Here is an 82,048-nt window from a genome sequence, read left to right as displayed (position 1 = left end):
CGCTCTAACGAGCACCCCCTCTCTATTTCATAGAGAGGGGGGAAGGGGGGTGAGTCATCAACTATAGAGAGGGGGCTGGGGGTGAGTAAATTGATTTTATCCGCAACTTTGAATATATTTTAACTTGCATTCAAAAATTAAACAGAATTTTTTGATGAACAGAGATGAACTGATCAAACTTGCAAATGAAGCAAAGAAATTTGCCCACGCTCCATATTCAAAGTTCAAAGTTGGTGCTGCAATTCTCACAGAAGATGGGGATGTCTTCACAGGTTGCAACATTGAAAATAGTTCTTACTCATTGACAATATGTGCTGAAAGAGTTGCAATTTTCAAAGCAATTTCATCTGGAAAGAAAAAATTTAAATCAATTGCGATCGTTTCCGACTCAAAAAATTATATTTCACCTTGTGGCGCCTGCAGGCAGGTTCTTATGGATCTTGCTGGTGGGGAACTTGAAGTTATCTTAACGAATTCATCGGGTAAGAAAAAAGTTGTAAAACTTTCACAACTTCTTCCATTTCCATTTACTTCAACCGATCTTAAAAAGAAAAAGGAGAAATGAAAATGGACATAACAGAGTTTGAAAAAATTCCACAGGGAACACGGGGAACCGGCTGGATTGAAGTAATCGCGGGAAGTATGTTTAGCGGAAAAACTGAGGAATTGATAAGAAGAATAAGAAGGGCTCAAATTGCAAAGTTAAAAGTTGCTGTTTTCAAACCGAGGATTGACACTCGTTATAGCGTTGATCGTATAGTTTCGCACAGCGATATTTCAATTCCATCAATAGTCGTTGATAATGCAAAGCAAATTCTTGAACTTGCCAAAGATGCGCAAGTTGTCGGTATTGATGAAGCGCAGTTTTTTGATATGGACCTTGTTGATGTGTGCGAGCAACTTGCAAATGAGGGAAAAAGAGTCATAGTTGCTGGGCTTGATCAAGATTATAGAGGTAAACCATTTGAACCTATGCCACAACTTCTTGCAATTGCGGAATATATAACTAAAACTCACGCAATATGCGTTGTCTGCGGTAACCCGGCAAGCAAAACACAAAGAAAAATAAAAACAGGTGAAAGAATCGTCGTCGGTGCATCCGACATCTACGAAGCAAGATGCAGAAGATGTTTTGAACCACCTGAAGAATAAAAACCAAAAACGGAGCTATTGATGAAATTACTCTCCCTTCTCAATGGTCTTTTGGGGATGGCGGTAATAGTTGGAATTGCATTTTTAATCTCAAACAACAAAAGAAAAGTTAACTGGCGACTTGTTATATCCGGACTTTTAATTCAAATTGTTTTCGCAGTTTTCATTTTAAAAGGAAGAGAACTTGCAAATCTTTGGTCGCCACTTGGATGGCCAAAAATTTTGTTTGAATGGATAAGCAAAGCGTTCGTTGTAATCCTTGGCTTTACAATTGAAGGGGCAAAATTCGTTTTCGGCGATTTAGCAATTAGCCCAGGGCAAAATAATTCGCTTGGATTTTTCTTCGCTTTCCAGGTTTTGCCAACCATTATTTTCTTTTCGTCTCTTATGTCGGTTTTATATTTTCTTGGAATTATGCAAAGGGTTGTTCAAGCTATGGCTTGGGTTATGCTTCGCCTTATGGGAACAAGTGGAGCTGAGAGTTTATCCTGCACTGCAAATATATTCGTCGGTCAAACGGAAGCGCCGCTTATGGTGAGACCATTTATCGCAATGATGACGATGTCTGAACTTCTTGCTGTAATGGTCGGAGGTATGGCAACAATTGCTGGTGGTGTTATGGCTGCTTATGTCCAGATGCTTGGTTATTCATTTGCACAGGCACATAATCTTGATATAATGACTGCACAGGTTAAATTTGCAGAACAACTTCTAGGTGCAAGCGTAATGGCTGCACCTGCTGCACTTGTTATGGCAAAAATTATGTGGCCTGAAACAGAAGAACCTGTTACAAAGGGAACTGTGAAAGTAAAAATTGAAAAAACAGCACAAAATGTAATTGAAGCTGCTGCCGAAGGTGCTTCAAATGGACTTCATCTTGCTTTAAATGTTGGTGCGATGTTAATTGCTTTCATCGCTTTAATTGCAATGACAAATTGGGGACTTGAAAAAATTGGAACTATAGGCGGACTTAATGATTTTCTCATCAAAAAATTTGGAATGCCCCTTAAACTTGAACTAATTTTCGGGCTTGTGCTTCAATATATCGGTATTGCAATCGGAATCCCGTGGAGCGACGCTTTAAATTTTGGAAGTTTGCTCGGGACAAAAATTGTCCTAAACGAATTTGTCGCTTATTTAAAATTTTCAGAATTAATCGCACAAAATAAAATTGTCCTTGAAAAAACGATCACGATGACTACATTTGCACTTTGCGGATTTGCTAACTTTTCATCAATTGCAATTCAAATTGGTGGAATAAGCCCGATGGCTCCAAATAGGAGAGCAGACCTTGCTCGCCTTGGTTTAAGAGCAGTCGCAGGTGGAACACTTGCAAATCTTATGACTGCAACAATAGCAGGTGTTCTCGTAGGTTAAGCGAAAACATTTATTAAAAATTCTATCGGCGTCGCTATTGCTCTGACTATTGAAAAGAAAAGATGTGAAAAAGCAGGAACACGCATTAAAAATATCACGATGAAAATTCCAAAAAATCCAATTTGCCTGTAACTTTCACTTAATCTATCTGGCAAAATTGAACTGAGAATGTGTGAACCATCAAGCGGTGGGATTGGAATTAGATTAAAAACGCCAAGGACAATGTTAAGATAAATTCCGCTATAAAACATTTTAACAAGAAACTCATAAGCAAATCTCACAAAATCTGAATTGAACGAATTAAAAAATCCTTCAAGATTCAAAAGCACAATCACTGCAAAAGCACAGCAAAGAGCAAGAAATAAATTTGAAACAGGACCGACTGCGGAAACCAGAATTGAATCTCTTTTATAGTTTTTGAAGTTGAGTGGATTTATTGGAACGGGTTTTGCCCACGCTATGAAGACACGACCTGCAACAAGAAGTGAAAACAGCGGAACAAGAATTGAACCAAATAAATCTATGTGTGGAACTGGATTAAGTGTTAACCTTCCCATATACTTTGCTGTTGGATCACCGCATTTTAAAGCAATATAACCGTGCATTACTTCGTGAACCACGACGCTAAAGAGTAAAATCGGAATTATGTAAAGCGTTTCCATAACAAAAACGAATTTTTGTTTTTTAAATTCTCATCTTGACTCGTCTCTAAGATACTTTTCTGCAATCTCAATCATTTTCTCAACTTTTTCAAAACCGCTATCTATCGCTTTTTTATCCCTGAGCTCGCGGTAATATCCAGAGACATGCAAAATTATATACGCATTGTCAAGCAAATTCAACAGCACATCTTGGTCTTTTCCGATGTTAAGTTTTTTCAGAAGTTCAGTGTAAGCATTTACATTTTTAAGTTTTTGAATTGCGCTTTTTTCATCAACAAGTTTAAACTTCATAAAAATTGCTTTCAACGCTTCAAGTCCAGCAAGATAAGCAGTTCCACTTGCAATTGAGACATGTTTTAAATCTTTATAAATTCCTGATTTTGTATCAATTCCTGCCTTTTTAAGCTCCTCTTTTGCATTCCTCAAAAGTCGTTTTGCATACGAAATTTTTTCCTTAGCGAGATTTTGCATAAGCGGTTTAGAAAAAATTTTAAAAAAGAGGGAGTGCCGAAGGTGGGAGTCGAACCCACACGGGGTTTTGAGCCCCACGGGATTTTGAGTCCCGCGCGTCTTCCAGTTCCGCCACTTCGGCATTTGCAGTTTAAATATAAAAATTGCAGAGGATTTTTGCAAGTTTTAAATCTATCCACATTAGTTGTAAAAAAGTTGCGTTTATAAGTTTTGTTTTAATAAATTCACTTTGATTTAAACTTAACGAGCAAATTTAAAAACAAAAAAGCAAAAAAATGCCAAAAATAACAATTGCACATAGCCCGGACTCAGACGACGCTTTTATGTTCTACGCACTTGTAAACAATAAAATTAACACCGGTGATATTGAATTCTTAAATGTTTTGAGCGATATTGAAACATTGAATCGCAAAGCATTTGAATCCGTCTATGATGTCACCGCAATTTCTTTCCACGCTTATGCTTATATCTCGGACAGATACATTCTTCTTCCGTGTGGCGCAAGCATGGGCATCGGTTATGGTCCAATAGTTGTTGCAAAGAGAGAAATTCCTCCATCGGAGTTAAAGAACTTAACAATCGGCGTTCCGGGGACATTGACGAGCGCTTTTTTGATTCTAAAAATTTTTGAGCCGAATGTAAATTATAAAGTTATTCAATTTGACAAAATAATTGATTCGGTTTTAAACGGAGAAGTTGACGCTGGGCTTTTGATACACGAAGGACAATTGACTTATTCAAATTCTGGGCTTGTTAAAATAATTGACCTCGGTAAATGGTGGTTTGAACAAACAGGTTTACCTCTGCCACTTGGCGGAAATGCGATAAAAAGAGAACTTGGGGATAAATTGATAAAACAAGTTGCTAAATATCTTTATGAGAGCATAAAATATGCGCTCCAAAACAGAAATGAAGCGCTTGGATACGCACTTAAATTTGCTCGTGATATGGATGATAAACTTGCTGATAAATTTGTCGGTATGTATGTTAATGAACTTACACTTGATTATGGCGAGGAAGGAAGAAAAGCAGTGCAATTGTTTCTTGATATGGGATATGAGCGTGGTTTGATACCGCACAAAGTTAAAGTTGAATTCGCAGAATATTGATTTTTTAAACAAAATCAATTTTCATATGATTGAAAAACTTCTCAAATTGAAAGAAAAAAATCCGAAAATAATCGTCGGTCTAATGTCGGGGACATCGGCGGATGGAATTGATGTTGCTGTTGTGAAAGTTTATAACAGCGGAACCAAGACAAAAGTTGAGACGCTCGGATGGAAAACATTTGCGTTTGATGAAGGGTTAAAGAAAATGATTTTAAGAAATTCACAACCTGAAACGAGTAAAGTTGATGAAATTTGCAGATTAAATTTTCTGCTTGCTCAAATTTATGTTGATTCAATTTTTAAAACACTTGATGAACTTGGGATTAAACCGTCGGAAGTTGATTTAATCGGCTCACACGGTCAAACGATTCAACATCTTCCAAACGAAGTTGAAATTTTTGGCTACAAAGTCAAAGCGACGCTTCAAATAGGTGATCCCGGAGTGATAGCAAAACTTTCGGGGATTCCGACGGTTGGAAATTTTAGAGTCGGAGATGTCGCTCTTGGTGGTGAAGGGGCTCCGCTTGTCCCATATTTTGATTATCTTGTTTTCAGATCAAACAAGTTAAACAGATTAGTTCTTAACATAGGCGGAATTGCTAATTTCACGATCTTGAAGAAAAATTGCGATGTTGAAGATGTTTTTGCATTTGACACCGGACCCGGAAATATGGTTGTTGATTCACTTATGAAATTGTTCTTTGATAGAGAATTTGATGAAAACGGAGAAATAGCCCAGAAGGGAAAAGTTTCAGATGACCTGCTTCAAAAAATGGCACAACATCCTTTTATAAATAAAAAGCCACCAAAATCAACGGGAAGAGAAGAATTTGGCTCTAACTTTGTCAATCAAATTTTGAAATGGTCTGAAGAACTTTCTCTATCCCCCGAAGATATAATTGCAACCGCAACCGAATTCACAGTTTACGCAATTTATAAAAACTATGAAAATTTTGTCAAACCAAATGTTGAAGTTGATGAGATAATCGTAAGTGGTGGGGGAGCGAGAAATAAATTTATGATGTGGGCGCTTGAAAGGTATTTCAATGTTCCCGTTAAATTTACCGATGAATTTGGAATTTCATCCGATGCAAAAGAAGCAATTTGTTTTGCTGTTTTAGCAAATGAAACCATTTCGGGAAATCCATCAAATATAAAATCTGTCACGGGCGCACGAGAAAGAACCGTTCTCGGCGGAATTTACTTCTAAAAGTTTAACTCTGAAAATTTGTTTTTCCCCTTGATGAAATGCTCAATTACGATGCTCTTTTTAAAAATTAATTTACTGTTAACTTTTTTCCGCTTTATCTTTTTTCTGGTTTCAATTCTTTTGCGAATCCACTTTGGCTGACCTAAAATGAAAACGATGTGTGCTTTTATCACCGCTAAAAAATCTCCAAATTTGCCTTTAAAAAGAAATAATATCGCAGAAATTAAGTCAAACAGCATGCGAATCGGAATTATAACCAGTGCATTTAAGGTGTCAAGATTTTTTTCAAGCATAATTAAACTATTCCTGTAATTTAGAAAAGTTTTCCATGGGTTTGTTTTCGGTAGAGTTCCGCCACCGACATGATAGACGACACTTTGCGGAATGCAAAAAATTTTGTAGCCATTTAAATTTGCCCTCCAACACCAGTCAATTTCTTCCATATGTGCAAAGAAGTCCTCGTCAAGCAGACCAATTTCATCAAAAAATTTTCTCCTTACAACCATACAGGCGCCTGTTGCCCAGAAAACTTGTTTTATATCATCATATTGACCGTAATCTTCTTCACAGTGTGAAAAAATTCTGCCACGACAGAAAGGATAGCCCAAAATGTCAATGAATCCACCGCAGGCACCAGCGTATTCAAACTTGTTTCTTTCAAAAAAAGATAAAATTTTTGGCTGACACGCAAAAACATCCTGATTCTCTTCCATAAAATTTATGATCGGGGTGAGCCAGTTTGAGGGAACTTCTATGTCAGAGTTTAGAAGAATTATATAATCACCATCTGCAAATTGAAACGAGCGATTATATCCACCGCAAAAACCATAATTTTTATCAAATTGAACGATTTTGACACCTTGAAAATTATTTCTCACAAATTCAACGCTTCCATCTTTTGAGCCGTTGTCTGCGACGATAACTTCAAAATTCGGATAATTTGTGCTAATTACAGACGGAAGAAATTTTTCAAGAAAATTTTTCGTGTTCCAGTTCAGGATGATAATGCTAACTCTGGGATAACTCATCAAGTGAAGTTTTTAATAAAATTTAAGTTGAACGGGGTGTAAAATCAAAAATTGAAATTTCAACTTGAACTGCATCCGCAAAAACTTGATTTTTTCCGAAAAGATTTTATATTTATTTACAAAAGAAATCGCACGAAGCCATGACCGAAACAAAGAGAAACATATTTGAACTTGTCAGAAGCAATATAATAAATCCACTAAAATTGGAGGGAACTTAGTAGAGATGGAGAAAGTGGCTTCATCTATTGAACAAGCCCTGATTGAAATTCAGGGCGTAAGCAAATCCTTCGGCAATGTTAAAGTTCTTAACAATATCTCTCTTTCCATAAATAAAGGGGAATTTTTCTCGCTCCTTGGTCCAAGCGGTTGCGGTAAGACAACGCTTTTGAGAATTATAGCTGGCTTTGAAAAACCAGATTCAGGCAGAATCATAATTGACGGGGTGGATTATACCGATGCCCCGCCTTATAGAAGACCGGTGAATATGGTTTTCCAGAATTATGCTCTCTTCCCGCACTTGAATGTTTTTGAAAATGTTGCATTCGGATTAAAATATCAAAATTTGAGCAAGTTTGAGATAAAGAAAAAAGTTTTAGAGGCGCTTGAGCTCGTGCAATTGTCGGGATTTGAAAATAGAAAACCATCTGAATTAAGCGGTGGGCAAAAACAAAGAGTTGCACTCGCAAGAGCTCTCGTCCTGAAACCTAAAGTTTTGCTCCTTGATGAACCGCTCAATGCACTTGATCCGAAACTTAGAAAAGAGATGCAAATTGAGCTTAAAAAATTACAGCATAACATTGGGATAACTTTCATATTTGTCACGCACGATCAGGAAGAAGCACTTTCAATTTCGGATAGAATTGCGGTCATAAACAATGGACAGATTGAACAGGTGGGCACTGGATATGAGATATTTGAAAGACCGAGAACGGAATTTGTTGCTAATTTTATGGGAGCAAGAAATTTATTCAATGCAATTTTGCATCGCCTGGGCAAACATATTTTTGAAGTTGAACTTCCAAATCTTGTCAAGTTCAGAATTTCAATGAATGATGAAAAGATAAAACCAATTCCGGACGAATTTAAATTTGTCGTAAGACCTGAAAAAATTTTTATAAGAAAAACTCCTTTGAAAAATTCATCCTTTGTTTCAGTTCCAGCAACCGTTGAATCAAAACTTTACTATGGCGCATCAACGAGTTGGATTTTGAGGGCAAATGGATTTTTGATCTTTGTTGAAGAGCAAAATAGAGATGTTAAGTTCAGGCAGGATTTTTATCCGGGTGAAAAAGTTTACGCTGTCTGGGAGAAAAGAAACATAGTTTTTCTTGAAACAAGGTGAAGGGGAAAATCTACTGGTTGTTTCTCGTTCCGTCCGCTTTCATTCTAATTGTGTTCTTTCTTTTTCCGCTTTTGATAATGTTTTATTATAGTTTTCTTCAACGGGGAGTTTATGGCGGATTTGAACCGATTGAAAATGTTAAAGAGTATATTTTTAATTTTATCTGGCTGAAAAATTACATTCGTGTTTTTGATCCGCTTTACATTCCGATTTACATCCGCTCGCTTTACATTGCTTTTTTGACAACTTTAATTTGTCTTTTGCTCGGTTATCCCGTCGCATATTATATCGCTTTCAAAGTCAAACCAGAGCGAAAAATTTTGTATCTGTTTTTTATCATCGTTCCTTTGTGGACAAGTTTTTTGATAAGAACATATGCGTGGATTTTAATTTTGAGAGATGAAGGTTTGATAAATTTGCTTTTGATGAAAATTGGTGTGATAGATAAACCTTTGCCTTTGCTTTATAATGAGTTTTCAGTTTTGCTCGGTCTTGTATATGGTGAATTGCCTTTTATGATTTTGCCAATTTATGCATCGCTTGAAAGAATTGATATAAGTTTAATTGAAGCATCAAAAGATCTTGGTGCAAATGAATTTGCAACTTTAAAGCGTGTGATTTTGCCATTGACATTTCCGGGTATAATTGTTGGGGTTGTGATAGTTTTTATCCCGACGCTTGGATCGTTTATCGTGTCTGACTTGCTCGGTGGTGCGAAAAGTATGCTTATTGGAAATTTGATACAGAATCAATTTATGATCGCACGTGATAAACCATTTGGCTCTGCGATTGCTTTTGTGTTAAGTGCTTTCGTCCTTTTGTTGCTTTACATATACAGAAAATTTTTGGGCGGGAAATTTGAAGTTTTGTGAATTATTCAATCGTAAAATAGTATTCCTCGGTTACAGGGTTGGTGAGTATCTTTTTACAAATTTCGTCAACAAGTTCTTTTGCCTTTTCTTTATCGTCAGTGTTTAAATAGATTTCAAAAAACTTTCCCGACCTTAATTTTTCAATTCCTTTGTAACCGAGCGTTTCAAGCGCGTGATGAATTGTTTTACCTTGCGGGTCAAGGATTGTATCCTTCAACTTTACAATTACTTTCGCTTTGAGCATTTTCAAAAATTTTTAAATATCAAAATTGAAAATCATCAGGAAGCGGGTTGTTTTCGTCTTCATCTTGATAATTTGTTGTTCCAGCAAGACCGAGTGCTGGCTTAAATGTGTTAATAAGTGATCTTATCGCTCCGAACAGGATGAAGATGACAAACCACGGGAAAATTATTTTCCCTTTTGTTATGATTGCAAGGATAAGACCAAGATAAAAGTAGAGAAATTTTATTGGTGATTGTTTTATTGATTTTAAAGAAAGTTTCGGAATCGTGTCGTATTTAATTGAACTCACCATAAGTAATGAAAGTGCGATGACCATCGGGATCAGGGCATATTTTTCAAGATTTGTCATTCCGCTTTCGCTGTTGTAAAACAAAATTATGTAAGACGCAACGGTTGAAGCGGAAGATGGGATAGGCAAACCTTTGAAAAATTCTTTATCAAATCCAACAAGTTCAACATTAAATCTTGCAAGACGCATCGCTCCAAAGATCATAAGAAGTGAACTCAAGAAAATTCCAATTTCTCCAAATTCGTGAAAATAAAATTTATAAACGAGAATTGAAGGTGCAACTCCAAACGAAATCACATCCGCAAGTGAATCAAGCTCAACTCCAAATTCACTTGCTGATTTTGTCAATCTTGCCATCGCTCCATCAAGTGAGTCAAATATAGCAGCTAAAATTATAAACCAAGCAGATTGAATATATGCTTCGTTCATTGCGTTTAAAATTGCAAGAAATCCAGAAATCATGTTTAAAACTGTAAACAAACTCGGGACAAATATAAACTTATTTCTTTTCATCTAACCTCACCTCTTGATTTTTGCAATTATTGTTTCTCCTGCTTTTACTTTTTGACCTTCCGAGACGAGAAGATCAACTTTATCTTTTGGCATTATCACATCAACCCTTGAACCAAACTTTATCATTCCATATCTTTGTCCGGTTTTCACTTTATCACCTTTTTCAACATCACAGACGATTCTCCTTGCTATAAAGCCAGCAATTTGTTTAACCATAATTTTTAGTCCGTCCTTCGTCTCTATTCCGATTATCTTTCTTTCGTTATTTTCGGAAGATTTTTCGTCAAAAGCAACAATATATTTGCCCGGGACATATTTTAAAAATTTTACTTCTCCGCCTATCGGAATTCTATTTACATGGACATTTAACGGCGACATAAAGATGCTAACTTGAACTGCATTGTCAAAGATAAATTCGTTTTCAAAAAATTCACGAATTAAGAAAACTTTTCCATCAGCTGGCGAAATTATCAAGTCATCTCCTTCCGGTGTTATTCGTTCAGGATCTCTAAAGAAAAAAAGTGTAAAGGCGATTAAAAGCACTAAAAGAAAAACGATCGGAGCTTTTATAAAAACAGGTTTGATAAAAAACGATAAAATTATCAAAACCAAAGAAACCCCAGTGATCCAGATTACAGTTGAAACTCCATACTTTGCTATCAATCTCACATTCCCCATTATGTTGAGATACGCCTTAAAATTTCCGAATAACTTTCACGTATATTTCCAAGATTCAATCGTACTCTTTCAAAGTCAAGCGGTTCATCTGTGTCCATGTCCCATATTCTGCAGGTTCGTGGAGATATTTCATCTCCAAGGACGATATCATCGCCGAGAACTCCGAATTCAAATCTCGCATCAACGAATTTCAAATTTCTTCTCTCAAAGAAAGAACGCAAGATGGCATTAATTTTTGATGCAGTTCTTGTCATCACTGCAATTTCCTCGGGCGTTGATATGTGAAGCGCATAAATATGATATTCATTCACGAATGGATATTGCGATGTGTTGTTTTTATAGTAAAGCTCAATTACCGGTTGATCAAGAACAGTTCCTTTCGGTATCCCGAACCTGTCGCAAAAGTTTCCAGCTGCTATGTTTCGCACAACAACTTTTATTGGGATCATATTAAGCTTTCTCACGAGCATTGAACTTTCATCAACTGGCTTGATATAATGTGTCAGGATGTTGAAATCGCGAAGAAACTCAAATAAAATTGTTGATATTTTATTTCTCAATTCACCGTGTCCTTTCATTTTAAACACAGTTCCGTTTCTCAAAGTTATTGTATCCTTGAATTTCATTATCAAGCAGTTTTCCTCTTCCGATGTGTAAAATTTTTTGTTGTTTCCTTCAAAAACCAGTTCAGGTGTAAATACCTGAATCTTGTTTCTTTTGAGCATAATTGCTTTTGGCGTTAAAGTTTTATCAAAATAATGATAAAAAAAACGCTGTTAAAAAACAAATTTGCAGAGGTTGTTTCTTTCGCTGTGTTTTTTTAAATTTAAATGCAATTTGGGAGGGGTGCCGGAGTGGATGATCGGGGCGGTCTCGAAAACCGCTATCCCGCTAAAAGCGGGATCGTGGGTTCGAATCCCACCCCCTCCGCACTATAAATGTTCGCTTATATCTCCAAAAACAGGATTTACAAGCCGAATGTAATCTTCCATTTTCATCTTAACAACATCGTTATGTGTCCCTCCATTGAAACTTATCTCGTCAATGGATTTGAATTTTTCGTCCATATAAACTGGCACATTATACAAATTCCCGAATGGTGGCATCGCTCCGGTTTCGCAATCGGGGAATAAACTTCTGAATTCGTCTTCAGTTGCAAGCTTCAAATCTCCAACATTTAAAACTTTCTTCGCTTTCTCAAAATTAATTTTGTGATCAGAAGGTATTACAAGCATAAAAAAATTTCCATCGGATTTAACAATCACACATTTTGCAAATTCTTTGCCTTTGATGTGAACGCTTGCAGCAATTTCTTGTGATGTGAAAGCAGTTGAATGAACTATCGTAATATACTTTACCCCGTTTGAGTCAAGATAATTTTTTAATCTTTCACATATCGGCATGGTTTAACCTCCTTAAATTATTTTTTGCTTTTCAGGAGGTCAGGGTTTAGCATGAGTTCAACTCATTTTAAAAATACTTTGAATTATTCAAAAAATCAATCGCTTCCCCCGACGCTTGACGAATTCGTGTAAATGATAATTTTTTGCCCTTCCCTTATCAAGCTACCCCGAATTCCGTTCCATCTTTTCAAGTCAGCGATCTTGACATTGTATCTTTCTGCGATTACGCTCAAAGTGTCACCTTTCTTAACACGATAAATTATTTTGTTCCCATTTAATTCGCTCGTATTTTTCACAGCATATTTTTTGCTTCTTGATGTTGGTTTTTCGTATGAGGAATAATATCGTGTGCCGGAAATATCCGGTATCAAAATCACCTGTCCAACTCGTAAAGATCTTGGATTTACTTTCGGATTAAAACTGTAAAGAATATCAAGTGGGACTCCGTATTTCCTTGCGATTTTATTTAATGTTTCTCCTCTTTTAACTGTGTGAATTATGAAATTTTTCTTTTCATCTTCTGGCAGAGATTGATAATTGGCGATGAAAATTTCTTTTTTGCCTTTTGGAATTCTCAAAGTGTATTTATGCGGTGGCGTATATCCGCGAATTAACTCTGGATTTAATTCAAGGATTGTCTCAATATCTGTTTCGGCGCATTCGGCAATTTTTTTAAGATTTACGCTTGCATCAACTATGACTTCGTCAAATTCAACAGGATTGTCAATTATCTCGGGTGGTTTAAATCCATATTTTTCTGGTTCAAGTGCAATTAATGTCGCTGCTATATACTGCGGGACATAGTTTCTTGTTTCGCGTGGCAAATATCTTCTTATTTTCCAAAAATCAGTTTCACCAGATTTTCTTATCGCTCTTTGGACTTTACCTGCTCCAGAATTATACGCAGCTATTGCAAGATACCAATCTCCAAACAACTCGTAAAGGTCTTTGAGATGTTGAGCAGCTGCACGTGTTGATTTTTCGGGGTTTCTTCTTTCGTCATACCACCAATTTGCTTCAAGACCGTATAATTTCCCTGTCCCTTTGATAAATTGCCAAATTCCAACTGCCCTCGCTCTTGAAATTGCAAATGGACTTACACCGCTTTCAATCATGCAAAGATAAATTAATTCTTCTGGAAGGTTATATTCTGAAAAGATTCGCTTAAACATCGGCATATACTTTCCAATTCTGCTAAGCCACAACTCCATAAAATATCTTCCATCATTCTGGAAATAATCAAGGTAAATTTGAACATAGTCATTTATTACAAGTGGGATTGTCGTTTTAAGTTTTGGGATTTGCTCAATTTCAATTTTCTGACTTGTTGTGTCAACTAATTCTGCAACTTGATTGAGTTTATCCTGAATGTTTGAGATGTATTCTTGTAAAGGTAATCCATGAAACAGGGAATCAAATTTTGCGATGTAATTTTGGTAGAAGGATAAAATTTTAGCGCTTAAAATTTCAAAATCTTTACTCAATTCAACTTCGCTTGTTCTTGAAACTTCGTCAAGTTTTTCCATCGCAGAGTGTATAACTTCAACTGCGGATATTGTATCGCCCTGTTTTATGTATGATAAAGCAAGTTCGTAATCTTTTTTCACTTCATTTAAAATTTTTGATGTTGTGAGAGAGTCATAAATCAATATGTCATTTTTGAGTGCATCTTTGCGTGGGGTTTGTTCTATCTTTGAAGTGTCAGCGTTGTTTGATGTAGTTGAATCGGGTATAGCGCAGATTGTGCTGTCTTGAATAACAAGGTTTTCTTTTATTGCGGAATTTTTAACACTGCAACCGATGGCAAATAAAAAAAGAAGTAGAAAGAACTTTTTATGCATCTCACCTCCGTGAATTTTTGAGTGTCTAATCGTTAAGATATTAATTTGAACTGACAAAATCAAGGTTTTGGGGGAAATTTTGATTTTTAAAGTCCCTCGTGTTATTTTTGAACTTGAAGATTGATTGAGATGCAAAACAAATATAAGTTCTGTGGAATTGAAAAACGATTTGTTTTTGAGAGCGTGCAGGCGTGAGAAGACCGAAAGAACCCCAATATGGATAATGCGACAGGCGGGAAGATACCTTCCCGAATATAGAAAAATTCGCCAGCGTTATGATTTTCTCACGATGATAAAAACACCTGAAATAGCTTCTGAGGTAACGATTCAACCGATTGAGATAATTGGAGTTGATGCGGGTATAATTTTCTCTGATATTCTTGTTTTGCCAGAAGCGATGGGTTTAAAACTTTACATTGATGAGGGCAAAGGACCAAGATTTGAAAAGCATATACAGAGTGAAGCTGAAATTGACAAACTTTTCATTCCTGACCCAACCGATAAACTTAAGTATGTTCTTGACGCAATAAAACTTACAAAGCGAAATATAGATGTTCCTTTAATCGGTTTTTCTGGTTCTCCGTGGACCTTGTTTGCTTATATGGTTGAATCCGAAAGTTTGAAAGATTTTAAGAATGCAAAAATTTTCATTTATTCAAAACCTGAACTTGCACATAAGCTTCTTGAAAAAATTTCAATTGCGGTCGCCGATTTTCTAATAGCGCAAATTGAATATGGAGCAGACGCAGTTCAGATATTTGACACTTGGGGCGGAATCCTTGGCTATGATGAGTTTAAAGAGTTTTCGTTGAAATATATTCGCATCGTGGTTGAAAAGGTCAAGGCAAGGTTTAACGGCAAAGTTCCAATTATTTTGTTTTCAAAAGGAACATGGCAATGGATTGATGAAATTATTAACACAGGTTGCGATGTCATAAGCATTGATTGGACATTTGACATATCGGAAGCGAGAAAAAGAAGTTTAGATTCTGTTTCTATTCAAGGGAATCTTGATCCTGTTGTTTTGCTTTCGGAGCCTGATGTTGTTGTTCGTGAGGCAGTGAAGATACTTGAAAGATACGGTGAAGGCGATGGGCATATTTTTAATCTCGGACACGGAATTTTGCCAGAAACGCCTGTTGAAAATGTGAAAATTCTCGTTCAAACTGTAAAAAGTGAAAGTCAGAAATATCACAAACAAAATTTTTAAAATTGTCATGAAGTTTGAAAATGTTGACATAGAACTTTTGAAGAAATATGATCGCCCTGGACCAAGATACACAAGTTATCCTCCTGCTCCAGCTTTTTCAAAAGATTTCGGTCCAGAAGATTATAAAAATGCGATAATTGAAAACAATCTTGCTAATTCAACTGCTGATCTTTCACTTTATTTCCACATTCCATTCTGCGATACATTATGTTATTTCTGCGGTTGCAATATGCTTGTGACACATAGAAGAGAAACGATAAGAAAATATCTTGACTATCTTGAACGTGAAATTGACATGGTTTGGAGGATGATTTCCCCGGGCAGAAAAGTGACGCAATTGCATTGGGGTGGAGGAACACCATCATATTTAAATCCAGATGAAATAAGAGAGCTTGGAAATTTCATAAATGAGAGATTTGAATATGTTGAAGATCCCGAAGTTGGAGTTGAAATTGATCCGCGTGGTTTAACATATGAGCATATGAAAGCGTTTCGCGAGGTTGGGTTTAACAGAATAAGTATGGGGGTTCAAGATTTTGATCCAAGAGTTCAAAAAGCAGTTAACAGAATTCAACCCGAAGAGATAACGAGGCAAGCGATTGATTGGTCTCGTGAGCTTGGATTTAAGAGCATAAATCTTGATCTAATTTATGGTTTGCCTTTTCAAACGCTTGATTCATTTGAGAAAACGATTGATAAAGTTATTGAGCTTTCGCCCGAGCGAATCGCAGTTTTTAACTTCGCTTATGTCCCATGGCTTAAACCTCATCAAAGAGTTATAAGAAAGGAAGATTTGCCATCTCCGGAAGTTAAGTTGAAAATTTTGAAAATGACTATAGAAAAACTCACCGATGCAGGTTATGTTTACATTGGTATGGATCACTTCGCAAAGCCGGATGATGAGCTTGCAATTGCTCAAAAAGAGAAAACGCTTTATAGGAACTTTCAAGGTTATTCAACACGAGCGGGTGCTGATCTTTATGCGTTTGGAATGTCAGCAATAAGTCAATTTCAAAACATTTACGCACAAAATTATAAAGAGTTGAAAGAATACTACGCAAGAATTGACGAAGGCAAATTCCCAACCGCAATAGGATATAAAATGACACAGGATGATGTGATACGAAAGCATGTGATAATGCGTTTGATGTGTGATATGGAATTAACAAAGAGTGAGGTTGAAGAAAAGTTTAACATAAAATTTGATGAGTATTTTGCAGATTCAATTCCGAAACTTCAAGAGTTTATTGATGATGGTCTTGTTGAGATGACTGGGGATAAAATAATTGTTACATTGATGGGGCGACTTGTTATAAGAAACATCGCAATGTGTTTTGATGCATACATTGATAAAATGATGAAGGAGAAGCCGATATTTTCAAGGACTGTGTAAATTTTAGTTCGCAAGTGGCTTGGGGCTCAAAACTATTGACTTTTAACAAAAAAAATCTTATAATTGCAAAAAGAAGAAATGAAAATTAAGGAGGTTGATCTTATGAAGAGAATTCTTTCGTTAGCAATCGTTTTAATTTCGGCTTTTTCTTTCGTTCTTGCACAGGGTGGAGATTCAATGAAGCCGGAGGTTGAAGCAGCAAAACTTTTCAACGAAGGAAATGCGCTTTTGAGGAGTGGGAATTACAAAGCTGCTATTGAGAAGTATGATCAGGCGTTGAAATTTCAGCAAGATCCAAAGTTTTATTACAACAAGGGTCTTGCTCACAAAGCTTTAAGGCAGAATGAGGAAGCAATCAATGCTTTTAAACAGGCAATAAATCTTAAACAGGATTTCGCCCCGGCTTATAATGCGATCGCTGGAATTTATCTTGTGCAGGGTGATTACGACAATGCAATTGAGAATTACAAAAAAGCGCTTGAATATGATAAAAAGCTTGACGCTGCTGTAAAGGGAATAGTTGAAGCTTTGATTGGGAAATCAAATTCTTTAATTCAGGCGGGGAAATTCCAAGAGGCGCTTGATTTACTTGTTCAAGCAACATCTTACAGACAGGATTATCCTAAAGTTTATGTGATGCTTGCGATCGTGTATAATAAACTTTCACAGCACGACAAGGCGGTTGAGTCGGCAAAGAAAGCGATTGAGTTAAATCCGAAGAGCGCTGATGCGTATTTTGAGCTTGGTATTGCCTACAAAAAACTTGGTCAGGTAGAGGAAGCGAAGAAGGCATTTCTTGAAGCCAAAAAAGACCCACGCCTTGCGAGAAATGCACAGTATGAACTTGATCTTTTGAAAGAACAATAAAACTGTGGATAATTTTGGAGTTAAGCCCGACCTTTACTTGGTCGGGTTTTTTTGTTTTTAAATTTTGGGGTGAATTATGAGTGATGATTTAAAATTTCTCGCAAGAATAGTTTCCGCTGTCTCGCTCGGGAAAGCGAGAAAGCTCAAAGATGAAATTTCAAAAGCTCTATCATCAGGTGTTGACCCTCAAAAAATTGAAGAAGCAATTTTGCAGTGTTATCTTTTTGCTGGTTTTCCAGCAGTGATAGAGGGTTTCACAGTGTTAAGAAAATTTACAAATGGAAATTCTGTTGCTTCTGAATATGATGTGGAAAAATTTTATTCAAATGGGATTGAAACATGCAAGAAAGTTTATGGGAAAAATTTTGAAAAACTCGTTCAAAATATGAAGTCGCTTCATCCGGAACTTTTTGAATGGATGATCATTGAAGGTTATGGCAAGGTTTTGAGCAGAGATATTTTAAGTTTAAAAGAGCGAGAACTTTTGAATGTTGCAATTTTAACATCGCTTGGCTGGAAAAGGCAACTCCTTTCGCATTTAAAAGGTGCTTTAAACACGGGGGCTGAATTCAAAGAGTTATCCAAGTTAATAGAAACAATCTCCGACATCTGCGGGAAAACAAAGATAAACAAAGCCAGAAAAATTATAAAGTTAATCTGAAAATCAAAAGTAAATTATCACTTCATTTGTATCGCTTTTATATTCCGTTCGGAAAGTAGTTAAGTTTTGTGTTGCTGGACCTTGAATAACTTTTCCATCTTTATCAAATTTTGAACCATGGCAAGGGCATTGAAATTGTTGTGATGAATTGATCCAATTCGTTGTGCAACCTTGATGTGTGCAAACCATTGACAGCGCTTTAAAGGTTGTTTGACCTGTGCGAAAAACAATTATCGGTGTTGAATTAACATTAAATGTTTTAAATCCACCAATTTGTGAAAGTTCTGGATTTTCGCTCAATTTTATCGTGAAAGTTGTCCCCTGAGGTGGTCTTACAGGGTTTGAATCTTCTTTTTGACAACCCTCAAATAATGTCAAAAAAGTTGAAGCGCTCATTGAGGCAATTAAAAATGAACCCGTAAGTTGAACAAATTGACGCCTTGATAATTTATCTTGCTTCATTTCTTTGCTCTCCTTTTTTTGTAATTTTTAACATCATTATGGTGAAAGCAATTCCAAGAAAAATTCCGAAAATCATCATTTGATGCCGTTGCAAATCAATAAAGTTTGAAACGACATTACCAGATATAACTCCAAGCGATGTAAAAGTTATAGCCCAGATTAAAGCACCTGCAAAGTTTAAAATTGAAAATTCAAAATGCGTTATATTTGACAGCCCAAATGCAACGGGTATTAAATTTCTTAATCCATAGACAAATCTTGAAAAAAGCAAGAGAAAGGTTTTGTATCTATTCATCAAGTTCGTTGCTTTTGCGAGTTTTTCTTTTAGATTTTGGGGGTCGGATAGAATAAATTTTGAGCCAAATTTTGAAAGTGTAAAGAAAATTTCTCCATTTATTGTTGAAAGAAATGTTGCAATTAAAGCGACATTCCAAAATTTGACCGCTCCTGTGTAAATCAAATGACCAGCTCCAAGCAATGCAACCTCACCTTGAAATATAATTCCAAGCGCAATGCCAATGTAAATTGTTAAGTTTGAGATCATAATCCTAATTTATCTGCGATTGATTTCATTGCGTCAATTACGAATTGAATATGTTCATCAAGCGGTATTCCAAGTTCTTCTGCGCCTTTGTAAATGTCGTTTCTATTTACAGACCTTGCGAATGCTTTATCTTTAAGTTTCTTTTTCACAGATTCAACCGTCACTTCTTCAAGTTTTTTATTTGGTCTTACGAGCGCAACGGCAGTTATAAAACCGCATAATTCATCGCAAGCGTATAAAACCTTCGCCATCAGAGTATCTCTTGGAACTCCTGTATAATCGGCGTGTCCGAGGATTGCTTTGCGTATATCTTCGGGATAACCTCTTTCTTCAAGGATTTTTGAGCCAACCCATGGATGTTGATCTGGGGTTGGGAACTTTTCATAATCAAAATCGTGAAGCAATCCGACGATCGCCCATTTTTCTTCATCTTCTCCAAATTTTCTCGCATAAGCTCTCATTGCTGCTTCAACAGCGAATGCATGTTTTCTTAGATTTTCGCTCTCGGTATATTCAAAAAGAAGTTTTAGAGCATCTTCATATGAAGGCATTTTTCACTCCTTGTTTTTTGTTTTTTCAATTCTTAAATCCATACCCCACATCAATTTTGAACGCAGAACATCAAAGTATGTCACTTCAAGACGTTTTACAAGTTTAATTTTATAATTTGCTTTTTTGACAATTATCTCAACCGGCGGTTTAAGTTTATGTTCAATTTGTCCATCTGCTGTGAGAAGAATTTCTCTGTCGTAAAATTCAATTTTAATTTTGATTATGCTATCATCTGGAATAACCACGGGTCTTGCTGTTAAGGTGTGTGGGCATATCGGGGTTAATGTTATAACATTGCTTGATGGTGTGACTATTGGACCACCAGCAGCAAGTGAATATGCTGTTGAGCCAGTTGGGGTTGATATTATCAATCCATCTGCCGTGTAAGTTATTAGATATTCGTCGTTTATGAATGTTTCAATATCAACTACACGAGTTGAGCCCGCTTTATCAATCACGATGTCATTTAATCCGAAATATGTTTCACTTTCACCTTTGACATTTGCTTCAAGAACCATTCTCTCTTCAATTCTGTATTTTCCTTCGCAAATTTTTTTGATGAAGTCAAAAACATCTTCGGGTGCAACCTCAGCAAGAAATCCGAGTTTTCCGAGGTTTACACCAAGTATTGGAATTTGAAGAGAGCCAACGAGCCGTGCTGTTGCAAGAATTGTTCCATCTCCACCGAAGGAGATTATCATATCCGAGTTTTTTAGGAGTTCATCTGTTGTGAGGACTTTTTCAATTTTGTGTGAAAATCTTTTTTCAATTCCATCTGCTATTTCTTTCTGTATGTAGAATTCTATTTTTTCTTTTTCAAGATTTTTTGATAGGTCAAGGACAGCCCCGTAAAGTGCTTCTTTTGCAAGGTTGCCTATTATTCCAAATTTCATCAGAAATGATTTGTTTATTTATGATTGGTTTTGTGGCGTTGGTTCGCTTCTTTGCTTTTTCTCGTTTTCAATCTCAAAGAAATAATTTATCTTCAATTGTGAGATTGAGTATTCAAGGAATCGTGATTCATCTTCCGTCAGGTTGCCTTTCGTTTTTTCTTTTAGCATATCAAGAAGTTCAATCGTTAATTTTGCTTCGTCAAGTTTCTTTTCAATTTTTCCAGTTATCGGATTTGGAATTTTTCCAAGTTGTTCCCATCCTTGCGTGTAAAGGATAAAGACAAGTTGTTCAAACAAAGTCATATCTTTCATAGTCGTTTTTCAACTTAATTTGCGACTTTATTTTTGATAATTTTAGCAAAATGAAAAGATAAAATCAAACATAATCACGAGAACTCACCCCCTAACCCCCTCTTTATTTGATTAGAATAACTCACCCCCTAACCCCCTCTCTATGTGATAGAGAGGGGGAATTAAAGGGGGTGAGTAAAAAAACTCACCCCCGTCCTTACGGACATCCCATCTCTATTTGATTAGAATAACTCACCCCCGCTCTAACGAGCACCCCCTCTCTATTTCATAGAGAGGGGGGAGGGGGTGAGTAAAAAAATTAACTTACCAACTTTCTATTCCGTAGAGAGGGGAAAGGGGGTGAGTAAGAGTGAGTTAAAAATTTTTTCTCCATTCAACTTTTTCAATATTTTTCGCATTTGATCTGAAAACACCTGCTCCTTCTTCGTCGGTTCTGTGAATTTTTGCTCCAACAAGTGCGTATCTTCGTAAAACAATGTCAGATGGATGATTGTATTTGTTATATTTCCCAACGGATATAACAGCCCATTGAGGTTTGACTTTTAAAACAAACGCTGGCGAACTGCTTGTCTCACTTCCGTGATGTCCAACTTTAATCCAATCGCTTTTCAAAAATGTATCATAAACTTTCAACATCGCTTCTTCTGCTTCTTTTTCAGCATCACCTGTTAAAAGAAACGATGTTTCGCCATATTGAATTTTTATCACCACTGATGAATTGTTTACACTGTGTCCAAGCCCGTATCTGTCTTCATTATCTTCGCTTTTAATAAAATTCGGTGTCGGATGTAAAACATAAATTCTTGCCACATCTGAAATTTCAATTTTATTCCCGGCTCGTGCGGTTATATGTCTTATTCCTTTTGACTGAATTAAATCAAGATATTTCCTGTAAATTGCAGAGTTATATTTCAAGCCATTGTCAATAACCATTCCGACATCAAATTTTTCAAGTATGTAGGGAATTCCGCCGATGTGGTCATTGTGTGGATGTGTTACGAGAATCGCATCAAGTTTTTTAATGCCTTTTTTCTTTAAAAATGGCTCAATTATTCTTTCGCCCGGGTCAAAGTTGAAAGTTTTATTTCCTCCGTCTATCAAAAGAGTTTTTCCATCTGGAAATTTAGCAAAAATCGCATCGCCCTGACCGACATCAAGAACCGTTATCTCAAAGTCCGAACTTTGCGATGAAAATTTAGCCGATGTTAATTCAGAGATTACACCATTTGGAGCAAAGTAAATGTAAAGATTTGCCAAAATTAACAATGCGAAAATTATTCTCTTCATCGTGTTTTGAAATTTTATTTTTGAAAACGCAAGAAAGAAGATTAAAGCAACCACAATGTAAATAGCAACCTCTTTCCCAACATCAATGTAAGCAAACGGAATTTGTGCAAAAAATTTAGAAAAAGAAATTGTTAATTTTAAAATGAACCAAAGAGAATTCGCAAATGTTTGAGCGATAAAATTTGAAATCGGGTAAAACAAGAACATAGCAAAACCAAGTGGAACTGCCATTCCGACGAGAGGAACTATGAAAACATTTGCGATGATTGAGATAAATGAAATTTTGTTGAAATATGTGATTGTAAATGGAAGCGTGAGAATTTGTGCACTCAATGAAACAATCGCAAGAGATAAAATTTTTGAGAAATGCCCACGATTTAAAAATGTTAAGTTCTTTGAAAAAAATTTAAAAATGCGTGGGTAAAAATAGACGATGGAGGCAACGGCAGAAAACGAAAGTTGAAATCCAGGATGAAAAATTTGTTTTGAATCAAAGAATAAAATTATAATTGCAGAGACGCCAAGCATGTTAAAAACATCAACTCTTCTTTCAATCGCCATTCCTGTTAAAATTATTGATGCCATAATAACTGCTCTCACAACCGAAGGAGGCAAACCAACAACAAAAGCATAGACAAACAAGGCAATTATCGTCAGGATAACTCTCAAGGATAGTCCAACTCTTAAAAAACTCGTCAAAGCGAAAAACATCGTCGTTATTATCCCAACATGAAGCCCCGAGACAGCGAGAATGTGATAAGTTCCTGTGTTAATGAAGTATTGTCTTATATCTTTTGATATTTCACCACGATAACCAAGCGTTAAACCTTTGATGAAAGATGCTTCCTGCTCGGGTAAAAGTTCATCTGCGATTTTTAATCCGACTTTTCGGATTTTAAACGCAAAACTTTTTAATGTTTCAATTGGCTCTGAAATTCTTGGTTTGAATTTTTCAACTATCTTGATATGGCTCAATGTGTAAGATAGGAAAACTGCGTCAATGTCGTTGATTTTAAGGTATCTTGCGAAGTCAAATTCTTCTGGATTTCTTGATTTTATCGGCTCTTTTAAAATCCCAATTAGTTGAATTTTATCTCCATAGTTTAAATCTTGAAGTGTGTCAAGCGGTGATTTTCCTCTTCGGATTGACACGAAAACATCGCCAAAAACATTTGCACTGTAATTTTCGGAGAAAATTTTTTGAGCGGAGATTACAAAATTTGTTCTGTCTTTTTTTACTTCAAGAGGTGAGATGATCTTGCCTTGAATTTTTACAATTGCGGTATCGTTGGCGAAATTAACGATTGAATTTTGAAGTTGAAATTTTGAGTCGGAAAGATACTTTAACGCACCAACGATGAGAACAAGAAGATAAAACGATAGAAATTTTGGAGTGTTAAGTTTAAAAATCAAAAATCCAAAATAAAGCGCAGTCAAAAGCGAAAACAAAAAAATCAAAATTTCAAATTTTAAATCAAAGAAGTATTGGATTAGAATTCCCGATGCAAGAGCAAGCGAAAATTTTAAAGCAGGTCTTCTTCTCACACAGAAATTGAAATTCCTATGTTAAAAATTTTATCAGCTGGTTTTGCAAGTATCAATTTACCTGTCGGTTTTCCTGTTTCTCCTATCTCTGGGATCATCCTCGGTTTGTTGTCGTAATTTAGTGTAAAGTTAAAGCTCACAGCGAGGCGATTTGTGATTTTAAAATTTAGATAAGTTTGCGAGTTTATCCTGTAATTTTCAAACTGTTGAAAATCAACGAAGCAATTTGCATTGTTCCCAAATTTTATGTTTTTGTTGAAGATTATCTCAAATTCAGGTTTTAGAAGTGCAAAGAAAATTTCATCATCGGAGCTTCCAGAGACGACGAGATTATCTTTTGAGTAATCAACGCCAAGTCCAATTTTAAGTTTTAGGGTATCAACATTGTAAAAGAAATTATACCCAGCTCCTAATTGAACATTTCTCCTTGACCAGTAGCCACGAAATTTATTCCCGGATAATCCAGTTGAGATGAAAAGATAACTTTTTCTTTTGTCCGTCGTGAACCAGTCAATTCTTGTTGAAATAGTCCAATTATTTGTCGTCTCAATCCTTGGACCATTTCCGTATTTTGATGTCCCGTATGCGAGATTAAATTTTGTGTAGTAGATAAATCTCTCAAAAGGCTTTTTTATGTCTGAGTCAATTGTCAAGATTCTCGTGTCTGAGTTTCCCGCTGTGAGCGTAAATCCGAGAGTTGTTTGTAGTTGAAGCGGTTGTGATTTTGGTTTTTGAATTTGATCAGGTTCGTCCATTGAAAAAAGCAATGTCGTTGTAATTAAAACGATAACGAAAAATTTTTTATGCATTTTGAAATTTTAATTTTGGTTTAAAATTTCTTCAAGTTCTTTTTTGTCAATCACTTCTTTTTCAAGCAGACGATTTGCAAGTTTGTCAAGTTTTTCTCTATGCGTCTTTAAAATTTCAAGTGCTTTTTGATAACTTTCATCAATTATCCTTTTGACTTCTTCATCAATGAGTTTTGCTGTTTCTTCGCTGTATGGTTTTGAGAAAGGACCACGGTTGAGAAAGTCGGTTTCTTCAATTTCGGCAAGAGAAATGTGTCCAAGTTTTTCGCTCATTCCATAGGTTGTCACCATAAGTCGTGCAAGTTCAGTTGCTTTTTTAAGGTCATCGTGCGCACCAGTTGAAATTTGCCCAAAGACGATTTCTTCAGCTGCTCTTCCACCGAGAATGCCAGCAATTTTACCAAGCAATTCTTCTTTCGTCAAAAGATATCTTTCTTCCGTTGGAGTTCTTAATGTATAGCCCAAAGCGCCGATGCTTCTTGGAACTATTGAAACTTTTTGCACAACATCAGCTCCGGGAAGATAATAACCAACGATTGCGTGTCCGGATTCGTGATATGCGACGATCTTTTTCTCTTTCTCGCTTATAACTTTACTTCTTTTTTCAAGTCCTGCGATAACTCTTTCAATTGCTTCCTGAAAATCGGACATTTCAACTTTATCCTTTCCTTTTCTCGCTGCAAGAAGAGCAGCTTCATTACATACATTTGCTATTTCAGCCCCAGCAAATCCCGGCGTTTGTGCAGCAAGCGATTCAAAATCAACATCATCTGCTAATTTCAAATTTCTTGTGTGAACTTTGAAAATTTCAATTCTTCCTTTCAATCGGGTCTGTTCAAGACAATTTGCCTGTCAAATCTTCCGGGTCTCAAAAGAGCTGGGTCAAGGACATCAGGTCTATTTGTCGCAGCCATTATGATTACACCAATGCTTGAATCAAATCCATCCATTTCAACAAGGAGTTGATTAAGCGTATTTTCTCTTTCATCAACACCGCCGTAGACAACTCCTCTTGCTCTTGCTTTTCCAATTGCGTCAATTTCATCAATGAAGATTATGCACGGTGCTTTTTCTTTTGCTTGTGCAAAAAGATCGCGAACTCTTGCTGCGCCGACGCCAACAAACATTTCAACGAAATCAGACCCACTAAGATAAAAGAAAGGAACTCCGGCTTCACCTGCAATTGCTCTTGCAAGAAGTGTCTTCCCAGTTCCGGGTGGACCGACTAAAAGGACGCCCTTTGGGATTTTCGCGCCAAGTCGTTGATATTTTTTTGGATTTTTGAGAAAGTCAACTATCTCTTTGACTTCTTCAATCACTTCGTCAAGCCCTGCGACATCGTTGAAAGTGACTTTGTTTTTTTCATCAGCTGCGTAAATTTTCGCCTTGCTTTTTCCAAATGTCATTACATTTTGAGTTGGTGAAAATCTTCTTATCAGCAAAGCCCAGAGAAAAACAAAGAATGCAATCGGCAAAATCCAGTTTAAAAACAAATCCCTTCCCCAGTTGCTCTCAATTACACCACGATAATCAATCCCGCGTTCTTGAAGTTCTTTTATCAAATTTTCGTCAGGCAATTTTACAACTTCAACCGTCCTTGGGATTTTCTCACGCTCCGAGACATCTTTTTTAAAGGTCACGATTAATTTTTCGTTCCCGATCTGGACGGATTCAATCTCATCTTTTTGTATCCGGTCTTTGAATTCTTTGTATGAAATTTCTTTCATCGGTGGATGAAGCACGAGATATTGAAGCAGGATGAGAATTATTATAGCAATGATGTAATATGCAATTGAAAATTGTGTTTGCTTCTTCATTTTTCTTCACCTGTTAATTTCTTTAGTTGGTAAATTCTTACCCGACTGATTATGTATAAAACCAGAATCACAATTGCAATAAGGACCCAGCCATAGAGTTGAACCCGTTGGATATCTCCGATAAATTTTTCAGCAGCGTGTCCAAAGTAAAAGCCAGCATAACCAAAGCTCACAGCCCAAACAAAAGCAGCAATTACATTCAAAATTGTGAACTTAACAAAATTCATTTTACCAAGCCCGACAAACATCACAAGCGGAGTTCTTATGCCGTAAAGATACCTTGCCATGAGAACAACAGCGGAGCCATATTTTTCAACATAATGTTTTGCTATCGTGTGATATTTGTTAAATTTTTTTGATTTTTTCAAGAGAAAATCACCATTTTTTCGCATCAAATGAAAGATGATCTGATCCGCAAGCGTTGAACCAATAAACGCAGATAAAATTGAAAGGTGAAGGTCAAGCAAACCTTGATAAGCCATAAATCCAGCTATCAAAAGAATTGTCTCACCCTCAAAAAGCGTTATCAAAAAAATTATTATGTATCCGTATTTCTGTAAAAGTTCCTCCATTTTATTCTCCCAGCGCCTTTCTTACTTCTTCCTCGCTCATTCCAAGATAATGACCAATTTCGTGTAAGACAACTTCTCTTATTTTAGTTTTCAATTCTTTCTCGTTTCTGCAAATTCTTTCAATGTTTGCTTTGAAGATAAAAATTCTATCTGGCGTTGCTGGATACATTCCGTAGCTTGTGCCTCTTTTTGAAAGTGGTATCCCTGTGTAAAGTCCAAGCAAATTGTATTTGCTTGCTTTTGTCTTTTTTAGTTCGTCTGAATCAGGATAATCCTGAACAATGAAAACGACATTATCAAGTTTTTGCTTTATCTCTTCGGGCAAACTTTCTATTGTTTCTTCAACTATTTTTTCAAATTCTTCACGTTTCATAGTTTAAAGTTCCTTCGCAGATAATTTTTACGCTTCCTTCAAGAGAGACAAATTCAGGTTGAGATTTATTCCTGTCGTAAAAAATCGTTAAAATTTCACCGCTTGATGTTTTAACTTTTAATGGGAGATTGAGATTTTTTATTTCAACCGAAGCTATTGCGCTTGCAACCGAGCCAGTTCCACAAGCAAGCGTCTCACCTTCAACACCACGCTCGTAAGTTCGCATTCTTATTGTCTCGTTATCTATAACTGCAACGAAATTAACATTTGTTCCATTTTCAAATTTTGGATGATAACGAAGTTTTCTGCCGAGCTGATTCACATTGATCTTTTCAATGTTCTTTATGCTGTTTTCATCTGTAAAGACGACAAGATGAGGTGCGCCAGTGTCAATAAAGTGCGCTTTGAAAAACTTTTTGCCGAGTTTAAGTTTTAAATTTAATTTCTTTGTTTGTGGAAACGGCAAAAATAATTTGACTTTTTGCTCGTCAATTATTTCTGCGTGGTAGAGTTTTCCATTCGCTTCAAAGGTTGTTTTTCCCTTTGAAATTCCAAGGATAAACGCAAGTTTTGCTACGCATCTTCCACCATTTCCGCACATTCCACCGAAACTTCCATCTGAATTAAAATAAACCATTTTAAAGTCGGCAATTTCGCTTTTTTCAATCAAAATTATCCCATCGGCTCCGACGCCAAAGTGTCTATCGCAGACCCATTTTGCGAGTTCAACGGGATTTTTAATCTTGCCATTGCGATTATCAAACATAATGAAATCATTTCCAGCGCCTGTCATTTTGAAAAAGTTGAGTTTCATTTGCCAAATGATTTAATTTTTGAGCCACACAGGTTGAATTTAAGAATAATTGCTAAATTTTTGCAATTTTGAACTTTATTTGAAAAAGCGTTATATTTTTTAAGTGAAATTCAGGTGTTCTTTTTGGGCACGTGGCGGAATCTGGTAGACGCGCTGGACTTAGGATCCAGTGGGTAAAACCCGTGGGGGTTCAAATCCCCCCGTGCCCACGAAAAAATTAAAAAACAAAATTTGTGGAGGACATAGCTGGTGGAGTTAAATGTCAACAGATTAAGTCAAACTGAAGAAGAAGCGGAAATTAAGCTTAGTTGGGAAGAACTTAAACCTTATTTTGAAGAGGCATACAAAAAATTTCAAGCGGAAGCCGAGATCAAGGGCTTTAGAAAAGGGAAAGCCCCAATTGAATTGATAAAAAGACAATTCGGAGAACAAATTGAATATGACGCACTTGATGACATTGTGAATGATGTTTATCAAAATCTTGTCAGCGATAAAAAAATTGAACCAGTTGGGACACCAGAATTGCTTGATGTTGATTATAAGCGTGGTGATTCGCTCGTCTTTAAAATAAAATACGAAGTTCTCCCAGATATTCAGATTTCAAATTATAAAGATTTGAAAGTTGAGAAAATTGTCCATGTCGTTGATGAAGGTGAAGTTGAAAATGAGATAAAGAAACTTCTTATTGCGAATGCGTCTTACGAGGAAACAGATGAAGTTAAAGGCGAACTTTATAGAGTGACAGTTGATCTACAGGGTGTTGATCAGAATAATCTTCCCGTGCTTGGAAGAAGAAGTGAAAATGTTGTCATTGATCTTGATGATGAATCAATTGTTCCGGTTTTGAGGGAACGACTTTTGAGGGCGAAAAAAGATGATGAATTTATAGTTGAGCTTACGGTTGATAACAAACCTGAGAAAGTAAGGGTCACGGTTAAAAAGATAGAGAGAAAAATTTTGCCTGAGTTAAACGATGAATTTGCATCAAAGGTGACGAATGGAAAAGTTAACACTGTTGATGAATTAAGGGCATATATAAAAGATGAGCTCGTGAAGTGGTGGAATGAGTATAGCGAATTAAGATTTTATGATAATATAATTTCCGAGCTTGTGAGGACAAATGATTTTGTCGTTCCGGAGAGTTTAGTTGAGGATTTTTTGAGGAGCATGCTTGATGAGGAGAAGAGTAAGTATCCGGGTGAGAAATTGCCACCGGATTTTGACGAGCAATTTTTCAGGCAAAAAAATAAAGCTGATGCGGTTTTTAGCGCTAAATGGTATGTGATAAAGAATAAAATTGCGCAGATGGAAGGAATTGAGCTGACAGATGAGGACTTTGAAAAATTAGCTGAAGAGGATTCGGCAGAGGTTGGAATTGAAAAAGAAAAATTGATTCCTTTTTACAAGAGGTCTGAGCACATAAGAGAAAAACTTTTAAATCGCAAGGTTCTTGAATTTTTGAAGGATAAGGTTACGGTCGTTGAGAGAGTTGTTTAAAATTTAAGTGAAAAAATTCTTATGGAAATTTTCGGTATTGCGCTTACAGTAATATCGCTAATCCTTGCTTATCAGGCGTGGCAGAATGGTAAATGGATGAAGCAAGCACATCGCGAAACTATGGCTATGGTTCAAAGCATAAAGGAAATGACCCAACAGATAAGAGAGGATGGGCAACGTTCAAGTCAAGAGACGAAAGCATTGTTAGAAAGAATGGAGCAACACGCATTACAATCAAGTCAAGAGACAAAAGCGTTGTTAGAGAGGATGGAGCAACACGCATTACAATCAAGCCAAGAGACAAAAGCGTTGTTAGAGAGGATGGAGCAACACGCATTACAATCAAGTCCAAGAGACAAAAGCGTTGTTAGAGAGGATGGAGCAACACGCATTACAATCAAGTCAAGAGACGAAGGCGTTGTTGGAGAGGATAGAGCAACACGCATTACAATCAAGTCAAGAGACGAAGGCGTTGTTGGAGAGGATAGAGCAACACGCATTACAATCAAGTCAAGAGACGAAGGCGTTGTTGGAGAGGATAGAGCAACACGCATTACAATCAAGTCAAGAGACGAAGGCGTTGTTGGAGAGGATAGAGCAACACGCATTACAATCAAGTCAAGAGACGAAGGCGTTGTTAGAGAGGATGGAGCAACACGCATTACAATCAAGTCAAGAGACGAAGGCGTTGTTAGATAGAATAGAGCAAAGTATGGTGCGTTCAAGTCAAGAGACGAAGGAAATTTTGTCCAAGATAAGTGAATATTTGGTTAAGATTGATGAAAGGATTGGTCAATCAGAGCGAGAGTTTAGAACTTTGCTTGAACAAATTCACAAAGGTCAGGAAGAAGCGAGGAGAGAGTTTGCAAACGCAATGAAATACATTTCAGATTTAATCGTTGCAGATGGAGAAAAGACGAGACAACTTTTGAAAACCAGAACCTGAAAAAAATCAAAAACAAAATTTAACTTTGTAAAGCTATGGGCGTGAAAATTTATGACCAGTTGGTTCCAATTGTGGTTGAGCAGACAAGTCGTGGTGAAAGAGCTTATGATATTTTCTCACGACTTTTGAAAGAAAGAATTGTTTTTATCGGAACACCCATTGATGATGCTGTTGCGAGCTTAGTCATCGCACAACTTCTTTTTCTTGAATCTGAAGACCCGGATAAAGATATATACCTTTACATAAACAGCCCTGGTGGTGTAATTTCAGCAGGTCTTGCAATTTATGACACAATGCAATACATAAAGCCAGATGTTGCAACGATTTGCATTGGAATGGCTGCAAGCATGGCTGCAGTCATACTTGCTGGTGGCGCTAAAGGGAAAAGAACTGCTTTGCCGAATTCAAGAATCATGATTCATCAACCCTGGGGTGGTGTTCAAGGAACGGCTGCGGATATAAGAATTCAGGCTGAGGAAATTTTGAGAATGAAGAGAAAGATAAATGAAATACTTGCGAAACACACCGGAAAACCAATTGAACAAATTGAAAAAGACACAGACCGAGATTACTACATGTCGGCTGAGGAAGCAAAGGAATACGGAATAATTGACCAGATACTTGTCAGAAGAGAAGTTCCTTCAACAAAGAAAAGGTAAAAAGAATGTCAGAAAGACCTGATTTTAAATCAAAGCCAGTATGTTCATTTTGCGGGAGAAGCGTTGATGAAGTTGGAAATATGATAGCTGGACCTGATGTTTACATCTGCGATATTTGTGTGAGTGAGTCGGTTGACATTTTGAGAAATAATATGGCTGCGTATTCTTCAAGTAAAAGATTCGGGAAAATTCCGCTAACCCCGATGGCGATAAAGAAAGCACTTGATGAATATGTCATAGGTCAAGAGAGAGCGAAGAAAATTTTATCTGTTGCGGTTTATAATCATTATAAGAGAATTGAGAACAATCTTGAACAGAACAATCATGTTAAGAATTTGTCTGATAATGTTGAGATAGAGAAAAGCAACATTTTGCTAATTGGTCCTACTGGCACTGGTAAGACATTGCTTGCTCAAACACTTGCGAAAATTCTTGATGTTCCATTTGCAATTGCAGATGCGACGACTTTGACGGAAGCTGGCTATGTTGGGGATGATGTTGAAACGATACTTCTTTATCTTCTTCAAAATGCGGATTACGATGTTGCACGCGCTGAGCGTGGAATAGTTTATATTGACGAGATAGATAAAATTGCTCGCAAAACCGCAAGCCCATCAATTACGCGTGATGTTTCGGGCGAAGGTGTTCAACAGGCACTTTTGAAAATTCTTGAAGGAACAATCGCTGGTGTTCCACCAAAAGGAGGAAGAAAGCATCCAGAACAAAGTTTAATTTACATCAACACAAAGAATATACTCTTTATCTGTGGCGGGGCTTTTGAAGGGCTTGAAAAAATTATTGCAAGCAGAATCAATAAAAATTCAATCGGATTCACAGCGGAAATTCGCGGGAATAAGGATGAAATGATTGATGAACTTTTACCATTGGTTGAACCAGAAGATCTGTTAAAATTTGGTTTTATCCCTGAGTTTATCGGACGACTCCCAGTGATTGCGACGCTTCATTCTCTTTCAAAAGATGCTTTGATAAGAATTTTAACTGAGCCGAAGAATGCGATCATAAGGCAGTATAAAAAGTTGTTTGAATTTGATGGAGTTGAACTTGAATTTGAGCCAGATGCCCTTGAAGCGGTTGCAGAGCTTGCGTTAAAGCGTGGAACAGGAGCACGAGGTTTGAGAGCAATAATTGAAGAAATTATGCTTGATATAATGTTTGAATTGCCAACGCGTTTAAAAGAGCAACCGATTTCAAAGTGCATAATTACAAAGGAGACAATTTATGAGAGAGCCGAACCCATATTTATCTATCGTGAAGAACGTCTTTCAGCATAAACTATCAAAAAGCACATCAAAGGAGTTTAAAAACACAAGTTTTTGAATGGTCCCGACCAAAAGTCGGGATTTTTTATTTAAAAATAAAAATCCGGTGAAGAAATGATACCAAATTCAATCGCAGTAGAAGAAAAAGTCAAACCATTGCACATCAAGCACATAATGGAGCAAATTGGTTTAACTGATGAAGATTTTGAGTATTATGGCAAATTTACTGGCAAAATACGACTTGAAGTGATGGAGAAATTTAAGGACAGACCTGATGGTAAATTGATAATTGTAACCGCAATTACGCCGACGCCATCGGGTGAAGGAAAAACTTTGACATCAATCGGATTAAGCCAAGCACTTAACAGAATAGGCAAAAAAGCAATTGTCACTTTAAGAGAGCCGTCGCTTGGACCTGTTTTTGGAATTAAGGGTGGTGCAACCGGCGGTGGGAAATCGCAGGTTATTCCATCTGAACTTATCAATCTTCACTTCAATGGCGACATTCACGCTGTTGCCTCAGCTCATAACTTGCTTGCTGCTTTGATTGACGCTCACATACATCACGGAAATGAGTTGCGAATTGATGTTAATAACATCACATGGGAAAGAACCATTGATATGAACGATAGGGCATTGCGTCATATTGTCATCGGGCTTGGTGGCAAAGTTAATGGAGTTCCAAGAGAATCTGGGTTTGTGATAACAGCTGCTTCTGAAACAATGGCTATACTCTGTATGGCAAGTTCAAGAACTGATTTAAAAAGAAGGTTATGCGACATTGTCATTGGATACGATCTTGATGGTAAACCTGTGAAGGCGAAGGATTTGAAAGCTTGTGGTGCTATGATGGTTTTGCTAAATGAAGCAATTATGCCAAACCTTGTTCAAACAACTGAACATACACCAGCAATTATACACGGTGGTCCATTTGCAAACATCGCTCACGGAACAAATAGTGTCATCGCTGATAAAATTGCCCTCAAACTTGCTGATTATGTTGTTGTTGAGACGGGATTTGGCTCTGATCTTGGGGCGGAGAAATTTTTTGACATTGTTGCTCAAATTCATCGTCTCAAACCATCAGCTGCTGTCATCGTCGTTTCTGCAAAAGCAATAAGATATCACGGCGGAATAAAATCACAGGATGATTTCACAATTGAAAAATTTAAGAAAGGACTTGAAAATCTTGAGTTCCATGTTAAGAACATAAGAAAATTCGGTGTTCCAGCGATCGTCTCAATAAATAAATTCGCCACAGATACTGAAATTGAAATCAATTTAATTCAGGAAAAATGCGCTGAACTTGGGGTTGAATGTGCGGTGACCGAATTTTTCACAAAAGGTGGTGAAGGAGGAATTGAGCTTGCTGAAAAAGTTGTGAAGATAACAGAAACAATTCCATCTGATTTTAAGCCACTTTACAGATTATCGCTTCCATTAATTGAAAAAATTAAACTTATTGCAACAGAGGTTTATGGAGCTGATGATGTTTACATTGAACGAAAGGCGATGAAAAAACTTGAGAAATATATTGAACACGGTTATGATCATTTGCCAGTTTGCATTGCAAAGACACCAAATTCAATAAGTGATAACCCCAAACTAATCGGAGTTCCAAAGGGCTGGACTTTGACCGTTACAGATGCTCGTTTGTTTGCAGGAGCTGGTTTCGTCGTTGCTATATGTGGTGATATAATGCTTATGCCGGGGCTCTCAAAGAATCCAGCTGCATTTAATATGGATGTTGATGAACACGGAAACATAATTGGTTTGTTTTAAACTTAACAACAATAAATTCAAATTTGAAAATGCAAAAATACATTGACCTTAGAAGCGACACCGTCACAAAGCCATCACCTGAGATGAGAAAATTTATGATGGAAGCCGAAGTTGGAGATGATGTATTTGGTGAAGATCCAACGGTTAACAAACTTCAAGAAATGGTTGCTGAAATCCTTGGGAAAGAAGCAGCTATTTTCGTCCCGAGCGGAACGATGGGAAATCAAGTATCAATAAAAGCCCACACTGAACCAGGAGATGAAGTCATAGTTGAAGCGGAATCACACATAATGAATTATGAAACAGCAGCTCCATCAATGTTATCCGGTGTTCAGCTCTTTCCAATTCAGGGGAAGCATGGCGTCATAACTGTTGAACAGATTAAAAAAGCTGTAAGACCAAAAGCATATTATATGCCGAGAACTCGTTTAATTTGTCTTGAAAATACACATAATCGCGCCGGCGGGACAATTTATCCAATTGATGAAATAAAAAGAATTCGTGAATTTGCGCTTGAAAATGGTATAAAGATGCATCTTGATGGTGCTCGTCTTTGGAACGCCTGCGTTGAAACTGGAATAACTCCGAAAGAATACGCTCAGTATTTTGATTCTGTCTCTGTTTGCCTTTCAAAAGGACTTGGTGCACCAGTTGGCTCTGTCGTTGCAGGTGATAAAGAATTTATTGAGCGTGTGAGAAAATATAGAAAAATTTTCGGCGGTGGAATGAGGCAGGTTGGAATTTTAGCAGCTGCTGGAATATGGGCAATTCAACATAACATTGATAGATTGAAAGAAGATCACGAAAAGGCAAGATTTTTCGCAGAAGAAATAGCAAAGTTGAAAGTTTTTGACATTGATCTTGAAACTGTGCAAACAAACATTGTAATAATTGGAGTTGAAAAAACTGGAAAGACGCCTGATGAAATTTTGAAAATGCTCAAAGACAACGGAGTGCTTCTAAGTTCTGGAAGCTATATGAAAATTCGTGCTGTAACACATCTTGATGTCTCAATGGATGAGGTTAAACAAGCGGTTGAGGTTTTTTATAAATTGTTTGGTTGAAATTTACTTTATCAAGGCAATTTTTTTGATCAAAGTTTGAGATTTTAAATTTTCCTTCGGGGTTATCCTGACGCGCAGAATGTAAATGCCGGAGGCAAGCGCCTCCGGCGCAAATAAAAATCTATTCTCACCAGCTTTGTAATTTCCCGATGTCAAGTTTTTTACCAACTGCCCAAGCGTATTGTAAATGTCAATTTTTAAAAATGAATCAACAGGTAGAAAAACATTTATCGTTGTAGATGAGTTGAACGGGTTCGGGAAAATTGTGATTTCAAAATTTTGAGGTAAAATTTCACTTCTTCCATCTTTAATTGATGATGTAATCGGAGTTAGACGGCGGTTTAGAATTAACATAACTGCATCGGCTGTCATAAAGCCGGGCGTTTTGAATTTCTCATTCGTTATCTTTAAAATTTTTTGCTTACCGCTTTTGAAATAAAAGTCCCCAAGTTTATACCATCCGTTGTAAATTGTCGGATTTGTTTGATTAACTGTAAACTTTTTCTCATTCCCAAAGGAATCATAAACATAATAAACCGCACTGTCAGATGTTGACCTTACAACTAAAGCATAAACTTCATAATATCCATCTTGCGGTATCTGAGCATAATACTCAACCCATTGCGGGGATGTTGATTGTGTCAGAAGATATTTCTCGCCCCAGTGTAAGTAACTTGACGCTGTGTTCCAGCCGTTTGAGTAAGAGACATTAATTGAATCGGAATCATCAATTATAATCGCTGGCATTCGCCAATTTTGTGGTCTATCTGGCACAAGCGCTTTTTGATTTAAAAGGGTTCTCAACGAATCAAAATCATCTGAAAGAGAGCCATAATACCAAACAACGAAGCCCTTTAAATTTTGCTGTCTTACATACTGAATCATTTTTAAAAATTCAGATGTCGTCGGATTTTGACTGTCAATCCCAAACAAAATTTTATTCTTATCATTCACTCGTCCAAAGATGTTAACACATTCATTGATGAATTCATTTGCGGTTCTTCTGTAATTCATCGGTTCAATATAATCAAGCCAGCCATTGTTTATCCATGTCACCCAATCTTGCAATTTTTCGTTTTTCGCCCAATCAGGTCCAACTCCAACTGCGTTTGTCAAGCGCATATCTTTTCTGTAAAACTTAACAGAATCATAAACCGTTTTTGCAAATTGATTTAACTTCTGAATTCGCCAGTTTTTCCATTCGGGATCATTATAATTTAATGGTGGTGGCGTTCCATTGTGTTCCTGCTTGTAAAGTTCAACTGTGACACTGTCATAACCACAGTTTGGATCTGGATATCGTATTCTGTCAAGTTCAAATCCGTCAATATCGTAGTTTTTTACCATTTCAAGTATAAGCTGGATCAAAAAGTTTTGGACTTCGGGATTTGCGTGTGCCATCCAGTAAAAGTTATAATTGACTTGATCTTCCGACGAACCTGTATCAGAGCCGTCGCTTCTTTTTGCAAGCCATTCAGGGTGAGTGTCAAAAATTTTACCTTTTCCACTTGTTCCCGGTAAATATCCGCCCCATCCACCGATAAATCCGTATTCAAACCATGCATAAACTTCAAGCCCAGCTCTGTGTGCTTCTGCTATCATCTCTTGAAGCAGATCTCTATCACCAAGTTGCGGATCTGTGTAAAGTCCCGTATCTTTGTAGAACACCTCACTTCTAAAAAGTGGATAACCCCTTGCCCAGACAAGAACATAAACCGCATTGAAATTATTTCTTGCTATTATGTCCATATCTGAGGCGATTTCAGATTTTGTCTTGTAAGCGTTCCCATTTCTTGGCACATACCAGACACCGCGATGCTCGTAAATTTGTGAAAAAAGATTTAAGCTTGAAAGAAGCAAGATGAACAGAATTTTACGCATATCCCTATCCCAATCTTATTTTAAAAGTTTGTAAAGATTTTGACCAAAAATTTTTTGAATTGATTTCACATCCCATTTGAGATCGTTAAGATGTGCGATTAAAGTTTTCGCATTTTCGGGGTCAAGCATCAGAAAAATTTGCTCCGGCTTGAGAAAATTTGCCTTTGATAAAAATTTCTCCACATCTGTAAAAGCAAAAAGAGATTGAGAATTCAAATCAACCGAATCCGGATTGAACACGATGTATTGCTTTTTTATCTTGAATTTATCTGGCAATATGTCTTTAAAAATCGGGTTCAAATCATTATAAAAATCATTGACGAAATCCACAACAGATTGATCTTCGCTTGTGGATTTATCAAAAACTATAAACTTTAACCCAACCTTTGATAGAACTGGCATTGATTGAGGCAGGTTTTTGAACAAGTTTGCATTTGCAGAAAATAAAACATTTAAAACATCAGGAGATGTGTTAAAATCTGATCTATCTGAGACAATGTTGAAGTTTTTATAATCTCGCGTTGCGACTGAATCAACGAAATAAATCGCTTTAAAAAGTTCATCTTTTGAATCTGTCTGAACTTCAAAGATGACTGCTTCAACATCGTAATTTTTAAGCTTTGCTCTAAAATTATAAAGCCAATCTTTGCTCAATGAGTCAGGATAAAGTTTTGCGTAAAGCGCCGTTCTTGAATTTGCATAAAGATAAGTTTCGTATCTTTTCTCTCTTTTCAAACTCTCGGGATAATTTGCAAGCCCAAGAATTACATCGTAAGCGGTGTTTCCAACTTCGCCAAGGACGAATGGCTGAATTTTATCGCTTGTGTCATCTGTTCTGTGATATTCTGGATGTTGTCCAGCGGAGATGAAAAAAAATGCAGGTATGCCAAGTTCTTGAAATGGATAATGATCTGAATTTGCACCAGCGCGAAATTTCCCGAGGTTTTTTAATTTTTCAGATGGGAAAAATTCTTTTACTATGTTCCACATTTCTGGGAAATTTTCTGTCCCAGCGATGTTTATATTTCCGTTGCCACGACCAACCATATCAAAGTTAAACATAGCGACAATGTTTTCTTTCGGCACAGGAAGATGCGAAGCAAAGTATTTTGAACCCAGAAGTCCTTGTTCTTCACCTGCAAACAAAACGAAAATTATTGATCTTTTCGGCTTAACATCATTTGCCATCATACTTCTTGCAAGTTCCATAACAAGACATGTCCCCGAGCCGTTGTCATCAGCTCCGGGATAGATAAATCCCTCTGCATCAACTCCATTATGATCCATATGAGCGCCAACTATTATGTATTCATTTTTTAAATTTTCATCAATTCCCGGAATTAATCCGACGACATTTTTGGTCCATCCATCAAGTTGCTCAACTTTCGTTTCAACTTCAAAAATTTTGTCAATTTCAAACGAACGAGGTTTAAAATTTATTTCACTTCTTAACGCATCAAAACTTATCCCAGTGTTATAAAAAATATCGTCAATGATCTTTCTCCCGATCCAGATTGCTGGCATTTGCGGAGTGTAATATTCTTCGGTTATCGCTCCACCTCTTACAGGTCTATCCCCTTGAAAATAGAAAACAGCAGATGCACCCTTCTCAAATGCTTTTTTTATCTTGTATCCCCTTGAACCTTCTTCAACAAATTTTCCTTCTTCATCAGGTGGAGTTCCAGCAACGACGATGACAATTTTTCCCTTCACATCAACATTGGCATAGTCATCCCTTCCCTTTTCTGGTGCGGAAATCCCATATCCAACAAAGACAACCTTTGATTTAACCTTACCGCTTCCGCTGTTTGTTAAAATCGTGAAATCGTCTCCAAGTGAGTATTTCGTTTTTCCTTTTCTTCCATTTATAAGTGTTAATTTTGAAACTTTATCCTGTGTTGCGAGGATTTTGAAGTTTTGAAAATATGTTCCATTATCTCCAAATGGTTTTAACCCAAATTCTTTAAATTTTTCTGCAATCCATTCGCTTGCTTTTTCACCTGCGGGAGTTCCTGATTTGCGACCTTGAAATTTTTCAGAAGTTAAAACTTTGTTAAAGTTCCACGCAGAAATTGAATCAAACTTGACTTGTGAAAGTCCAAGTTCAAAGATGCAAATTAAAATCAAGAACCTGAATTTTTTCAGCATTGCTTTTTAAGGTTTTGTTTTTGTTAAAAGATAGCAAAAAATTTTTTTCGGTCAAGCCAATTTCTCGGGAAAAATTATTGCTTGTGGAAATAGACAGAGTTTTGCTTTTGGAATTGCGTTTCTTTTTTCGTATCTTTGTATCCCAAAGAGAAAAAACAAAATTTGCATCGGGAAAAATGTTTGAGAACTTCAAATCAAAACTTGATGAAATTTCAGAAAGGTTTGAAACTTTAAGGAGGTTTCTTTGACATAGAAGGAAAGCGAAAACAACTTGCCGAACTTGAAGAGAAAACCGCAAGTTCTGATTTCTGGAACGACCCCTCAAATGCACAAAAGGTTATGCAGGAGATAAGCAGGATAAAGGAGTGGCTAAATGATTGGGAAAACGCTCAAAGAATGCTTGAGGATGCAAAAGTGTTGGTTGAACTTGCGGAGGAATCACAGGATATTTCTTTTACAGGTGAGTTGCAAAAAGAGATAAGGAAACTTGAAAAGAAGATAGATGAACTTGAACTTAAAAATCTTTTGAACGGTGAAGATGATCCAAAGAGTGCAATTTTGACGATTCATTCAGGTGCAGGTGGAACGGAGGCACAGGATTGGGCTGAAATGCTTTTGAGGATGTATTTGAGATGGGCTGAAAGAAATGGATACAATGCGACGGTGGTTGATATCCTTGAAGGCGATGGCGCAGGAATAAAAAGCGCAGTGGTTGAAATTGAAGGTCCTTATGCTTACGGCTATCTTAAATCCGAAAGCGGGGTTCATCGTCTTGTGCGAATTTCACCCTTTGATGCAAATAAGAGAAGACATACATCGTTTGCTTCTGTGTTTGTTTATCCAGAGCTTGGAGATGAAGATGTAAAAATTGAGATAAATCCAGACGATTTGAAAATTGAAACATTTAGAGCTGGTGGACACGGTGGTCAAAATGTTAACAAAGTTGAAACTGCGGTCAGAATCACGCACATACCTACGGGAATAGTTGTCCAGTGTCAAAGCGAGCGTTCGCAATATCAAAACAAAATGAGAGCAATGCGTCTTCTTCAATCAAGATTATATCAACTCCAAAAGGAAAAAGAGAGAGAAAAACTTGACGAATTTGAAAAGCAAAAGAAAAAAATTGAGTGGGGAAATCAAATCCGCTCGTATATATTTCACCCGTATAATCTTGTAAAAGACCACAGAACAGGTTATGAAACATCAAATGTTCAAGCAGTGATGGACGGTGAGATTGACGAATTTATAAAAGCTTATCTTCTTAACTCCGTCAAGGCGAACTCCAATTAACTTTTCACATTGCTCAATGATCTCAAGTATGACTGGCTTTGGAAAATATGAGATTAAAAAGGATGGTATTTCTGTTTCAGTTGAAATTAAAAGTGTTAACTCGCGATTTCTTGAAATAAATTTGAAACTCCCGAAAATACTCCAATCAAGGGAATTTGAGATAAGAGAGATAATTCGCCAGAAAATATCGCGCGGAAAAGTTTTTGCAATTATTGATTATGAAATTGATCCATCAATTCAACCACCACTGAAAATTAATTTTGATGTTGCAAATTATCTTGTGAAGTCCCTAAAAGAGCTGAAGCGTAAAACGAAGATCAGGGGAGAAATAAAGCTGGAACATTTGCTTGAGTTTTCTCAAATTTTTGAAATTGAACTTGAAAAAGATATTTCTGAAGACGAATGGGAAATTGTGAGAACAGCTGTTGAAAATGCAGTTGATAAATTGATTGAAGCAAGAAATAAAGAGGGCTTTGAACTTGCAAAAGATATTGAAAACAGAATCAATGCGATTTCAAAAGATGTGGATAAAATCCTTGCTCTTTCAAATGAAAAATTGAAAGAAAGACAGGAAAAGTTAAAAGCAAGGATTGAAGAAATTTTCAAAGATGTTGAATTTGACCGAAATCGGCTTGAAGCAGAACTCGTTTTACTTGCGAATAAGCTTGACATCACGGAAGAATGCGTTAGACTGAAAAGTCATACAAAATTTTTTCTCGACACATTGAAAAGTTCTGAAAATGCCGTTGGAAGAAGATTAAATTTTTTGCTTCAAGAGATGTTGCGCGAGGCGACAACCATAAATGCGAAATCTGAGGACACGGAGATCATTTATCTTGTCGTTGGAATTAAAGAGGAAATTGAGAAGATCAGAGAACAATTACAAAATGTTGAATAAAAAACTTAACATTAAAGATGCCAAGAGGTAGATTAATTGTTGTATCAGCCCCGAGTGGTTCTGGTAAAACCACAATAGCGAAAAAGATACTTGAGAAATTTCCATTTATAAAATTTTCTGTTTCCGCAACCACAAGACCGAAGAGAAATGGTGAAGTTGATGGAAAAGATTATTTTTTTCTCACGCGTGAGGAATTTGAGAAAAAAATTCAAAATGGCGAACTTCTTGAATGGGAAGAAATTTATGGGAATTATTACGGGACTTTGAAAAGCGTCGTTGAAACAGCTCTTAAAAATGGCGATGTTTTACTTTTTGATGTTGATGTAAATGGTGCAATTTCAATTAAGAGAAAATTTCCAGATGATGCAGTTTTAATTTTCATAAAGCCACCAAATATGGAAGTTTTAAAAGAGAGATTGAAAAGGCGTGGAACGGAAAACGAGGAGCAACTTAAAAAGCGAATTGAGCGCGTTCCGATGGAACTTGAAAAATCAAGTTATTTTGATTATATTTTTGTCAATGATAAGCTGGAAGATACGGTGAAAGCGGTTTTAAGAGCTGTTTTCAACGAGATTGAAAAATGGAAGGCGATTCAAAAACACGAGTATTAAAAACAAAATTTGAACTCTTCAAAAATGGGAATCAAGCCACTTGATTTGAAAAAGATTCAGGAAATAGCTGGAAACACTTATGAGGCGATCGTCATAATGGCGAAAAGAGCAAGGCAAATTAACGATGAGAGAAAAGTAAATTTCAATAAACGCCTTGAAGAATTGAGAGCGTTGAAAGCGCAACAGCAGCAAGCGACGCAGGAAGAAACCCCGAAACATTATGATGAAGAACAGACACCGAAAGCACCAATTGAGCAACTTCAAATAGCAGAAGAATTTGATCAACTTCCGAAGCCAACCGACGCTGCAATTCAGGAATACCTTGAAGGAAAACTTGAATGGAATTACGAGAAAAGGCGTTTTGGATGAGATGAAAAATGTTCAAAATTGAAAGGTTAAATTCGGGAAAACCAATTCTTGAAAAAGAAAGCAATAACCTCTGGGAAAACAAAGTTGTCTTTAATCCTGCGTGCGTTCTCGTTGATGATAAAGAAGAACTTGGACAGATAATTGAATCAATAAAGCCAGACAAAGAAACACTCCAACGAATTCAATCTCATCGTGCTATTTGTTTCCTCATCTACCGAGCCCAAGGGAAAGAAACAAAAAATTTTGATTACAGACGCTCATCCCTTGGGCTTGCTATTTTCACTCCCGACTTAAAACTTATCAAAAGATTTTCTGAACCAATCTTAAAACCAGAAGAAAAATTTGAAAACCTTGGCGTTGAAGACCCGAGAATTACAAAGATCGGCGATAAATACTTTATGTTTTACACTGGATACGAAAGTGGAAAAGAGAAAAATAAAATAAACATATGCATTGCTGAAACAAAAGATTTTTTGCACTGGGAAAAGCACGGGACTTTGAAAGGCAAACTTAACGATGTTGATAATAAAAATGCTGTTTTATTCCCCGAAAAAATTTACGATAAATTCGTCCTTCTTCACCGACCTATGGAAGGGGAAAACCCAATGAAAATTCATTTTGCAACGGCGGATGATATACTTGGAGAATGGAAAGACGAGGGAGTTTTGATAGATGTTGAAGTAAATCCAGAATTTTCAAAATCGTGGAATGGTGCTGGCGCTCCACCTTTGAAAATATCCGATAATAAATTTTTTATGCTCTATCATATTGGAAATTTCAAAAAGGACGGGACAAGGGAATACGATCTTGGAATTGCGGTAGTTGAAAAAAATGAAAAAAGTTATCTTAAACTTGTTAAGAAGTTTGAACCTTTTATGAGACCTGAAACAGAGTTTGAAACGATCGGAGATGCTGAACTTGGCGTTAATAATGTCCTTTTCGTTTGCGGTTCTTATTTTTACGATGGATATCTTTACTTCCCTTATGCAGGCGCTGATAGTGTAATACTTGGCGGGAGAGTTCCAAAAGATGAAATTTTAACATGGGCACTATCTTAAATTCTTTCCTTAATGGGATAAATTCTGTATATTTAAAATCAAGAAGTCAAACAAAAACAAAATTGCACCTAAAATGATAGGATTAACTTTGCTTGAAAATATCAAAGAAAAAGCGAAACAACTCAAAAAGCACATCGTTTTGCCAGATGCACTTGATGAGCGAACTCTTAAAGCAGGAAGAAAAATAGTTGATGAAAAAATTGCTGAAATAACTTTGATCGGAGATGAAGAAAAAATTTATTCGCTTGCTGAAAAAATTGGAGTCAATCTTTCGGGAATTCGGATTGTAAATCCTTTGAAGTCAGAAAAGTTAAGTGATTTTGCGCATATTTTTTACAATTTAAGAAAACACAAAGGGATAAGTTTTGAAGAAGCGAAGGAGACGATGAAGAATCCGCTTTTCTTTGGGGCAATGATGGTAAGAGAAGGAATGGCTGATGGGAGCGTCGCAGGTTCAATTTCAACAACCGCAGATGTGTTAAGAGCAGGGATTCAAGTTGTTGGCTTGATGGATGGAATCTCTATCGTTTCAAGTTTCTTTTTGATCGTTTTTCCAAACAAAGTTTATTCATTTGCCGATTGCGCTGTTGTTCCAAATCCAACCGCAGAACAACTTGCCGACATCGCAATTTCAACCGCAATTAATCATAAAAAACTTGTCGGTGAAGAACCAATCGTTGCAATGCTTTCATTCTCAACCAAGGGGAGCGCTCAACACGAAATGGTTGATAAAGTTATAGAGGCAACCAAAATAGCAAAGCAAAAAAGACCAGACCTTATAATTGACGGAGAACTTCAACTTGACGCAGCAATTGTTCCAGAAGTTGCCAAAAGAAAAGCGCCCGATAGTCCAGTTGCTGGGAATGCCAATGTGTTAATTTTTCCAAATCTTGACGCTGGAAACATTGGCTATAAAATGGCTCAAAGAATGGCTGGTGCGGAAGCACTCGGTCCAATAGTCCAAGGTTTGAAGAAACCTTGCTTTGATCTTTCAAGAGGTTGTAGCGTTGAAGATATCGTAAATGTCGTCGCAATAAATTGCGTGATGGGTCAAACATGAATGAAAATGAATTTGAAAGAGAAAAATTTAGGTTTAAGGTTCAAGTTCAAGTCCGAACATTTGATCTTGATTCATACGGGATTGTGCATAACTCTGTTTATTTAAAGTATTTTGAAATAGCGCGAACGGAATACATACGGCAGGCGCTTGGGATTGAACCAGGGCGCTTTTTTACTGATTTTTATTTTGTAATTGCAAAAAATGTCTGCAATTACATCACACCAGCAAAATTTGACGAAATACTTGATGTCTATGCCCGCGTTTCAAAAATTGGAAATTCAAGCTTTGAAATGGAATATCTAATTGAAGAAAATAAAACCAGAAGAAAAGTCGCAACTGGGGAAACCGTAATAGTTCTTTTGAACAGAGAGACATTTAAGCCAGAACCAATCCCGCAAAATGTTCGCGAGTTGATTTTAAAATTTGAAAATTATGATGTCCTCATAAAAGAAAATAAGAGTTAAGATGTTCACGCAGTATGACATATTTAAATCTTTTGCTGACAAAGGCAATGTTATCCCAGTTTATGAGTCGCTCCTTGCAGATACCGAAACGCCCGTCTCTGTATATATGAAGGTGAGAGATAAAAGTCCGTATTCTTTTCTTTTTGAAAGTGTTGAAGGCGGTGAAAAAATTGCGAGATATTCATTTATCGGCTTCAAACCGTTTATGATTTTTGAGGCAAGAGGTTTTAATTTCAAAGTCAAAATCATTGATGAAAATTTTTCTTTCGTTGAAGATGAAATTAAGAATTTAACAAACCCAATTGATGCCTTAAATAAAATCATTTCACTTTTTAAATCGGTTCACATTGACGAGCTTCCGCGCTTTACTTGTGGTGCTGTTGGATATTTCGGGTATGAGAGCATTTCATTGGTTGAAAAAGTTCCACAAGCGAAAATAGACGATCTCAATGCCCCGGATATATTTCTTATGTTTTTTGACTCGCTCCTTGTTTTTGATAATTTGAAGCGGAAAATTTTTATCATCTCAAATGTTTATAAAAATGACCGTATGAGTGAAAGCGAATTAAAAAATGAGTATTACAAATCGCTCGGGAAAATTGCAGAGGTGAAATCGTTCTTGAAGCGTAGAATTAGCTCAGAAATTTCACGAGTTGAACTTGATGAAGAATTCAAATTCAATATGACAAAAGATGAATTCGTTGAGAAAGTAAATCGCATAAAAGAGTATATCATAAATGGAGACATATTTCAGGCGGTTTTATCGCAAAGGTTTGAGAGAAAAATTGAAGGTGACCCTTTTGACATTTACCGTATGCTTAGAGTTGTAAATCCATCGCCATATATGTATTTTTTAAGTGTGGATGATCTCAAAATAATTGGCTCGTCTCCGGAGCTTCTCGTCAGAGTTGAAGATGGAATTGTTGAAACAAGACCGATAGCCGGAACGAGAAGAAGAGGAAAGACGCCGGAAGAAGATAAGCAACTTGAGATTGAACTTTTAAACGATGAAAAAGAAAAAGCAGAACATTTAATGCTTGTTGATCTCGGAAGGAATGACATCGGAAGGATAAGTTATTTTGGAACTGTGAAAGTTGATCAGTTTATGGTGATAGAAAGATATTCACATGTTATGCACATTGTGAGCAATGTAAGTGGGAAGTTAAGAGAAGATGTAAGTCCGGTTGATGCTCTTTATTCGTGTTTTCCTGCTGGAACCGTCACAGGTGCACCAAAGATAAGAGCAATGGAGATAATAGCTGAGCTTGAACCGACAAAACGTGGCATTTACGGTGGAGCAGTTGGTTATATTGATTTCTCCGGAAACATTGACTTTTGTATAGCCATAAGAACAATCGTGATGAAGGGAAATAAAGCTTATTTTCAAGCAGGCGCTGGAATTGTCCACGATTCAAACCCTGAGCGAGAATATCAGGAAACGCTTGATAAACTTGAAGCGACATTCAAAGCAGTTGAATTGCTTTGTGAAAATTAAAAAAATTTTTAGCGATGATTCTGGTAATTGACAATTATGATTCATTCACATACAATCTTGTTCAATATCTTGGTGAGTTTGGGGTTGAAATGGAAATTGCACGCAACGATAAAATTACAATTGACGAGATTAAAGAGATTAAACCCGATGCAATTGTGATCTCCCCTGGACCCTGCACGCCGTATGAAGCTGGAGTTTCAATTGATGTTATTAAGCATTTTTACAGATCAATTCCAATTCTTGGAGTTTGTCTTGGTCATCAAGCGATAGGAGTTGCATTTGGTGGTAAAGTTCTTAAAGCACCCGTTGTTATGCACGGCAAAATTTCCGAAATATATCACAATGGTCGGGCAATTTTTTCTGGGCTTCCAAATCCATTCAAAGCAACAAGGTATCATTCTTTGATAATTGAGCGCGAATCTTTGCCTGATTCACTTGAAATAACAGCGTGGACGAAAGAAGGTTTAATTATGGGAATAAGACACAAAGAATTTCCTGTATTCGGTGTTCAGTTTCATCCGGAATCAATTATGACAGAGTTTGGGAAGGAAATTTTAAAAAACTTCATTTATAGAAAATTTGAATGAAACAAAATTTTAAAGTTTGAGATGACGAACAAAATTTTAAGAGATGAACAGGTTTGGCTTGAAAGCAGACAAAAAGACATTTGGAGAATTTTTAGAATTATGGCTGAATTTGTTGAAGGATTTGATCAGATGACAAAACTTGGTCCTTGTGTTTCAATTTTTGGTTCAGCAAGGACAAAACCAGGGCATAGATATTATGAGATGGCTCGCGAAGTGGCAAGAGAACTTGTCAAATCAGGATTTGGAATCATAACAGGTGGAGGTCCCGGAATAATGGAAGCAGCAAATCTCGGCGCAAAAGAAGCAGGGGGATTATCCGTTGGAATCAACATTGAACTTCCACTTGAGCAAAAATTTAATCCTTATGTTGATGTTGGAATTGAATTCAGACATTTCTTTGTGAGAAAAGTCATGTTTGTTAAGTATGCTCAGGGTTTCGTTGTTTTACCGGGTGGATTTGGAACGCTTGATGAATTTTTTGAAGCGGTGACCTTGATTCAAACTGGCAAAACAACTCGCTTTCCTGTCGTTTTGATGGGAAGCGAATACTGGCAAGGATTAATTGACTGGTTGCGTGACAAAGTTTTAGCCGAGGGAAATATATCGCCCGAAGATATGAACATTTTTGAACTTACCGATGACCCGAAGGAAGCCGCGAGGATAATAACAGAATTTTATCAAGAGAATGTAGTTTCTCCTAATTTTTAAAAATTTTATCTGTTAAGTTATGCTTCAACTTAAGAACTTAACAAAAAAATTTGGCGATTTCGTTGCTGTTGATGATCTGAGCCTTGAAGTTAAGTCAGGTGAATTTTTCGGTTTCCTTGGTCCAAATGGAGCTGGCAAAACGACGACAATAAAGATGATAGCGGGTTTAATTAAACCAACGAGCGGAAAAATTTTTATTTGTGGAATAGATGCTCTTGCTGAACCTGAAAAAGCGAAAAGTTTTCTCGCTTATGTCCCAGATCAACCGTTTATTTATGATAAACTCACAGGGCGTGAATTTTTATATTTCATCGGCGGTCTTTTTAAAATGAAAAAAGAAAAGATAAGAGAAAAAGTTGATTTTCTCGTTGACCATTTTGAAATCGGAAGATGGATTGATAAGAGAGTTGAAGAATACTCACAGGGGATGAAACAGCGAGTTATAATTGCATCTGCGCTTCTTCACGATCCAAAGGTTATAGTAATTGATGAACCGATGGTTGGGCTTGACCCGAGAAGTGCCAGAATCGTTAAAGATACCTTGAAGCAAAAATCAAAAGAAGGCGTAACCATCTTTATGTCAACTCATTCACTTGATGTCGCGGAAGAACTTTGCGATACAATAGGGATAATAAAAGACGGTAAATTGATTGCACAGTTTAACGCAAGCGAAATTGAAGAGTTTAAGCAAAGTCGTGATGGGAAACTTGAATCGCTTTTCATTGAATTGACAAAGTAAATTCTTCTCAAAATGTCGGAAGTAGTTTTAATTTTAAAATACAAGTTGATTTCCATTTTCAAGTCGGCGCTTGATTCAAAGTGGGGAAGTGTTTTAAAGGAGCTTGCTTCAATTTTTGTGTTCACCGGATTTGCGCTTTCAACTTTTATATCTTCAAATTATGCAACTGCTTATTTGCTTTCCGAAGCTAAAATTGGACTTTTTCTCTTCCATCGTGTCTTGTCAATGCTTCTTTTTGTGCTTTTCGTCCTTGTTAGTTTGGGCAATATCATAGTTGCTTTTTCAACACTTTACAAAAGTAAAGATATAGAATTTTTTCTGACAACGCCAATTAAACCAATTAAAATTTATGTTATTAAATTTCTTGACAATTTCTTTTACAGCTCTTCAACGATGTTTATTTTTATCTTTGCAATTCTACTTGGATACGGAAGTTACTTTATGAAACCGCCTGAATTTTATATTTTCTCATTTGCTGGTGTTATAGTTCCGTTTATGCTTATGTCTGCGTCTTTGAGCATAATAATTTTGATGTTAATTTTAAAACTTTCACAAAGATTTGACATAAGGAAAATTGCTGTCTTTGCGGGTTTAATTTATGCTCTCGCTGTTTATTTTTATTTCAAAAGCACAAACCCAATGAAATTATTTACAGAAGTTATGAGATATTATCCGTATGTTGATCAGTATTTCGCACAGCTTGATCCATCAATTGCGGTATATCTACCTAATCACTGGGTTGCGGAAATTTTTTATTTCAGCGCAAGGGGAAATTCTGAAATGGTTATGAGATATTTTTTGATCTTGCTCTCTGCGACGGTTGGAGTTCTTCTTGTTAATTTTGGCGTTGCCAGAAAACTTTACTTTGATACACTTTTCATTGCATTTGATTTGAAAAATCGGATAAAGAAAAGATTTGAGATTGAAATTTTGAGCTTTTATAAAAAATCAATTTTTCACCCCCAACTTGAAGTTTTCATAAAGCGTGATCTTAAAACATTTTTAAGAGAGCCGAGCCAGTGGGTTCATCTTTTGATAATGCTTGTTCTCGTTTTGATATTCATAGCAAGTTTGGTGAAAATGCGTCTGTATAGGGTTGAACCACAGATTTTATCCATTGCTTTTGTTTCAATCTTCTCCTTCAATGTTTTTCTCATCGCATCAATTGTGATCCGATTTGTTTATCCATTGATCTCGCTTGAAGGGATGAGTTATTGGTCTGTGAGATCATCGCCTGTTAAGTTAACACTTCTTTACTTGCATAAATTTGTGATTTCATTTTTACCGGTTCTGTTAATTTCTGAAGCAATCGCTTATGCTTCTGTTTTCCCATTTGGGAAGGACCCGAACATTGGTATTTTGATAACCTCTGTGAGTTTTTTTGTTGCTTTGACTTATGTCTCGCTTGGTTTGGGAATGGGGGGATATTTCGCTAATTACTCAGAAAAAAGCCCAGTTAGAATTGCATCTTCAAGAGGTGCAACAATAACTTTTCTGCTTGGGCTTGTATTGATTTCAATTTTCACAGGGATCACATTTTTCCCGATAACATTTTATTTCCAATCTTTTAAATTTAATGTTGAATTTTTTAAATCAGCAATTTTTGTAAGTGCGTTAGTATCCGTTACGCTTTCAATTTTTTTCAACTGTCTTGGTTTAAGAAGTATGACCAAGGATTTTTGATCTTTTTAATTTTCCTTCCGTTAAACTTAATCTCAATCCCCGTGATTCTGCAGATTTCAAGAAGAATTTTAGTGGATGGGAAAATTTTATCATTTTCAATTTTACAGTAGTATTCGGTTGAAATTTTGAGCAAAAAAGCCATTTGTTTTTGAGACATATCGTTTTTGATTCTAAATTGTCTCAAAGCTTCCCCGAGCGTCATTTTTAAGACCTGTTTTGTTTTTGGCGGAATATAAAAAAAAAGCGAAAAAGTCAAGTAAAATTGTGTGTTAAGAAATTGAACTATATGTTCAAAAAGAAGTCCTTGACAAGAATTTTTTGAATTTTTAAATTTTGGGTGAGAGAAAAAATTTAGATTTGATTTATGAGTTTTAATTTAGTTTCAACATTGAGAATTTTTCTTGGTTTAGTTTTCGTTTTTTCAGGGATAGCGAAGGGGATTGATTTTGAATGGTTTACGGGAGTAGTCCGTGGTTTTGGGATTTACAGTTTTTTTGTTTTTTGCGAGGATAAGTGGATATGCAGGTGGATGTGGATGTTTTGGTAGATTGATTGAGAGGGAAGTGGATTTGTTAAGTTTGTTTGAGAATTTGGTTTTAGTTTCTGGTTTAATTTTTGTTAATTTAAAAACAAAAAGGAGGGAGAAGAAATGAGAAGGAAAAAGCTAGTATTTATTCATAACGTTCAAATCATCTATTTTTGCGCAACGAAGTTATTGCTGGGATGCTTATGAACGTTGCTTCTCTTAATGTGCAACTTGGCCAAGTGCATTTACCTTAATTTTTGCCCCTCTTAATAAGTTTATCCCATGGGTTAATGGGTGGTTGGTTTACTGGATGTGTTGCTGGCTGTACAATAGGTTACTTGAATTGCCTTGATTAGAAAAAATTTTAAAATAACATGATCAAAGTAACTCATTTAACGAAGGTTTACAAAATAAATAGGTTTCTTAAAAGGGATAAGATCATTGCACTGGATAATGTGTCGTTTGAAATTAATAATGGTGGTATATATGGAATTGTTGGACCAAATGGCTCAGGTAAAACAACGCTTTTTAAGATATTGATGGGTTTAGTGATTCCAACATTTGGTGAGGTGAAGATATTTAATTTATCTCCCTCTGATCCAAAATGTAGGGAAATTATAGGATATTTGCCCGAAAATGTGATTTTCCCGAAGTATTTAACCCCTGACAAAATTTTAAAGTTAACAGGTAGATTGTTTTCAATTGAAGAGGAGAAGCTGAACTCAAAGATAGATGATTTGCTTTCTTTTGTTGAGCTTGAAAGATGGAGGAATGTTGAAGTTAGAAAATTTTCAAAGGGTATGGTTAAAGCACTGGGTTTAATTAGATCTCTAATAAATGAGCCGAAAATTTTACTGCTTGATGAACCTTTTGAGGGGCTTGATCCAGAAAAAAGATTTTTATTTAAGGAATTTTTGAAAAATTTTATTGAAACTGACAGAGACAGAATAGTATTAATTAACACTCACTTATTATCTGATGTTGAGAAAATTTGCGATCAGGTTTTATTTTTATATAAGGGAAAACTTATTGATAAAGTGAAAGTATCAAAACTACTGGACAAATATATTATTTATCTACCTTTTGATAAGATGAATTTTGATAAGTTTGCTTCAATTGGAGGTTTGTTTTATAATAAAGGGAAAGCAGGGCTATTGATTGAGGGCGATAAGTTAAATGAAGTGTTATTTTATCTGGAAAGTAACGGAATTAAGCGGGATTTGATTGAATTAAAAAAAGCTGATGTTGAGGAAATTTATACTTATTTAATATCAAAAGCCAGAGATTGTTATGGTTAATCGCATTATTTTTAAAGAAGTATTTAAATATGGTGTTTTTAATCCAGTAGGTATTGTGTTTTTTATTTTATTTTTGGGCTACGCTTCATATGTTTTATTTTTTATTAATAAACCGCTTTACAGTGAGGAATTTATTTTAGCTGGTATATCTTTGGTTTCGTTTTCATTACTTGCTTTATCTATTATATTTATTGAGATAAAATTTGAATTGCTCAACGATGATTATTTGTTTTTGTTTCTTTCAACACCAGTTGATAGAAAAATATGTTTTTTATCAATTTTTTCTGGTGTAAGTTTGTCTTTCATAACTGATTTCGTTGTTCTTATTATTATTCAATTGATCCCTCTTTTATTTAAGATGCATCTTTCGGTGAAAATTTTCTTACCAATTTCCATTTTATTTATGCTCTTTGCTATTTTTTTATTATCTATAGGTGGTTTAATAATTTTGATCTTTAGAAATCGTTATGTAGTGTCGGGGTTTACGTTCTTAATCTGGATTATAGGTGCAAATTTGATCCTTCTGATGTTAAGGGCAGGACCTCTTGGATTTGATGATTTTACCTACTGGTTGCTTGTGCTTTTGATGATATTATTGATATTACTTTCTGTTAGTGTTTCAGTTGAAATTTTTAAAAGAAAGGATTTTTAAAAAATGGTTTTTTCTTATCTAGTTTTAATCATCTTTAATCTTATCTTTGCGGAGGTTTTGAAAATTGAAAAAGTGTTTGACATTTCAATAGGTAAGTATGTATTTGAAATTGGTGGATTTTGTGTTGATGATAATGGAAACATATTTGTTTCTGATAAAGCAGATTGCTCTATAAAAAAGTTTGACAAAAGCGGTAATTTCATCAATAAAGTTGGTAAAAAGGGCGGAGGTCCAGGTGAATTTAGGGGGACACCTGGAAAAATTATTTTTATCAAGGATTTAATTGCAGTAATTGATGTAGGCACACCCTTTATTTACTTGTTTAGCGCTGACTTAAAATATCTTAAAACTTTAGCTGCTCCTGCTCCGATTTTTGACATAGGAACGGATGGTATTGGTAAACTTTACGCTGTATATGTCAATTATAAGAATTTTTCGTTAGTAACAGAGATAGCAGTTTATAACAAGATAGGCGAACTTTTAAAAACGTTTCAAGTTAAGCAAGAATATGAAAATCCATTTTTGGGTTTTGCTTATATCCAGTATTTTGACCAAGGATTAGTTTTGTGTTATCCAATTATAAACAAAATATTAATTCTTGATTTAAATGGGGTTCTTGTTAAGGAAATTAGCATTAAAGAGTTGCCCGTTGGAGTTGAAATGAGACCGCTTAGAAAAATCCCGATTGAAATACCTGAACATAAGATGTTTTTGGACATAGATTTTCTTATGGGTCACATATTGGTTTTAGGCGGAAAATATTCAAAAAATCCATGGAAAGATATTTACATTATTGACAGTAGTGGGAATTTGATTCAAGTTTTAACATTACCTGAGCAAGCGCATTTTATTGAAAGTAGCAATGGTTATTTATATACTGCGGAGAGGTATAGTCTTTATATCAGAAAGTATAGGGTGGAATTACAACATAAAAGTAAAAAGCGAAGGTAACTTTTGAAATTCAGGAATGGATACTGGCAAGCTTCAAATTATCTCAATTAAATGTGAAATGAGTCAAACTTGACTTGACAAAAAATTTTTTGTATATTTGTATAGACATTTGTCTATATATCTATTTTCTAAAAAGAACATAAATGCCTATGCCGAAATTGAAGGTTTCAAAAGTCGCAAAAGCACTTTCAGATGAGACGAGGTGTAAAATTTTTGAGTTGATAGCAAGGTCAAAAGAAATAAGTTGTAAAGAGATAACTGAAAAAATTGGTTTGAGGCAACCGACGATTTCGCATCATTTGAAAACACTTCAGGAAAGTGGACTTGTAAATGTCAGAAAAGAAGGACAGTTTCATTATTTCAGTGTGAATAAGGAGGTTGTAGAAAATTTTGCAAACTATCTTTTAAAATTTACCAATTGAAAATTATGCTTGTGAAAAGTGTTAAGTATCGCAGAGTGCATAGAGTTTTTCCTGCTATGGAAGTGATTGATGGTGCTGGTGTAAAATTAAAACGATATATTGGTTCGCTTTATTTGAATTATCTTGATCCGTTTCTCTTGCTTGATGAATTTAAAAGCGATGATCCGAACGATTACATTGCTGGTTTTCCACCACATCCGCACAGGGGATTTCAAACTTTAACTTATATGATAAGTGGTGATTTTGAGCATAGAGATAGCACTGGAAGCAGTGGGATTTTAAGTTCAGGTGGTTTGCAATGGATGAACGCAGGAAGCGGGGTTATACACAGTGAAATGCCAATCATGAAAGAAGGATTTCTTTGGGGATATCAGCTATGGTTGAATTTGCCATCAAGTGAAAAAATGAGCGATCCATTTTATCATAATTTTAAAGCGATTGAAATAAGCAAAGGTGAGGTTAGAGTTAATCTTCTCTCTGGAGGTTTTGATAATGTGGAGCAAAAAAGTTGGGCTTATTATCCGGTAGTTTATCTTGATGTTAGAGTGCCGAAGGGAAATGAATTTGTATATGAGATTGATGAGAAGATGAACGTATTTTGTGTTGTTTCCGAGGGAGAGATTAAATTTGATGATGGGACAAAAGTTAAGGGTGGAAAGCTTGCGGTTTTGATTGATGGAAATTTTGTAAAGTTTTATGCACTTGAAAATTCAGTTGTTCTTGTTGGATGTGGTAAACCACTTAATGAGCCGGTTGCGAGGTGGGGTCCTTTTGTGATGAACACGATGGAAGAAATTTACCAAGCAATTGAGGATTATAAAGCGGGTCGTCTTGTTAAGAAAAAAGCAGTTGACATTTAAAAACTAAAAAAGGAGGCATTATGTTGACAAAACTTTCAAATAAAATTGTTACAGATATAGTTTTGTTGATCGTCAGAGTTATTCTCGGGGTTATCTTTATAGCGCACGGATATCCGAAGTTATTTGTTGTTGGAATTCCTGGGTTTGCGCAGTTTTTATCCCAGCTTGGTGTTCCGTTGCCTGGATTTTTCGCTGTTGTTGTGTCTTTGGTTGAATTTGTTGGTGGAATTGTTTTGATACTTGGAATTTTTTCAAGGTGGGCTGGACTTTTATTGGCTATTAATATGATTGTTGCTACGCTACTTGTCAAAGTTAAAGTTGGACTTGTCGTTCCACCAAATCAAGCCGGGACAGGAGCGGAACTTGATCTTGCTCTTCTTGCGTGTGCGTTAACTGTTCTTGTCTTCGGTCCGGGTTCAATTTCTGTTGAACTTGGGTTGTTCAAAAAAGAAATTTCTTAAAAACAAAATTTCAAGGGTTAAAAAATGGAAGCTATATGGGTGATAGGTCGGATTTTATTTTCGGTTCTTTTTATTATGTCGGGTTTTGGGCATTTTAGAAATTATAAGGATATGGTTCAGTATGCTCAAATGATGAAAGCGCCAGCTCCAAATGTTACAGTTTTGCTTACGGGAGTGATGATAATTCTTGGTGGTTTAAGCGTTCTTTTCAATTTTTATACAACGATTGGAGCAGTTTTACTTTTTCTATTTCTTGTTCCAACTGCCTTCATAATGCACAAATTCTGGGGGGTTCAAGACCCCGGACTTGCAGCTAATCAGATGGCACATTTTATGAAAAATCTTTCGCTTGCTGGTGCATCTTTGATTATCATTTATCTTGATTATGTGTTAAAGGTTTCACATTAAAATAAAAAAGCCCCGACATTGATGTCGGGGCTTTAATTTTATAAAAGTTCAAAAATTCCTGCAGCTCCCATTCCACCACCTATGCACATCGTGACCATTCCATATTTTACATTTCGTCTTTTCATCTCATTTAAAATTGTAACTGTTAATTTTGCTCCAGTGCAACCGAGTGGATGTCCGAGGGCAATTGCACCACCGTTGACATTTATTATTTCCTCATTTAATCCCGCAAGTTTTATCACCGCAAGCGATTGTGCAGCGAATGCTTCGTTTAGTTCAATAAGACCAATGTCTTCAAGTTTAAGCCCCGCAAGTTTCAATGCTTTTGGGATTGCTTCAACAGGACCTATACCCATTATTTCTGGTGGGACACCAGCGACGGCGTATGAGACAAAGCGAGCCATTGGTTTGAGTCCAAGTTCAAGTGCTTTCTTTTCAGACATTAGCACGACAGCAGCAGCTCCATCGCTCATCTGTGAAGAATTTCCAGCTGTAACGGTTCCACCTTCTTTAAACGCTGGCTTCAACTGTGCTAATTTTTCAAGCGATGTATCTGGGCGTGGTCCCTCGTCCGTATCAAAAATTTTTTCTTCAACAACTTTTTCACCTTTGCCGTTTATGTATTTATTCACGACTTTCAACGGGACAATTTCATCTTTAAATTTTCCATCTTGAATTGCTTTCAATGCTTTTTGATGACTTTTCAAGGCAAATTCGTCTTGCATCTGTCTTGTGATTTGATATTTTTCTGCGACTCTTTCAGCTGTTAATCCCATACTTATATAGACTTCGGGATAATTTTCTGCAAGATATGGATTTGCGGAAAATTTATTTCCCGTCATTGGAACCATGCTCATTGATTCAACTCCGCCGGCGATTATAACATCTGCGTAGCCAAGTTTAATTCTTTCTGCTGCAAATGCGATTGATTGAAGACCGGATGAGCAGAATCTGTTTATAGTAATTGCTGGAACACTTACAGGAAGACCTGCTCTTATGCTTGCAATTCTTGCGATATTTAAACCTTGTTCTCCTTCGGGAAATGCACAACCTATTATTACATCATCAATCTCTTCTGGTTTCAGATTTGGTGTTCTTTTCACGGCTTCTGATATAACGGTTGCAAGCATTTCATCTGGGCGAAAATCTTTTAATGTGCCTTTTTTTGCTCTTCCAACTGCTGTTCTTACTGCTGTTACTATTACCGCGTCCTGCATTTTTGTTCTCCTTTTTATTTTTAAACTTTTAATTTCTTAACGGTTTGCCGTATTTCAATATGTATTGCATTCTCTCTTGAGTTTTTCTTTCACCACATAAGCTTAAAAACGCCTCGCGTTCAAGGTCAAGGATGTGCTGTTCGCTTACAATTTGTGGAGATGTGAAGTCACCGCCAGACATTATGTAAGCAAGTTTCTTTCCGATGTGAGCTTCGTAATCTGTTATGTAATTTGCTTCCTTCATAAGGTAAATTCCAACTAAAAAGTTTGCGTATAATTGTTTGCCTAAAGCGATAATTTCAGCAGGGAGAGGTGGTTTATAACCTTCTTCAACCATTGCGAGGGCGATTTTCTTTGCATCATTTATCAAATAATCTTTGTTCATTGAGATTGTGTCGGAATCGCGCAGATAGCCAAGTTTTTTTGCTTCAAGTGCACTTGTAGAAACCTTTGCAAAGGCGATTGTTTCAAAAGCTTCTCGTATAAATGGTGTTAAGTCAATGTTTTCTTGTTTTGGGGCTTTTTGTATTGCTCTTAAAAGCATCTCTTTTGTTCCGCCACCAGCTGGTATGACGCCTGCGCCAATTTCAACGAGTCCAATATAACTTTCTGCATAAGCCCGAACTTTTGGAGCGTGTAAAACAATTTCGCATCCACCACCAAGGGTCATTCCATGTGGAGCAACGACGACAGGTTTGGGTGAGTATTTAATTCGCATATTCATTCTTTGAAACATTCGCACTGCTCTGTCAATTTCATCCCATTCCCCTTCTTGCGCAAGCATTAAAATCATCATAAGATTTGCGCCTGCGGAGAAATGTTGTCCCTGATTTCCTATAACGAGCGCCTCGTAATTTTTTTCAAGTTCATTTAAAGCATAATCAGCCATTACAAGTATGTCCTCTCCAATTGCGTTCATTTTTGTGTGAAACTCAAGACATATAACGCCATCCCCAAGGTCAATCAAGCTTGCCCCTGCGTTTTGCTTGATTATTTTTGTTTTATCTTCTTTGACAAGTTCAAGATTTATCATCTCAGGCTTCGTTTTCATTTCAACATAATCTTTCGCACGGACGACATCGTAGAAGTAAATTTTTCCGTCTCTTCTTTCGTAAAATTTTTTCTTTCCAGAGCTGATCATTTCCTTTACCCAATCTGCAACTTTGAAACCTTCTTTTTCAATTCTTTCAATTGAATTTTCAACACCGATCAAATCCCACATTTCAAATGGACCAAGTTCCCAATTAAAGCCCCATTTCATTGCGTTGTCAATATCAACAATTGTATCGCTTATTTCGGGGATTCGGTTTGATGCATAAGCAAGGACTGCGCCTGTCGTTTTCCAGAAAAATTCTCCGGCTCTATCTTTTGCATTCATAAGAATTTGAAGTTTGTCTTTCAATCCTTCGGTTGCTTTTGCCATTTCAAGTGAGCCAAATTTAACTTTTTGTCTTTCTCTATAATCCATCGTTGAAAAATCAAGCACAAGAATTTCGCTTTCGCCATTTTTCTTAACTCTCTTGTAAAATCCTTGTCCGGTTTTTTCACCTAACCATTTGTTTTGAAGCATTTTCTGGACGACATCAGGAACTTTGAAGTATTCTCTCATTTCATCATCTGGAACAGCGTTGTAAAGATTATTTGCGACATGAACGAGCGTATCAAGTCCGACGATGTCAAGTGTTCTAAATGTTGCGCTTTTTGGTTTCCCTGTCACAGGTCCTGTTAACTCATCAACTTCTTCAATTGTGAAACCATTTTGGAGCATATAATGCAAAACATACATAACTGCGAAGACACCAATTCTATTTGCAATGAAGTTTGGCGTATCCTTACAATAAACAATCCCTTTGCCGAGGACTCTTTCTCCGAACTCTGAAATTGTCTCAATTACTTCCTGTGATGTGTCGGATGTCGGGATTATTTCAAGAAGTTTCATATATCTTGGTGGATTAAAAAAGTGTGTTCCAAGAAAATGTTTTCGGAAGTCATCGCTGAAACCTTCGGCAATTTCACTTATGCGAATTCCGGAAGTATTTGTGCTGACGATAGTTCCAGGCTTTCTAACGGATTCAACTTTTTTGAATAATTCTCTCTTGATGTCAAGTCGTTCAACGACAGCTTCAATTATCCAGTCAACTTCAGAGAGCCAGTTCAAGTTATCTTCAAAGTTTCCAATTGTTATGAGTTTTTCAAGTTCAGGGACGAAAAATGCGTTTGGTTTTAATTTTTTCGCTCTTTCAAGACCTTCACGAGCGATTCTGTTTCTGACCTCAGGGCTTTGAAGCGTTAGACCTTTTGATTTTTCTTCTTCTGTTAATTCTTTTGGGACGATGTCAAGAAGATATGAAGGTATTCCTGCATTTGCGAGATGGGCGGATATTTGCGCACCCATCACACCTGCTCCAAGGACTGCAACTTTTTTGATAGGTCTCATTTTTGTTCCCTTTTTATTTTGTGATGTTTTCGCATTTATTCTTTGTAAAATGAATCAATTAAATCACGATATCGTGCTTCAACATTTCTTCTTTTGACTTTAAGCGTTGGTGTTAAATAATCTTCATCAATTGTTAAAACACCATCAATCACAGCAAATTTTTTGATTGTTTCCCAGTGCGCAAGTTTGGAGTTTATTTCATCAACAATTTTTTGGTAGAGTTCTTGAACTTTTGGATGATTCAACAATTCAGAATTATTTGAATAAGTTATGTTATTTTCCTGTGCAAATTGTTTTAAAGCTTCAAAGTTTGGGAAGATAAGCGCTGATGCAAATTTTCTTCCCTCACCTATCACAACCGCTTTATCAACATAAACACTTGATGAGAGCAAATTTTCAATCAATTGTGGAGCTATAAATTTGCCACCGCTTGTCTTTATAAGGTCTTTCTTTCTGTCGGTTATAAAGAGAAATCCATCTTTGTCAATGTAGCCAATGTCACCGGTTTTAAACCATGTGCAATAAAATGCTCTTTGAGTTGCTTCTTCGTTTTTGTAATAACCTTTCATCACATTTGGACCGTCAACCCAAATTTCCCCATCCTCTGCGATTTTGACTGCAACGCCAGGGATAACAGGACCAACTGAGCCAATTCTGTTTCTTTCAAGGCGATTGACAGAGATAACTGGTGATGTTTCTGTTAAACCATAACCTTGAAGCACAGGGATTCCAGCAGCTGTGAAGATTCTTGCGAGGTCAGGTCTCAAAGCAGCTCCACCTGAAACTATGAATCTAAATCTGCCACCGAAACGCTCACGAAGTTTTTTATAAACGAGTATGTCCGCAATTTTATGCTTGATTCTGTATGATAGGGGGAATTTCTTTTCAGGGTCAAATTGTCTTGCTATATCCATCGCCCAGTTGAAAAGTTTACGCTTAAGTGACGACATTTTTTGGACCTGAGCAAGCATTCTTTCTTCCGCTTTTTCAAGAAATCTCGGGACAGTTGTCATCACAGTTGGTTTGACTTCAATTAGATTGTCCGCAAGCTTATCTATTGATTCAGCATACCAGATTTGAATTCCAATGTAGAGATAAAGGTAAATTATCATTCGTTCAAAGATGTGCGATAGCGGAAGATATGTTAGAGCAACTTCTTTATCGGCATTCCAGCTAAAGAGCGAAGCGCAGGTTGTTGCGTTTGAAATTAGGTTTGAATGTGTAAGCATCACGCCTTTTGGCTCTCCTGTTGTCCCAGATGTGTAGATTATCGTTGCAAGGTCATCTGGTTTAACTTTTGATTTGAGCTCGTCATAGAGCGATGGATTTTCATTGTTAAGTTTTTCGCCAATTGATTCAAGCTGTTCAAGCGTCATAACACCTGGCGCAGGTGGTTCTTTTTCAAACGTGATGACTTTGTCTGTAAATCCAAGTTTCTCAAGCACAGGTAAAATTCTTTCGTAGAGCTGTTTTGTTGAGATGAAAATTAATTTTGATTCAGAATTTGTGATTATAAATTCAACTTGTGGAAGTGATTGGGTTGTGTAAATTGGCACATCAATTGCGCCGAGAGATAGTATCCCGAGGTCGGTCATCGTCCATTCTGGACGACTTTCGGAAAGAAGCGCAACTTTGTCCCCGAATCTAATGCCAAGTGAGTAAAGCCCAAGTGCAATGTTTTTAACACGCCTTGCAACTTCATCTGCTGATAAAGATTTCCACACCCCTTCGGCTGATTTGTAATTTAGGAGTTTTGGATTTCGGTAGGTTTTTACCCCGAATTCAAAGAGCTCAACGAGATTTTGAAATTGCGTCATAGCAATCATCCCCGTTGAATTTTTATTTCAAGAACAAATTCAAAGGAAGTTTAAAAATTTTCTGCGAAAAAGTCAAATTTGAATTTTACTGTCTGGATGGGGTTAATTGCAAGGGTTTGAAATTTTGTGGGCGCTGCAGGATTCGAACCTGCGACCTCTACCGTGTGAAGGTAGCGCTCTGGACCAACTGAGCTAAGCGCCCTTGCGATATAAATTTAATAAATACGCTCGGAAAAACGCAAGTTTAGTTTTTGAGCCAGTGTCCTTGCTTTTGTTTTTATCGCTTCATCATTTGGATTATGATTTAGTAAAATTTCGTAGCATTTCAATGCTTCTTCAAAATTTCCGCACCCAATATGTGCCAGAGCAAGAACTTTAATTGAAGCATCAAAAAAATTTTGAATTTTCACGAACTTTAAAATCACTTAACACACGAATCGCCTCATCAAATCTTCTCAATCCAACAAGACACATTCCAAGATTGTATCTTATCTCATCATCATCATCTTTAAAGTTAAGAGCGATTTCCAAATTTTTAACAGCATCCTCAAGTTCGCCGTTAATTTGATATATTCCCGACAAAATTTTGAAAATTTCAAAAGATGGTTTGATTGTTGAGATTTCTTTCAAAACATTGATGGCATTTCCAACTCCAAGTTTATATTCTTCAACAAGAAAATCAATCGTTGCTTTGTAAAGAATTTCATCGTGTATGACTTTTAAAAGATGTTCTTTCATCCTTTGATAATTGCCAAGTTTGAAATAGCAAATCATCAATTTGAAATGTATTTCGTTTTCTTCAACCATGTTTTCAAGCGAAACATCAAGAGATTTACCATTTGAGATTGCTTTGAGATTTTTAAGGGCTATCTCAAAGAAATTTTTAGCGATGTGGAAATTTGAAAGTTTAGCGTGGGCAATTCCACTTAAATAATATGAGGTCAATTGTGTTGGAGCAAGTTTTGAAGATTTCACAAAATAATCAATTGCTTCTTGATATCTTTCGTTTTGAAGTTCGTATTTTCCAATGATGTTATAAATTGATGCAAGGAGCGAATCCCCAAGGTTTGATTTTTCTTTTTGGATTGAAATTGCTTTTTTCAGCCATTCAATTCCATTTTCTTTTTCACCTGTTAAGATCTTAATTATGCCGATGTGGTAATATGCATATGCGTTGTCTGGATTTTCTTTTATTTCTTCAAGTAGGAGATTTAAATTTCTTTCGTATTTTTTGCTCATAATTTCATCGCTTTGTGCGTAGCCAAGATGTGTGATTGTTATATCTGTCTTTGCGATTTTTCCGCAGTTTCTTAAAATTGAAGGTGTGATTTGCTCGTGAATCCTTCCTTCAAATTTTATCCAATCCTTTTTTCTAAATAATCTTGGATATTCATTTATCACATCTGGTTTTCCATCTTTGCCGAGGTTTATGACTTTAACATAAAGTGCATCAAAGTTTGAGTTGAGATATTTTTTAAGTTTTGTCTCTTGATTTGGGTTTAATCTTTCATCGGCGTCAAGAACCAGAATCCATTCACCAGTTGAGTGTTTTATTGATTCATTTCTTGCAATGGAGAAATCATTTTTCCAGTCAAGATGGAAAATTTTTGCGTTGTAGCGACGGGCGATTTCAATTGTTTTATCTGTTGAGCCAGTATCAACGATTATTATCTCGTCAGCGATATTTTTCACGCTTTCAAGACACCCTGGGAGAAATTTTTCTTCGTTTTTAACTATCATGCAGAGTGAAAGTTTGGGCTTGTTCATTTTGAACCTCGTTTTTTTCTTTTATCGGTATAAAGATTTCGTTGTTATTTACTTTTTTGTTATTCATGAAAATTTCAACTGGATCTGCTCCCCACTTCTCAATAAAAATCTTTTTGTTTCTTTCAAGTAACGCTAAAAACTTTTTAATCCCATTTGATTTAAAACTTTTTGAACCAAAATGATGTATGAATACATCTTTTGCAACAGCAATTTTAAAACCGGCTAAAACCGCTCTTAGGCAATAGTCGTCATCTTCAAAATTTCCTGGCGTAAATCTTTCATCAAAAGCGCCAATTTTTTCAATCACCTCTCTCTTTATCACCATGCATAACCCCGCTATTCTCGGGAATATAATTTTTTCACCTTTATTTTTTGCGTAAATATCCTCTGCGAATTTTTGAAGTTTGACTTCATTTACTTTTCCATCTTCAAGATAAAATTTATCTGCTTCTTTTAAAATCTGGATTCCATTGACATAATTACTCATTGGACCAACTATGCCAATAGAATTATCTTTTTTCAAGTGTTCAATCAATCGCTCAAGCCATTTGTCTGTAACAATTACATCATTATTTAAAATGACTATGTAATCACCTTCAGCGTGTGCAATCCCTTGATTTACTGCTTTGGGAAATCCGTAATTTTCTGGATTTCGGATTAGTTTTGCATCTTGAAGAGTGGACAGGTATTGATATGTTCCATCTGTTGAGGCGTTGTCAACAACAATGAGTTCATATGGTATGTATGTGTATTTCCTTATACTTTCAATGGCAAGTTTTGTATATTCAAGTTGATTGAACACAGGGATAATTATTGAAGCGATTGGTTTATTTTTAATTTTCGCCTTTACAATTTCATTGTTTGGGTCTATTTCAAGAATTTTTGAGTAGAAAAATCTTGCATCATTCACAGCACCAATTTCATCGCAAATCTCAGCAAGAGTTACAAGTGTTTCTACATCATTCGGATTGATGTTTAAAATTTCCTTATAGAGTAGCATTGCATTTTCAACATTTCCTTCCTGAAGCAAAAAGTCAGCGTAATTTTTCCTGGCTGTTATGTTGTTTTGATCATATGAGATTGCTAATTGTATGTAAAATTTGAAAGCGGTTTTGTCATTCTCATTGTATTTCATTATGGCTATATCATTGCAAGTTTGACTTGCAAGCAATTTAAAAACTTTTAATTCTCTAATCGCATTTTCAGATTCATCAATTCTGTTTAAAAACTTTGAAGCTTTGTATTTGTGGTAGGAGTTGGCAATTCCTTTTACAGTGTATCTTAGGGATAAAGTGAAATACTTATCGGCGAGAACGGAGTTATTTTCTGAATAAAGTTTCCTCGCAAATTGTAATAAATCTTCAACTTTAAATTCTCCATCAATAGTAAATAAGCTTTTGCCCTTGCTTCTTCCATTTGGATCCTTAATCCCATAAACCGCTCTTTTCACAGCATTGAGATAACCATGAGAGAATTTTAAATCAGGTTCAAGATAGTTTCCTTCAGCCCATTCATTCCAGGCGTTGATGAAAACAATTCTATATTCAGGTTTTCTATTTTGAAGTCTTTCAATTTCAAGATTTAACCATTTTTCAAATGTTTCAGGAGAGGAGTTTGTTAAGATAAATGGTTTTAAATTCTTTCTTCTTGCGGTGTTATCCCACATTGGAGTAACACAGGCGAAGGATGTTTCACCTTGTTTTATTATTTCCTCATTTAAATCTGACATAAGATTTGCTACTTCATCATAATCAAATATAAAGCTCATCTGATTTAGAGTTATGCCTTTGTTAATTTGATACCAATTTGTAATTGCTGAGAAAAGAGGTTGAAAGATAACCTCTCCATCAAAACCGATTTTTTTCCAGCTTTGAACGCTATCTGCGGAAGCTCTTATTGCGATTAAAAATAGATCAACGAGCCCTTCTTTTTTTGCAAGTCGCCTCCATAGTTCTATCATTTCTTTCAAATCAGGAATCTGAGCTGGGCGATAAATTAAGAAAACAGGTTTATTGTCAATTTTAAAATATCTTTGATCTTTAAAAAACCTGAGAAGCCAGTTAAAATGTTTTATGTGATCTTGAATTCCAGCGTATGTTTGCTCTTGCAGGATTTCATTATTTAAACCATCCCAGCGCCTTGTCCAATTTTCATTAGCCCATGCAAGACAGAATTGAAAATCGGGTTTTCCAGATTCAAGAATTTCAAGTATAGGTCTTTCAAGTAATAATTTACCATTAAACCAATAATGCCAGAAGCAAAAAGCATCTACACCGTAGTTCCTGGCAAGTTCAGCTTGCATTTCTCTAACCTCGGGTAATCTTAAATCGTAAAATCCTAAATCTGCTGGAATTCTTGGTTGATAATGCCCAGGGAATAATGGCTTTGCAGTAACAACATTTCTCCATTCTGTAAAACCTTTGCCCCACCATTTATCATTTTCTTGAATTGGGTGGAATTGTGGAAGGAAAAACGCAATTATTTTTGCTCTTTTTTCGTGTTTAGTTTCCTGCGGATTGAGATTTGTTGATTTTTGTTTTAACCTTTCGTTAAAAACTTTATCAACCGCTTCAATTACTCTTTCAAAGGGAATTTCTTTTGCTGGTCCAAGGTCGTTGTAAATTAATTCCGCATTTGTTCCATCTGCGTATCCACCTGTAAAGGGATTATATCTCTGAAAGTTTCTATAATGACCAAGCAAAACAATTCCAAATGTTTCAACCGCATTTGCTATATGAGCTGGACCACTATCCACACCGATGAAAAGTAAAGCGCGTTTGATGACCTCTGCTGTTTCAAGAATTGATGTTTTACCGCATAAATTTATGAAATTTATGTCGCTTTTTTCAAGGATGCTTTCCGTTCCAACTTCAACTACTTGAACTTTATAATTTTTAACTATATGTTTTGCAAGTTTGATCCAGTTTTCCTGTTTCCAATCTTTTATCTTTTCATTTGAATTACAGTGAAAAACAACATAGTTTGGCGGTAATTTTAAAGTGTTAATTTTTTCGCGAACTGATTCTGGTATATAAACATTAGGTTTTCCGTCAATTACAGGTAAACCAGCCGAACGGGAAAACGCTGATAGTAGCGAGCCAAATTTAAAATAATTCTCCCCGGTGATCGGAATTTTTCCATTTATATTTTTCAGTTGAACATTGCACACGGGACATATTCTATTGTGAATATGCAGATCAACAACTTGATCAAAAAGTCCATTTTCTTTTAAATAAATCCATTCAGTTAAACAATCAACGACCAGAGTTTCGTCTATATATGGATTTGAGTCAATGAGTTCTTTATATTCTTCTCTAACACACCAGACGATGTGTGCATCTGGATATTTTGATCTCAAATACCTTGACACGGGTTCACATGCAATAATATCACCCATATGTTCAATTAGACCGATGCCAATTTTTAAGGGCTTTATTGTGTTTTTTAGGTTTTGTGAAATTTCAATTTGAACTTTATCAACCGAGATTTTTGGTCTTGCGATCACAAACATGTCTTCTTTTAAAATTCCGGGTAAAATTTCAAAAACATCAAGTCCTGCTTTGTCAAAAAGCAAGTAGATATTTTGTTCACTGAATAAAAATAAGTGTTCATCTGGTTTAAAATGAATCCATTTTTTGTCTTCACCTTTGTATTGTGGCGTTTGGAAAATGCATACACCATTATCTTTTAAAATTTCTGCAACTTTCTTTAGCGCTCTAACTGGGTCAGTGAAATGTTCAAGCACATCAAAACCAGCGACGACATCAAATTTTTCAATCGGCAGTGGAATATCAGGGAATAAACCAGGTATAATGTGTTCAAGATTAAATTTACTTCTTGCAAATTCACATGTCTTAGGGTCAACCTCAACTCCAACAACATTTTTTATTCCATTGTATTTGCAAAAATATAGAAACCCTCCGTGCGCGCAACCTATTTCAAGTACTGATTCTGCGTCGGGTTTAAATTTTTTAAGGATTGAAAACCATATTGGGATTCTATCTTTGAAATCTAAGTTAGATCTTTCCTCAATTGATGGATAGCCTAAGTCGTTTACAACATAATCATGCCAATAGCCGTCAAATGTGTAAAGTTGTTTTAATTTATCAGCCGATGGCTGGTTTTTAGAGACGAGTGTTCCGCAGTTTTGACATTGAAAATATTCATTGTGTATGGAATCTTTCAAAATTCCCCCACACCAGCATTTTTTATAGTTGTTCATTTTTACAGTGCGTTTTTTGTTTTTTTATATTTATCGGCATAAAATCTCAAAACTTTAGTTGATAAGGAATTAAAGTAATTCCCGACAGATTCCGATAAATAGAAGTGAAAAACGCCGGGGCAAGGAAGCCCCGGTAAAATGTCAAACAAAAAACAAGGAGGTTAACAGCCATGGCATTCTCACAGGGAACACGCATCAACACCAACATCGCAGCGATGAACGCCTACAATGCCCTCAATGACATCAATCGTGAACTCGGCGTTCATCAACTCCGTCTTGCAACGGGTAAGAAAATCAATTCCGTCGCCGATGACCCATCCGGGTATACCATAGCCAAGAAATTGCAGGCAAGATCTCGTGGGCTTGCACAAGCGATTAACAATGTCGGCGACGCGAAAAATGTTCTTTCAATTGCAGAGGGTGGTTTGCAGAAGATTAATGACTTGCTTGTTTCAATCAAAGAGCAAGTCACAAGAGCCGTCAACGGTGGTTTGAGCGATGATGAATTGCAGGCGATTGCAACACAAGTCAATGATTATTTGGCTGAAATTGATGAAATCGTAAAGCAGACGAAATTTAACGGTATGCAGTTACTCAGAGGAGCAGGCGGTGGCGATTGGGTAAGCGGTAAAGATTTCCAAGTCGGAAGTGATACCGGTGATACGCTCACTGTTAAATTTGATATCACGGTTGATAGCTCGCTTGTCAGCTCAAGCGCTGTTGCAACAAGTGATTTGACAACTGGATTCATCACAACAGTTGACACTGCGATTAAGACGGTGACACAACAATTGCAGTATGTCGGTTCATTGATCAATCGTCTTGATGTGAAAGAGGCGAACTTGATTGTGTCAATGACGAACACAGATGCAGCAGCAAGCAGAATCTTTGATGCTGATATAGCAAAGGAGCAGGTTGAAGTTGCCAAGCTTATGATACTGCAACAAACTGCGACGGCACAACTTGCCCAAGCAAACGCTGCACCGCAAGGAGTGCTTGCGTTGTTCAGATAATATGGTGACGCCGAGAGCAATAGATAGCTGAAACCGCTGTGGGGGTTGTCAATCAAGGCAACCCCCATCTTGTTTTAAAAATTTAAACCAGTGAAGAAATGCCAGAAAAAAACAATTACATAGAAAGCGAAATCCTAAATCTCTCACCCGTTGAATTAATACTTAAAATTTACGACATCGCTATCGTAAGTTGTAAAAGAAAAGATGCGGAAAAAGCAAACAGAGCTATAACGGAATTGATCTCATCTCTTAACTTTGATTACAAAGAAATCTCTCTGAATTTGTTCAAACTTTACCATTATTGTCAGTATGAAATAAGGCGCGGGAATTTTGACAATGCGGTTGAGATACTCAAAGAACTTCGCGATGCGTGGGCAAAAGCGTTCAATTTAAAGTAAAGGAGGTTTTTATGTCTTTTTATTTCAACACAAATAATAGCATAAATCCGATTGATACGCTTGTCCAAATGTTTAAGCAATCCGAGAGCAGTAAACTTGTCAAGCCGGTTGAGATGCAAAAAAATTTGATTCAGACGAAAAATGCAACGCTTTCGGATTTAAAAACGAAATTAAACTCGCTTTTTTCAATTGTTAAGGATTTATCTTTGACGGGGGTAAAATCAAATTTTCAAATTAAAACCGCTGAAATTTCAAACCCAGAAATCTTTTCAGCAGTTGCTGAATCATACGCAACTCCAGCAAACCATATAATTTTTGTCCAGCAACTTGCAAAGGAAGATACTGTCATATCCTCAAAATTTTCAAAGGATGGAAATGAAATTTTAAATTCCGAAGGCGCAGGTGTTAAGACGATAAGAGTGACAATCAACGGGGTTTCAACAGATTTAAATGTAGATGTTGCATCTGGCGATACAAACAGCACGATTTTAAATAAAATTGCGTCGGCTATAAATTCAACACTTTCGGAAGTTATAGCAAGCGTTGTGAATGACACACCGACGACCGCACGTCTTGTTATAAAGAGTAAAAACACGGGGAGTCAATATGCAATTTCTCTCTCTGATGTCTCAGGGAATTTACTTGCAAACATCGGGCTTGATTTAAATGTGATTTCAAATCGCATTGCTTCAACGGATACATCGGGAGGTTATCTTTACACCGATGTCAATTTACTTGATGCGAAATTAACAGTTGACGGTATAAATATAGTTCGTGGTTCAAATAAAATAAGCGATGTAATTTCTGGCATTACAATTGAACTTAAAAAAGTCCAAAATCCAGGGGATACGCCAGTTTCATTGACGATAAAAACAGATGCTTCAAAAGTCCGTGAGAAAATTGAATCTTTTATCAATGCTTATAACGATTTGATAAAATTTATAAATGATAAAACTAAAACGACGACAGACGGAGCTCGTTCTGTGTTCAGCGGTGATTATACGCTTGTTAAGTTGAAATCTGAATTAAGGTTAAAGATAAGCAATCCCGTGGCAGGGGAGATTGCATTTTTAAGTGATCTCGGAATTAAAATCAATGCAGATGGAAGTTTAAGCATTGTTGATAGTGCAAAACTTGACAAACTTATTTCTACGGATATCACAAAAGTTGAATCGCTTTTTAACTCATCCGATGGTATTGCAGTGAGGTTGAAGGAATTTATTAATCCTTTTGTTCAAATTGGTGGAGTTGTTGATCAAAGAATAAATTCGGGAAAAGAGCAGATAAAACGGCTTGATGAAAGAATAAAGTCGTTGAATAATTTGATTGATGAAAGAGCGGAAGATTTAAGAAGACAATTTGCACAACTTCAATCGCTTTACAATGCTTTTGTCAGACAACAAGCAATGGTTCAACAATTAACACAAATTTTAGTGCCATGATTCAAGAGATAAAAAGCGTAAACATAGCTCAATCATTACATCAAAATTTTGAAGAATCCACAAAGTTAAACGTTGAAACAAAAGACACTGAGCGGAGTTCTGAAAAGGGGAAAAGTTTATCAATTGAAGACATTGAAAATGTGATAAAGGAGATGAATCGCTTCGTTCAAATTTTTAACACTAAGATATCGTTTGAGATTGATAAAGACACGAGAAAAACGATTTTGAAAATTGTTGATGCTCAGACAAACGAGATAATTCGTCAGATACCGCCTGAGGAACTTCTGGAAATTTCAAGAAGGATAAGTGAATTGCTTGGGTTGATAATCAATGAAAAAGTTTAAGTCAAATAGGGAACTTGTGGAGAAAATTTTTGACGGTTTGAGGGAAATTTTGAAGATGACGATTTTTATTCGTGGGAAAATTTTAAATGATGAATTTGATGTTTTGCCTGAGTATCTTGCAAGGCGTGAGGAGAAGATAAAGGAAGTGGAAGAGTTTTTGAAGGAGCTCGGGAAGTTAAAGCGTGAGATTCCAAATTTTCAGCAAATTTTGAAAGAGATTGAGATAATGCGCGATGAGATATTAAAGATTGACACGGAAAATGCCGATAATATAAAAGAGAGAATGAAAGAAGTATCTGATGAACTTCAGGAGTTAATTCGCAGAAAAAAATTGCTAAATTATTTGAGGTGAGAAAATGAGAATAAACGAAATAAGCGGAAAAAATTTGCTTCCAGAAGAAAACAGTGGTAAAAGGTCTGGAAAGGTTGAAGATAAAAAAGACAAAATTGAGATTTCTGGCGAGGCACGTGAGCTTTACGAGGCAAAGAGAATGGAGAAAATAGAGGAGATAAGAAAGAAAATTGACGCTGGATTTTATGATTCCGATAGCGTGATTGATGAAGTTGTGGAAAAGATTTATAAACTTCTTAAATTAAATTCGTAAATCCTCTTTTCATGGCACCTCCCCGCCGTAGAGCCCCGAACATTTTCGGTGTGTTCGGGGCTTTTTATTTTTAAAGTTTCTTCGCAAGAACAACCGTTAATTTTTGTTTGAAACTTTCTCCACTTTCAGAGACGGCTTCAAATAAAATAATGTAAATGCCAATTCTTCCAATTTTCCCATTTTCATCCGTTCCATCCCAGAGTAAATTTCCATTTTGAGTCGTGTATTGATTTAACGCAAGCGTTTTAATCTGTCTTCCTTGCGAATCAAAAATTTTAACATTTATCGTTCCAGAGTTGAACGGCAGGGAATAAGAAATCAAACATACATCGTCAAGTCCGTCTCCATCGGGTGAAAATATACTCGGAGTTACGGTGATTTTTGCGGGTTGATTTTGTCCAGATGTTTCAATATATGCTGTGTTTTTTCTTCCGGGAGTTCCACCTGATTTGGCGGATGAAGTCATCCAGCTTGATTTATCTGCGGAAGGTAGATTTGGATTTATTTTTTCAAGTGAGCGTCCTCTTTTGTCTGTTATGATTTGACTGTGCCAGTTTGAAAAATATCTTACGCTGTCAATTATTTTACTGGTTAAATCCGTGATGACGACATCGTCAAAATCGTTGTTCAAGCTTAAACTTTTGTTGAGTATAATCAATTTAGCAATTGAATCGCCGGGGTTTAGATATTTGAAAAGCGTTGTATCCGAGGCGATCACTGCGTATTCCCCGGGCATAAGAATGAGATCATTTTGAGATAGGGAAATAAAGTTTGCACGCCCATCTTGAGTTCTCATATCGTTAAATCTCCAGTTTTTCAAATTAACAGGAATGTTTGAGCGATTGAAAAGTTCAATATATTCGCAATAACCTGGCAAAGGGTCAAACATTATCTCGTTTATCACGATGGAATTTGATGGGAAAGATATGTTAAGTTTTTTAAATGCAATGTTGTTTTTTGGATTTTCATCGCTTGGGAAATTAATTAAGAAGATCAAAGCATTTTCTCCCGGTTCAAGATTTGAAATTTCAAAATTTATCGTTGCAGAATCTTTTTTGTTCAATGTGTTTTGAAATGTTTGACTTAAAATTAATTCATTTTCTGATGCGCTTGAATCAAAATTTGAATCTTTGAAAACATCTATTGAAAAGTTCGCAACCTGATTTAGCCCAATGTTTTGAACCGTTAACTTAACATTTATAGGAGTAGCGTAATCAGAAAACTTTGGAATTTCAACGGATGCTATTTTCAGATCAAAATTTTTTCGCTTCGTGCTGTTTTCTCTTCCAGGCGTTGCTTTGATTGAATCAGTTGGAATTAACCAATTTGCTGAATCAAGCGATGAATCATCAAAGTCAATCCTTTCAATTGAAAATCCCGTCTTTCCCCATCTTCCGAAGTAATAAACGGAATCAATTTTTGAGCCAGTGTTATCGTAAATTGCAACTGCATCTTCTGTGTTGTTTAAAGTTGGAAGCAAAGGAGTGATTATTTTTGACGGGATTTGATAGAAGTTAAGAATTGTGCTGTCTTTTGATAAAACGAGATATTCACGGGGATGAAACAAAAAATCACCTTTTGCAATTGTAGTTTTAGTAGATGCATCGGAAATTGACCAGTTTTTGAGGTTAATTGTATTGTCGCTTGCGTTGTAAATTTCAACCCATTCGGGTTCATCTCCGGAAGGAGCGAACATTATCTCGCTTATCAAAATTGTTTTTTCTGGATATGAGACATCAATTTTGAACGCATAGAAATTGTTAAGAGTATCTTCATCTGATGGGTGAGAAACCTTTGCGATTAAATCGTAAGTTTTCGTTTCAGTTGGGGTGAAAAAGAAAGTTATATCTATTGAATCGCCCGAATTTATTTGTCCTGTAAAGATTTTTTCAGCAACTAATTCGTTGTTTTGCGGGATATTGTCCGTGTTTGTATCGTTAAAAATTTTCGTTGAGAAACCATTAATTGGTGTTTTTCCAATGTTTTTTATCGTTGCTGTTATTTCAACGGTTGAGAATTTAAGAACTGGTTTTGCGAATTTGACATTTGATATTGTTAAGTCGGTGTCTTTTTGCGTAAGAGAATTTTTTAAAAGTGGGGTTGCTTTAAACGGACTTTTTGATGTTCCCCAGTTTGATGTTAAGTTTGATGGTTGTTCAGGAGATATTCTTTCAAGTGAAAAACCATTTGATCCGCCCATGCTTGAAAAATAATAAACAGAGTCAATCAAATTTCCGTATGTATCATAAATCCTGACCGCATCTTCATCATTGTTGAACGCTGGGAGAGATTGAATTAAAATTTTTTCTGCTTTAAGCCATGGATAAAAACTCAAAAGCGTGTCTTTTGATGTTATAATTGCAAAATCATTTGGATTTAGGTTGAAATCAAGCGTAATCGTTCTCAAAGTTTGTGAATCGCCAATTTTCCAGTTTTTCAGATTTATGGTTTGATTAGTTCGGTTGTAAATCTCAATCCATTCGGGTTCAGGTGTTTTTGGAGCATACATTATTTCGTTTATGACAATTGAATTGAACGAAAGAGGTGGCGGAAGAATTGTTAAGTTTTTCTTAACGAGGTTATTTGATGTGTTTTCATCGTTTGAAAACAAAACCTGTAAAAGCGTTTGATAATTTCCAGATGCTAAACCCGAAACTTCAAACTCAACAAAAATTGAATCAGTTGATTCTAATCTCTGTTGAATTGTTAATTCTGAAATTTTCTCGCTGGATTGAAAAGATGAATCACGGTTTAAATCAATGAAAAATTCAATTTTGAAATTATCAACTGCGTTTATCCCTTGATTGTAGAGCGTGGTTTTGATTTTGAAACTTTGACCTTGGAAAATTTGTGTTGGCTCGGTTGAAAATGTTTTAATTGCGAGATCGTTAAATTTTGCCATTATGCTATTTTTTCTTCCGGGTGTGCTTCTTTCCGGATCTGTTGAAATTCCCCAAGTTGATTTCAAATTTGAATTTTTGTTCGGATAAATTCTTTCAATTGAATATCCTGCTCTAACCCAATCGCTTTTGTAGTAAACGCTGTCAATTACGACATCGGATGAATCAAACAAAACCACAGCGTCTGAATCGTTTCTAAATCTTGAGGATGGAAGTCCCGGGAGTATGAAAACTTTTGAAGGAATTTGAGAGTGAAAATAAAAAATTGTGTCGCTTCTTGTTATAACCGCATAACTATCGGGTTGAAGGATATAACTTTGCGTTGTGATTGTGTATTTTGTTGATGTTAGACGATTTGAAATTTTCCAATTTTTGAGGTCAACTGGCTCTGTTGAGAAATTAAAAATTTCAATCCATTCTGGTTCTCCCCCAGATGGTGCATTCATTATCTCGTTTATGATGACATTTTGTGCAGTTGTTCTTGCTATGATGAAAAATGCGAAAAATATTTTCAAAATTCTTCTCATTTACCGAGTCGTTTGTTTTTCAGAATGAAAATTGTTGATGCAATTAAAACAAAACTTGTCAAGATGCTCCCTTCTGGACCGAAATCACCACCGGAGATTAAGTTTTCTGAATTTATCTGAACATCAAAAACAGGCTCAATCAAGGTTGAACCACTGACAGGGAGCGAATATAAATAACCTTGGAAGAAATTCCACGAAAAGTGTAAAGATATTGGAAGCCAAAGTGAGTTTGCTTTTATGTAAGCGGAGGAGAGCCAAAGTCCAGCGAGGAATATATTCGCAAGTGAAATTAAGTTAACATTTGGATTAAAAATATGAGCAGATGCAAAGAGGAGTGAGAAAACAACTGTTGCGATTGCGGGATTTGTTGCCTCAATTAATCTTTGAAAAGGATAACCTCGGAATAAAATTTCTTCGGCAAGTGCAACAAGCACAAAAAATAAAAGTGCTTCAAAAATTTGTGGATAAATCTGATTGGGTGTAAAGTTGTATGTGTAATATCCTGCGATTGCATTTGGGATGACTACAAGCGTTATCATAACGAAGCCAAGGATTAAACCAAAAGTTATCTCATATTTTGTCTTCTCCGAAATTTTAAGCCCGACCTCGGATAAATTTTTCCCCTCAAAAAAGTGCATCATTATAAAAGTCGCAATTAAAACACAAATGAGGAAAAGAAACTCGCTTATTAAAATCTCCTGTGGAATATGTAGGATGGCAAAGACGGCGTTTATTAGCGTAATTGAGAATGCAAATATAATGAAGAAGATCAAGATTCTCCATCCATTTCGTAGTTTATTTTGTTGATCAAGGAAAATTGAACTCATTCAAGAAGTAATGTTTTATTTTTGATGTAGTTTATGGCTTTTTTGCCGATGTCGGTTCGGTAATGCATTCCATCAAATTTAATTTTTTCAACCGCCGTGTAAACTTTTTTAATCGTGCTTTCAAAATCATTTTCAGGACCGATTGCCGTTACGCCTATAACTCTGCCACCTGAAGTTAGAATTTTGCCATTAACTTTTTTCGTTCCGGCGTGAAACAAAATAACATCGCTCATATTTTTTACTTCTTCCAGTCCATAAATTTCTTTGCCAATTTCATAACTATCGGGATAACCTGACGATGCGAGAATGACGCAAATGGCGGTTGCTTTTTTTATGCTGTAATTGAAATTTTTGACTCCGCCATCAATTGCTCTGTAAAACATTTCAATTATATCACCATCAAGAAGCGGAAGAACCACCTGAGTTTCGGGGTCTCCAAATCTGCAATTGAATTCAAGAACTTTCGGACCATCCTTTGTTATCATGAGTCCGCAATATAGACAACCTTTGTAAGTTCTGCCTTCGTTTTTTAAACCTTCAATCGTTGGTTTTATTATTTCTGATTTTATCCTTTCAAACATTGCTTCATCAATCAAAGGTGTTGGTGCGTATGAACCCATACCGCCTGTGTTTTTTCCCATGTCGTTGTCAAAAATTCTTTTATAATCCTGAGCAGGAGCAAGTGTTATGAAATCCTCTCCGTCAGTTATGGCAAAGACAGATGCTTCCTCACCTTGCAAAAATTCCTCAATCACGATCTTTTCCCCGGCTGAACCAAAAATTTTTTGATTCAAGTAAAGGTCAATTGTTTTAATGGCATCTTCAACACTTTCACATATTGTAACACCTTTTCCGCCAGCAAGACCGTCGGCTTTGATCACAATGGGTGGGTTTAAAGATTTGGCGAAATTTTCTGCTTTGTTAATTTCATCACATGTAAATGTTTTATAATTTGCGGTTGGAATTCCATATTTTTTCATAAAGTTTTTTGCGAAAATCTTACTGCTTTCAATTTCCGCTGAAATTTTCCTTGGTCCGAAAATTTTCAATCCATTTGATTCAAACAGATCAACAATTCCAAGTGAAAGTGGAAGTTCAGGACCTACAACTGTAAGATCAATTTTATTCTCAATTGCAAAGTTTAAAAGTGAATTTAAATCTTCTGCTTTTATCGGGATTGTTTCTGCAATTTCGGATATGCCTGCATTTCCTGGGGCACAGAAAATTTTTTCAACATTTTTTGATTGTGCTATTTTCCATACGAGTGCGTGTTCCCTTCCGCCACCACCGACAACGAGAACTTTCATAGCTTCTGAATCAAATTTGTTTTAATCATAAACGAAGTTTTCAAGCTCCCTGACGAGATTGATGATTATTCTGTTTATATCGTAATTTTCAATGTTTATTTTCGGGGTGAGTTTTCTATCGTTTAAAAAAAGTTCAAATGCCTTTTCAAATGCAAGCACGATTGAAGATGGTTCGTTTGTATCAGCGATGAGAGAATTTTTTTGATCTCCAATTATGTATCTGAAACTGTTTGAGCCATCAACTATTGCTATATATGGTTTTTCAACCGCTGCGTAGTCATAAGGTATGTTTGATATGTCAAAATCGTCAAGGTAAAGTAAGAAGTCAGATGAAAGCAAAGTTTTAATGTAATTTTCACGGTTTAGGTTTAGGTAAATTCTGATGTTGTCTTTAAGTTGAAATTTTGTGATTAGATTTATCACTTCATTTGTCGGAATTCCTATGAGATTGAGCAAAAGAGATTTTTTGAAGAGTTGTTCTTTTTTTGAGAGATAGGCGAGGGCGTTCAAAACAAGTTTGATTTTTTTACCGCCAATTTTACCCGATGAAAATGTAAGTGTGAATTTATCATCAGAGCTTGCGACATAATTTTGAAATTCAAATGGCTCAAATCCAGTTGGGATAATTTTAACAAGGTTATAATCAAGGAAGAGATAGTTTTGAAGGAGATGATCTTTGATTTTTCTGTTATCAACGATGACCGAATGGCTTGTGCGTAGAAGTTTTTCTTCTGTTTTTGATGGTGATTTTTTTTGATTTTGGATGAAGGAATAATCAATTATAAGCGGAATTTTGAACTTTTTTGCCAAATAAGCACCGACCTGAGCTGTTGAAAGTGGCGGGACGAACGCAATTATTGCGTTGTATTTTTCGCTTTTTAAAATTTTTTCACCAAGTTTTGTCGCTCTTGATTTCCAGATTTCTTCCGGTTCATTTAAGCTGGCAATTTTATAAAGATAAGATAAAATTTCTGCTGAAATTTCACGCTTTACATTCGGATAATTAGCGCTGGCAATTTTTGAAAAAACTTTGATAAGATTCACCGCATAAACTTTAATTCCACTTTCTTTGACACGCTCGGAAAGTGAAAAATCTTTTAAGACATTGAATGTTGAGTGATTTAGTGTTAAAACGGTGGAATTCCAGCCATATTGTGTTAAGTATTTTGCGAAATTTAAAACGCGAATTCCAGAGCCGTAGATAACCGGCGGAAAATAATAGGTTATCATTAAAACTTTTCTTTGCATTCAAATTTCAATCAAATTTCTTGGTAATGTTGTTAAGACCTGCGGCGTTGAATTTATTAAAATATCATCTTCAATTCTTACACCGCCAAAATTCGGGATGTATATTCCTGGTTCAATGGTTATAACATTACCGTTTTGAAGCACATAATTGCTTTTGGGTGAAATTCTCGGGAGTGTGTGAATTTCTACACCAATACCATGTCCGAGCGAATGTCCGAAAAATTTTCCATATCCTTTTTGCTTGATGTAATTTCTTGCTATTGAATCAAGAATATTTGCTTTTAAACCCGACTTTGCATTTTCAATTGCTCTTGATTGAGCGTCAAAGACGATTTGATAAATTTTCTTTTGCTCGCTTGTTGCTTTGCCGACAACAATTGTTCTCGTTATATCGGAGTGATAGCCATTAAAAACACATCCAAAATCAATAACTATAAACTCACCTTTTTTTATTTTTTTCGCAGATGCAACTCCGTGCGGGAGAGCGCTTCTCCATCCGCTTGCGACGATTATATCAAAAGCATCTTTTTCAGCCCCGTATTTTTTGTGAAGATATGAAATTTCAGAGGCGATGTCTAATTCTGAAATTCCGGGTTTGATTAGTTTTAAAACTTCGTTGAAAACCTTCTCGCTTATTTTTATTGCCGATTTTATGTTTTCAATTTCTTCAGCGGTTTTAACAGCGGAAATTTCTTCAATTAAATTTTTTACCGGGAAAAACTTTACATTTTTAAATGTTCGTTTCAGCTCAAGCACGAAAGCAAATGAAGCGTGGTCTGCTTCAAAGCCAACTCTTTTTAGATTTTGCATTATGTTTTTTTCGCTTGTGATGTCAAGAAGTGATTTCCCAGTTGCAATGAGTTTTTTGAAGTGTTTGACCTGGATTTTAACTTGTTCTTTATATCTGAAATCTGTAATTAAAATTGCGTCTTTCTTACTTACAAAGCATAGAGCAGATGAGCCGGAAAATCCCGTGAGATATCTTATGTGAGGCAAGTGAGATATTAAAATTGCGTCAATTCCAAGTTGTTCAATTTTTTCTCTGACTTTTTCAAGTTTGATTTTCCAATCTTTCATTTCGTTTAGAGATTTGATATGCTGTAATTTGGAGCTTCTTTTGTGATTATGACATCGTGTGGGTGGCTTTCACGTAGCCCAGCATTTGTCATAAGGATAAATTTTGTTTTAGTTTTCATCTCGTAGATATTTCTCGCTCCGCAATATCCCATTGCAGATCTTAGACCGCCAACCATTTGATAGACGACATCGCTTAAATGTCCTTTATATGGGACTCTTCCTTCAATTCCTTCCGGGACAAGCTTTTTTATATCATCTTCAACATCCTGAAAATATCTATCACTGCTTCCGGATTTCATTGCTTCAATTGAGCCCATTCCTCTGTAAACTTTATAACTTCTTCCTTCGTACAAAACTTTTTCACCGGGGCTTTCTTCCGTTCCCGCAAATAAAGCCCCAATCATCACGGAGTCAGCTCCCGCAGCGATTGCTTTTGCAATATCTCCAGTTTGCTTTATTCCGCCATCTGCTATTATCGGAATTTTATATTTGATTGCTACTTCTGCGCAGTTCATAATTGCTGTTATCTGCGGGACGCCAACCCCAGTGACGACTCTTGTTGTGCATATTGAACCTGGACCTATTCCAACTTTTACAGCGTCAGCTCCTGCTTTTATAAGTTCAAGTGTTGCTTCAGCGGTTGCAACATTTCCTGCTATGACATCAAGTTCCGGGAATTTTTTCTTTATTCTTTTTAACATTTCAATCACGCCTTTTGAATGTCCGTGTGCTGTATCAATTACAATTACATCAACGCCTGCTTTTTTAAGTTCCTCCACTCTTTCAATTGTATCTGATTTTATTCCAACAGCTGCACCAACGCGTAAGCGTCCTAATTCATCTTTGCAAGCATTAGGATATTTCTTTTTCTTCTGGATATCTTTAAAAGTTATCAAACCTCGCAAGTATCCCTTTTCATCAACAACGGGAAGTTTTTCAATTTTGTATTTTTGAAGTATCTTTTCAGCCTCTTCAAGCGTTGTTCCAACGGGTGCAGTTATCAAATTTGAATTTGTCATATATTTTGAAACTTCAGCATCGGGTTCGGGATTAAACCTTAAATCTCGGTTTGTGACTATTCCTACAAGTTTGCCGTTTGAATCCACGATTGGGATTCCGGAGATTTTATACTTGCTCATTATCTCAAGAGCTTCACGAACTTTTTTATCAGGTGTGAGTGTGATTGGATTTAGAATCATACCGCTTTCGGAGCGTTTAACTCTGTCAACCTCGCTTACTTGTCTTTCAATGCTCATGTTTTTATGAATTATTCCAATGCCTCCTTCTCTTGCTATTGCAATTGCCATTTCAGATTCAGTCACGGTATCCATAGCAGCACTTACCAGCGGAATGTTAAGTTTTATGTTTTTTGTTAAGTAAGTTGAGACATCAACATCTCTTGGTAAAATATCAGATTTAGCTGGGACAAGCAAAACATCATCAAATGTGTAAGCCGAACCTATGATTTTGTTTTTGAATAAACTATTGCGAGGCATGCGATTGGATCAAATTAGTTTTAAAAGTTTTAATATGAATTCAAGCGCATCCCTGTTCAAAAGAATTATCGTGAATAAAAGTATGATGAAAAGAATTGTGAATCTTCTCTCAAGCTTTAATGCCATATTCTCTATCTCCTTGCGCAACTCAACACGAACCGATTCAATTCTTGAGTTTAATTCATTTTTCACGGAGTCAATTTTTGAGTCAATTGATTCAATTTTTGCGTAAATTTCACCTCTTAAAGCATCAAGTTCTTTTTTCGTTGCAATTTCTTTCAAAAGTTCATCCCTTAACTCAAATTTTGTCTGACTCCACTTGTTCACAATCTCGTAGTCAATCACTTTCTCAAGTGCAAGCACAATCTTCTTCGCCCTCTCACTACCAAGTGCCTCCTCAAACTCTATGTATACCTCAGCAGGTATAGTTATGGGCATAGTCAAATCTAAATTAGTTTTAAAAGTTTTAATATGAATTCAAGAGCATCCCTGTTCAAAAGAATTATCGTAAATAAAAGTATGAGGAAAAGAATTGTGAATCTTCTCTCAAGCTTTAATGCCATATTCTCTATCTCTTTGCGCAACTCAACACGAACTGATTCAATCCTTGAATTTAGCTCGTCACGAACTGATTCAATCCTTGAGTTTAATTCATTTTTCACAGAGTCAATTTTTGAGTCAATTGATTCAATTTTTGCGTAAATTTCACCTCTTAAAGCATCAAGTTCTTTTTTCGTTGCAATTTCTTTCAAAAGTTCATCCCTTAACTCAAATTTTGTCTGACTCCACTTGTTCACAATCTCGTAGTCAATCACTTTCTCAAGTGCAAGCACAATCTTCTTCGCCCTCTCACTACCAAGTGCCTCCTCAAACTCTATGTATACCTCAGCAGGTATAGTTATGGGCATAATTTCACCTTTTTTATTTGAAAGCCGAATAACCTGTTATATACTCTCCAATTATTAATGTGTGAATGTCGTGAGTTCCTTCATAAGTTTTGACTGATTCAAGATTGTTCATATGTCTCATTACGGGATATTCGTTTAAAATTCCATTTGCCCCAAGGATATCGCGTGCAAGACGTGCGATTTCAAGTGCGTGATAAACATTATTTCTTTTTGCAAGTGAAACTTGAACATAGTTTGCTTTGCCTTGATCTTTTAATCTGCCAAGTTGTATGCAAAGAAGTTGAGCTTTTGTTATTTCAGTGAGCATATAAACAAGTTTTTCTTGAACTAGCTGGAAAGAAGCAATTGGTTTATCAAATTGGATTCTTGTTTTCGCATATTCAAGTGCAGTTTCATA

At 36.1% G+C, this 82,048-nt stretch carries 80 protein-coding genes, 4 tRNA genes and 1 pseudogene (1 of these 85 running past the window's edge); 45 read left to right on the top strand and 40 right to left on the bottom strand.

Annotated elements, in window-relative coordinates:
• Positions 1-154: 154 nt before the first annotated feature.
• The 3 genes from cdd to AWW83_RS02125 are packed head-to-tail and all read left to right on the top strand — an operon-like array spanning position 155 to position 2,529.
• The gene (gene cdd / locus AWW83_RS02135) at positions 155-565 is read left to right on the top strand and encodes a cytidine deaminase (RefSeq protein ID WP_092347732.1); all 411 of its coding nucleotides are present in this window, start codon (positions 155-157) and stop codon (positions 563-565) included.
• Between the two features lie 2 nt (positions 566-567).
• Positions 568-1,152, top strand: a complete 585-nt coding sequence (locus AWW83_RS02130) for a thymidine kinase (RefSeq protein ID WP_092347751.1) — start codon at positions 568-570, stop codon at positions 1,150-1,152.
• Between the two features lie 21 nt (positions 1,153-1,173).
• Positions 1,174-2,529 (top strand): NupC/NupG family nucleoside CNT transporter, encoded by a 1,356-nt coding sequence (locus tag AWW83_RS02125; protein WP_092347729.1) that lies wholly within the window; start codon positions 1,174-1,176, stop codon positions 2,527-2,529.
• Here the strand turns inward: AWW83_RS02125 and AWW83_RS02120 are convergent.
• The 3 genes from AWW83_RS02120 to AWW83_RS02110 all read right to left on the bottom strand — a co-directional run bounded on the left by AWW83_RS02120 (position 2,526) and on the right by AWW83_RS02110 (position 3,783).
• On the bottom strand, positions 2,526-3,191 hold the full coding sequence (locus AWW83_RS02120) for a site-2 protease family protein (RefSeq protein ID WP_092347726.1): 666 nt from the start codon (positions 3,189-3,191) through the stop codon (positions 2,526-2,528). The genes AWW83_RS02125 and AWW83_RS02120 overlap by 4 nt on opposite strands.
• A gap of 30 nt (positions 3,192-3,221) precedes the next feature.
• Positions 3,222-3,662: a DUF5618 family protein gene (locus tag AWW83_RS02115; protein ID WP_092347723.1), complete on the bottom strand. Its 441-nt coding sequence runs from the start codon at positions 3,660-3,662 to the stop codon at positions 3,222-3,224.
• A gap of 34 nt (positions 3,663-3,696) precedes the next feature.
• Positions 3,697-3,783, bottom strand: a tRNA-Leu gene (locus tag AWW83_RS02110).
• Between the two features lie 154 nt (positions 3,784-3,937).
• Between AWW83_RS02110 and AWW83_RS02105 the strand changes: the two genes are divergently transcribed.
• Both AWW83_RS02105 and AWW83_RS02100 read left to right on the top strand, forming a co-directional pair.
• A complete protein-coding gene (locus tag AWW83_RS02105) occupies positions 3,938-4,771 on the top strand; it encodes a menaquinone biosynthesis family protein (RefSeq protein ID WP_092347720.1) in 834 nt (277 codons plus the stop codon).
• Between the two features lie 25 nt (positions 4,772-4,796).
• Positions 4,797-5,981 (top strand): anhydro-N-acetylmuramic acid kinase, encoded by a 1,185-nt coding sequence (locus AWW83_RS02100; RefSeq protein WP_092347717.1) that lies wholly within the window; start codon positions 4,797-4,799, stop codon positions 5,979-5,981.
• On the opposite strand, the gene AWW83_RS02095 is transcribed toward AWW83_RS02100, so the two are convergent.
• Complete coding sequence (locus AWW83_RS02095) at positions 5,978-7,009, bottom strand: glycosyltransferase family 2 protein (protein ID WP_092347714.1); 1,032 nt, start codon at positions 7,007-7,009, stop codon at positions 5,978-5,980. The genes AWW83_RS02100 and AWW83_RS02095 overlap by 4 nt on opposite strands.
• Positions 7,010-7,232: 223 nt before the next feature.
• Here AWW83_RS02095 and AWW83_RS02090 point away from each other — a divergent pair, with 223 nt between their 5' ends.
• Both AWW83_RS02090 and AWW83_RS02085 read left to right on the top strand, forming a co-directional pair.
• The gene (locus AWW83_RS02090; protein WP_092347710.1) at positions 7,233-8,351 is read left to right on the top strand and encodes an ABC transporter ATP-binding protein; all 1,119 of its coding nucleotides are present in this window, start codon (positions 7,233-7,235) and stop codon (positions 8,349-8,351) included.
• Entirely contained in the window at positions 8,348-9,223 is an 876-nt protein-coding gene (locus AWW83_RS02085) for an ABC transporter permease (RefSeq protein ID WP_234697225.1), read from the top strand. The genes AWW83_RS02090 and AWW83_RS02085 overlap by 4 nt, the downstream gene beginning before the upstream one ends.
• 1 nt (position 9,224) lies before the next feature.
• On the opposite strand, the gene purS is transcribed toward AWW83_RS02085, so the two are convergent.
• From purS to AWW83_RS02065, 4 genes are read right to left on the bottom strand one after another with little or no spacing between them, the layout of a single operon-like run.
• Positions 9,225-9,467: a phosphoribosylformylglycinamidine synthase subunit PurS gene (gene purS / locus AWW83_RS02080; protein ID WP_092347707.1), complete on the bottom strand. Its 243-nt coding sequence runs from the start codon at positions 9,465-9,467 to the stop codon at positions 9,225-9,227.
• A 19-nt stretch (positions 9,468-9,486) separates the two neighbouring features.
• Complete coding sequence (pssA, locus tag AWW83_RS02075) at positions 9,487-10,269, bottom strand: CDP-diacylglycerol--serine O-phosphatidyltransferase (protein ID WP_092347703.1); 783 nt, start codon at positions 10,267-10,269, stop codon at positions 9,487-9,489.
• Between the two features lie 6 nt (positions 10,270-10,275).
• A complete protein-coding gene (locus AWW83_RS02070) occupies positions 10,276-10,947 on the bottom strand; it encodes a phosphatidylserine decarboxylase family protein (protein WP_234697224.1) in 672 nt (223 codons plus the stop codon).
• Entirely contained in the window at positions 10,947-11,672 is a 726-nt protein-coding gene (locus AWW83_RS02065) for a phosphoribosylaminoimidazolesuccinocarboxamide synthase (protein WP_092347700.1), read from the bottom strand. The genes AWW83_RS02070 and AWW83_RS02065 overlap by 1 nt, the downstream gene beginning before the upstream one ends.
• 115 nt (positions 11,673-11,787) lie before the next feature.
• Here AWW83_RS02065 and AWW83_RS02060 point away from each other — a divergent pair.
• A tRNA-Ser gene (locus AWW83_RS02060) sits at positions 11,788-11,877 on the top strand.
• Between the two features lie 2 nt (positions 11,878-11,879).
• Here the strand turns inward: AWW83_RS02060 and AWW83_RS02055 are convergent.
• Complete coding sequence (locus AWW83_RS02055) at positions 11,880-12,350, bottom strand: aminoacyl-tRNA deacylase (protein ID WP_092347697.1); 471 nt, start codon at positions 12,348-12,350, stop codon at positions 11,880-11,882.
• Between the two features lie 95 nt (positions 12,351-12,445).
• A complete protein-coding gene (locus AWW83_RS02050; RefSeq protein WP_143713861.1) occupies positions 12,446-14,191 on the bottom strand; it encodes a lytic transglycosylase domain-containing protein in 1,746 nt (581 codons plus the stop codon).
• Between the two features lie 157 nt (positions 14,192-14,348).
• On the opposite strand from AWW83_RS02050, the gene hemE reads away from it, so the two are divergent.
• From hemE to AWW83_RS02030, 4 genes are all read left to right on the top strand, one after another.
• Positions 14,349-15,401: a uroporphyrinogen decarboxylase gene (gene hemE / locus AWW83_RS02045; protein ID WP_234697223.1), complete on the top strand. Its 1,053-nt coding sequence runs from the start codon at positions 14,349-14,351 to the stop codon at positions 15,399-15,401.
• 7 nt (positions 15,402-15,408) lie between these two features.
• Positions 15,409-16,794, top strand: coding sequence for an oxygen-independent coproporphyrinogen III oxidase (gene hemN, locus AWW83_RS02040; protein WP_092347742.1), 1,386 nt, complete (start codon positions 15,409-15,411; stop codon positions 16,792-16,794).
• Between the two features lie 78 nt (positions 16,795-16,872).
• Positions 16,873-17,661 carry a tetratricopeptide repeat protein gene (locus tag AWW83_RS02035; RefSeq protein WP_143713860.1) on the top strand — a complete coding sequence of 263 codons (789 nt, stop codon included), beginning with the start codon at positions 16,873-16,875 and terminating at the stop codon, positions 17,659-17,661.
• 76 nt (positions 17,662-17,737) lie between these two features.
• Positions 17,738-18,322: a carboxymuconolactone decarboxylase family protein gene (locus AWW83_RS02030; RefSeq protein WP_092347685.1), complete on the top strand. Its 585-nt coding sequence runs from the start codon at positions 17,738-17,740 to the stop codon at positions 18,320-18,322.
• 3 nt (positions 18,323-18,325) lie between these two features.
• On the opposite strand, the gene AWW83_RS02025 is transcribed toward AWW83_RS02030, so the two are convergent.
• The 11 genes and pseudogenes from AWW83_RS02025 to dapF form a co-directional block, all read right to left on the bottom strand.
• Entirely contained in the window at positions 18,326-18,784 is a 459-nt protein-coding gene (locus AWW83_RS02025) for a QcrA and Rieske domain-containing protein (protein ID WP_092347682.1), read from the bottom strand.
• The gene (locus tag AWW83_RS02020; protein ID WP_092347679.1) at positions 18,771-19,328 is read right to left on the bottom strand and encodes a DedA family protein; all 558 of its coding nucleotides are present in this window, start codon (positions 19,326-19,328) and stop codon (positions 18,771-18,773) included. The genes AWW83_RS02025 and AWW83_RS02020 overlap by 14 nt, the downstream gene beginning before the upstream one ends.
• A complete protein-coding gene (locus AWW83_RS02015; protein ID WP_092347676.1) occupies positions 19,325-19,879 on the bottom strand; it encodes an HD domain-containing protein in 555 nt (184 codons plus the stop codon). The genes AWW83_RS02020 and AWW83_RS02015 overlap by 4 nt, the downstream gene beginning before the upstream one ends.
• A gap of 3 nt (positions 19,880-19,882) precedes the next feature.
• Positions 19,883-20,773: an NAD(+)/NADH kinase gene (locus AWW83_RS02010; protein WP_092347673.1), complete on the bottom strand. Its 891-nt coding sequence runs from the start codon at positions 20,771-20,773 to the stop codon at positions 19,883-19,885.
• An 18-nt stretch (positions 20,774-20,791) separates the two neighbouring features.
• Complete coding sequence (locus AWW83_RS02005; protein ID WP_092347670.1) at positions 20,792-21,085, bottom strand: DUF1844 domain-containing protein; 294 nt, start codon at positions 21,083-21,085, stop codon at positions 20,792-20,794.
• Positions 21,086-21,439: 354 nt separating this feature from the next.
• Complete coding sequence (locus AWW83_RS02000) at positions 21,440-23,917, bottom strand: DNA internalization-related competence protein ComEC/Rec2 (RefSeq protein WP_092347667.1); 2,478 nt, start codon at positions 23,915-23,917, stop codon at positions 21,440-21,442.
• A complete protein-coding gene (locus AWW83_RS01995) occupies positions 23,914-24,726 on the bottom strand; it encodes a DUF481 domain-containing protein (protein WP_092347664.1) in 813 nt (270 codons plus the stop codon). Before AWW83_RS01995 ends, AWW83_RS02000 begins: the two co-directional genes overlap by 4 nt.
• Positions 24,727-24,735: 9 nt before the next feature.
• A pseudogene (gene ftsH, locus AWW83_RS01990) lies at positions 24,736-26,543 on the bottom strand (ATP-dependent zinc metalloprotease FtsH).
• Positions 26,540-27,115 (bottom strand): DedA family protein, encoded by a 576-nt coding sequence (locus tag AWW83_RS01985; protein ID WP_092347661.1) that lies wholly within the window; start codon positions 27,113-27,115, stop codon positions 26,540-26,542. Before AWW83_RS01985 ends, ftsH begins: the two are co-directional and overlap by 4 nt.
• Position 27,116: 1 nt before the next feature.
• The gene (locus AWW83_RS01980) at positions 27,117-27,488 is read right to left on the bottom strand and encodes a metallopeptidase family protein (RefSeq protein WP_092347658.1); all 372 of its coding nucleotides are present in this window, start codon (positions 27,486-27,488) and stop codon (positions 27,117-27,119) included.
• Positions 27,478-28,302, bottom strand: a complete 825-nt coding sequence (gene dapF, locus AWW83_RS01975; protein ID WP_092347655.1) for a diaminopimelate epimerase — start codon at positions 28,300-28,302, stop codon at positions 27,478-27,480. The genes AWW83_RS01980 and dapF overlap by 11 nt, the downstream gene beginning before the upstream one ends.
• Before the next feature lie 125 nt (positions 28,303-28,427).
• Here dapF and AWW83_RS01970 point away from each other — a divergent pair.
• The 8 genes from AWW83_RS01970 to ltaE all read left to right on the top strand — a co-directional run bounded on the left by AWW83_RS01970 (position 28,428) and on the right by ltaE (position 35,530).
• Positions 28,428-28,511 (top strand) — tRNA-Leu (locus tag AWW83_RS01970).
• Positions 28,512-28,551: 40 nt separating this feature from the next.
• On the top strand, positions 28,552-29,799 hold the full coding sequence (gene tig, locus AWW83_RS01965; RefSeq protein WP_159421076.1) for a trigger factor: 1,248 nt from the start codon (positions 28,552-28,554) through the stop codon (positions 29,797-29,799).
• Between the two features lie 21 nt (positions 29,800-29,820).
• A complete protein-coding gene (locus AWW83_RS01960; RefSeq protein ID WP_092347649.1) occupies positions 29,821-30,498 on the top strand; it encodes a hypothetical protein in 678 nt (225 codons plus the stop codon).
• Entirely contained in the window at positions 30,446-30,745 is a 300-nt protein-coding gene (locus AWW83_RS01955) for a hypothetical protein (RefSeq protein WP_143713859.1), read from the top strand. Before AWW83_RS01960 ends, AWW83_RS01955 begins: the two co-directional genes overlap by 53 nt.
• Before the next feature lie 35 nt (positions 30,746-30,780).
• A complete protein-coding gene (gene clpP, locus AWW83_RS01950) occupies positions 30,781-31,404 on the top strand; it encodes an ATP-dependent Clp endopeptidase proteolytic subunit ClpP (protein WP_092347643.1) in 624 nt (207 codons plus the stop codon).
• A gap of 5 nt (positions 31,405-31,409) precedes the next feature.
• Positions 31,410-32,696, top strand: a complete 1,287-nt coding sequence (gene clpX, locus AWW83_RS01945) for an ATP-dependent Clp protease ATP-binding subunit ClpX (RefSeq protein ID WP_092347640.1) — start codon at positions 31,410-31,412, stop codon at positions 32,694-32,696.
• Positions 32,697-32,801: 105 nt separating this feature from the next.
• Positions 32,802-34,466 carry a formate--tetrahydrofolate ligase gene (locus AWW83_RS01940; RefSeq protein ID WP_200753984.1) on the top strand — a complete coding sequence of 555 codons (1,665 nt, stop codon included), beginning with the start codon at positions 32,802-32,804 and terminating at the stop codon, positions 34,464-34,466.
• Positions 34,467-34,495: 29 nt separating this feature from the next.
• A complete protein-coding gene (ltaE, locus tag AWW83_RS01935) occupies positions 34,496-35,530 on the top strand; it encodes a low-specificity L-threonine aldolase (RefSeq protein WP_092347634.1) in 1,035 nt (344 codons plus the stop codon).
• 3 nt (positions 35,531-35,533) lie between these two features.
• Here ltaE and AWW83_RS01930 read toward each other — a convergent pair whose 3' ends face one another.
• Together AWW83_RS01930 and AWW83_RS01925 are read right to left on the bottom strand one after the other, a co-directional pair.
• A complete protein-coding gene (locus tag AWW83_RS01930) occupies positions 35,534-37,411 on the bottom strand; it encodes a family 10 glycosylhydrolase (RefSeq protein ID WP_092347631.1) in 1,878 nt (625 codons plus the stop codon).
• Positions 37,412-37,426: 15 nt separating this feature from the next.
• On the bottom strand, positions 37,427-39,559 hold the full coding sequence (locus AWW83_RS01925) for a M28 family peptidase (protein WP_092347628.1): 2,133 nt from the start codon (positions 39,557-39,559) through the stop codon (positions 37,427-37,429).
• Positions 39,560-39,735: 176 nt separating this feature from the next.
• On the opposite strand from AWW83_RS01925, the gene prfB reads away from it, so the two are divergent.
• The 12 genes from prfB (at position 39,736) to AWW83_RS01865 (ending at position 50,521) form a co-directional block, all read left to right on the top strand.
• Positions 39,736-40,849, top strand: a protein-coding gene (gene prfB / locus AWW83_RS01920; RefSeq protein WP_102134819.1) for a peptide chain release factor 2 whose coding sequence is annotated in 2 segments (ribosomal slippage) — positions 39,736-39,804 and positions 39,806-40,849 — 1,113 coding nt in all. Because the reading frame shifts where the segments join, the coding sequence is not laid out codon by codon here.
• A 16-nt stretch (positions 40,850-40,865) separates the two neighbouring features.
• Entirely contained in the window at positions 40,866-41,747 is an 882-nt protein-coding gene (locus tag AWW83_RS01915; RefSeq protein WP_092347625.1) for a YicC/YloC family endoribonuclease, read from the top strand.
• Between the two features lie 17 nt (positions 41,748-41,764).
• Positions 41,765-42,358, top strand: coding sequence for a guanylate kinase (gene gmk / locus AWW83_RS01910; protein WP_092347622.1), 594 nt, complete (start codon positions 41,765-41,767; stop codon positions 42,356-42,358).
• A 24-nt stretch (positions 42,359-42,382) separates the two neighbouring features.
• Positions 42,383-42,727 carry a DNA-directed RNA polymerase subunit omega gene (locus tag AWW83_RS01905; protein WP_092347619.1) on the top strand — a complete coding sequence of 115 codons (345 nt, stop codon included), beginning with the start codon at positions 42,383-42,385 and terminating at the stop codon, positions 42,725-42,727.
• An 8-nt stretch (positions 42,728-42,735) separates the two neighbouring features.
• A complete protein-coding gene (locus AWW83_RS01900; protein WP_092347616.1) occupies positions 42,736-43,785 on the top strand; it encodes a glycoside hydrolase family 130 protein in 1,050 nt (349 codons plus the stop codon).
• 73 nt (positions 43,786-43,858) lie between these two features.
• Positions 43,859-44,845, top strand: coding sequence for a phosphate acetyltransferase (pta, locus tag AWW83_RS01895; protein ID WP_092347613.1), 987 nt, complete (start codon positions 43,859-43,861; stop codon positions 44,843-44,845).
• On the top strand, positions 44,842-45,309 hold the full coding sequence (locus AWW83_RS01890) for an acyl-CoA thioesterase (RefSeq protein WP_092347610.1): 468 nt from the start codon (positions 44,842-44,844) through the stop codon (positions 45,307-45,309). Before pta ends, AWW83_RS01890 begins: the two co-directional genes overlap by 4 nt.
• A 1-nt stretch (position 45,310) precedes the next feature.
• Positions 45,311-46,804, top strand: a complete 1,494-nt coding sequence (trpE, locus tag AWW83_RS01885; RefSeq protein ID WP_092347607.1) for an anthranilate synthase component I — start codon at positions 45,311-45,313, stop codon at positions 46,802-46,804.
• Between the two features lie 14 nt (positions 46,805-46,818).
• Positions 46,819-47,391, top strand: coding sequence for an anthranilate synthase component II (locus AWW83_RS01880; RefSeq protein ID WP_092347604.1), 573 nt, complete (start codon positions 46,819-46,821; stop codon positions 47,389-47,391).
• Positions 47,392-47,412: 21 nt separating this feature from the next.
• Positions 47,413-48,099, top strand: a complete 687-nt coding sequence (locus AWW83_RS01875) for an LOG family protein (RefSeq protein ID WP_092347601.1) — start codon at positions 47,413-47,415, stop codon at positions 48,097-48,099.
• A gap of 19 nt (positions 48,100-48,118) precedes the next feature.
• A complete protein-coding gene (locus tag AWW83_RS01870) occupies positions 48,119-48,838 on the top strand; it encodes an ABC transporter ATP-binding protein (RefSeq protein ID WP_092347598.1) in 720 nt (239 codons plus the stop codon).
• A 12-nt stretch (positions 48,839-48,850) separates the two neighbouring features.
• Positions 48,851-50,521, top strand: coding sequence for a putative ABC transporter permease subunit (locus AWW83_RS01865; protein WP_092347595.1), 1,671 nt, complete (start codon positions 48,851-48,853; stop codon positions 50,519-50,521).
• Here the strand turns inward: AWW83_RS01865 and AWW83_RS01860 are convergent.
• The gene (locus AWW83_RS01860; RefSeq protein WP_092347592.1) at positions 50,481-50,723 is read right to left on the bottom strand and encodes a helix-turn-helix transcriptional regulator; all 243 of its coding nucleotides are present in this window, start codon (positions 50,721-50,723) and stop codon (positions 50,481-50,483) included. The two genes, AWW83_RS01865 and AWW83_RS01860, sit on opposite strands and share 41 nt — an antisense overlap.
• A gap of 698 nt (positions 50,724-51,421) precedes the next feature.
• Here AWW83_RS01860 and AWW83_RS01850 point away from each other — a divergent pair.
• From AWW83_RS01850 to AWW83_RS01820, 7 genes are all read left to right on the top strand, one after another.
• A complete protein-coding gene (locus AWW83_RS01850) occupies positions 51,422-52,345 on the top strand; it encodes an ABC transporter ATP-binding protein (protein WP_092347586.1) in 924 nt (307 codons plus the stop codon).
• Positions 52,338-52,997, top strand: coding sequence for a hypothetical protein (locus AWW83_RS01845; protein WP_092347583.1), 660 nt, complete (start codon positions 52,338-52,340; stop codon positions 52,995-52,997). The genes AWW83_RS01850 and AWW83_RS01845 overlap by 8 nt, the downstream gene beginning before the upstream one ends.
• Positions 52,998-53,054: 57 nt before the next feature.
• Entirely contained in the window at positions 53,055-53,948 is an 894-nt protein-coding gene (locus AWW83_RS01840; protein ID WP_159421075.1) for a 6-bladed beta-propeller, read from the top strand.
• A 149-nt stretch (positions 53,949-54,097) separates the two neighbouring features.
• Complete coding sequence (locus AWW83_RS01835) at positions 54,098-54,370, top strand: ArsR/SmtB family transcription factor (RefSeq protein ID WP_159421074.1); 273 nt, start codon at positions 54,098-54,100, stop codon at positions 54,368-54,370.
• A 5-nt stretch (positions 54,371-54,375) separates the two neighbouring features.
• Positions 54,376-55,230 (top strand): pirin family protein, encoded by an 855-nt coding sequence (locus AWW83_RS01830; protein WP_234697222.1) that lies wholly within the window; start codon positions 54,376-54,378, stop codon positions 55,228-55,230.
• A 20-nt stretch (positions 55,231-55,250) separates the two neighbouring features.
• Positions 55,251-55,691 carry a DoxX family protein gene (locus tag AWW83_RS01825; protein WP_092347574.1) on the top strand — a complete coding sequence of 147 codons (441 nt, stop codon included), beginning with the start codon at positions 55,251-55,253 and terminating at the stop codon, positions 55,689-55,691.
• A 24-nt stretch (positions 55,692-55,715) separates the two neighbouring features.
• A complete protein-coding gene (locus AWW83_RS01820) occupies positions 55,716-56,099 on the top strand; it encodes a DoxX family protein (RefSeq protein ID WP_092347571.1) in 384 nt (127 codons plus the stop codon).
• A 38-nt stretch (positions 56,100-56,137) separates the two neighbouring features.
• On the opposite strand, the gene AWW83_RS01815 is transcribed toward AWW83_RS01820, so the two are convergent.
• The 7 genes from AWW83_RS01815 to AWW83_RS01785 all read right to left on the bottom strand — a co-directional run bounded on the left by AWW83_RS01815 (position 56,138) and on the right by AWW83_RS01785 (position 67,523).
• Positions 56,138-57,316: an acetyl-CoA C-acyltransferase gene (locus AWW83_RS01815; RefSeq protein ID WP_092347568.1), complete on the bottom strand. Its 1,179-nt coding sequence runs from the start codon at positions 57,314-57,316 to the stop codon at positions 56,138-56,140.
• A 28-nt stretch (positions 57,317-57,344) separates the two neighbouring features.
• Entirely contained in the window at positions 57,345-59,753 is a 2,409-nt protein-coding gene (locus tag AWW83_RS01810; protein WP_092347565.1) for a 3-hydroxyacyl-CoA dehydrogenase/enoyl-CoA hydratase family protein, read from the bottom strand.
• A 35-nt stretch (positions 59,754-59,788) separates the two neighbouring features.
• Entirely contained in the window at positions 59,789-61,570 is a 1,782-nt protein-coding gene (locus AWW83_RS01805) for an AMP-dependent synthetase/ligase (protein ID WP_159421073.1), read from the bottom strand.
• Between the two features lie 127 nt (positions 61,571-61,697).
• Positions 61,698-61,772, bottom strand: a tRNA-Val gene (locus AWW83_RS01800).
• 13 nt (positions 61,773-61,785) lie between these two features.
• Entirely contained in the window at positions 61,786-61,980 is a 195-nt protein-coding gene (locus AWW83_RS01795) for a tetratricopeptide repeat protein (protein ID WP_092347559.1), read from the bottom strand.
• Entirely contained in the window at positions 61,958-63,337 is a 1,380-nt protein-coding gene (locus AWW83_RS01790) for a tetratricopeptide repeat-containing glycosyltransferase family 2 protein (RefSeq protein ID WP_092347556.1), read from the bottom strand. Before AWW83_RS01790 ends, AWW83_RS01795 begins: the two co-directional genes overlap by 23 nt.
• Positions 63,300-67,523, bottom strand: coding sequence for a glycoside hydrolase family 99-like domain-containing protein (locus AWW83_RS01785; protein ID WP_234697221.1), 4,224 nt, complete (start codon positions 67,521-67,523; stop codon positions 63,300-63,302). The genes AWW83_RS01790 and AWW83_RS01785 overlap by 38 nt, the downstream gene beginning before the upstream one ends.
• A 206-nt stretch (positions 67,524-67,729) precedes the next feature.
• On the opposite strand from AWW83_RS01785, the gene AWW83_RS01780 reads away from it, so the two are divergent.
• The 6 genes from AWW83_RS01780 (at position 67,730) to AWW83_RS01755 (ending at position 71,361) form a co-directional block, all read left to right on the top strand.
• Positions 67,730-68,572, top strand: a complete 843-nt coding sequence (locus AWW83_RS01780; protein ID WP_092347550.1) for a flagellin — start codon at positions 67,730-67,732, stop codon at positions 68,570-68,572.
• A 98-nt stretch (positions 68,573-68,670) separates the two neighbouring features.
• A complete protein-coding gene (locus AWW83_RS01775) occupies positions 68,671-68,970 on the top strand; it encodes a flagellar export chaperone FliS (RefSeq protein ID WP_092347547.1) in 300 nt (99 codons plus the stop codon).
• Between the two features lie 11 nt (positions 68,971-68,981).
• Positions 68,982-70,412 (top strand): flagellar filament capping protein FliD, encoded by a 1,431-nt coding sequence (gene fliD, locus AWW83_RS01770; protein WP_092347544.1) that lies wholly within the window; start codon positions 68,982-68,984, stop codon positions 70,410-70,412.
• Positions 70,409-70,756, top strand: a complete 348-nt coding sequence (locus AWW83_RS01765; RefSeq protein WP_092347541.1) for a flagellar protein FlaG — start codon at positions 70,409-70,411, stop codon at positions 70,754-70,756. Before fliD ends, AWW83_RS01765 begins: the two co-directional genes overlap by 4 nt.
• Positions 70,743-71,108 carry a hypothetical protein gene (locus tag AWW83_RS01760; protein ID WP_092347538.1) on the top strand — a complete coding sequence of 122 codons (366 nt, stop codon included), beginning with the start codon at positions 70,743-70,745 and terminating at the stop codon, positions 71,106-71,108. Before AWW83_RS01765 ends, AWW83_RS01760 begins: the two co-directional genes overlap by 14 nt.
• 4 nt (positions 71,109-71,112) lie before the next feature.
• Positions 71,113-71,361, top strand: a complete 249-nt coding sequence (locus AWW83_RS01755; protein WP_092347535.1) for a flagellar biosynthesis anti-sigma factor FlgM — start codon at positions 71,113-71,115, stop codon at positions 71,359-71,361.
• A gap of 70 nt (positions 71,362-71,431) precedes the next feature.
• On the opposite strand, the gene AWW83_RS01750 is transcribed toward AWW83_RS01755, so the two are convergent.
• The 9 genes in view from AWW83_RS01750 to AWW83_RS01710 are tightly spaced (at most 21 nt apart) and all read right to left on the bottom strand, a layout consistent with a single transcriptional unit that may run on beyond the window.
• Positions 71,432-74,776: a lamin tail domain-containing protein gene (locus tag AWW83_RS01750; protein ID WP_159421072.1), complete on the bottom strand. Its 3,345-nt coding sequence runs from the start codon at positions 74,774-74,776 to the stop codon at positions 71,432-71,434.
• Positions 74,777-74,784: 8 nt separating this feature from the next.
• Positions 74,785-75,615, bottom strand: coding sequence for a CPBP family intramembrane glutamic endopeptidase (locus AWW83_RS01745; protein ID WP_092347529.1), 831 nt, complete (start codon positions 75,613-75,615; stop codon positions 74,785-74,787).
• Positions 75,612-76,922 (bottom strand): phosphoribosylamine--glycine ligase, encoded by a 1,311-nt coding sequence (gene purD, locus AWW83_RS01740; protein ID WP_092347526.1) that lies wholly within the window; start codon positions 76,920-76,922, stop codon positions 75,612-75,614. The genes AWW83_RS01745 and purD overlap by 4 nt, the downstream gene beginning before the upstream one ends.
• 21 nt (positions 76,923-76,943) lie before the next feature.
• Entirely contained in the window at positions 76,944-78,170 is a 1,227-nt protein-coding gene (locus tag AWW83_RS01735) for a glycosyltransferase family protein (RefSeq protein ID WP_092347523.1), read from the bottom strand.
• The gene (locus AWW83_RS01730; RefSeq protein WP_092347520.1) at positions 78,171-79,247 is read right to left on the bottom strand and encodes a M24 family metallopeptidase; all 1,077 of its coding nucleotides are present in this window, start codon (positions 79,245-79,247) and stop codon (positions 78,171-78,173) included.
• A 5-nt stretch (positions 79,248-79,252) separates the two neighbouring features.
• Entirely contained in the window at positions 79,253-80,743 is a 1,491-nt protein-coding gene (gene guaB, locus AWW83_RS01725) for an IMP dehydrogenase (protein WP_092347517.1), read from the bottom strand.
• A gap of 9 nt (positions 80,744-80,752) precedes the next feature.
• Positions 80,753-81,181 carry a hypothetical protein gene (locus AWW83_RS01720; RefSeq protein WP_092347514.1) on the bottom strand — a complete coding sequence of 143 codons (429 nt, stop codon included), beginning with the start codon at positions 81,179-81,181 and terminating at the stop codon, positions 80,753-80,755.
• Between the two features lie 8 nt (positions 81,182-81,189).
• Positions 81,190-81,651 carry a hypothetical protein gene (locus AWW83_RS01715; protein ID WP_092347511.1) on the bottom strand — a complete coding sequence of 154 codons (462 nt, stop codon included), beginning with the start codon at positions 81,649-81,651 and terminating at the stop codon, positions 81,190-81,192.
• 13 nt (positions 81,652-81,664) lie between these two features.
• Positions 81,665-82,048, bottom strand: partial view of an acyl-CoA dehydrogenase family protein gene (locus AWW83_RS01710; RefSeq protein WP_234697220.1) — the end only. It continues 801 nt past the right edge of the window; 384 of the gene's 1,185 nt are visible here — the last part of the coding sequence; its start codon lies beyond the right edge, outside the window; its stop codon occupies positions 81,665-81,667.

Origin of the sequence: Candidatus Chryseopegocella kryptomonas (assembly GCF_001536065.1) — a bacterium.
GTDB lineage: Bacteria > Bacteroidota > Ignavibacteria > Kryptoniales > Kryptoniaceae > Kryptonium > Kryptonium kryptomonas.
Note: the sequence above shows the minus strand (reverse complement) of the source record. Positions and strands in the feature narration are given on the sequence as shown.

What these genes read in the sequence shown, in the direction of transcription:
- cdd (WP_092347732.1), top strand. Translation starts at nt 155, where the DNA reads ATGAACAGAGATGAACTGATCAAACTTGCAAATGAAGCAAAGAAATTT.
- AWW83_RS02130 (WP_092347751.1), top strand. Translation starts at nt 568, where the DNA reads ATGGACATAACAGAGTTTGAAAAAATTCCACAGGGAACACGGGGAACC.
- AWW83_RS02125 (WP_092347729.1), top strand. Translation starts at nt 1,174, where the DNA reads ATGAAATTACTCTCCCTTCTCAATGGTCTTTTGGGGATGGCGGTAATA.
- AWW83_RS02120 (WP_092347726.1), bottom strand. Translation starts at nt 3,191, where the DNA reads ATGGAAACGCTTTACATAATTCCGATTTTACTCTTTAGCGTCGTGGTT.
- AWW83_RS02115 (WP_092347723.1), bottom strand. Translation starts at nt 3,662, where the DNA reads ATGCAAAATCTCGCTAAGGAAAAAATTTCGTATGCAAAACGACTTTTG.
- AWW83_RS02105 (WP_092347720.1), top strand. Translation starts at nt 3,938, where the DNA reads ATGCCAAAAATAACAATTGCACATAGCCCGGACTCAGACGACGCTTTT.
- AWW83_RS02100 (WP_092347717.1), top strand. Translation starts at nt 4,797, where the DNA reads ATGATTGAAAAACTTCTCAAATTGAAAGAAAAAAATCCGAAAATAATC.
- AWW83_RS02095 (WP_092347714.1), bottom strand. Translation starts at nt 7,009, where the DNA reads ATGAGTTATCCCAGAGTTAGCATTATCATCCTGAACTGGAACACGAAA.
- AWW83_RS02090 (WP_092347710.1), top strand. Translation starts at nt 7,233, where the DNA reads ATGGAGAAAGTGGCTTCATCTATTGAACAAGCCCTGATTGAAATTCAG.
- purS (WP_092347707.1), bottom strand. Translation starts at nt 9,467, where the DNA reads ATGCTCAAAGCGAAAGTAATTGTAAAGTTGAAGGATACAATCCTTGAC.
- pssA (WP_092347703.1), bottom strand. Translation starts at nt 10,269, where the DNA reads ATGAAAAGAAATAAGTTTATATTTGTCCCGAGTTTGTTTACAGTTTTA.
- AWW83_RS02070 (WP_234697224.1), bottom strand. Translation starts at nt 10,947, where the DNA reads ATGGGGAATGTGAGATTGATAGCAAAGTATGGAGTTTCAACTGTAATC.
- AWW83_RS02065 (WP_092347700.1), bottom strand. Translation starts at nt 11,672, where the DNA reads ATGCTCAAAAGAAACAAGATTCAGGTATTTACACCTGAACTGGTTTTT.
- AWW83_RS02055 (WP_092347697.1), bottom strand. Translation starts at nt 12,350, where the DNA reads ATGCCGATATGTGAAAGATTAAAAAATTATCTTGACTCAAACGGGGTA.
- AWW83_RS02050 (WP_143713861.1), bottom strand. Translation starts at nt 14,191, where the DNA reads ATGCATAAAAAGTTCTTTCTACTTCTTTTTTTATTTGCCATCGGTTGC.
- hemN (WP_092347742.1), top strand. Translation starts at nt 15,409, where the DNA reads ATGAAGTTTGAAAATGTTGACATAGAACTTTTGAAGAAATATGATCGC.
- AWW83_RS02035 (WP_143713860.1), top strand. Translation starts at nt 16,873, where the DNA reads ATGAAAATTAAGGAGGTTGATCTTATGAAGAGAATTCTTTCGTTAGCA.
- AWW83_RS02030 (WP_092347685.1), top strand. Translation starts at nt 17,738, where the DNA reads ATGAGTGATGATTTAAAATTTCTCGCAAGAATAGTTTCCGCTGTCTCG.
- AWW83_RS02025 (WP_092347682.1), bottom strand. Translation starts at nt 18,784, where the DNA reads ATGAAGCAAGATAAATTATCAAGGCGTCAATTTGTTCAACTTACGGGT.
- AWW83_RS02020 (WP_092347679.1), bottom strand. Translation starts at nt 19,328, where the DNA reads ATGATCTCAAACTTAACAATTTACATTGGCATTGCGCTTGGAATTATA.
- AWW83_RS02015 (WP_092347676.1), bottom strand. Translation starts at nt 19,879, where the DNA reads ATGCCTTCATATGAAGATGCTCTAAAACTTCTTTTTGAATATACCGAG.
- AWW83_RS02010 (WP_092347673.1), bottom strand. Translation starts at nt 20,773, where the DNA reads ATGAAATTTGGAATAATAGGCAACCTTGCAAAAGAAGCACTTTACGGG.
- AWW83_RS02005 (WP_092347670.1), bottom strand. Translation starts at nt 21,085, where the DNA reads ATGAAAGATATGACTTTGTTTGAACAACTTGTCTTTATCCTTTACACG.
- AWW83_RS01995 (WP_092347664.1), bottom strand. Translation starts at nt 24,726, where the DNA reads ATGCATAAAAAATTTTTCGTTATCGTTTTAATTACAACGACATTGCTT.
- AWW83_RS01985 (WP_092347661.1), bottom strand. Translation starts at nt 27,115, where the DNA reads ATGGAGGAACTTTTACAGAAATACGGATACATAATAATTTTTTTGATA.
- AWW83_RS01980 (WP_092347658.1), bottom strand. Translation starts at nt 27,488, where the DNA reads ATGAAACGTGAAGAATTTGAAAAAATAGTTGAAGAAACAATAGAAAGT.
- dapF (WP_092347655.1), bottom strand. Translation starts at nt 28,302, where the DNA reads ATGAAACTCAACTTTTTCAAAATGACAGGCGCTGGAAATGATTTCATT.
- AWW83_RS01960 (WP_092347649.1), top strand. Translation starts at nt 29,821, where the DNA reads ATGGAAATTTTCGGTATTGCGCTTACAGTAATATCGCTAATCCTTGCT.
- AWW83_RS01955 (WP_143713859.1), top strand. Translation starts at nt 30,446, where the DNA reads ATGGAGCAACACGCATTACAATCAAGTCAAGAGACGAAGGCGTTGTTA.
- clpP (WP_092347643.1), top strand. Translation starts at nt 30,781, where the DNA reads ATGGGCGTGAAAATTTATGACCAGTTGGTTCCAATTGTGGTTGAGCAG.
- clpX (WP_092347640.1), top strand. Translation starts at nt 31,410, where the DNA reads ATGTCAGAAAGACCTGATTTTAAATCAAAGCCAGTATGTTCATTTTGC.
- ltaE (WP_092347634.1), top strand. Translation starts at nt 34,496, where the DNA reads ATGCAAAAATACATTGACCTTAGAAGCGACACCGTCACAAAGCCATCA.
- AWW83_RS01930 (WP_092347631.1), bottom strand. Translation starts at nt 37,411, where the DNA reads ATGCGTAAAATTCTGTTCATCTTGCTTCTTTCAAGCTTAAATCTTTTT.
- AWW83_RS01925 (WP_092347628.1), bottom strand. Translation starts at nt 39,559, where the DNA reads ATGCTGAAAAAATTCAGGTTCTTGATTTTAATTTGCATCTTTGAACTT.
- AWW83_RS01915 (WP_092347625.1), top strand. Translation starts at nt 40,866, where the DNA reads ATGATCTCAAGTATGACTGGCTTTGGAAAATATGAGATTAAAAAGGAT.
- gmk (WP_092347622.1), top strand. Translation starts at nt 41,765, where the DNA reads ATGCCAAGAGGTAGATTAATTGTTGTATCAGCCCCGAGTGGTTCTGGT.
- AWW83_RS01905 (WP_092347619.1), top strand. Translation starts at nt 42,383, where the DNA reads ATGGGAATCAAGCCACTTGATTTGAAAAAGATTCAGGAAATAGCTGGA.
- AWW83_RS01900 (WP_092347616.1), top strand. Translation starts at nt 42,736, where the DNA reads ATGTTCAAAATTGAAAGGTTAAATTCGGGAAAACCAATTCTTGAAAAA.
- pta (WP_092347613.1), top strand. Translation starts at nt 43,859, where the DNA reads ATGATAGGATTAACTTTGCTTGAAAATATCAAAGAAAAAGCGAAACAA.
- AWW83_RS01890 (WP_092347610.1), top strand. Translation starts at nt 44,842, where the DNA reads ATGAATGAAAATGAATTTGAAAGAGAAAAATTTAGGTTTAAGGTTCAA.
- trpE (WP_092347607.1), top strand. Translation starts at nt 45,311, where the DNA reads ATGTTCACGCAGTATGACATATTTAAATCTTTTGCTGACAAAGGCAAT.
- AWW83_RS01880 (WP_092347604.1), top strand. Translation starts at nt 46,819, where the DNA reads ATGATTCTGGTAATTGACAATTATGATTCATTCACATACAATCTTGTT.
- AWW83_RS01875 (WP_092347601.1), top strand. Translation starts at nt 47,413, where the DNA reads ATGACGAACAAAATTTTAAGAGATGAACAGGTTTGGCTTGAAAGCAGA.
- AWW83_RS01870 (WP_092347598.1), top strand. Translation starts at nt 48,119, where the DNA reads ATGCTTCAACTTAAGAACTTAACAAAAAAATTTGGCGATTTCGTTGCT.
- AWW83_RS01865 (WP_092347595.1), top strand. Translation starts at nt 48,851, where the DNA reads ATGTCGGAAGTAGTTTTAATTTTAAAATACAAGTTGATTTCCATTTTC.
- AWW83_RS01860 (WP_092347592.1), bottom strand. Translation starts at nt 50,723, where the DNA reads ATGACGCTCGGGGAAGCTTTGAGACAATTTAGAATCAAAAACGATATG.
- AWW83_RS01850 (WP_092347586.1), top strand. Translation starts at nt 51,422, where the DNA reads ATGATCAAAGTAACTCATTTAACGAAGGTTTACAAAATAAATAGGTTT.
- AWW83_RS01845 (WP_092347583.1), top strand. Translation starts at nt 52,338, where the DNA reads ATGGTTAATCGCATTATTTTTAAAGAAGTATTTAAATATGGTGTTTTT.
- AWW83_RS01835 (WP_159421074.1), top strand. Translation starts at nt 54,098, where the DNA reads ATGCCGAAATTGAAGGTTTCAAAAGTCGCAAAAGCACTTTCAGATGAG.
- AWW83_RS01830 (WP_234697222.1), top strand. Translation starts at nt 54,376, where the DNA reads ATGCTTGTGAAAAGTGTTAAGTATCGCAGAGTGCATAGAGTTTTTCCT.
- AWW83_RS01825 (WP_092347574.1), top strand. Translation starts at nt 55,251, where the DNA reads ATGTTGACAAAACTTTCAAATAAAATTGTTACAGATATAGTTTTGTTG.
- AWW83_RS01820 (WP_092347571.1), top strand. Translation starts at nt 55,716, where the DNA reads ATGGAAGCTATATGGGTGATAGGTCGGATTTTATTTTCGGTTCTTTTT.
- AWW83_RS01815 (WP_092347568.1), bottom strand. Translation starts at nt 57,316, where the DNA reads ATGCAGGACGCGGTAATAGTAACAGCAGTAAGAACAGCAGTTGGAAGA.
- AWW83_RS01810 (WP_092347565.1), bottom strand. Translation starts at nt 59,753, where the DNA reads ATGAGACCTATCAAAAAAGTTGCAGTCCTTGGAGCAGGTGTGATGGGT.
- AWW83_RS01805 (WP_159421073.1), bottom strand. Translation starts at nt 61,570, where the DNA reads ATGACGCAATTTCAAAATCTCGTTGAGCTCTTTGAATTCGGGGTAAAA.
- AWW83_RS01790 (WP_092347556.1), bottom strand. Translation starts at nt 63,337, where the DNA reads ATGAACAAGCCCAAACTTTCACTCTGCATGATAGTTAAAAACGAAGAA.
- AWW83_RS01780 (WP_092347550.1), top strand. Translation starts at nt 67,730, where the DNA reads ATGGCATTCTCACAGGGAACACGCATCAACACCAACATCGCAGCGATG.
- AWW83_RS01775 (WP_092347547.1), top strand. Translation starts at nt 68,671, where the DNA reads ATGCCAGAAAAAAACAATTACATAGAAAGCGAAATCCTAAATCTCTCA.
- fliD (WP_092347544.1), top strand. Translation starts at nt 68,982, where the DNA reads ATGTCTTTTTATTTCAACACAAATAATAGCATAAATCCGATTGATACG.
- AWW83_RS01765 (WP_092347541.1), top strand. Translation starts at nt 70,409, where the DNA reads ATGATTCAAGAGATAAAAAGCGTAAACATAGCTCAATCATTACATCAA.
- AWW83_RS01760 (WP_092347538.1), top strand. Translation starts at nt 70,743, where the DNA reads ATGAAAAAGTTTAAGTCAAATAGGGAACTTGTGGAGAAAATTTTTGAC.
- AWW83_RS01755 (WP_092347535.1), top strand. Translation starts at nt 71,113, where the DNA reads ATGAGAATAAACGAAATAAGCGGAAAAAATTTGCTTCCAGAAGAAAAC.
- AWW83_RS01745 (WP_092347529.1), bottom strand. Translation starts at nt 75,615, where the DNA reads ATGAGTTCAATTTTCCTTGATCAACAAAATAAACTACGAAATGGATGG.
- purD (WP_092347526.1), bottom strand. Translation starts at nt 76,922, where the DNA reads ATGAAAGTTCTCGTTGTCGGTGGTGGCGGAAGGGAACACGCACTCGTA.
- AWW83_RS01735 (WP_092347523.1), bottom strand. Translation starts at nt 78,170, where the DNA reads ATGCAAAGAAAAGTTTTAATGATAACCTATTATTTTCCGCCGGTTATC.
- AWW83_RS01730 (WP_092347520.1), bottom strand. Translation starts at nt 79,247, where the DNA reads ATGAAAGATTGGAAAATCAAACTTGAAAAAGTCAGAGAAAAAATTGAA.
- guaB (WP_092347517.1), bottom strand. Translation starts at nt 80,743, where the DNA reads ATGCCTCGCAATAGTTTATTCAAAAACAAAATCATAGGTTCGGCTTAC.
- AWW83_RS01720 (WP_092347514.1), bottom strand. Translation starts at nt 81,181, where the DNA reads ATGCCCATAACTATACCTGCTGAGGTATACATAGAGTTTGAGGAGGCA.
- AWW83_RS01715 (WP_092347511.1), bottom strand. Translation starts at nt 81,651, where the DNA reads ATGCCCATAACTATACCTGCTGAGGTATACATAGAGTTTGAGGAGGCA.